The following is a 95,089-nucleotide window of genomic DNA, read 5'->3' as shown; positions in this document are numbered from 1 at the left end:
CATCTCTTTGCTTAGATATGTTAGACTCTCAATAAGATCTTTAGCACCAGGAACGGCCAAATCAGGATAATAAGTAACATACATTTTATCAATTCCTTTTAGTGCCGCTACCCAAGTATCTTTATCGTTCCAATCGAAATTTGGCGTTGCATTTCTAGAACCAATTCTTGGATTTATTGCTCTATTTTTTAATTGTTTAACTACTCGGCTTCCAGTTTTTCCTGTTGCTCCGATTACTAAAATTTCTTTGTTCATTTTTTTAAGATTTAAATTGTTTTTTGAATAAATAATGCGATTAATAATATGATGAATGTGATCATGGCTGAAATAGTTCTTATGTTGTGATAATGATTCCAGAGTGATTCGTAATAGTCTCTGAAATTGTTTAATTCTGTTAGACTTAAATTGCTTAATTCTAAAGCTTTTAGTTCATTGTTTAAGGGTACATTGCCAAATACTGTTACACCAAAAGTGCCAATGCTATATATAATTGCTGCCGCTAATACTAGCCAGAATAGAAGCTTAGAATCATAATGGTTAATTGCATTTATGGTTAGCACAATTAAACTACCGAAAAACACCGTGAAAAAAATGGGATTTAAGATTTCCCTATTGATGCTTTGCATGGTTTCTAAATAGGTGTTAGTTCCTAATTTTTGTGTACCTACAATTACAGAAATAGACCATGCAAAGAATAATCCTGCTGAAAGACCCGTCAATAAAACAGTGATAAAGAAGATGATGGTTTTCATATTTTTCTTTTTTGAATTAGATGATTACCATAGAATAAAGCCATGAAATAAAACTCAACTATTATGGTATAAAACATCGGGTTTTGAAAGAATTCTGAATAGTTACTCCCAGTAGGAATTATAAATACTGGTACTGTTATTAAAACATCTAATGAAACGGCTACACCTATAAAAGTTAATGCCAGTTTTGCGGGCTTCATTTTGCCTTTGCTATAAAATATATAAGTACCTAAAAGGACGCTTGGTATAATGCCAATAGCTAAAACAATATTGGCCTGTTGCTCTGGATTCTCTAGTAGTGGTACATAAAATGAACCTACATAGAAGGTGACGCCTAAAATCCATATTATAATTCCGCATAAAACACTAAATAGTATGTTTTTCATATTATTTATTTTTAAAGGTTTGGTTAGCTGTATTTACCAGAAATCTGGTGCTTTTATTTACATCATGATACTGGGTTTTATAATTCATCTCAGATGATTGTATTGGCCCTTTTTTTATTCGATTTACCCAAACATTCGCAGAAGAAAGTGCAGTTAAAATGGCCGTAAATAATACAAGCCAAAACACATTGTTTTTGTAACTTTTTTTGTTGGTCATAACTTTTTAATTTTAATTATGACACAAACTTAGAGCAGATGATTATGCTCTATTTATCGTAGAAGAAATATGATTTATTCGAAAAGTGCTTTTACTTAATTTGGCTAGGTCTGTACCCAAATTTTTTCTCAAAAGCATTAGAAAAAGAACCCAAGCTGTCGTAACCAACTGTCCAAGCGGCTTCTTGTACAGTGGCTTTTTGTTCTTTTATTAATGTATGTGCGATAGCTAAACGTTCGTTTTGTAAATATTTAAATACTGGAATGCCAAATACAGCTTTAAATTCTTTTTTTAGGGTAGTGGTGTTGAGTCCAATTTGTTCCGATAATTCTTTTAATGAAGGTGGGTTCTCTAGGTTAGTGATTAAAATTTCTTTTACTAGATTTAATTTTTCTCTGTATTGACTTTTAGCATCTGAAGTATGCATTAAAGCTAATTGTCCAAAAAAATGAGAAAGTAATGCGGTAATCTGACTTCTAAAAAACATCATTTTGGTTTTCCCCGTATATGTATTCGCAAAAATAGAATCTAAAATTCGTTCCATTTCTGGGGTCATAAAAAAACTTGGCCCTTCTACATAATTATCTTTAGGATTTACCAGTTCTTGCAATAAGTCTTTAAATATTTCACCTTCTTGATTTGGCAATTGGTTTATGTTACGCAATGCTGTAGCAATAACGATACATTCTAAATCTTTATTTCGATTTATGGTGTGCACAAATTCTACTTTGTCGTCTGCATAAAAGGATAGTGCCAACCCTTTAGTATAGTTGAATTCTTTGTGTTTATGCCCATAATTAACTGCTAAATCAACATTGCCTGACCCGTAAAAAGCTACAGCAATCAAGGGCTCTTCAAACCGGCAACTATCAATTTGCGTTGTATTGTTTTTTAGCTCTTCAACTAAAACAATAAAATCGTTAATACGGATAAAATCACGCGTCATTTATATAATAATTGACCTATCTAAAATCTCGGAATTGTAAATTTAGTACATCAGTCGGGGAAAGTATCCAGAAATTATAAACATCTAATTAACAGTATACTGCGATTTTCAGACTATATACCATCATCTATATCTTTATCTAAAATAAGTAGTAAATTTTGTAAATACAAAAGAAGCTGTTCCCATTCACGAACTACATTTACTTATTTCATCTTAGTATCACTACATAGGCGTTGTGATCAAACAATAATATTAGCATCAAGTTAGCCGAGAAATGCGCTGATTTAGATACAAAAAGTCTAGTTCATTCTATACTTTTCTCGATATGCGGTAGGACTGATGCCTTCTTTTTTCTTAAACAATCTTGAAAAATAGGGGGGATATTCAAAGCCTAATTCATACGCTACTTCCGCTATGCTTTTACTGGGTTGTAATAACATATTTTTTGCTTCATCAATTAGGAGTAGTTGCAAATGTTCAGTGGTAGTTTTGCCTGTTTCTTTTTTGAGGGTATCGCTTAAATAACGTTGTGAAACGGACATTTTATTTGCTATTTGTTCAATACTGGGTATCCCTTTTTCTTGTAATTGACCGGATTCAAAATAAAGAGATACTTGTAGGTTAAATTGCTCTAACAAACTCGTAGACAATTCTTTTCTATTTAAAAACTGTCGTTCATAAAAACGGTTGGCATATTTCAAAAGCGTACTCAATTGTGAGATGATGATGTCTTTACTAAACTCATCTTGATTGTTTTGATATTCTATTTCAATATTTTCTACAATCGATTCGAGCTGCCTTTCTTCTTTGGGCGATAGGTGTAGGGCTTCATTCACGGAATACGAAAAGAAACCATATTTTTTAATCTGATGCGCCAACTCCGTTCCTTTTAAAAAGTCTTCATGAAAATTGATTGTAAAGCCATTTTGTTCGAACACTGCACTATTATCCCACTGCAATACTTGTCTTGGCGCAATGAAAAACAAAGCACCATTGGTAAAATCGTATGTTGTTCTACCATAGTTTAAATCACCTTTTACAATCTTTTTAAAGCTGATTGTGTAACAGTCGTTAGTTATCGGCGGTGAACTCTCTTTGGGACATGGTAAAAATTCATCTCCAGTGGCAGAAAAAACACTTAACATCGGGTGTTCTGGACCGGGTAGTTCTAAATATTCTAAATATGCCGATAAAGTCCTGAAGTGCTGCATATTATTTTTTAATTTCTTTTTCTACAACTAATAACTGCTTATTGTATCCATCTATTCTAGCATGTGCGGTACCGTCGATTAATAATATAACGACCAACATGGCTATTGTGGTAATCATACTTGCTCTCCAAATTGGTGTACTAACAAACAGCAAGACCAAAGCACAGACCGTAATAATAATAGGTGTTGCCGTAAATACAACATTGTCATACTCCTTTAATGTAGCATTAGTACGTTCTAGTTCAGCGGCTACAAAAGCAGCTTGATCCGTATGATACGCCTTCTCAAATTGAGTAATTCTCGATTTATTGGTGAAAAATAACCCAAGTCCAATAATTAAAAGTAATGCTCCTGCTACCAAAGTGGGAATAATGTAAGCTCTTGCCATATCCGTTTTTCCTAATTGCGAAAAACCTAAGCTGGCTATCAAAAACGCCACTCCGAAGAGCATGAAAAATGGTGTTGAAAAAAGCTCGGCCTTAGCCCAATCTGTTGCTGCCTTTAAAATATCCATGTTTAATGTTTTAATCATTTTTGTTTCTACTAAAATATAATTTTTAACCGTTCATTCTACCTATTTCAATGCACCAATACCTTTTACAATATTTGCTGGACCTTCAGGAAACCAAGTTTTAATTAAAAAATTAGGAACAGAGCCAACCGGAATGTAATCTGCATTATAAGTAATTTTTGTTGTCCCATTATCAACTTTCTCGAATTCATAAATCACTTTATAGTTAGACATTCTTTTAACATCCTCCGGCTGATAACTATTAGAGACTCCATTAGCAGTAAAAACAAGCTTATTTTCTTGTTTAACACGATTAAATTTTATTACAATATCACTATCAGCCATTGGCCAAGGAGCATCAAAATAATAGTAAGACAACCATTCATTTTTGGATGATTTTTCAATTTCTTTTGTTATCGGTGTTCGCTCTAAAAAACTTTTGTGATTGCCCGACTTTGAAAAATAGGCATCCAATTCTTCTAAAGAAGTATTCACACTCGTTTGTGCTATATAATAAAAATGTGTTCCTTCTTCTTCCTTCACTAATTCATATTTTACTATAGATTTTCCGTCTTTAGCCGTTTCCGTTGTCCAGTTTCTATCTTGTGAAAAAACATGAAACGAAGTTAGTAACACGGCAACTATAGGTATATATTTTATCCTCATCATTCTTCTATATTTTATTTATTAGACCAACCTTACTTTACACATTCCATTCATAACCAACGGCCTCTTCAGATACCTCCCAAAGCCTTTCCATTACCGGTTTGTCTTTTGCATGCGGTTCTAACTTACATTCCCCAACAGGGCCTGTCCAATACCCTTTTCCCGTAGGACCATAAAAACCTTCTTGATCTAAGTCTGGTTCGAGGGCACACATCAACTGCGGATACGAGCCTTTTTCAGCTGATTGCACCATAGGGGTCAACTTCATTATTTGCCAAATGAATCTGGTCATTAAACTTCCACTGGTTTTAATAAGTGATGTCGATGATGCCCCTGGGTGACACGCATATGATTTTACACCTGTTTTTCCTACAGCTTTAAGTCTTTCTTGTAATTCGTAAACACACATGATCTGTGCCAATTTACTTTGACTATATACACCATTCGGACTATAATTTTTATCCCAGTTCATATCGTCGAACTGTATGGTTTTAATACCTAAGTTATACCCCATACTACCCACGACTACTATGCGCCCATTTGATTCTTCAATTCTAGGATATAGCAATGCTTGTAGTAAAAAATTACCGTAGTGATTCACTCCCAGCTGACTTTCAAAACCATCTTCAGTAAAGGTTTGTTTGGGTACCTGAGCAATGGCAGCGTTGCATAGTAATGCATCTATTTGAGGAACGGTTTTAAGCACTTCTGCTGCTGTTTTTCTAACCGAAGCTAACGATGCCAAGTCCATTTGTATATTGGTCACCGGTATGGCATTTCCAAGATCTTCTTTTAAGGTTGCTAAAGTGTCAGCCGATTTTTTAGGATTTCGGTTTAACATTACCACTTTCGCTCCTTTAGACAACAATATTCTTGCTGCTTCATAACCTGTACCACTGGTAGTACCAGTTACTATAAATGTTTTGTCATTCAGATTTTCTATTCTATCTGGAGTCCACCCTTTTTTACCAAATTGTGTTGTACTCATGATTGCCTATTTTTATTTTTTTAAAGAATAGGACAAAGGTATAAGGGAATATAGCCTGTCACTTACACGCATTTTCGAATCTTGTATACTTTTTGGTGGTTTAAAATTAAAACTGAATTTATTCTTTGAAGATTACAGTATTATAAAGGTCTTCTTTACTTAATGCTATAATGGGATTTCGTTTTTTGAAGTTAGTACCGTTTGAGTTTACACCAACTGGATTCCCTTAAGTTATTAAAGAAATATGGAGTTTGTTGAAACTATTTTATCATTAAATTATATTTCATGTACAATTAATTGCTCTTAATTTTTTTGTTTAAAAAAGGGCAAATTAGTTTCTAGTGCGCATTATATTATTTTTTACGATAAAGCCACCAATTCATATCTCTGGTTAGTTCAAAGCCTAATTTTTCGTACAGAGAAATTGCTAAATTCCCTTTGTTCGTATGTAAAATAGGAGTTTTGTTCTCTTTTAGAATTTCTTTTGTTGTATGCGCAATTAGTTGTTTTGCAAGACCTTTTCGAATATATTCTGGGTGGGTAACAACGGCGCTTACCTCAATAAAAAGATTGGTTTGCATTCGTTGACCGGTGATTGAAATTAATTTACCTTCTTTAAAGATGCCAAAGAATTTACCCATTTCAAAGCTTCTTTTTTTATAGTAACCGGGCATGACTAACCAAATTAGATTATAAATCTCATCAATATATGTTTGATCTAACAACACAATATTTTCGGTTATTTGAACTTCGGGCAGTTTGTTCAAAACCATTTGACACCCATCAATTTTTTTCTCTAGGTAAACTTTAGTATCATCTACTCTCGGAGTTTGATGCTCTGAAACGAAAAATAATTCACTTGAGTTTTTTAAATATTCATTTGAAGCTTTTGCTGTTTTTGTCTCATCAAAAAAAGAACCAAAAGTAGAAATTTCTGGTCTGTAAAATTGCACCCCATCAAATTCTACAAGATGTTTTTTATGCGTTTCTGCAAGCGAATACCAAACGGGGTTTTTTAATTGTTGCTCTAAATTGGCCAAGGTTTATAGGATAAGTAAGTTTACAGTAATTATTTAAGCCCCTTTTCCAGATCATCTAGAAAAGTTTGTACTTCGGGTTCTTGAATATATTTCTGGTACAAATTTTCGATTATTATAATATTATGAATTGGATTGTATTCTAATTCTAGTAATGTTTGGGAAATAATATCCATTTTATAGTGCGAAGCACCTAAATAACTTCTTCGAAGTTTTATTGTTTCCGAATCTTGCGTTTTTAGCTTTTCGAAATAAACAGAAAGATATTTAATAAAGTCTTGCAAAGTCATTGATTCTACAGACTTTCTTTTTTTTAATTCATCGATATATTCTTTTGAATATAAATTATAACCATAAAGCGTTGAGCTATTATTTTTATTTGACTTCACTAGCATATTTATGCTTTCAGCGGTTTCGATACCATTCCAAATAAATTTTATGATTTCATTTTTTTGAAACGGAGTAAATACTAGTGTCTGGAATTCAGACTTATCATCTTCGTATTGATATATAAATAGCGTTTTTTTTGCTTGTTTTACCTTTTTTAAAATCTTAATTCCCGTTTTACCTTCATTCGTAGTTGTGTTGAAACTTGATGACATTTCATTGAAAGTAATACTGTCTTTGGTTATTTCGGTTTCTAATAAACCAGTGCTGTTCTGCATATACCATTTGCCTATTAATTCTTGAGAATTACAATGAATAGCAACTAAAAATGTTATAATAAATATATGTTTATTCGTCAGTAGTGCCATAGGTTAAGTTATGCAAAATGTAAGGAGGCAAGTAAACGATTTAATTTCGGCTTCGCAAAGTTAATTTAAATGTTTTAGGAACGTTGCAAAAGGAGGTATTTCATGATGTAGATCAGAATACTAAGTTTTTATAGGTATGCCCATAATCTAGAAAGGGTAATAATTTTATTAAATAAGAATCCGAGTAAAGAAGATTAAAATGAAATCAATATAAATTTAGAATAATCTGCCAACACATTTTGAGAAAAATCCCAAGAATAATATAATCGATTTCATCAAGATAGCGCTTAGTACCAAGGTGAAATTAAAACTCATTCATGTAATATTTTCACATCGTTGTGTATACTTGTTTATTCAGCGAATATTTCAAAATGAGTTACATTTCCTGGAAAGTCTTCTAAATATTTTTCATCTTCTTTATAAGCTACGGCTTGTTCCAAATTTGGACCAGTGAAATTGGTTATAGCCTTTATACTTGTCCAATAGGTTAATAATTTAAAAAAGGTGAATTCATCGTCAGAACGTTTAAGGAATGTTAGTTTTATAAATCCTTCTGTTTTTTTATAATCAGGAATATCTCGTTCCATAATAATTTTCGTGTAAATATCCGAATGCTCAATTTTAGTCCGTCCTTCCCAAATTCTTGTTATCATATTTATTTTTTAGTATTCGTTCGCTATGTTCAATTAGCTTACCTGTAAGGGTGTTGTTTGTAGGTTTTTGTATTTGGAAATTCGGTTAGGAAATAACAAGTTACAAAAATACGTTGACCATAATTTAAGCAGTAAATTAGCAATTTTTCATATATGTTATAGCCATATATTTTTCTATCACTAAAACGAAAGGGTAGAAGTCCGTTAAATTATTTCTGAAGATCTAATCTTTCTTTACTTAAAAATTTTTAAGAGTTACTAATAATAGGAATTGTATTAATGTTTTAAGGCGTTTCGTTATTTATTTGCTATATAATAATAAGCTATGATTTTTCTTACCTGTTTAATTTTAGGTTTTTGCATTGCTTCTTTAGGTAGTATAACACCTAGTTTTTTAAACTTAACTGTTGTAAAGTATAGCTTAAGAAATGGTAAAAAACCTACATTTTACTTAATTGCTGGCTATGCAACCGTTTTATTTTTTCAAGCAAACTTAGGTGCTTATTTGGCTAATGTTTTAATGAAAAATTCGGAGTACATTACATTAATTCAAAAAATAGGAACAGGTATTCTCTTTCTTTTATCTCTTAATTTTTTTAGAGTCTATTTCGTGTCCAAAGAAAAGATAAAGGCTAAAGAAGTTCCTAAATCTAAATCTTATTTCTACGGAATATTGATGTCAGCATTAAACATGATGGCTATCCCTTTTTATTTTACTTTTATTTCGCTGTTAATAGGGTTTGATTATTTTGAATATAATTTATTAAATGCATTTTATTTTTCAATTGGTTCCACCATTGGTTCTTTTACCCTGTACAGTCTTTATGCTATTGTTGCTAAAAATATAGAACATAAATTAAATTTTATTGCCTCTAAAATGGATTTAATTTTAGGTTGTTTAACAGGCGTAGTTGCTATAGGAAATTTAATTTATTTACTTAACAAGTAGATTTTCCTACCGTGGTTTCGTTGTTTGTTTTCTAGTACAATATTATTTTGATTTTCGATTATAATGTGTATAAAATTTCTGGGAATAGCTTATACAAAGACCATGTTATAGGTTCTTTTTCGACAACTTAAAGTTAAATATTGATAGAACACCTTATTGATTTTGACATAGACTAATACCACCATTTTTAATTTATAGTCACGAATTATTCTCAATAGATATTCCTAACTTCAGTGGTTGGTTTCTGCAGTAGTTCATTCAAAAAATTAATATGGCGAAGCTTATTGTACTACGAGATTATTCTATTTTTTAATTGCTCCTCCACAATCTTACCATCTTTTATATGCACATAATACGAATGGTTTTCAGCATTTAAAGCAACCGATGCATGTACTTCTTCATTTATGAAATGAATTGCAGAACGATCATCGCAAGCATATCCATCAGTAAGTTTTCCCGAAAGAATATTGTCGTGATATAAAGGCCTTCGTGACTTCTCAGAATTGTAGTGCGGACAATGACTTTTATCTATAACTCGCATTCCTTCGACTATGCTAAGTGTTGCTGGCCTTGAGTCTGTTGTGCCACCATTAAACCAACAGAGTGATCCTGCGCTACCGCCACCCATAACAACACCATTTTCGTAAGCGTTTTTTAACGCAGTATCGATTCCTTGTGCTTTCCAAATAGCTAACATATTTAACGTATTTCCACCGCCTACCACTATAGCATCCATTCTCTGTATAATTTCCTCAAATGTCTCTTTTTGATCATAAGAGTTTATCCATACACTTAGCACATGAGGTACTACATTTAATTGTGAACATATGTCGTAGAAAGAATCAATATAATTTTGGTCTTCGCCACTAGCGGTCGGAATAAAGCAAATATTAGGTTTTTCTATTCCTGTAGCTTCCGCCATATAGTTTAAAAAAGGAACAGTATGCCGTCCACTGCCGTAAGTAAGTAATTGTCTTTTCATAGTTACGTACAAATATAATGGCTTTTTAAAAATGTAAAACCCGATAGCAATTATCGGGTCCTACGTATGTCGGTCAGGTATGGTATGTAGCTAATTCAAACCTTTTATTGACGAGACAAAATTTTAGTAGTGCTTATATACATTGTGTTACTGCGTAATTATAAGTACACCAGTTTTGTCTTACCTATTTCTCTAACAAAGTTCTGTTGTAATAAATAAACTCGGAAATAATTTTACCGTCGGCATCAAAATCATCATTCATATGCATCGGCATTACAATTTCCTTTTTATCTGATTTTCGAATTAGATGATAATTCCACCACGATAATACGGATCTGCCATTATCCATTTCGTATTCTAAATAGTCAGGATACCCAATCATTTCAATAGCTACAATTTCAAAATTGTCTAAAAAAGTTTGCCGAATCTTTTTTACTTCTTCTAATGTACCCGGTTCCCGTACATCATCATTAATATTATAAAAAATAGCATCTTCCCTATAAGCACCAATTGCCTTGTCTAAATCGCCATTTTCAAAGGCATATACAGCTTTGCGTACTGTGTTAATATTGTCATGGTGATTGTAAATAGTTCCATTTTTTCGATTGCCAAAACTATGTCGCAGTTCATCAAAAATTTGTTCATTATAGTAGTTAATTTGCCCTTTTATTTTTGAGTCTTTGGTTACTATATATAAACGATGTACGGGTGATGTAAATTTTACCCCGGTAACGTTGTGTACACCTTTTAAAAGTTCCCAAGTTTGTACCCACACCAAATCATCTTTGTTATCTTTTTTATATTCTATGGCGTCTGGATAGGAATCTGGAAAATCTGTTATAGAAAAATAATCCAGTTCATTAGACCAGCGAAGAGAGTTCACTAAAAATTTACTTTTATCTGTACCTTTCGTATCCGGTTTAGTTGAAACTCCATTGTACGATTTAAAGTCATCAGTTAACATACTGGCTAGTTTGGTAGTATCACCTGCTACAAAGGCTTTAGTAAAATTTTCAACTACATCTATGGCTTTGTGTTCTTCATAAACGGTTCCATTTTTCTTTTGTGCAATTGTGATGACCGATGTCATCAAGGCTAACATAATAAGTGATTTTTTCATTTTCTTGCGTTTTAATTATTAATTGGAATGGTTATTAATTTTTTAAAAACAGACAGACCTACTTTTGACAATAGTTAAATAATATATTTTCAACTATACTGGATTGAAAATGACTTATATCAAATTGTCAAAAAAATTCCCCCGAAAATGGCCTGCCTGTTGTTGAGTTGATTTCTATTTTTGACCGTTATTCGCCCGCAGCGTCTGCCAATTGTTTAGTGTCCACATACTGTTGAAAAGCGATAATTTTCCCATTTTTAAGTTTCCAAAGATGTGCTGCTTGCGCATTAATGGCGGTTCCGGTTTTTAGATATTTACCCTTATATCGTAGTGTCGCTAATACTTCGTCATCAACCATCTCATGTAATTTTACATCAACTACTCTAAAATTTTCCCAGAGTTCTCCTAGTGGAGCGAAAACACCATTTAAAACTGCATCAGGACTTTTATATGGATTTCCTGCCGCTAGAGAGTTACCTTCTGCTTCGTTCCATATAATATTGTCCTCCATAAGAGCGAGTACTCCGGGTATATCGCCCGTTGAAAAAGATTGGTATAGCGCATGTATTACAGCCCTATTATCTTCTGGTGAAAGATTGTTCTTAGCATCAATTTCTTGTAATGCCAATATTTTTGGAGTGTTGTCCCAGTTACCACTTGTGCGAACAATTTTGCCATCTAAAAACTTAGCCGTTAAATGTATCGGAATTTTTATTTTCTTGCCATTGGCCTTTAAAGTTCCTTCCCAATCGCTCCAAAAGTTTACCCAGGTATCGCCTTTATCAGTCAATACCATTTCGTATTCTTGATTCTTTTCAAGAAAGCTACGACTCGAAAGGTTTATTAATGACTGTTTATGATAATCGACCATTTCATCAAGCGTTAGGCTTACATCAGAACTATTATTAAAGGTTTTTGCAGAATCGGCGTAATGCGCTGTCATACCTTCCCAATCTTCATCATTATAATTTTGTATAACTGCCTTGAAGGCATCAATTTCGGCTGAGTTTTGCGTATAACGTTGTGTTTGTTCACAAGCTGTAAAAAGGATAATAAGTAATCCTAATAGTGACAGTTTTTTCATTGTTTTGATTATTGGATTTGTATTTAATCTGTATTTGGTGGTTGCATTGTGTATCCTATATCTCTCATAACTCCTAAGACATCAACATAGGTCTTTACATGTATGAGTTGCTGCTGTTCATTAAAAGTGAGAATGCTAAAACCCTCTGAACTACTCTTTTTACCAGTAGGGGTTATTTCGCCAAACATACCTGTATTGGTCCCTGTCCTTTTCCAATTAATGAATGTTCGGTTGCCGAGAATATTAATTTCTTGCGCCATCATTTTAAAGTCAGGTAGTGCCGTATGCCAAAATTTTATATTCTTATAAAGTTCATGTTGATTGCTTGAAACAATTTCGCCGTTAACATTGCGAACTATGTGTCGTATTGCAGCTTCATTTAATAAAGTAGTATCATTTTCACTCCATGCTTTTAAATAGTTTTGTGAAGATGTTTTTAAGCTACTTTCTAATTGTATGTTATTTATTGGGGCATTGTTCTGCATTTTTCTTTTTTGTTCTTTGCATGCAATGCTTATTGAGAGTAATAAAAGAAGTAGATAAGTCCAATATTTCCCCATAATACATTACCATTTAAATAGCACTGTTATTTAAGTAATAGGGAACTATTACGAAAAAAAGAATTTATAAGGTCTCCGATTAAAGAATGAGGACGACAGTACCTTTTTATTGTCCGAAGAGGTGGTTTTAATTATCGAATAATTCTTAGATTTAATATTGTATATTTATTCTTTGTCTTCCCCCTGTGCCAACCAACCATAAAAATGAATTGCTTTTCTTTGTATAAAGCCATATTGTTATGTCTTTTCATTATTTTGAATTGCAATACTTCTTTTTCTCAAATTGTTGATTTTGATAGCGAAAAGCCTTACAAAAAAGTTTTCGAAGCTACCGATAATTTTGGAGCTTCCTATTTAGAGGTACTTGAAAATAACTACACTTCAGCAACTGTAGATTCGGTTAAATTCTCCATGCTAAATGATTTAGCTTATTATACACATACGCGTAACCTTTTTAAAGCTATGCACTTTACCAAAGAGGGTTTAAAAGAAACCAGACGCAAAAAAAATTTACTTTGGGAAGGTCGTTTTCAAATAACTCAAGGAGCACTTTTTCTGCGTATGGAAAAATTGGATAGTGCTGAAATAGTACTTAATGAAGCCTTGACTAAAGTGCATAAAAAAGACCTGCCTTTATTAAAGACACAATTAGGTTATGTTTACGAACGTCGTGGATTATTAGAAAAGGCTGCAGATTACGCACTTGAAACAAAAGCTATTGGTGAAGAAATTGGAGATAAATGGGCTATGGCTACAGCCTATAGCGACCTTAGTAACCTGTTTTGGAAACAGTCTAAATCTGAAATTGGTTTAGAATATGGACTAAAATCATTAGCAATTTTTGAAGAACGCGGTTTAAATGACCTTGATTACGACTTTACCTTATATGTGGTTGGAAATAATTATCTAAGTCTAAAAAAGTATGATAAAGCGCTACATTATTTAAATCATTCTATTGCTATTGGTGAACGTTATGGTTTTTACAATAACCTTAGCGACGGTTATATTTTATTAGCAGAATTACATTCAAATTTAAATGAATTTGATGAAGCTCTTAAGGCAGCTATGAATGCACTAAAATATGCCGAATTATTACACAATAATTTTTTGGTGATGCGCAGTTGGATGGCAATAGGTAAAATACAAAACCTAAATGGTGATTTCGTTTTAGCTATCGAAAGTCTAGAAAATTGCATAAAAATAGCGACCTCAGATTTTGGGGATGCTTATTTTTTAAGTAAGGCTTATAATGAATTAGGTAAGGCTAATGCGGCTATTTTTCAATATGAAGAAGCCTATAAAGCGTTTGAAAAATATGATACGTTTAAAAGTGCCGTATTTACAGCGGAAGCCGATCATCGTACTTCGCAATTGAGAACCGAGTATGAAGTGACACAAAAAAATGATACCATTGAAAATCAAGAATCGCAACTCAAAAGGCAACGTTCGCAACAACTGTTTATAACAATTATTGCGGCACTTCTATTATTGTTATTAATTTTAGGTTATATAGCTTTTTCAAACAACAGAAAAAGGAATAAACTATTGTTAAAACAAAATGAGGAGAAAGCATTTCTTTTAAAAGAGATTCACCATCGTGTTAAAAATAACCTAGAAATCATCTCGAGTCTTTTATCATTACAATCGGCACAAATAGAAGATCAGAATGTTTTAAATGCCATGGAAGAAAGTCAACATCGGGTACAGAGCATGAGCATGATTCATCAGAAATTGTATATGGGAGAGAACTTAGCAGCTATTGAAATGAAAGGTTATTTCGGAAATCTTGCCGATTATATTTTGAATGCTTTTGGGGCTGAAGATAAAATTAAGGTTGATGTGGCAATGGAGAATTTTGAATTAGATGTGGATATAGCCATTCCTATTGGTTTAATAGTTAATGAGTTGATAACTAATTCTTTAAAATATGCTTTTCCAAATAATAAAACAGGTTGTATTAGTGTATCCTTGGAGGAAAAAGGAACTATTCTCCAATTAAATGTTACAGATAATGGCATTGGAATGAGCGATAATTGCAAACCTAATGGCACTGGTTTTGGCTCTCAACTGATTCAATTATTAACGAAACAACTGGATGGTAAAATGGTTTTGAATACAAAAAAAGGAACTTCCGTATCTATTAAATTTCAATATAAAAAAGCAGCTTAATGAATCGTAAAAAACGTATTTTAATTGTTGAAGATGATATGATCATTGGCGCAAATATATCAATGCAATTAATAAATTTAGGGTACGAGGTTGACGGACTTGTGGCTAGAGGTGAAGATGCTATTGCGCATGCTGCAAATAATATTCCTGATTTGTTGTTATTGGATATTAATTTGAAGGGAGTTTTGAATGGTATAGAAACAGCAGAGCGCATTAACCAGTTGTATAACATTCCAATTATTTACCTCACTGCTAATTCAGACGACGTTACTTTTAAAAAAGCAAAAGATACTTTTCCAAAAGCTTTTATTACTAAACCGTTTAATAAGTTAAACTTGCAAAGAACAATCTCATTAGTATTCGCTGATGTAAATGAAGTGTCAAAAAAATCTAGCGAATCTAATTTGGAGGTATTAGAGGATCGAATTTTTGTGCGCCATTATGGAAAGATGGAAAAATTAATGCTAAAGGATATACTGTTCATCGAAGCCGATAGAAATTATAGTAACATTATTACCAAATCAGGTAAATTCCTTTTAACAAGTACCTTAAAATCTATGGAAGGCAAATTACCTGCGAATCAATTTTTACGAGTACATCGTAGTTTTATTGTAAATGTTACCAACTTAGATGTTGTAGCAGAGGACTATTTAGAAATTAACAGAAAAGTAATTCCTTTAAGCAAATCGCATAAAGAATTGCTGATGGGCCGTATACGTACCGTCTAAAAGTAACTTTAAGTTGATGCAATTAATTACTACGATTTATTTTCGCCACCACCTTTATTGCCAGAACGCCTTCTAGAGTTCCGATTATTAGAATTAGCTGAACGGTTACTTTGTCTGTTTCTATTTCTATCTTGATTTCGATTGCGATTTCTTGACTGATTTGGATTACGAGATTTACCTGGTTGTTCAACCGTTTCTTGTTCCTCATCATCGCCATCGGTAAATTGATGTTCAGGCATTCTAGGAACTTCCTGTTTAATCAATTTTTCTATATCGCGTAAATAAGCTCTTTCCTCTTTATCACAAAAAGATAAGGCAATACCACTGGCATTTGCACGACCTGTTCTACCAATTCGGTGTACATAGGTTTCGGAAACATTCGGTAAGTCAAAATTAATGACCAATGCTAACTCTTCCACATCAATACCTCTAGCAGCAATATCCGTAGCTACTAAAACTTTTAATTTTCCTTCTTTAAATGCACCCAAAGCTTTTTGACGAGCCGTTTGCGATTTGTTGCCGTGTATAGCAGCAGATTTTATGCCGGCTTGATCTAATTTTTTTACAATTTTATTCGCTCCGTGTTTTGTTCGGGAGAATACCAATACAGAATCTTGAGAACGTTCTTGTAATAAATGAACGAGCAGTTTGGTTTTATTTTTTTTGCTGACAAAATAAACACCTTGCTCAACTTTTTCTGCAGTAGCTTGTTCTGGTTTAATGGTAACACGCTCAAAATCTCCTAATATTTTTCGTGATAGCGCGACGATATCCTTTGGCATTGTTGCAGAAAAGAAAAGGGACTGACGTTGGGCGGGTAACTTTGCAATTATTTTCTTGATATCGTGTATAAAACCCATATCAAGCATTTGGTCAGCTTCATCGAGAACAGCAAATTCAATATCTCTAAATGTGATAAAACCCTGATTCATTAAATCTAAAAGTCGACCTGGTGTGGCTACAAGAATGTCAACACCATTTCTAAGTGTATTTACCTGTTTTCCTTGCTTTACACCCCCAAAGATTACAGTATTCCGTAAGCCTGTATAATTCCCATAATCCGTTAAACTTTCTCCAATTTGAATGGCTAATTCTCGCGTTGGTGTAACAATTAATGCTCTTATTTTTCTTTTGTTTGAACGCCCATCGTTCGCTGTTTGTTTGTTTTTTGAGTTATAGAGATGATGCAGAATTGGAATGCCAAAAGCTGCTGTTTTCCCTGTTCCCGTTTGTGCAACACCCAATAGGTCTTTACCCTTTAATAAAATAGGGATGGATTGTTGTTGAATGGGAGTGGGGTTAGTGTATCCTAGGCCTTCAAGGGCATCTAATATTGGCTCTGCAAGGCCTAATTCTTTGAATGTCATATAAATAAATAAGCTGCGAAGGTAAGTTTAAAAAGGCACTTTAAAACTTAAATTTTTAGGTTCTAACGTTAAAATAAAATCGAACTTCTATAATACTGCAATGGCAGCTTCAGCGCAGCGTTCACCATCCATTGCTGCTGAAACAATTCCGCCGGCATAGCCACCACCTTCACCACAGGGAAATAGCCCTTTTATCTGTGGATGTTCTAATTTGTCATTTCTTGGGATGGTAACTGGTGAAGACGTTCTAGATTCTACACCAATAATGTTTGCTTGTGTCGTATAATAGCCTTTCATTTTTTTACCAAATTCAGCAAAGCCGTCACGTAATCGACTCCCTATTAATTTGGGGAGTAACGAATGTAGTGGAGCTGATTTTAATCCCGGTTGGTAGGAGGTAGGGTTGAGGTCTTTCGATATGTTACCTTCTACAAAATCTGTTAAGCGTTGTGCTGGCGCTGTTTGTGTTCTCCCACCAGAGGTAAATGCTAAACGCTCCAAATTTTTTTGATATTCCAGTCCTTTTAATTCACCAAATTTTTCATATTTATACAAATCATTATCTACATCGATTTCTACAACAATACCCGAATTAGCGAAAAGATTGTTCCTTTTTGAAGGAGACATTCCATTTACGACAACTTCACCTGGCGCTGTAGCAGCAGGAACGATAAAGCCACCCGGACACATGCAAAATGAGTAGACTCCACGTCCTTTAGATTGGTGTACTAGGCTATATGCTGCTGCAGGGAGTAATTCGTTACGTTTGCCAGAGCAATGGTATTGAATGGAGTCGATAATTTCTTGCGGATGTTCTACACGAACGCCCATAGCAAACGACTTGGCTTTTAATGCGATTTCTTTTTTATCCAATAGATAGAAAATATCGCGTGCCGAATGTCCTGTTGCGAGAATTACACTGTTTACCGCTATTTCGTTTGTATCGTTAACAACTATGGATTTTAATGCATTATTCTCAATCTTAAAATCAGATACTTTAGACTCAAAATGAACTTCGCCACCATATCTTATTATTGTTTCACGTATGTTTTGTACAATTTTAGGCAATTTGTTGGTGCCAATATGCGGATGCGCATCAATTAATATTTCTTCGGTTGCCCCATGAAATACTAAACTTTCGAACACGCGGCGAACATCACCACGTTTTAAACTTCTGGTATATAGTTTGCCATCGGAATAAGTGCCTGCACCACCTTCGCCAAAACAATAATTGGAATTTTTGTTGACATTGTGGTCTTGATTAATAGCTTTTAAATCGCGACGCCGGTCTTGTACATTTTTGCCACGTTCAAGTACTATTGGTTTGTAACCCAATTCCAAACAACGCAGGGCAGCCCACATTCCTGCAGGCCCAAAACCAATAATGTGAATAGCTTTTGCTTTGGAAACGTATTTATAATCAAAGGAATACTCGTTTGAAGTAGGCAAGGGTTCGTTAATATAAACCTCTAATTTGTAATTGAAATAGATGCTTGGTTTACGCGCATCAATTGACTTTCGTAATATTTTTATTTCGATATCACTTTCCGAAACACTTAAATATTTGGCTGTTTTAGCTTTCAACCCTAATTGGGCTTCCTCTTTTAAACTAACGCGTAATTGAATGTTTCTCACCATGGAGCAAAGCTAGGTGAAATTTGATGATATACACATAGCTGAGAATAGCATTTGCTATTACAATCCATCATTCAATATTAACAACTCGGTATTTATTTCTGTAAGATTACTAACTTGTTATCCATATTTGCTTAAAACTTATATATATGAAAAAGATTTTCACTCTACTGCTGTTTGCAATTAGTGCACACTTAGCAGTAGCACAAGAAGCAAATGGTAATACTATTGAGGTCGTAATTAATGATATCAGTAGTGACGAAGGACAGATTAGGGTAGGACTTTACAGCTCAGCCGATACTTGGCTTGAAGATATTGATAGGGGCTTAAATGGGGAAATAAATAATGGTTCCAGCACAGTAACTTTTAATAATGTACCTGACGGAACTTATGCTATATCTTCTTATCACGATGAAAACAATAATAGCGAATTGGATACTAATATGTTAGGGATTCCCAAAGAAGATGTAGGTTCATCAAATAATGCGCCAGCAAGGTTTGGCCCACCTAAATGGAAGGCGGCTAAATTTGAAGTAAAAGGCAAGTCGATACAACTTTCGATAGATTATTAATAGTATAAAATTAGTTCAACTATTCATATGCAAAGATTTTTAAAGGACATCATTAATTCCTTAATAATTGGTACTGTAATTTTTTTCGTTGTACTGGTTATTCTTTATGCAACTGGTGCTATAGATAGTACTTATTCTAGGGTTGAAGCTTGGGAGGAATACTATCAAAATTTAATAATGTCTACGTTAATCTATTTGGCGAATATTTACGCATGGCGTTTTTTTCGACTCAAATATGGTAGTCTTATTAGTTCATATAAGAATTTAGGATTAGGTTTTATATTGAATATGCTTGCATCATTTATTGCTATTTTCATTTCACGATTACTAATACAAGTTGTAATTTCTGGTGATACTTTTGGGGAATTTTTAGCCAGTCAGACGTACCAATCGTATTGGATTCCGATGTTTATCGCAGTAATTATTACACTGGCTTTTTATGCCTTTCATTTCTACAAACATTGGCAAGAAAATAAAGTTAAAGAACAAAAGATAATTGCGGGTACTGCCTCGGCTAAATTCGATGCTTTAAAAAATCAGTTAGACCCTCATTTTCTTTTTAATAGTTTAAATGTATTAACCAGTCTTATTGAAGAGGATCCGCATCAAGCGCAAAAGTTTACCACTTCATTGTCAAAGGTTTACAGGTATGTTCTTGAACAGAAAAATAAAGATTTAATTTCTGTAGATGAAGAATTACAATTTGCAAAAACGTATGTGCGTTTGTTGAAAATGCGTTTTGAAGATAGTATTGTTTTTGAAATACCGGAGCAAAGCACCGACCCCGAAGCTAAAATAATTCCCTTGTCTTTACAATTGCTTTTAGAAAACGCAGTAAAGCATAATGTGGTTACCTCTGATCGTCCCTTACATATAAAAGTATTCGAAAAAGATAATATGTTAGTGGTCAGTAATAATCTGCAGGCAAAACAAGTGGTGCGCAAAAGTAGTGGCGTTGGTTTGCAAAATATAAAACAGCGATATCAAATATTAACAGATAGAAAAGTTGCCATTGAAAAGGAAGCGGCAACTTTTAGTGTAGAATTGCCCATGCTTACCAAACAGGTTTCTACAGTGGAATCGCAACGCGTTTATATTGATGATAAGTATTATAAAAAAGCAAAAGAAAAAGTAGAGCGAATTAAGAAATTCTATGCGAACCTTCTCTCATATTGTATTGTTATTCCGTTTTTAATCATTTTAAATTACCAAACTACAGGCTTTCCATGGGTGCTATTTCCTATTGTAGGATGGGGTGTTGGAATAATAGCGCACGGAATGGAAGCCTATGGTTACAATCCAATTTTGGGCAAAGGATGGGAAGAACGTAGAATTAAAAAATATATGGATGATGATAAATTTTAATCGCCAAACATTTTATTAAAGAAAGGCAATTAGGTTAAATTACAGTCCATCCATAGAAAACTACAATTCAGAAATGTATATTTAGTAAAGCCCTGTAATTATTGGAGATTTGAAAAAACAAATAATCAAAACAAAATGGAAAATTCAGACAAAGAAAGCAAATATTTAAGGGCACAAGAAAGAGTTGATGAATTAAAGAAATTTTATGGTAACATAATTTCTTATGTGCTGGTGATAGGAATGTTAGCAGGTGTTAACTACTACACAGATCACTGGAATTACCCTTGGTTTTTATGGGCGGCATTTGGTTGGGGAATTGGAATATTTTTTAATGCTTTAAAAGTGTTTGGTTTTAATCCTTTTCTTGGTAGAGGATGGGAAGAACGCAAAATAAAAGAATTAATGAATGAAGATAAAGAGGCAAACCGATGGAAATAAAAACTAGAGAGGATCGTAAAAAATTGAATAGAGCTAAAAAACGTATTGGTGAATTAAAAGGCTTCTATTGGCATTTTGCTTCGTATTTAGGTGTGAATTTATTTATTAGCATTTCTAAAATTATTAGAAACCTAGCAGCAGGAGAAAGTTTTTCAGAGGCCTTTTTCGATTTCGGAACTTTTGCTATATGGATTTTCTGGGGTGTTGGCTTAGCATTTCATGCTGTTAAAGTATTCTCGTTAGTAACTTTATTTGGTAAGGATTGGGAAGAGAAACAAATTCAGAAATACATTAAGCAAGAAAAAGAACGCGTAGAAAAATTTAGATAATGGTTGATAATACTAGCAAAAACGAACTTCTAGCGAGCGAGACAACTCAAGAAATCAGAAAATTTTATTCTTTTTTAGCAATGTCAATTTTAGCATCTTTTTTTATGGTTGGCATGGCTATATTAATTTTTATAAATGATGAATCCTATGCTAAGGTGCCCGTATTAATATTATTGTCAACACCAATAGTATTTACTGTTATACTATATATCGAATACTTACGCGTATTTGAAAAAAGAATCTTGTTTGGTAAGGATTGGGAAGAAAGACAGATTTCAAAACAGATTGCAGAACAAAAGAAAACAACAACGAAATATATCTAAATATTATAAAAATTAGATACATTAATAGAGAACAGACAAAATGGACCATCTTGCAAAACTAAAGAGAGCAGAACTACGAGTAAAACAAATAAAAAAATTCTATAAACACCTTAGAGTATTTGTGATAGTTAATGTGTTATTGCTGATTGTTAAGTTTAGAGCACATGATTTCTTCGCTGGACAAGGTATGTCTGATGAAGGATTTCTAACTTGGTTAGATTGGAATATAATTGGTACGCCCGTAATTTGGAGTTTAGTATTAGGTGTACATGCCTTCCATGTTTTTGTGATGAAATCTCAATCAATTAAAGCGTATACACCAAAATTTTTTAAAGACTGGGAAGAACGTCAAATTGAAAAATTTATGAACGAAGAGGAAAATATCCAAGACTAACCAAAAAGAGTTTTTGAAGTATGAATGTGATTGTAATAGAAGATGAAAAACCAGCTGCCCGAAGATTATCAAGACTTTTGGCAGAATTGAAAATAAACGTATCGGTAATGTTACATTCTGTTGAAGAATCTATTATCTGGTTCGAAAGTAATGAACATCCAGATTTGATATTTTTAGACATTCAATTATCGGACGGACTTTCATTTGAAATTTTTGATGCTGTTGAAGTTAAAAGTTCCATCATATTTACAACAGCTTATGACGAGTATGCGCTACAAGCATTTAAATTAAATAGCATCGACTATTTATTAAAACCTATTGATGATGAAGACCTAGAGAAGGCAGTAAAAAAGTATAAAGAATTACGACCAAAATCAACCAAATTAAGTCTGGATTTTAATGACATAAAAAAGCTACTCGTAAATCCGATTGAACGAGAATTTAAAAAGCGATTTACTGCTAGAGTAGGGCAGCACTTAAAAATTATTAATGCCGATGAGGTTGAATGTTTTTACAGTGAGAACAAAGGTACTTATGCCGCAACAATTGAGAGTAGGAATTATTTGATGGATACGACACTAGAAAATTTGGAAAATGAATTGTCTCCAAAAAAATTCTTTCGAGTAAGTCGAAAGTTTTATGTGAACGTAGATCACATAAAAGATATCATAACATTTTCAAACTCAAGGTTAAAAATCAAATTAAATCATTTTAATGAAAAAGAAATCATTGTAAGTAGAGAACGAGTGAGAGACTTTAAGCTTTGGTTGGAGTAGTCTTATTTAATGTATTGGATTGCAAAAGGTTGAATGTAGCTATAGATTTTATTTATAGTGCTCAAGATCAGCTATTTACTTGGTTTTATCCACTCTGTTATCGTCAAAAGCCGAAGGAAGTAGTTTAGGAATCAATTTAATAAAAATTGGTAATAAAACAGCACCTCCTGGTAAAAGAAATATAGCCAACGAAGGTATACTTTTAAATATATCTATCAACTGATTTTGCACCTTTTTTTTCTCGTCTTCATCTAAATCCTTAATTGTAGACTTAGTTAAAAGTGCCACGAGCTCTTTACTTTCTAAAAGTTCTTTTTTTAGGCGTTTACTATTTCTTGAAATAAGTTTGTCTACAACTTTAGCCATGCTATCATAAAATTGAACAGCTAAATTATTGTCCTTTAAGAAGGGAACTATATCTGCATTTTCAGCAAAGAAATCTGTGATTTCTACCAATGCTCTTTTTATTGATTCTTTGGCGATTTTTAAATCTCTTCCAATACCATGAATAAATTCAGATTCTTGGTATTCAAATGTCTGATCTTCCCACACCGTTAAACATGCAATATCTAAGAAATATCGATTCTCCCATTCTGAATTATTGGCTACTAATTTTTCCCGATAGGTGCCATCAAAAGTTTGTTTTTCAAAATCTACAAATGTTAGTGATGCCTCAAACAGATGTGCCAAACGCTCATCACTTTTATTTATTTCTTTAGAATTTAATGCGTAATAGGTGGTGTTAATCGTTAAAAATTCCAATAATTGCGCATGTTCTTTAGTGCCATTATCATGAGTTAAATGATAATTATAGGTTAATACATCAATAAATAATAATGAATTGGTGATAATACTATTAAAGGTCTTGCTCAACATATTGTCTTCTAAATATACTCTAGAATCAATAAGTTTTTCAAGCTTAGTTGATGTTTTATTACCGACAAATAGCTTGCTCAAAAATGTAAGTCCGCCTACTTCTAGTTTATCATAGAATCTTAATACACTATTTAAGAAAGCATCAAAATCTGAGTTTTGTGTTTCAATTTTATAGGTGAAAAATAAAGAGGTAAGTAGATTAATTTTAGCAATTTCATCTTCAGATAACGTGTGCTCAGGTACTATAAAACTGGGTGTTTTTACGTTGATTCCATAAACAAACCCAGTCTTTTTTAAAGCGACATATAAATCGCGAAAATCAATATAGATTTCGAGGTTATCCTTTACAAGATGACCGTATTTGTCTATCCAACCAGACGCCGAAGGGTTCATGCTAAAGTAATTAAAGACCGCAAGATAAAGTAATTTGAAGCAGTTTAATAGCATTTGTGGTCATAGAAATGCCAGCTTTTTCAAATTAATTCCATTTTGTTCACGAAAAAATGAACCCTGCAATATTTACTGCGTAGGTAAAGGTGAATATTTAATCTAAAAATTATTATTATGAAAAAAAGTAAGCTTTTAATGGGACTGTCGATACTGACAGTTTTGGGTGTTATTTTGGTCGCTGCAGATCATATAGACGCTCCATCAACAACAGGAACTACAGCAGATATTGCAGATTTTTATGCATTTGAACCAACAGAAGGTTCTAATAATACGGTATTTGCTGTTGACTTACAATCTAATATTTTACCAGACCTTGCCTATGGAACATTTGACGAAGATGTATTAACTGAAATTAATATTGATACTGATAATGATTTGGTTGAAGATTTGGTAATTCAAGCTATTCCTCGAAATGGTACTATGTATTTCTTTGGTCCATATGCACCCGCGACAACGGGTCTTGATGGTACTGTTTTAACTGATTATCCTTTAGGTGCAGTTGAAATTTCAGCAAATACTGCTATAGTTGAGACTACTAGTGATGGTGTTTCCTTATTTGCAGGTCCTAGACAAGATGCTTTTTTCTTTGATTTTTTTCAGTTTAATAAAGTAATTGGTGGCGAAGCTCCTGAAGGTTTTTTACCTCCTGAAGAAGCTAGTGATCCATTTGATGGCACGAATACAATGTCTTTAGTTGTTGAAATTCCAAATACTATGTTAGGAACTACAACGGGTCAGAACGCTTTAGGCTTAACCGTTTATAAGACTTGGGTAACTACAAATAGAAAACAATAATAACTACGTAAAAAATTAAAGATGAAAATTTATAAATATTTAATGTTATCAGCAGTAGCAATGTTTGCTTTTACAGCTTGTTCAGATGATGATAACGGAATGGAGCCAATGGCACAAGCTACTTGTGACGATGGTATATTAAATGGAACAGAAACTGCAATTGATTGTGGTGGTACTTGTACACCTTGTGAAGAAATGGGGTCAATGGATCCTGATTTTTCTGGAACATATTCTCAAGTTGATTTTATGGGCAGACCAGGGATTAATACCGTATTGAGTTATGATATGGATGGGGAGCCGAGTGTGAAAGATGCACACAATGTTTCTATACCATCAGAAATGGCAGCCACTTTTCAAGCTGGCTTTGAAGCGAGATTGGAACAATATCACGATGTTTATGCTGGTTTACTAGGATTTCAGCCAGAGGATGTAGATTATGAAAATAATATATTAGGTCTAGATGCAGCTACGCTTACCGGTTATTTGGCAGCAGATGTTCTAGAAGTTGCACCAGATTTACCGACTACTTATTTCAATCCAGGAACTGATAATAATAATGATGGTAGTGTTTTGGTGCCAGATGGAGATGAGGTAGCCTTAACCGGTCGAACTCCACAAGATGATGTTATCGATGTTTCTTTAATTCTTCTTTTTGGAGGAATGGATGGAGAACGTTTTAGCGGTCAAGATGATGGTAACGGTGGTAACCTTCCACGTTTAACTTCTGATGGCGTTAGTCTTTCAGCTGATATTTCTACAAGTTTCCCTTATTTGGGAGCTCCTGAGTAAGTCTATGAAAAAGGAGCGGGAGGGTTGTAAAATACCCTCCCTTATTTTAAATTTTTCAACTCTACCTAAAAATCAAAACATGAAGTATATATTATTATCAATTTCTTTCCTATTATTTATTTCCTGTAACACGGAAACAGCAAAAAAAGTTACCAATACATCGGACTATGATGAATTTCTTACCGTGAGTAATGTGGATACTTCATCGAAATACTTCGAAATTTGGAATAAAAAAATTAAGTCGGATAGTTCGCAACTTTTAAGTTTTGGAGTTGTCGCTGGCGAATACAGCAGATACTTTAAAAATACAGGTGATATCAAATTTTTAAAGAAAGCGGAGAAATCACTTAGAAAAGCGGTTGATGTCGCAAATATTGGCAAAGCAGGGTATTTACGGGCTTTAGCTAGAAATTATATTTCGCAACATAGATTTAGAGAGGCGCTGGTATTGGCAGATTCTGCTCGTTATATTGGTAGTGGGGTAGAAGAATCGCAGGCATTATTATTTGATATTCATATGGAACTGGGTAATTATGAGGTTGCTAAAAAGCATTTAGATAGTACTGAAAACCTTTCAAGTTTCGGTTATTTAATTCGTGTTGCAAAATGGAATGATTATAAAGGCGATTTGGATACTACAATTCGGTTTATGGAAAAAGCAATGGCCAAAGCTGAAGATTCAAAAAACAAGGGATTAAGAATATGGTCGTACACGAATATTGCCGATTATTACGGTCATGCAGGTAGAATTAAAGATTCATACAATCATTATATAAAAACATTACAACTAGATCCGACTAATGCTTACGCGAAAAAGGGAATAGCTTGGATTGTTTTTTCTCATGAAAAAGAACCTCAAGAGGCATTGCGAATTCTTGATGCCGTCACAAAAAATAATAAGTCTCCAGATTATTTATTATTACAATCGGAAATAGCGGAATACATGGGAAGAGACATGGAAAGCATAGAATATATGGAGAACTATTTTAAGGAAATAAAAACGCCTTCTTTAAGTCATATGTACACTGCTTATACCATTCCACTTTACTTAGATGTTACGGAGCAATATAACAAAGCACTTTTTTTGGCCAAACAAGAAGTTCTAAATAGGCCAACGCCAGAGGCATATAGTTTGTTGGCTAATACGTACTTAAAAATGGGTGAGAATGAAATTGCTTTAAGCATTATTGACGAACATATTATTGATAAAACTTTTGAGCCGGCCATTCTATTTAGAGCAGCAGAAGTTTATAGGGCAGTGGGTTATACGGAAAAGGTGAATGAATTAAAAGAAGAATTATCAGGCGCATTTTATGAATTGGGGCCTATAATGGAAAGTAAGATTGTAAGTCTATAATAAATTTCACACTAGTTTTTTAGGTTAGATTGATTTTTTGGGAAATGTCGCATCAACTTGGTGCGACATTTATTTTATAATAATTTTCGCATTAGTACGGGTAACAATAGTAAGTCTAGTATCAATGCAGTTAATAGGGTTACACTAATTAATAAACCTATTGTAAAACTAGGGGTGTGCACAGAAAGTAATAATACTAAAAAACCAAAAAAGAGAATTAAAGTGGTTATAACTAAGGCTCTTCCTGTTTCTGTAAATGTGACTTGCAAAGCCTCTTCTTTTGTTAGTCCTTTGGATATACAAACTTTATAACGTCCTAGAAAGTGTATAGTATCGTCTACAGCTATTCCAAAAACTATTGCAAAAACTACCGAGATAGTCGCTTCTAATGGTATTTCCAAAAATCCTAAGAGTGCTGCAGCAAATAGCAACGGTAACATATTAGGTAATAATGAAATGAGTAATAATTTGAGATTTTTAAATAATAATGCCATAATTAATGCCACCAATAGTAAACCCAATAGTAAACCTTGCAATAGACTGTCTTTTACATAGTAGGCATTTTTGTCTAGTAAAATTCCCGTGCCGGTTAATTTAAAACTCGCCATTGTGGTGTCAATATGCTTTTCTGTGAAATTGTAAAATTTTGTGTAAACAGTATTTAAAGTATCAAGACCTACATCCAAAACTTTAGCGGAGATTCTAGATTTTGTTTCATCTTTATTTACAAATTTTGCAAAAGGTTTTCGAACTAATTTTTTGACTTCCTTTTTATATTTCTCAAAAGTTTCTTCATTTTCAGGAAGCACAAAAAATTCTGATTTGTTTAAATTATTTGCTTTGTGTATTCCTTTATAAAATGCATTTACCGATTGTACATTGCGTATAGGTGCTAATGATTTTAAATATTTTTCGACTTTTTCAATTTCTTTAGTTACTGCAAAGTCAGTTATTTTATTATCACCTTTGGTTGTTATTACAACTTCTAATGGTCTAAAACCACCATAGTTGTTTTGAAAAAAGTCGAAATCTTTGGCAATAGGACTACCTTTCGGTAAACTTTCTTTTATTTGGTAGTTGGTGTTGACTTTTGTGGTGCCCACAATGCAGATAATTGTAAAAGCAATGCTTAATGTTAAAATCCTCTTGGGATACCGTTTTGTAAAACTATTTACTTCACTTAATCCTTTAATCCATTTTGGGGAAACACCATTTTTTGGTAATACTTTTTCTTTTTTGACTAAAAGTAAAAGCGTGCAGGTAAAACATATAATTGTAATAAAAGCAACTAACACGCCTATGGCAGAATTAATGCCAAATCCACTTACAACACTAGATTTAGATGTTAATAATGATGCGAAACCAATTGCAGTAGTAACAGAAGTGAGTAAAGTGGAAATACCAACTTCTTTTAATGTGCGTAGCATTGCCTCTTGCCGTTCCAGACCTTCTCGTAATTTGCTGAGATAGTCATCTAAAATATGAATTACGTCCGAGGTGCCAACAATTAAAATTAAAATAGGGTAAAACGATGCTAGGGTAGTGAGCTCTTTTCCTAAAAGTGATAATAGGCCTAAAAATAATAATAGTGCTAGAAGTATAGAAGACATGGTTATCGCAACAACTACAAAGCGTCGATAAACTAAAAAAAGTATAAGTATTACTAATAGTGAAGCTGCAATTGAAGTTTTTATTAATTCTTCTTTTTGCATATCAATTAAGGCTTCATAAAAATAGGCACGGCCGAGCATATGATAATTTTCAAACCCATGTTCTTTTAAAAGGAGTCGTAGTGCTGATAATAATTCTATGCTTTGCGCATAATCAATTTTATCCTCGGTTTCCAGAGAAAGCACTAATGAGTTCGCATTTTTATCAATAAGCGTATTTACGAATAATCCATCTTGTTGTATTTTTTTCCAATCGGTAGCGTATTTTGTAGAATCTGTTGTTCTAATAATTGGTAGTTTGGTGTAGCCAAAAGTTGTTTTTAATGGATAGAATATACTTGTTAAAGATTGATTGTCAATAACATATGGAATGTTTTTTGAAGCTTGAGTTAGATCGCTGAAGCGGTTGAGGAAATCTTGTTCAAAAATGGTGTTTTCATTAGCTACTGCAACTAAAAGAAAGCTGTCATCTACGCCAAACTCTTTAATAAATTCTTGATAAAAAACCAGGTCTTCATCTCCTTCTGGGAAAAATTGGCTAAAATCAAATGAGAATTTTAAATTAGGTAAAAGAAAACCTGCGATAATTGTCAGTACCAAAAAGAAGCCAAGTATGTACTTTTTTAATGCTAATACTTTTTGCATACACTGGGGTTACTTTGTAAAAGGTAATTATTTGTGACAAAGATAACACTGGACTAACTAACAAAAACTAAATATTCAATTATCTAAACAACTTATTTATTTTATAGTTTTATCCAGTTGTGAAGATCTAATGTCCAATCATAATTTTTATAACTAATATCCACACTTGTAGTAGGAATAACACCGTGTGTTTTAAGAATATTTTTGATATCATTTTTCGAACCAAAATCACCGCGAAACCAACTAAACAAGGAAGTTATAGAGACTTCATTGTTTTCTTTATTAAATTCTGAAGTTGTTTCTAAGTACTTTTCTGTGCCTATATTCAATTGTTCGTTTAATCGGTTTGCATCATAAATGGCAACTGGAGGACAGTCTTTTGCTCCACAATTTAATGCAAAATGTATTCTATAATTCCGTTTCTCTACTCTTAATTTACGTTCGAATTTATTCGGAAACCATTTTCTTATTTTTCCTAACCCCAATTCCCATTGCGATTTTCTAATAATACCATGTTCTATTTTGGCAAACGAAATAAATCTTCCAGCTATTGGAATTTGTTCTGCCTTAAAGAAGGTCCTTCGATCTTCATATTTTTCAGGATGTTCACTAAGTATTACTTGTATGTATGCGTTGTAAATATTAATCCAGAAAGCTAATTTTTTAGTGTCTGTCGTTAAATCTTTTTCTAAATCATTTAAGGTTAGCGCGGATAATTTTGACTGTATTTCATCTGTTGGTTTGCCGTCTTTAATGCTTTTTAGAAATAATTCGGAAAGCTCATTTAAATTGGTGTTTGCTATCTTCGAATCTTGACTGTATAAAGCATCCATATTTGTGCTAAAGGCCAGTACAAATAGAAATATATTCAATAAAAATGATTTCATGTTTGTAAAATTAGAATCGTATTATTGTTACTTACGCAGAAAGTAGCGAAAGGTTTGTCGTTTTTCATTTAAAACCTTTCTTGAAATTCTACGTAGATACATCGAAATTAGTTTTGATGCTCAAAATTAGCTTACGTATAAGAACGGATTAGATGATATCAATTATAATTCCAGCCCATAACGAAATAAAGAACTTAAAGCGTCTTCTACCACTTCTGGTTAATCTTTGTAATAACGAGGAGGCCGAAATTATTGTAGCATTATCCTCTGAGAATTCTGATGAAACCAAAGTAGTTTTAAATCAAGAAAAAGTACAATTTTTAAAATGCTTAAAAAAAGGTAGGGCTGTTCAAATGAATAGTGCTGCTAAAATAGTGAAAGGGGATGTTTTAGTTTTTCTTCATGCCGATGTATTACCACCAAAATATTTTCTTAGTAATATTAGAACGGCATTGAAAGAAGTTTATGAAGCAGGTTTTTTCTCGTACCGCTTTGATAATGATAGTTTTTTATTACGAATTAATGCATTCTTTACCGGAAAATCGGGTTTTTTTACTGGTGGCGGAGATCAATGCTTATTTATAAAAAAATCTACATTCGACCGTTTAAATGGTTTTGATGAAAACCAATGTCTTATGGAAGATTTTGAATTTTTTGAACGAATGAAAGAAAACCAGATACAATACACCATAATCCAAAACGACTTAATCGTTTCCTCTAGAAAGTACGAGTGTAATTCTTATTTACGTGTTAATTTATCCAATCTAGTTTTGGTTATTTTATTTAAATTAGGATACCCTGCAAAGAAATTGAAATCGATTCATAATAAGTTAATTCGCTCCTCTTACCAAAAAGCCTAAAATATTAATTGCTATTATTGCGACCGTAAAATTAATTTAATTTGATTGCATTAGGGAATTCATAAATCTCTAAATAAAAATAGGGTAGTGCAGCTAACAAATGATCAAATATATCTGCCATTACGTATTCATAATTTTCCCAGCGCTTATCGCTACTGAAGGCATAAATTTCTAATGGAATACCTTGTGCTGATGGTTCTAATTGGCGAACCATTAAGGTCATATTTTTATTTACAGCAGAATGGTTTTGCAAATAATCATTAGCGTATTTTCTGAATACCCCAATATTTGTGAGATTTCTACCATTTAAAGCTAATTCTTTATTTACATCATGAGAAGTATTATAATTATTTATTTGTTCCGACCTTGTTTCTAAATAGGGTTTAACGAGCTCTATTTTTTTTAAGGATTCTATATCTTCATCTGTTAAAAATCGAATACTTTTTTGGCTTATAATTAAAGCACGTTTTATTCGTCTTCCTTCTGAATCCTGCATTCCTCGCCAATTCTTAAAAGAATCTGATATTAATGCATAGGTTGGAATTGTGGTAATAGTTTTGTCAAAATTTTGAACTTTCACAGTTGCAAGCGTAATTTCGCTTACCTCACCATCAGCACCATATTTGTCAAAAGTAATCCAATCGCCAATGCGCACCATGTCATTTATACTAACTTGAATACTAGCGACTAAACCTAAAATAGAATCTTTAAAAATTAATAATATAACAGCTGATCCAGCTCCTAGAGCGGTAAAAAATTTCCAAATATAAACGTCGGTAATTATCGCGAAAATGGTTAGGATGCCAATAAACCATGCGAAAATCATAAACACCTGAATATAGCTATCCATCGGTTTATCGCGAAACCTTGGTTTTGTTTTTAAATAATCATTAATACTCCTAAATATGCTTTTAACCACATAAAGCACTAATACTACGCCTGTTATTCGAAGTATTTTTAAAGCGATATTACCACCGTATTCAAAATCTATAAAAGCAATAGGAATACATTCGAATAGAATATATAATGGAATTGTATGCGCTAAATAGCGGGGCACTCTATTAGCTACTAAAAAATTATCGAAGTTCGTTTTAGACTGTCTTGCAAATCTTAAGGATAAGTGACGCAGGATTTTCCATATAATTATATCTAAGAACCAAGCAATAATCATGGCACCTATCAAAATTATTAGCAAATTTAAATAGATAGCTAGGTTCTCCCTTAAACCTATTTTTAGAAGGTATTGATAAATTATTCGAGACATCCCTGTATTCATTTTCGAATTATTTGAAATACAAAATTACGTCTTGAAAAAGTATTTAAGAATTATTAGCGCTAGTTAAATGTCATAAAGTTTTCAAAATTAATACTCTGGAATTTGTTATTCATGTAACGCTAAAACCGGTACATCTTTAAAGAAGCCCAAATGTTCAAGATTAGGTTTGCCAAAACCTAAAATTTTCCAAATTGAAGGTTTTTTATTAATATAACTAATCATATTACTATGCTTTATAGTAACAAAGCAGCTTAATGCTGTAGCTAATTTTACGTTCTGAAGCACATTGAACTCATGGTCAATTCCTTTCAGTTGTTCTTGTAGAAACAACTTGTTCTTTTGTTGGTTTTTGGTGTGATTTTTGTCTTTTACTAGGCTTAATATTTGAACCTTTGCATTATAGATTTTAGCAATTTCGGCTAAAGACTTTACTTTATTCTCATTTAAATTTACATTAAAATTTGTGGTAAACACTATTTCTTTTAAATTGCCCAGACTAACATTTTTTGGAACAATTATTATGGGGCATGTTCTATTGTTTTCAATTACTGCCAATGTGTTTTTGCCATATCTTCCTTTTTTATTAGACATGCCTTTTGCACCCATAATTATCATATCTATCTTAAGGCTTTCCGCAACATCTTTTATGGCGTTTACTAATACAGTAGATCGTGATAGAACATGAAAGCGGTGGTTAAGTGGAGTCTTAATTAACAATAATTGTGTTAGTATATCGCCAAGACCCTCTTTCGATTTTTTTTCAGACATTTTGTTGAAAGCCTCATCAGGGTCTAATAATGTAATATTGTCAAGACCTTGTGCATCTTTTACATAAGTGTTTAAAATGTAAAAATCACATTCGTATTTTTCAAAAAGTTTAATTGCATATTGAATAGCATGCCAAGAGCTTAATGAAAAATCTGTTGGTAGTAATATCTTTTTTCCCATGATGATTGTTTTAGAGACATAAAACGGGAAACATTTTGTATTTAGCTTTATGTCATTAATTAATTATCTTTTGCATCTACTGCTATTTTAGAAAGTACTTTAGATTTAATAGTTCTATATTTTGTTAAATGCTCTAAATACATATTTCGATTCTTTTCGTGGTTATTGAAATAGAATGAATCGCAATAGGCAGCGTTGTCATTCATGACATTTCGTATTCCACCTTCGTATCTATATAATGATCCGAGCTTCAATGTATTCTCTCGTCTTATTGAATGTAATTGTTGATATAAATTAGAATTGTTTAAAAACTGTTCTTGAATCATTAATAAGTATTCTAATTCTTCGTTTATATATTCTAAATCATTCGTCCAATTATTTAGCTCTGCTTTGTCTTTTTTCATGATTACCTTACGGTCAATTTCGTAGGGATAAAATGATTGTGTTGCCTTCATAATATCATATTTATATTGATGTGTTCATTTTCTTGGACAACTTTCTCAATCGTTATTTTTTTCTTTCCAGATGGAAACTCCCATACTAAGGTATCACCCTCACTATAACCAATTACTGCAGCACCCATTGGCGTTAGAATTGAAATTTTATTATTACGCACATCACTATCGGTAGGCATTACCAATTTAAATGTTCTATTCCATCCATCCTCAGAAGCAATTGTTACCGTTGAATTAAAGCGAATAATATCTATTGGCATATCTTCTTCGTTTTGGATTAAAGCGAGTTCCATTTCGCCAACTAATTTTTCAACTGAAGTACGAAGTGTTGCATCTTTGTAATACCCAGAAAGATTCATTAAACGCTTAAGAAGTACATATTCTTTTTTTTCCAAAACAATATTTCCGTATTTCATTTTGCTATGCTTTTATATCCATTTATTTTCAAACAATAATTTTGATGAAAGAGAAAATCCACCTAACCATAACCGCGTATTTGAACGAACTAATATTGATAATGTGTTAAGTGGAAGTCTCAAGAAAAACAAGTATCTATTTAGCTTGCAATTCCCCCGAATTTACGGCTGCATAGATATCTGCTTCTACTACTTTATGGCTACCAAAAAATCGAGTGCCATTTTTCCGTTTTAACTTTACAGCTGTTGTGCCATCAGCTTTTTCTTTAACAGAAGTTATTTCCACCAAACTTCCAGGTATTTTTTTATAGTTGAGAATTCCCCCACGTTTGATTATAAAATTAGCGCGAGGAAAGTTGATATGTTTATAGGAGTTACTTTCAGCAGAACCAATTGTAAAAACATCGCCGACTTGAACATTGGAATCTTGATTAGTTGAGTTTTGTGCACTTAACGTGCTAACTGAAAATAAAAAAGCAATTACATATTTTACCATAGTATTATTTTTAGAGGTTTTTAATTGACTCTGAAAATGCAAATGGTGTGCCCTTTAAATTAAAGCTGATGGTTTTTTTGCGTAACTATTTAACTATCAATTAATTATATAATAATTAAATTTGCGAATAATTTTTATAAATGGGGAATATTTACTCACATGGGTATTTGTTCTCCGATAGTCTACTTCAGTTTTTCCCGTAAAGTCTTTCGGTCTATTTGAAGAATTTCTGCAGCTTTTGTTTTGTTCCCTTTTGTGTGAAGTAGTACTTTTTGGGCATATTCTTTTTCCATTTCTTTAAGCGATAGAAATCCAGTTTTTGGAAAGTCTATTTGAAATTTAAGATGTTCTGGTAGATTGGTAACTTGGATAGTCCCATCACTCATAATTACCGCACGCTGTATTATGTTTTCCAACTCTCTTATGTTTCCTGGCCAGTTATAATTGTTTAAAATCTCAAGTGCGTCTGAAGATATTCCCAATAGCCGGTCTTTGTATTCAATACCATATTTACGTAAGAATTTTTCAACTAAGAGTGGTATATCTTTTTTTCGTTCACGTAATGGAGGTACTTCTATTTCTACAACCGTTAAGCGATAATAAAGGTCTTCTCTAAATTTTTTATTCTTTATTTCTTCCTGTAAATTGGAATTGGTCGCTGCTATTATTCTAATATCAACTTTTTCCACTTTGCGCGAACCTACCTTACTTATCTCTTTTTCTTGTAAGGCCCTTAGCATTTTTGTTTGTACGGCTAATGAAGCATTTCCAATTTCATCTAAAAATAGTGTACCTCCTTCGGCAGCCTGAAAGAATCCATTTCTATTTTCATCAGCTCCTGTAAATGCTCCTTTTAAATAACCAAAAAGCTCAGCTTCTTGTAAATTTTCGGGAATGGCACCACAATTTACAGCAATAAATGGGGCACGGGAATATTTGCCGGAATAATGAATAGCTCTCGCTACCAATTCTTTTCCAGTGCCACTTTCTCCTTTTATTAAAACCGTGGCCTTATTGTTTTTTACACGTTCTACAATGTTTACTACGTTATGAAAGCCTTCTGATTCACCAACCATATCAGCATACCCCATGCCCATGTTATTGGTGCGTTCTGACTTTGGTTTAATTATTTTTCTATCACTGTTATGTGAAAGTGCTTTTTGCACAGAAAGTCTTAATTCTTCTTTTGTAAAAGGTTTGGTTAAATAATCTGTGGCGCCGGATTTAATTACTTTTAAAGCGCCGTCTACAGAAGGATACCCGGTTACAACCAATTTATGCATGTCGGGGTAATGTTCTTCCGTATATTTTAATAATTGAAGTCCGTCTACTTCCGGCATTTGGATATCGGTTATCAATAAATCAATAGTTGTATCTTTTAAAATAGCGACGGCTTCCTTAACTGATACAGCTTTAAAAGTATGGTATTCCATAGCTTGTAAATGCCGTTGTAGCAGCTCTAGAATATTGATGTCATCATCTACTAATAGTATATTTTCTTTGTGTAATGCCATAGCTACAATTTAGGAAAATCTACAGTGAAAATGGTTCCTTTTGGAATATTCGACTTGTGAACAATAGTGCCTTTATGACTATTTATAATACCATGTACAACACTTAAACCTAAGCCAGAACCTTCTCCAATCGGCTTGGTTGTAAAAAATGGTTCAAAAACTTTGTCTTCATTTTTTTTGGGAATTCCAATACCTTGATCTGTAATATTAATTTGTATATTCTTAGGTTTTTCAATTACTTCAAGCTCTATTTTACCGTTATAGGGGGAATAGAAAACTGCATTCATAATCAAATTAAACAATACCTGAGTAAGCTGAACGGTATCGGATCTTAATTCAATATTTTCTTTATTGAATGATTTAGTGATTTTTATTCGTTTTTCTTGAAAAGAAGGTTGCAAAAGCTTTAGAACGTTTTCTACAATTGGATTCAATTGTAACATTTTCATTTCTTGCGGCATTTCACAGGCAAAGAACATTAATTTTTTTACGATCTCACGACTAAAAATTGTGTTGTCAATTATTTTTTCTAAATCGCGAATAGCCTGCTTATCTGTAATTCTATCTTTTAATAATTCTGTAAAACCAAGAATGTTAGCAAGTGGAGTATTTAGTTCGTGAGCAATACCCGCAGTAATTTCACCAAGAATATACAGTCTATCTGTGCGCTCCATTTGTCGCTTTACAGCAATTTCGCTATCACGTATCTGTTTTCTTTCAAGAAGATTACCAACGGCTAAGCTCACATTATCTAACAAAGTTTGTTCTTCTGGTAGAAAATCTAATAAGGTGTATTTATCTGAAGGATAGGCCACTTTAATATAACCGTCCACTTTGTTGAATACTTTAATACCTGATTCTAGAAAAACCATTGAATTATCGAAGTCCTTTGTTTGAACATTTTGACTGCTAGTACAAAGTATTACCTCAGTTTCATTTTCGAACTGCCATGCATTTTTTAAACAATATACAATGGCTTCTAATGATGTGCTTAATTGATCGTAGTCTGAGTTTACTATAATGGAAGTTACATCATACAAACAAGTCAATTCTTTAATACGCTCTTTAAGTTTTGCCTCAGTTGTTGTCATTACATTTAGTTCTCTATTTTATCAAATATCAATAATATTTAATAAGACAAAAACCCAATTTGTGTTAAAAGTATAAGAGATAACCAATTGTGTTTTAAAAACATATAGTTTTAGAAATGACTTTACTATAAAAGAAGCCTCTATTTAAGTTTATGAAAACTATAGTTGAGGGTGGCCGAAAAGTTATTAAGATTGTGATACTACGCCTAAAGCATATAATTGTTCTAAGTTCGGAGCATCGCTTCCCCCTGAAGGTTCTAATGTAATTCCGAATGCCTCGGTACCATTAGAATTTGGATTGTTTAACGTAAATACTTTATTCTCATCGTCTAAGAAATCTTCTAATAGTCCAACACTAGTAGGTGTCAAAGGATCAAGTTTTAAAGACCATACTTGATATACAAAACCATCCGGTGGTTCTGGTAAACCTTGTGCATCGATAAATAATTTTTGCTGGTCTTTATTCCAATAGGCTTTAGCATAAGAAGTAGGGGAGACTTCTTGTCCACCAAGGGGAACTACAGATATATTCTTATCGCGAAGCGTAGTTAATAATTCATTCGATTTTTCTAATGAAGCATTTGATTCTGAAATTTGTTGTTCTAATTTGTCGTTTTCTTGATTTACAAGTTCTAATTCAGATTTTAAATTTTCATTTTGATTATACATCCAAAAGAGTCCAACTGCAAATAAAACTGTTGCGGCCCAACCCATGTATTGTGGCCAATTAGAATCCTTTTTGGTAATATCAATAACTTTTGTTTCTTCTGAAATTGAAATTTTGGTGTTTATAGTATCAAAACTATAGGAGGTTTTTGGAGAAGCAGTTTTTGTGAGTTCAAGAATGGCATTTTCAATACTTACTATTTCAGTAAGAATTTCAGAATTTTCCATAGATAGCTTATAAACTTCTAGATTTTCAGCATCAGAAAGTTTTCCAGCTACATACAGCTCGAGAATTCCTGAATCTATGTATTGTTTTACATCCATCTTACTTAATTACTCATATTCTCACGCAATTGTGAGATGCAACTTCTATTTCTAGTTTTTACAGTCCCAACAGGAATATCAAGCTCTTCTGAGGCTTCCTTTTGGGTGTAGCCTTTAAAATATAAAAGGTCTATTATTTTTATACACTTTTCTTTTAGGTTTATAATCAGGCTTTTAAGTCGTTTTTTGTCAACTGTAAAATCATCTTTCTCATTGTCATCTGCAATATCTACGAAGTAATCTACAGGGAGGTTCTTTTTTTGTTGTTTATGGGACTTTGAGCGTAGTTCGTCGATTGCAGCGTTTCTAGCTATGTTCAACATCCAAGTAAAAAATCTGCCTTTTGATGTGTTGTATTTTTCAGCATTATTCCATGCTTTTACGAAAACATCTTGGCAAATTTCTTCTGCAATTACATCATTTCTTACGATTGTATTAATGACTCCGCAAATATTTTCGGAATACATACCATGCAATTTTTCAAAAGCCCTAGGGTCCTTTGATTGAAAACGTTCAATTAATTGTTCTAATTGCATAAATCTTTTTCTAGCGATGTCTAATGTAGCCAAACTTGTTGAAAAAGCAATTTTAAATCTACTTTATTCTTAAATCGTGAATACTAAATAATGGATGGGAAGGAAAATAAAAGGCTGCCATTAGGCAGCCCTTTTTAATCGGATATTCTTTAATGAGGAGTAACAGCAATTACTTTTTTTGCAATAATACTTCAGCTTGTACAGCTACATCACTCCATGTTTTGCTAACACCATCTTTACCTGTATGTAAAGCTTCACATGCTTTATTAATAGAAGCTACCGCATCAAGTGCATCCCACTTTTCAAGTTCCATTACACCTTTAAACGTGTAACGGTCATCTGATGTTTTTTCTACTTCTAAAGGAATATTTCCTGTTTTACCATTTAAAGTTACGTCAATAGAAGATTTCTCATCAGCCGAAACTTTAAATACTCCAGAAATTAGGGTAGTGTTTTCCATAACTCCAAAAAAGAATTCAAGAAGCTTAGGATCTCTTGTTCCTGTGGCATCATTTGTAAATAAACTACTTACCGGTATTGAAAACTCTGTACCATTAAGTGCTTCTAAAGCTGTAGCTCCTGAATTGCTGTTTGTAAAATTAATCTCAGTGAACGTTCCGCCAACTGGTAATTTCTCAGAAGTCTTATAAGCAGTAAAGCTTACTTTGGTTGAATCTTGAACTAAACTGAATTGCTCACTAGCAACAGCTTCTATAGCTTCTAAATCTTCTTTAGCTTCTTTTTTTATCTCTTTACAGTTGTATGAGGCTATTAGAACTAAGCCTAACAAAGCCATTTTAATTGTTTTCATACTTTAAATTGGTTTTAACACGTACTATTAGTGCGTTTTATTAATAATGATATACGTCAAAGTTAAGTATTATAAAAAAGCATTTCAAGGCTGAGCTAAAATGATTTTAGTAAATCCGTATTCTTACGAATGCCTCTTTTTAGATTCTCGCATAGTATTAATGATTTGTCAATTTTAGTTTGTGAATTTTTGTAGCTCAAAATTCCATAAATAAGTCCACGTTTCTTCCCAGCTGTAAAGGATTCAAAAATTTCACTCGCATTAAAATCGCTTTGTAGTACTGCCTCCATTTCTTCGGGCATTTCAACTCCGTATTTTGATTGGTCTTCAAAAAATTGTAATTGAAAAATGTCATTTTCAGAAACTCGTAATTCTTGTTGGTAGCGTTTCCCAAACATCATGTAGAAATTATTTTTTCTTTTTTGAATGGCGCCATAAAAAGTAATTTCATTTTTATGAAAACGGGCTATAACCTTTACACGCTTAAGATTTTTTTCAAGAAAGGGCTGTACCACTCCTTCTGGTAAATGTAGCGCAAAATATTTGCCGGTAATTGAAATATCAAAAACCTTACTCTTCATTAGGTTATTAATCTTGTGATTACTTGAGTTTTACTATGTAATGTTTTGTGAATAGGGCATTTATCGGCAATCTGTAATATTCTAGCTTTTTGTTTTTCATCCAGATTTCCTGTCAATTTAATTTCCCTGTTAAAAGTGTCTATTTTTGCGCTGTCAGATTCGCAGTTCTCACAATCTTCAGCGTGTGCTTTACCATAAGATGTATGTACTTCAATATTTTCCAAATCCCATCCTTTTCTTTTTACGTACATCTGCACAGTCATGGCTGTACATGCAGAAAGACCTGCTGAAACAAATTCATATGGTGATGGCCCATAATCATTGCCACCAAAAGATATAGGTTCGTCAGCCAACATATTGTGATTTCCTACTTTCATGGTAGTTGTAAAACCATCATTTTCATCAAGACTTGCAACAACTTGATGTTTAGTTTGTAACTGAATATTATCTGGAATTACCACATATCTTTTAGCCCAACCTGCAATAACTTCCCCAGCGTAAATTGAATCTTTTTTATTCATTAATAAATGGTCGGCACCATCTAACGAAACAAAGCTCTTAGGATGTCTGGCTGCCTGATAGATTTCTTCAGCATTAATTATTCCAACGGTATTGTCTTGTGGAGCGTGCATTATTAAAAGTGCTTTCCTCAAATTTTTAGCAACTTCAGGTAAAGAATTGGATTCTAAGTCATTTAAAAATTGCTTTTTTATGGTAAAATCTCTGCCGCTTAAATTAACTTTTGCAAGACCCGAAGTATTTATCTCATTTAAATCACTTTTAAATAAGTGTTTTACATGAGTAGGGTTTGAAGGAGCGCCTACTGTAGCAATCGCTTTGATGGATTTAATTCTATCTGCTGCGAAAATTACCGCTGCACCACCTAATGAATGTCCGACTAAAAGAGTAGGGGCTTGGTAGTTTGCAGATAAATAACTTGATGCTGCAATAAGGTCTTCAATATTTCCGGAAAAATTTGTGTCTTCAAAATCGCCTTCGCTATCTCCAAGACCTGTAAAATCGAAGCGCAAAACGCCAAATCCTTTAGCAGTTAAGGCTCTACTAATATTTCTAACCGCTGAAAAGTTTTTGTTGCATGTAAAACAATGTGCAAAAATTACAAAGTTATGCGGTTCTTGATTTAGAGGTAATTCTAACCTACCTTTTAATAATTGTCCTTCTGCATTTTCAAATTCAATTTTTTGAAGATTCATTGGCTTTATTTTTGTTGCTTTTACTTAAGTCGGTATTTATAAAGACTCCTATCTGTAAGCGGTCAAAATGTGCAGATTTAAAATGGTTTTTTAAATAGCCAACTTGGAGCGAAATGTTTTGAAACACTTTAAAACCTAAGGCTCCGTACAATCTATTTTGCGAGAATACTTCATCTTGAAGATTCAGAAAAATTTCATCATAAAAATTTAAAAAGACAATTTTAGACAATGGAACTGTTACTTGAAGTCTATATCTTGCTCTATGTTGGGTGTCATTACTATCTCCAAAATTTAGAAAACGTTGTTCCAACCGGTACCGATGCTCAAAAGCAACATTGGATATTTTATTTTTCAAAATTAACTGTTCGAAAATGCGATGTTCTTTAGAATTTATTTCATCAGGAAATTCTTCAAAAGTGCCATCTGTTGGAATATAGCCATATCCACCTGTTACAATAGCGGTTGAACTAATATGATAATTTAAACCCGTACGTAATAACAGTTGATTAAAATTTTTGCCCTGTTCGTAGTACCGCAATTGGGCCTCTGTATGAATACTTAATTTATTAGCAATTTTTGTAGTTCCAAAATACATATGCCAAGAGCCTAATTTTTTCTCACCATTTTCTTGAGCAAAAGTTTTAGCACTAAAGATTAATACAATAATTAAAAAAAAGTGTTTCATATAACGTTTTAAAAAGTAAATCCTTTTTAAAAATAAAAAGGATAATTATTGATTATTAGCAATCGATTTAAAGATATCAAAAACTTTAAGTTCTATAAAATTTAGTTCTGAATATTGATTTTCACATAAATTATTTGCCCGTTTATTTTAAGTATTTTTAGCACTTATGAAACAAACGGTCAGTTGGGTTTATCTTGCTTTATTAATACTAGCAGGCGAAGCAGTTTTTATCCTTCCCTTTGTGCTACCAAGAATATTTAGACCTACTGTTTTGGAGGTGTTTCAACTGGATAATGTTCAACTTGGGTTTTGTTTTTTTGTTTATGGCATTGTTGCAGTTGTATCTTATTTGTTCGGTGGACCACTAGCCGATCGTTACCCTCCACGAAAATTAATGGCAATCGCGCTATGGATGACTGCTTTTGGTGGGTTGCTTTTTGCAACATTTCCTTCTTATTTAGTGCTTAGAGTCTTATATGGCTACTGGGGTTTTACAACTATATTTCTCTTTTGGGCACCAATGATTAAGGCGACTAGAGTATGGGGTGGTGCCAACTCTCAGGGTAGAGCATTTGGGTTTTTAGATGGAGGAAGAGGCTTAACAGGTGCTTTATTTGGCTTGTTAGGAGTACTTGTTTTTTTGTTTTTTATAGTGGATAATGTTGATGTTGCTTCTTTGGAAAGTCGACAATTAGCTTTTAAAAAGGTAATTTATTCTTCTGCTATAATAATTAGTATTATTGGTTGTCTTACATGGTTTTTTATGAAGTCGGGGGTTGAAGAAAAAGAAATCCAGATTGAAAAAATTACAGTTGAACAAATAGCTATTGTCTTTAAATTGCCAGCAGTTAAATTATTAATGGTTATTATTTTGTGTGCCTATGTTGGTTATAAAATCACCGATATTTTGTCGCAATACGCTAATGAGGTTATGCACTACGATCAAGTGAAATCTGGTCAAGTAGGAACTTTTCTTCAATTTCTTCGACCAGCAGTTGGTGTTGTAGTAGGGTTAGTAATTGATCGTTTTAAAATTTCCCTTAGTTTGGTCTGTAGTTTTGCAATTGCTGTAATAGGTGGTTTACTCTTTGCTATTGGCCTTATTGAGCCAACTAATACTGCTTTATTTTTACTTTCCGTTGTAGTTATCGCTACTGGTGTGTACGCAGCACGAGCTTTATATTTTGCAGTAATGGAAGAAGGTCGTATACCTTTAATTTACACAGGAACAGCGGTAGGTTTAATTTCAGTAGTTGGATTCACACCAGATATTTTTGCAGGTTTAGTTTATGGTTATCTGCTGGATACGTACCCTGGTGAATTAGGTTTTCAATATGTTTTTTTAATGCTGGTGGGCTTTTCAGTAATAGGTGGACTTGCTGCCTTACAATATTTTAGAATTTATAATAAAAGATAATGGTTGTAATTTAGGCACCGGTTTTCAAATGATTAAACTAATTACCAAGTATTTCTATATTTTATATTATTTGAACAAAGTTTAATAATTTCAGTTATACGCTTTTCTTTGGTAGCTTCACGTTTCGCTTGATTTAACCAATACAAATAGCTTTTACGTTGACTTCGAGTAAAGTTATTGAAATTAGAAAAAGCAGTAGGGTTTTCGTCGAAAGCAATTTGTAATTCACTAGGAATTACTCCTTTTTCAACATCGTCTAAAGCTTTCCAAGAACCATTTTCTTTTGCAATTTTTATTGAATTTAAGCCACTTTTGTGCATTAACTTTTCAGCAGTGAGTTCTTTAATATGATCCTTATTGACTTTGCTCCAAACGCTTTTGGATTTTCTTTGACAAAAGTATTGTCGACGTTTTCCATTACCAAGGCTTTTTACAGTACTATCAATCCACCCATAACATAGGGCAACACGTACTGCCTCTTCCCATCGCATGCTTTCCATTTCGTGTTCAACTTTGTAAAAAATCAAAAAAACACCCTCAGATTGCGTGTGATTTTCATGAAGCCACATTCTAAATTCCAATTGATTTTTAAAATAATATTCTTGAGATCCTTTCATTTATATTAAAATTGTCCATAAAAATACTACATATAACAGTACTGATTTGGTGAAAAGGGTGCAGATGTATTACATTTAGAGATTCAACTAAAACAACTTAATTTAAAAACATGCGAAAAATATTTTTAGCTATCACATTAGTTTTAGGTCTCCTAATTACTTCTTGTGGTAATAAACGCGAGGGAAAACCTAAAGTTTTGGTTTTTTCTAAAACAATGGGATTTAAACATGCCTCTATTCCAACGGGAATCGCTGCTATTCAAAAATTGGGAGCCGAAAATGGATTTGAAGTGGATACTACCAAAAATTCAGATCACTTTAACGAAGATAACCTTAAACAATATTCGGCGATAATCTTTTTGAGTACTACTATGAACGTACTTGACCATAAGCAAGAGGCTGCCTTTGAACGTTACATTCAATCTGGCGGAGGGTACATTGGAGTACATGCAGCTACGGATACGGAGTACGATTGGGGTTGGTATACCAAATTGGTAGGAGCGCAATTTCTGAGTCATCCAGCCGGTACACCAGAAGCTGATTTTATTATAAAGGACAAAAATTTTATTGCAACAAAACATTTTGCAGAAGATGTTTGGCATCGTGCAGATGAAATTTACAATTATAAAAACATAAACCCAGATGTAAATATTTTAATGACAGTAGATGAATCAACTTATGAAGGAGGGAAGAATGGCGAAAACCATCCATTTGCATGGTATCATGAATATGATGGAGGACGTGCTTTTTATACCGGAGCTGGTCATACAGATGAAACCTATGGAGAAGAAGCCTTTTTAAAGCATTTGTTGGGTGGAATTCAATATGCAATTGGTGAAAACGCAAAATTAGATTATAGTAAAGCTACAACTCAAATACCACCAGATGTTGATCGTTTTTCAAAAATAACTTTAGCCGAAGGCGAGTTTTTTGAACCAACAGAAATGACAATTTTAGCAAATAATGATGTGCTAATCGGTCAAAGACGTGGAGAAATTTTACGATACAATGCCGAAACACAAGAAATTACTGAAATAGCTAAGCTTTCTGTTTATGATAAAACCTTGCATACGCCCGGTGTAAATGCTGAGGAAGGTTTAATGGGCTTGCAAAAGGATCCTAATTTTGAATCGAATCATTGGATTTATATTTATTATGCACCATCTGGTGACTTATCAGTAAATAGATTATCAAGGTTTCTATATGTTGATGGTAAGTTTGATTTAGCTTCCGAACAGAAAATACTGGATGTTTATTCTGATAGAGAAATTTGCTGCCATACGGGAGGTTCAATTGCTTTTGGTGGTGATGGCTTGTTGTATTTATCTACAGGTGATAACGCAACTCCTTTTAACGAAAAAGGGGAGAAATATGTTAATAATGGATATGCACCATTAAATGATAATCCAGGTCATGAACAATACGATGCACGTCGTTCTTCTGGGAATACAAACGATTTAAGAGGAAAAATTCTTCGTATTAAAATGAACGAGGATGGAAGCTATGATATTCCAACTGATAATTTATTTCCGGTTGGTACCGAAAAAACAAGACCAGAAATTTACACCATGGGGCATAGAAACCCATATCGTATTTCGGTAGACCCAAAGAACAATTACTTATTTTGGGGAGAAGTAGGTCCTGATGCTCGAGGTGATTCGTTGGATACAAGGGGGCCTAGAGGTTAGGATGAAATGAATCTTGCTTTAAAAGCAGGTAATTTTGGTTGGCCACTTTTTATTGGAAATAATTTCCCTTATCGTTCATATAATTATGAAACAGGGGAGTTTGGAGAAGCTTTTGATCCGTTAAAACCTATTAATGATTCTAAAAACAATACTGGTTTGCGTGAATTACCGCCAACTACTCCGTCGTATGTTTATTATCCATACGCTGAAACATCGTTGTTTCCACAAGTAGGAACTGGTGGTAGAAATGCTATGGCTGGTCCTACCTTTTATTCAGATCTTTATCCAAATGGCGGTGAATTGCCATCCTATTATGATGGTAAAACAATAATTTACGAATGGATGCGCGGATGGATGATGGCCGTTACTTTATTCGAAGATGGAAGCTTTAATAAAATGGAACCTTTTGCTTCTGATATTAAAGTGAATAATCTAATCGATGTTGAAATGTCGCCTAGTGGTCGTATGTACTTATTGGAGTATGGTAGTGGCTGGTTTTCTGCAAACGAAAATGCGGCACTAAGTTATATAGAATATAATGGAGGTAATAGACCACCGGTAATCGAAAAGTTGATTGTGGATCATACTTCGGGAAAATTACCTTTAACTATTAACGCTAATGTTGAAGCAATGGATCGCGAAGGGGATGCTTTAAGTTATGTGTGGAATTTAGGAAATGGTGAAACACAGGAAACTTCGGAACCGAAAATTTCTCATACGTATGCTGAAGCTGGAGATTATAAAGTTTCTGTAGAAGTAAAAGATAATCAGGGTGAGTCTGCAAAGAGCTCTATCACTACAATTGTAGCCGGTAATTCTAGGCCTGTTTTAAACATCGATATAAAAGGTGGAAATTCAACTTTTTATGTGCCAGGACAAATTGTTCATTATGAGGTGTCCGTAACAGATGTTGAAGGAGAGGAAATTAACGAAGATAATATTTTTGTTTCTGTTGATTATTTAGAAGGAATGGATGAAGCAGCGATGTCTTTAGGGCATCAACAAGTTTCGGCTACAGTTACAGGAAAAGCACTTACACAAGCGATGGATTGTAAAACATGCCATAAAGAGGCGGAAGCTTCAATAGGACCTAATTACAAGGCGGTTGCTGATAAATACAAAGACGACAAAAATGCAATGGCCTATTTGCAAAAGAAAATGGCTGAAGGTGGAACTGGTGTTTGGGGAGAAGTAACGATGCCTGCGCATCCAAATATTACTTCTGATGAAACGCGCCAAATTGCAACTTATATTTTGTCCTTAAGTGGTGATAATGCAATGAAGCCTTCTTTGCCTGCTAAAGGAGCAATTAAAGCTGAAGATAATGAATCGGGTGAATTAATGGTATTAACTGCCAGTTACACAGATAATGGGGCAGAAGGTGCAATACCACTTACTGGTTCCAAATCGGTGGTGTTAAAAAGAGAGAAAAAGTAGATTATTTATAAATATAAAGAGGTATTAAAAGCATTCGTCATTCGGCGGATGCTTTTTTTATGCCACAATATTCTCGATTTGAATATACTTGGATTCATTTAAATCGTTCATTGCGTTAATAAGTTGAAATCCGATATACCGAGATAAGTCTCCTGTACTAATATCAATTTCCATAATTCGTTTTTCTGATAAAAGCCGTGCACGACAAGTGCCTTTTAAAAGTGGTGAATTGGGAGTAAACCATTTTTTACCATCTGTAAATACTATGTTTGCATACGATGCGTCTGTAACCATTCCGTTTTTAATAATTAGAATGTCATCGCAATTCCCTTTTTCAGCTAGGAGTGCTTTTAAAATAGTTCTATTAGCATATTTTAAACTATAATCTATACTATTGGTGAAAACAAGTTTAAGTGTTTTTATGTGATTAGGTGTGTATTTTTCGATCTCAATTCTTTTACTTTTTTCATTATATGAAATTCGTAATTTAGAAATTCCAGCTGTATATTCTTTAGGAATATTTAAATTGGAAACTAATTTAGATTTGGAGGTTTTGGCATACATTTTCTCATATGAAGTTTCATATCGCTTTTGATGCCATTCTAGATTTTGAATTTCCCCATCTAAAATGCAAATAGTCTCAATTAGTGGGTACATATATTTTTTTTAAAAGTTCCTGATATTCTTCTTCAGCATTGCTCAACGATGTAATGCCTCCACCGCTGCGATACCAGAGTTTATCCTTGTCCTTTTCAATAAAGCGAATACTAACAGCGCTATCAATGTTTTGTCCATCAAAAATTCCAAAGACTCCTGTATAATAACCACGTTCTTTAACTTCAACTGCTGTAATAATCTCTAGGGTCTTCTTTTTAGGAGCACCACTTATAGAACCAGCAGGCAATAATTTTAAAAGTAATTCACTAAAATTCTTTTCCCAATCTTTAGGAAGCTTTCCTCTAATTTCTGAGCTTGTTTGTAGTATTTCGTTTTGACCAGATTTTATTTTTTCTAAATATCGAAATTTAGTAACAGTAACTTCTGAAGCCACCATAGAGAGGTCGTTTCGTATTAAATCTACAATAGTATTATGCTCTCTAATTTCCTTTTTGCTATGTAGCAATGTGTTTTTAGCATTGGGCATGTTGGCATCAATTGTGCCTTTCATAGGATAAGAATAAATATATCCATCTTTTATTTTTACAAAACACTCTGGTGAATAAACAACAAAATTATCTTTTGCATATAATTTATAGGGCGCTTGAGCTGCATGAAAAATTTTATCTAAAGTAGCATCGGTTTCAACGATAGATGGGAAAGTTAGATTTAATAAAAATGAATTTCCTTTATTAATGTTGGCTTGTACTTCATTGAAAGCTTTAGAATAGGTGTCAAACGATAAAGGATTGATCTTTAATTGGATCACATCCGAAACTTGTCGTTCTTTTAAGCTGTTAGTATTCCCTTTTATGTCATATAAAAAGCCTCTTTCTTCAAGCTCTTCTAAAGTGAAAGCAAAAGGATTTTGCATTTTAAAATCAATAATAAATATAAAAGGTGTATTCGACGACATAAAGTCGTTTACCTTTTTTTTAAAATCATTTAGATTAGTTTGAAGAGTATTAATATTGCAAATGTTTAATTTACCAATTTCGATTCAATGTAGAAATTTGGGTCGATTAGCATTTTAGATAAATCGCCCTTTATTTCTTGAGAGCTCCATTCAGTAGTTGGATTAATCCATTCAAATTCACCATTAATACTAAACCTTACCGGCATTTTAAACCCATCTACAACATTTGTGTATTTGTAATTTAAGGTATTACCATCAATTTTATATTCAAGTAGTGGTACTTTATTTGTTCTTAAATATTGGTCGAAGAACTTTGATAAATCCATACCCGATTTTTCACTCACATAATTTTCAATTTGCTCCGTAGTTACTGTTTGATGATAAAAATCTTTATTCATATCACGTAATAATTGACGCCATTTTTCATCGTCGTTTACCAACTGACGAATATTATGAATCATATTCGCACCTTTAGGATACATATCGCCACTACCTCTTGAATTTACATCGTATTTTCCAACAATAGGTTTGTCATTTTTTATATTTTTTCTTATTCCAATTACATATTCCTCAGCAGCTTTTTTTCCAAAATGATAATCAACATATATATTTTCTGAATACGTAGTAAAACTTTCATGAATCCACATATCTGCAATATCCTTATAGGTTATATTGTTTGCAAACCATTCATGACCCGCCTCGTGTATAAGAATATAATCGAATTCTAATCCCCAACCAGAACCAGATAAATCTCGCCCTAAATAACCATTATTATATTTATTACCATAAGTGACAGAACTTTGATGCTCCATGCCTAAATATGGAACCTCTACCAATTTAAAGCTATCTTCATAAAAAGGGTAGGGGCCAAACCAATGTTCAAAAGCCTGCATCATCATTGGGGACTGTTTAAACTGTTTTTTAGCTTTTTGTAAGTTGTCGCGAAGCACATAATAGTCCATATCTAATATGCCTTTTTCACCCTTAAATTTTTCGCCAAAATGAACATAATCTCCAATATTAACATTTACACCGTAATTATTAATCGGACTGTCTACAAACCAATGGTAAGTTTTTGTACTTCCATTATCATCAACACCCCTTAAACGGCCATTAGAAACATCCATTAAGTCTTTGGGAACAGTAACACTCATTAGCATACTATCTACTTCGTCGTACATATGATCTTTATTTGGCCACCATACACTTGCTCCTAAACCTTGGCATGAAGTAGCGACAAAATGCTTTCCATTCTCATCTTTTTTCCAAGAAAAACCACCATCCCATGGTGCTCGTACAGCTTCTTTGGGCTTGCCAGAATAGTGAACTATTACCTCATTAAATTCGCCTTTTACCTGTTTCTTTTTTAAATGAACGAAATGTGCATTTCCTTTTGAAGTTATCTTTAGCACTTTACCATCTTGGGTAACTTTCTCAATTTTTAATGGTGGTTGTAAATCTACTTGTAATAGCTTTTTTTTATTTTCTAAAACTTTGTAACGAATGGTGTTTGATCCAGCTATGAATTTTTCATCGGGGTTTACCTCTAAATCTAAATGATAGTAATTTAAATCCCACCAAGCACGTTCTGGTGTAATACTCCCACGTAAAGTGTCTTGCATCGTAAATTCTTGCGCAAAAATATTGCTACAAATAAAAACAAAAACTGCTATGAATAAAATGGTTTTTTTCATCTGTTTAAATAGTGATTTTCTAATCAAAAAATTTTAGTCTTATAATTAGACTATTGTATTTTTTAAGCTGTTTATTGATTATTTTAATATTAATTTCTTAAATTTTTATTTACAATAACAATGCCAGTATTTAACTCTCTAAACTGGGTATTACTACTACTTCATTGGTATCTGCGGTGTAATCAATCTCATCGAAATTAAATCCAAAAAGATTGAAAAATTCAGTTTTATAACCTTCTAAATCTCCGATAGAAGGAAGTGTTTCTGTAGTCGCTTGCTCCCATAATTTAGTTACTTGCTCTTGAATGTCTTCTCGCATTTCCCAATCATCAACACGAATTCTTCCTTCATCATCTGTAGGTGTCTCTTCAACAAATAGGCGCTCGGCATATAAACGTTGAATTTGCTCAATGCATCCCTCTTGAACGCAATTGGCTTTCATCACCTTATACAATAACGAAATATAAAGGGGAATAACTGGAATCGCAGAACTAGATTGAGTTACAAGTGCTTTGTTTACAGATACATATGCCTTTCCGTTAAGTTCTTTTAAAGAGTCAGTAATTGTAAATGCTGTTTGCTCTAAATGATCTTTAGCTTTCCCAATAGTTCCTTTTCTATAAACGGGTTCGGTAAGTTTTGGACCAATATACGAATAGGCAATCGTTTTAAAATTTGGGGAAAGTAAATTTTCTTTTTTCAATGCATTTATCCACATTTCCCAATCTTGGCCACCCATTACTGCAACCGTGTTGGTGATATCTTCTTCGGTACAAGGTTCTATACTAATCTCTTTTACCTCACCTGTATGAAAATCTACCGTTTTATTAGTGTATTTTTCACCAATTGGTTTTAATGTAGACTTATAACGAACACCAGTATCAGGATGTGTTCTTACCGGCGAGGCTAGACTATATACTAGCATATCAATTTGACCTAAATCAGCTTTTATTAGGGCTAATGTTTCATCTTTTATTGCATGCGAAAAGGCATCTCCATTAATACTTTTAGCATAGAGCCCTTCTTTATGTGCTGCTTTCTCAAACGCTGCGGTATTGTACCAGCCAGAAGATGCGGTTCTACCCTCAGAAGGCGGTTTTTCGAAAAATACCCCTATTGTTGATGCTTCAGAACCAAAAGCACTTGTTATTCTAGATGCTAAACCAAAGCCTGTTGATGCTCCAATTACAAGTACTTTTTTAGCACCTTCAATTTTACCTTTTGATTTTATATAATCTATTTGATTTGATACGCTTTGTGCACAGCCATCTGGATGTGAGGTAATACAGATAAATCCACGAGTTTTAGGTGCTATGATCATTATGGTGTTGTACTTTTTAAATTATTTGCCAAAGCTAAAAGTTTAATTGGATTGTATCACGATTTTATAAAAGCTTTTAGTAATGTTCGTACCTTTTTTGTATCCTCTACAAAATACTTTGCTGATGTTTTTTGTCGCCCTACTTTAACAGTTACTGTACTATCTGGTAATTCTTGGAACATAAATTCATCGGTCCAATCATCTCCTATGGCAAATACAAAGTTATAATCGGCTTCGCCTAACATACGCATAGAAGCTCGACCTTTATTAACATTGCTACTTTTTACTTCCATAACCTTATTACCATTTAATACGCTTAAATCATCCGTTCCTATTAAACTTGTTAGCACAGTTGAAAGCTCTGTAGCTCGTAAATTGCCAAAATCGGGGTCCGTTTTTCGGTAATGCCAAGCTAATGAATAATTCTTTTCTTCAATGAAACTTCCTGGAGTACGATCTACAAATGATTCTAATACAGGTCTTATTTTTTCCATCCAATCATTCTTAACGTTTTCTAAGAGCTTAAAAGGTTCACCTTTTCTAGAAATCCATACGCCATGTTCAACAATCATATTATATCCCTTTGGCAAAAACCATTTGGTAAAAGTATCCTTATCACGACCGCTTATTAGAAAAAGTTCTGTTCCTTCTTGATTGTGGAGCGTGTCTAATAATTCATATAATTCTTCATCAGGTCCGGCTTTTTGCGGATCATTATGGAAGCCAGCCAACGTACCATCATAATCTAAGAATAGCAAGCGTTTTTTTGCTTTAGAATATTCCTGAACAATCGTCGCCAACCTATCTTCGGTAATTCTAGCAGAAACATTTGCAGCTTCTCTATCACGCTGTTCTTTCAATGAAGTCATGAAATCATTCGCCCATTTCTCCACATTATATCGTTCTAATCGTTTTTGAAGTTGTTCATTTTTAGCTTGTTGCTCTTCAATAGGCATGTTTATCGCCTCATTAATAGCATCTGCAATTTGTTCAAAATTGTTAGGATTAATTAATAACGATTCGTTCATTTCATTGGCAGACCCAGCCATTTCACTTAAAATAAGTACACCAGTTTTATCTGTTCTGGTGGCTATATATTCTTTGGCAACTAAGTTCATTCCATCCCGTAGTGGCGTTAGCCATGCAATATCACTCGAGGTATACAAATCAATTAAATTGTCAAACGGCATGGAGCGGTAGAAATACCAAATTGGTGTCCAGCTAACCGTTGAGAACTCACCATTAATTCGTCCAACTAATTCATCAATTTCTCTTTTTAATAATTGATATTGTGGTACGTTGGAACGTGATGGTACGGCTAATATTATTAAGCGTACCTTTTCTTTATATTGCGGATATTTATTTAAAAAATACTCGAAAGCGTTTAAACGTTTTGCAATACCCTTTGAATAATCTAAACGATCTATCGATAGTAAAAATTTGTTGTCAGGGTCGGATACTTTGTGTGAGTTAAGTCTTTTTTGTAATTCAGATACTTCATCGGGTGTTCTTTTTTCATGTTCTTCTGCAGCGCCTCTAAATTTTTTATAGTCTATTCCCATTGGAAAGGAATCTACTTTAATGACGCGGTTGTCTAAATATATATCATTAAAACTAACATCAAGACCAAGTAATCTTCTTACCGAACTTAAAAAGTGTCTTTCATAGTCATAGATATGAAAACCTATTAAATCTGATCCTAATAACCCCCTTAAAACTTCTTCACGCCAAGGCATTGTTCTAAAAATTTCGAAAGAAGGAAACGGAATATGTAAAAAGAAGCCGATTGAAATGTTCGGCCGTTTTTCACGAACCATTTGCGGTACAAGCATTAATTGATAGTCGTGGACCCATATTGTATCTTCATCACCTGCTTTTTCTAAAATAGCATCTGCGAATTTTTGATTTACAGCCTTATACGTGTTCCAACTGTCTAATTCAAATTCTGAATATTCTAAGAAATAGTGAAATAGTGGCCAAATGGTTCTATTGCTAAAGCCATAGTAAAAGCCATCAACTTCATCGGCTGTTAATCTCACTTTAGAAGAACCGTGTTTAGCTAAAGCTTCGTCAATTTTACCTGAAAGTTCATCTGGTATCTCTTCATCCGTTAATCCACTCCAGCCAATCCATAGACTATCACCACTAGAATGAACAGATTTCATTCCTGTCGCCAAACCGCCAACACTTGGCACTGCAGTAATGCCACCATTGCTAATTTGTAATTGAACTGGTAATCTATTTGAGATTATGATAGTTTTACTCATATTTTGTAAGTTTTTGACTGCTATTAAATTCTTTGTCTTTAAATTTCGACAAATTGAAGCGCAAAACCAATTGTTAAACAGATTGAATAGATATTTTTATTGAATGGATAATTTAGACTACGGAATAATAGGAAATTGTAGAAGTGCAGCATTAGTTTCAAAAACGGGTAGTATCGATTGGTGCTGTTTGCCTGAATTTGACTCCTCATCTGTTATGGCAAAATTGCTAGATGAAGAAATTGGAGGAAGTTTTGAAATATTGGTTGACGATAATTATACAATTACCCAACGTTATAAAAAACATACAGCGGTTTTAATTACTCGATTTTCTGATGGAGAGAATATTTTTGAAATTCGAGATTTTATGCCGCGATACCATAAAGAAGATGGTAGTTATCATTCTCCTCCAGAATTAGTAAGATATGTACGTCACGTATCTGGTAGGCCTAAATTTAGTGTTAAGTATAATCCTAAATTGGAGTATGCTGCTGGCGTTACTGAAACTTTTGTAAAACATAACTTTGTTGCCAGTCTAACACATGGCGATAAATTTGATACGGTTTTCCTCTATACCTCTTTCAATAAAAATGCAGTTGTTGAAGGTAGAGAGATTGAAATTAAAAAGGATGGGTATTTCTTAATGGGGTATAATGAGAAAATTCTTATGCCCAATACAAAAAGTATTTACCTAGAATTAGAACGTACAAAAGTGTATTGGTTAAATTGGAGTAGTACAACGCCTACTTATAGAAAATACAATGCTGAAATAAGTAGAAGTGCTATTACCCTAAAATTATTAAGTTACGATAAAACAGGTGCTGTATTAGCGGCTGCTACAACATCACTGCCAGAAACAATTGGTGAAGTAAGAAATTGGGATTATCGTTTTTGTTGGATTCGTGATGCATCAATGGTCGTGCGTGTGATTTCTGAATTGGGTCATAAAAATGTGGCCCGTAGGTATTTACAATTTATAATAGACTTAATCCCAGATAAGGATGAGAAGCTGCAAATTATGTATGGGATTAATAAGGAGAAAAAGTTAACAGAAGAAACTTTGGAACACCTTGCGGGTTATAAAGGGTCGAAGCCAGTTAGAGTTGGAAATGCTGCCTACGCACAAAAGCAAAATGACATCTATGGCATTTTAATGGATGTAATTTACACGCAATTAGTGAAGTTTAGCATAGATATTGAAAATGGTGAAGAACTTTGGAGTATAACGAAGGGAATCGTTTGGATTGTTTCTAAGCACTGGGAAGAACCTGATAAGGGTATCTGGGAATTTAGAGCTGAGGATCGACATTTTACTTTTTCGAAAGTTTTATGTTGGGTTGCTATTGATCGAGCAATAAAAGTGGCAAAAATATTTAAGAAGACTAGAAAAGTTGAAAAATGGTTGCAATTAGAGGAGGAAATTAGGGAAGATATTCATGCGAATGCTTGGAACCCTAAGGTTAAATCTTTTGTACAATCGTATGGCTCTGATTATTTAGATGCTTCTGTTTTATTAATGGAATCGTATGGTTTTATTCCTGCTAAAGATCCAAAATTTGTAAGTACGGTAAAGGCGATTGAAAAGGACTTGAATAATGATGGGCTTCTGTATCGTTACAAAAATGAAGACGATTTTGGACTTCCATCATCTTCATTTACAATTTGTACATTTTGGTTTATCAATAGTTTGTATAAAATAGGGGAAGAAGAAAAAGCAATGAAGTATTTTGATCAGTTACTTAGGTATAGTAACCATTTAGGATTATTTAGTGAAGATGTAGATTTTAAATCTAAAAGGCTTTTAGGGAACTTTCCACAAGCATATTCCCATTTAGCACTTATTGAATGTGCCATTCTCTTTTCTAATAAAGACTCTGATGAATCAATTTTAGAATCGATGCGAGAGTAATTGTAATCACAATCATATATTAAATCAAAAAGCCGACTATAATTAATTAGTCGGCTTTTTTTATTCAATTAAATTAATAATTTGAATTAGTCAAAGGTATACCCATTATCTGCAGCTACTTTATCAGCTATTTGTGTGCGCAAAGCTACTACGTTAGGGTTATTTGTATATTTTGTAAAACGTTTTAATCCCATTAACATCATACGTTGCTCGTCACCTTCAGCAAAAGAAATAATTGCTTCTTTACCTTTTTGAATAACGGTTTCCGTCGCATTATATAAGTATAATTTTGACATTGCAATTTGTGTTGTTTGTGCTTCTTCGCCAAAACGTTTTGCGTTTTTCTCCGTACGCAATAATGTGCTTTCAGCCATATATACTTCGATGAGAATATCTGAAGCTGCCAACATTAATTGTTGGTGATTTTCTAAATCTGGACCATATTTTTGAACGGCACTACCAGCTACCATTAAAAATACTTTTTTCAATCGTGCTAATAAATCTTTCTCTTCAGCAAATAATTCAGAAAAGTCAGGAGTATCAAAAGATGGTATACCCATCAATTCTTCGCCAACTGCTGTTGCTGGACCTAGTAAATCAACATGGCCTTTCATAGCTTTTTTAACTAACATACCAACCGAAAGCATTCTATTGATTTCATTTGTTCCCTCGTAGATTCTTGCTATTCTAGCGTCTCTCCAAGCTTTTTCCATTGGAGTATCGGCACTAAAGCCCATTCCACCAAAAATTTGAACACCTTCGTCAGTTGTATTTTGAACATCTTCAGAAACTGCGACCTTCAAAATAGAACATTCAATGGCATATTCTTCAACACCTTTTAGTTCTGCTTCCTGGTGAGAATTACCTGCAGCTTCCCGTAAAGCAATACGATCTTCTATGTTTTTGGCAGCTCTATAACTTGCAGAATCACCAGCATAGGCGTTCGTTGTCATTGTTGCAATTTTAGCTTTAATAGCGCCAAAATTCATGATTGGAGTTTTAAATTGGATACGTTCATTCGCATAATTTACAGCTTCGTTAATTACACGTCTTTGCGCTTCTAAACATGCTGCTGCTAATTTAATTCGACCAATGTTTAAAGCATTCATCGCTATTTTAAAACCATTACCACGATCCGATAGCATATTTTCCACTGGTACTTTTGTGTCACTAAAAAATACTTGACGGGTAGAGGAGGAGTGAATTCCTAATTTTTTTTCTTCATCACCTAAAGTGATGCCATTTTCAGGATCATTTTCAACAATAAAACCGGTAATATTTTTATCATCCTCTATACGTGCAAAAACAATGAACATGCTGCAAAAGCCTGCATTTGAAATCCACATTTTCTGACCAGAAATACTGTAATGTTTTCCATCTCCAGATAATACAGCTTTTGTTTTACCTGAATTTGCATCAGAGCCGGCACCAGGTTCCGTTAAGCAATAAGCTCCGAACCATTCACCTGAGGCTAATTTTGGTACATATTTTTGTTTCTGTTCTTCAGTGCCATAGAGGGTAATTGGCATAGTTCCAATACCTGTATGCGCTCCAAATGCAGTGCTAAAAGAGCCTGTAGCTCCAGAAATATAATCACAGACGAGCATGGTAGAAACAAAACCCATTCCCATACCACCATATGATTCTGGTACAGCAACACTTAATAGTCCTAGTTCTCCTGCTTTACGCATACACTCTTCAGTATATGCATAATCTTTTTTCTCAAAACGTTCCCAATGTGCCCAAAGTTCGCGATCAACAAATTCTTTAGTGCTATCACGCATCATTTTTTGTTCTTCGGATAAGTCCTCCAAAGTAAATACGTCTTCGCATTTAGTTTCTTTAACTAAGAATTGACCTCCTCTTAATATTTCTTTCTCTTCTGTTGCCATAATCTAAGCCCCTCTAACTCCCCAAAAGGGAGAACTGTTACGGGGTAATTTTAGTTATATAATTATTTTTTATTCGTTTATAGTTCCCTGTTAAAGGATTATGAGGCTACTAGTTTAGGAATTCAAAAATACCTGCTGCCCCTTGTCCGGTGCCCACGCACATGGTTACCATACCATACTTACTTTGCATATCTCTTTTGCGCATTTCATCAAATAGTTGAACTGATAATTTGGCGCCAGTACATCCTAAAGGATGACCCAAAGCGATGGCACCACCATTTACATTCACGATATCTTGATTTAAATTTAATTCGCGCATAACGGCTAGTGATTGTGAAGCAAAAGCTTCATTCAATTCAATGAGCTCAATATCATTCTGTTTTAACCCAGCTTGTTTCAATGCCTTCGGTATAGCAGCAACAGGACCAATACCCATAATTCTTGGGGGAACACCTGCGGCAGCATAATTTACTAACCGAGCTATGGGTTCAAGATTTAATTCTTTTACCAATTCCTCACTCATGATTAAAACAAATGCAGCTCCATCACTCATCTGAGAGGAGTTACCAGCGGTTACACTACCACCAGCGGCAAACACCGGCCTTAATTTATTTAATACTTCAACTGAAGTACCTTTTCTTGGCCCTTCATCTTTGGTTACAGTATATTTTTTATGTGCTTTTTTTCCATTGGAATCCAAATAGGTTTCTTCCACTTCAATTGGAGCTATTTGACTCTGAAAACGGTCTTCTGCTTGAGCTTTTAAAGCTTTCATGTGTGAGTTGTAAGCAAAATTATCTTGGTCTTCTCGAGATACTTTGTACTCATTTGCTACGGCTTCTGCCGTATTACCCATTCCCCAATAGTAATCTTCATGCCCAGATTTTGCTAAATCATAATTGAGCTCTGGTTTATTACCAGTCATGGGTACAGAACTCATACTTTCTGCACCACCAGCAATAATGCAATCTGCCATTCCAGCTTGAATTTTTGCAGCAGCAACACCAATAGTTTCCAAACCTGAAGCACAGAAACGATTTACTGTTACGCCGGGTACATCAACAATATCCAATCCCATTAATGAAATTAATCTAGCCATGTTCAAGCCTTGAGATCCCTCTGGCATTGCATTTCCAACTATTACATCATCAATACGTTTTTTGTCAAATTCTGGCAATTCCTTCATCATGTATTCAATGGTTTCGGCAGCCAATTCATCAGTTCGCTTAAAACGGAAAACACCTTTGGGAGCTTTTCCAACAGCAGTTCTGTATCCTTTTACTATATATGCAGTTTTCATGTTTCTTAATTTCTTAATGGTTTACCTGTTTTAAGCATGTGTTGAATGCGTTCTAGGGTTTTCTTCTCGGTACAAAGTGATAAGAAGGCCTCTCTTTCAATATCTAAAAGGTATTGCTCAGATACGCGAGTAGGTTCTGATAAATCGCCACCGGCCATAACATACGCTAGTTTATTCGCAATTTTTTTATCGTGCTCACTTATATAGTGACTTGCTTCCATTGAATCGGTTCCTACTACAAACATTCCTAAAGCCTGCTTTCCTAAAACCTTAATATCTTTTCGTTTTGGTGGTTTTGTATAACCCGCTTCTGCCATTAGTTTAGCATGTGCTTTTGCTGTGGCTATTTGTCTGTCTTTATTTACAACAACAACATCCTTTCCTTTTTGAAGCAAACCTAAATCAAATGCTTCGTAAGCTGAAGTAGATACTTTAGCCATTCCAATGGTCAAGAAATATTCTTGTAAAACGTTCAATTCAACATCACCTTTCAAAAAGGTATCTTGAGCACGAAGCGCCATCTCTTTAGAACCGCCTCCGCCAGGTATTACTCCAACACCAAATTCTACAAGACCCATGTAAGTTTCTGCGGCGGCGACTACCTTATCAGCATGTAACGAAAGTTCACAACCACCACCTAATGCCATTCCATGAGGAGCTGAAATTGTTGGGATTGAAGAATATCGCATGCGCATCATTGTGTCTTGAAACATTTTAATTGCCATGTTCAACTCATCGTACTCCTGCTCAACAGCCATCATAAAAATCATTCCTATGTTGGCTCCAACAGAAAAATTAGCAGCTTGATTTCCAACTACTAGTCCTTGGAAATCCTTTTCGGCAAGGTCAATTCCTTTATTGAGTCCTGCTAACACATCACCACCAATAGTATTCATTTTAGACTGAAATTCAACATTCAATATGCCATCGCCAATATCCTCAATTACTACACCACTATTTTTAAATACTTCGTTTGATTTGCGAATATTATCCAAAATGATAAATGCATCCTGACCTGGAATTTTCTCAACTGATTTTTTAGGAATATCATAAAAATAAGTAGCACCATCTTTTATAGCATAAAAAGATTTTTGACCAGAAGACAACATTTCGGCAACCCAAGGAGCTGCATTAACATTTTCCGATTTCATTATTTCTAAGCCTTTTTCCACTCCAATAGCATCCCAAATTTGAAAAGGACCATGTTCCCAGCCAAAACCAGCTTTCATGGCATCGTCAATTTTATAAATATCATCTGATATTTCAGGAATACGATGTGAAACATAGGCAAACAGGGCGGCGAAACTTTTTCTGTAGAATTCGCCCGCTTTATCTTTTCCATCAACAAGAACAGCAAAACGGTCAACAACTTTGTCAATAGTTTTGGTTAATTCTAATGTTGCAAATTTCGCACTCTTTTTAGAGCGATAATCCATTGTATTTAGATCTAAGGTCAAAATCTCAGTTTTGCCTTTTGCATCTTTTGATTTTTTGTAAAAGCCTTGGCCAGTTTTGCTTCCTAACCATTTGTTCTCCATCATAGTATTTATGAAGTCGGGCAATTTAAATAATTCATGACGCTCATCATCCTTGCAATTTTCATAAATACCATTTGCAACGTGAACCAAAGTATCTAAGCCTACAACATCAACTGTTCTAAAGGTTGCCGATTTTGGACGACCAATAACAGGGCCAGTTAATTTATCGACTTCTTCTACTGTCATATCCATTTCTTTCACCATATGAAAAAGACTCTGAATACTGAAAATACCGATTCTATTACCAATAAAAGCCGGAGTATCCTTTGCTACTACCGATGTTTTACCTAAGAATTGCTCACCATATCCATTCAAAAAATCAAGTACTTCTGGGTCTGTTTTTGGACCAGGGATAATCTCGAATAATTTTAAATAGCGTGCTGGATTAAAAAAGTGAGTGCCACAGAAATGCTTTTGAAAATCATCACTTCGCCCTTCACTCATAAATTTAATAGGAATGCCAGAGGTGTTTGAGGTAATTAATGTGCCTGGTGTTCTATGTTTTTCAATATTCTCGAAAACCATTTTCTTAATGTCTAGGCGTTCAACTACAACCTCTATAATCCAATCAACTTTTGAGATTTTTGCAATATCATCTTCCAAATTACCAGTGGCAATTCTCGATGCGAATTTTTGTGAATAAATAGGAGAGGGCTTAGATTTTAATGCTGCAGAAAGCGAATCATTTACTAATCTATTTCTTACTACTTTGTCATTTAAAGATAAGCCTTTGGCTTTTTCTTTTGCATTCAACTCTCTGGGTACAATATCTAATAGAAGCACTTCAACCCCTATATTGGCAAAATGGCAAGCAATTCCACTTCCCATAATTCCGGATCCTATTACTGCGACCTTATTAATGTGTTTACGCATTGCTGTACTTTGTTATTTGTTTGTAGTATTATCTGAAAATATATTCTTCTCTAAAATAAGTTTGTTAATAGTCTGTGTAACCTCAAAAAAGGCCTTTATCTTTTCTTCCGATACATTTTGTAAAACCATTTCATTAAAACATAAAACTGCGTTCTTCGACAGGTTTCTTTTTTCTAAACCCGTATCAGTAAGATGTATTAATACACCTCTACCATCTTTTGGATTAGGCTTGCGCTTAATAAACCCTTTTCCTTCAAGACTCTTCAATATCCTTGTTAGACTTGTAGCTTCCATTCCCATTTTAGGTCCCAAGGCGGTTGAGGGAGTACCTGTCTTTGGATCTATGCTTAAAAGTGTAAAACCCATTGCCATAGTACTTTCATAGTTCTTAGCTTCTTCGTTATACATTTTAGCTACCAATAACCAAGTTTCGCGAAGGGCATAATCTATAGTAATATCTCGCATAATTGGTTTTATAAGTATAACCAAATATACAAAAATTTATTATGCATGCATAATAAATTTTTGAGAAATACTAAAAGATAACTTTATATTAAGATAGTTGACGACCTATATTTTAGTTAAGATCGACCATACATATCATTATAAAGATTCATGTACATTTCTTTAATGACAGATCTTTTCATTTTCATAGTAGGAGTGAGGTGTCCGGCTTCAGGAGTCCATGCATCCTTGGTTAGTCTAAAGACCTTAATACGTTCCCATTTACCAAAACCAGCATTGCATTTATCCACCTTTTTTTGAATTAGATCTATTACATCTTGCGAAGTTGCTATTTCATCGGCAGAGGCGTTAGTTATATTTTTCTGTTTAGCTAACCACTCCCTTACAAATTCAAAATTAGGTTGTATAATAGCTGCTGGCATTTTTTCTCCTTCGCCAACGACCATAACTTGTTCAATAAATCGTGATTGTTTTAATTCGTTCTCGAGTAACGTAGGTATTACATATTTACCTCCAGAGGTTTTAAACATTTCCTTTTTACGTCCAGTAATTTTTAAGAAGCCTTCACGGTCTACTTCACCTTTATCGCCAGTGTGAAAGTAATCACCAGTCATAACAGCATTTGTTCGCTCCTCATCTTTATAATAACCCATCATTACATTAGGGCCTTTAATTAAGATTTCACCATCATCTGCAATTTTAATTTCAACATCATCAATCGCCTTACCAACCGATCCAACTTTGTACATTTTATTGGCATACATACCTACGGAAACAACGGGTGAAGTTTCAGTAAGACCATAACCTTCCATCACTTGCATGCCCGCAGCACCAAAAATTCTTCCTAATCGTGGTTGAAGGGCTGCACTACCAGAAACCATTGTATGTAATTCACCTCCTAAAGCTTCACGCCATTTGCTAAATATTAATTTGTTTGCTATAGAAAGCTTAAGGCCATATAGAGGTCCGTTATTTCCATAAGGCTCCCACTGTTCAGCTATACCAACTGCCCAATAAAATAATTTTTTCTTTATTCCAGTGAGTTCAGCACCCTTTGCCATTATTTTGTCAAAAACCTTTTCTAAAAGTCTTGGAACAACAGACATTAAATTTGGTTTTATCTCTTTGGCATTATCACCAATTTTATCTAGTCCTTCAGCAAAATATACTGTTGCCCCTGCATTCTGATAAACATAAATAAGGAGCCGTTCGAAAATATGACAAATAGGTAAAAAACTTAATATTCTTACACCCTTGCCTTCAACAGGTAATCTTTTTGTTCCGCTTATGGCATTACTGGTAATGTTATCATGAGAAAGCATTACTCCTTTTGGTTTGCCCGTTGTACCCGAAGTATAAATAATGGTTGCTAGATCGGAAGGTAAAACGGCATCCATTCTTTTTTGAACTTCAGGTTGATTACTATCATCCTCACCAAGTTCAAATAACTCAGAATAATGCTTACAACCTTCTATTTTATCAAAACTATAGACTTCCTTTAGTTGGGTTGTTTTTAATACTTTTTTTACTTTTTCAAAAACTTCCGAATCTGAAACAAAACAGTAGATGGATTCACTGTGATTAAGCACATATTCATATTCTTCAGCTGAAATGGTCGGATAAATAGGTATGTTTTGAGCTCCCAATTGGAGAATACCTATGTCCATAATATTCCACTCCGTTCTGTTGGTAGAAGATATTACGGCTATTTTATCATCTTTTTGAATACCTAACCTAAGCAATGCACGGCTAATTTTATTCGCAGAATCTACATATTCTTTAGTTGATGTGGCAATCCACTCCCCATCATATTTGGTGACTAGAGATTTTTCTAAATTATACTTTTCGAGTTGGTAATACGGAAAATCAAAAAGTCGAGTTACGTTTTGCATACTAAGTTTAAAAAAAGTTACTGCAAATTAGTTAAAGCAAGTGGTATTTTAAAATTGAATTAACAAAATTAAGAAAGGTTTATTGTCATATCTATATTATATAGAATTTAACATAGCAGATGAGTTAATAATAGCTGTTGGATATAATAATTTGAAAATGATTTAGTTATATATACACTTATGAAGAATATGTAAGAAAAATCTTATCAAATTATTGATTTTAGTACTCTAATTATTAAAATACGACTCAAATGCGTTTAATTTCCCAATTCACTATTCTTATATTTTTGTGTAATACTTTTGGAGTTTTTAGCCAATCGGAACCTTTTGATTGTGATTTTAACGCCTATTTATTCCAGTATAATGATATTTATGCTCTTGATTTGGCATCAGGAAGTTCGTATTTAGTTTCGGAAAATATTACTCCAGGCAATATTAACGGGGTAGGTTATAATTCTACTGATGGTTATTTATGGGGGTATTTATCTTCTCCCCAAAGGTCTATCGTGCGAATAGGGAAAAACTTTGAAGTAGATCAGTATACTATACCTGAATTACCAACTGGAAATAAGTATGTTGGTGATATCTCACTTGATGGTATTTATTATTTTAAAGCGGGTGGAGCATCTTATTATAAGATAGACCTTAATCCGGATTCGGATACTTATTTAGAATATTTAGGAGCTTTTACTTTAAGCAAAAGTCTTTCAATTGCCGATTGGGCTTTCAATGCTGCAGATGGTATGTTATATACTGTAGAAAGAAATAGTAATCTTTTATATAGAATAGCTCCAGATACCGGAGTTGTTACTACCTTAGGTGTAGTGCCAATTGTAGATGGCTTAAATTACACTTTTGGGGCAGTCTATTTTGATGTAGATGGTAATTTCTATATATCAGCAAATCAGACAGGTTCTGTATATAAAATAGACAAGGTTCAGGATATTACTTTGGGTGTTATACAATCTAATATTTTTGCATTTGGCCCTGCGGCCTCTAGTAATGATGGCGCTCGTTGTCCAACAGCTCCTGTACCTCAAGAAGATTGTATTAATGGCATTGATGATGATGGAGATGGACTTGTAGATTGTGATGACCCATCGTGTTCTGGAGTTGCAACTTGTCCAAAAATTACCCTTACCTCTGGTGCGAATAGTGGAGGATTAGAAAGTAATGATAGACTATCATCTTTAATTAGTAAACGGAATTATAAACGGGCAAAAACCAATTTTGTTTTTGATAAGAAAGCCGCTAAGGTTGTTAAAAAAAGCACTTTATATGCAAAAAGCGGAAAGTTCTCATCGGATAGTATTCCTTTAAATACTTTAGTTCCTTTAGAAGTAATTGGAGAGACAAGTACTATTGAATCTTCTCCGGCAGACCTTTTAGATTTAACAAACGCTTCTGATATCTATTCTGTTGATTACCTTAAAGATTCAGAGAATATTGGCGCGTTAATGGTTATTAAAACAGATAATAAAGTTTATGAGCACAGTAAATTTATTTGTGATAGATTTTTAGGGGCACAGCTATTATCGGTATCAACAATACAATTGCGTGAAAAGGATTTTATTAAATCAATAATAAAACAGCCCGACGGAAATACTGAATTTGCGTTGACCTTTTCAGCAAGATTAAACAACAAAAACGAGTTTGTAATTGAATCGCATTGGAATATTGATTATTACCAAGATGATACTTCGTATTATAACTTTCAGATATGGTCCAATACTGTAGATGACCTATTATTGTTAGCCGATGAAATTTTAAACCTCTTGGAAGTGCATTCAACCATAAATGAATACATAGGTTCTACACCTCCTCCTGTTTTTGTAAAATCGGCGAAATATGCAAAAGGAGAAGTGCAATTGAATTTGGTAAACAATAATAGATCTGAGCAAATTAATCTAGAAGGCGGTATGAAGCGGACTGAAACTATGGAAACAGAAAGTGTAGCTTTTGCCTCTCCGATAGATGGTTATTTAGATTCTGTAGCATTAAAAACAGGTAGTATTTTCGATTTTGGATTTAGAATTAGCAACTTAAATGGCGGAACTCCAGATGATTTATTTGTTGCTGATGCTCCATGGGGATTGGACGATTCTGCCAATGGTACAACCGTAGATACTTATGAGGTTCTGCAAAATGATATTCCATATACAGGCGATGGATATAGAATAGAAAGAAATATTAATTTTTCAGGTTCTACTAGTGATTATATAGGGGTATACAGAGCTTTTAGCCCAAGATTTCTTGCGGTAGATTTGTCACAATTTGAAAACTTGTCTTTTGAGGCTGAAGGAACAGGAACTTTAGAGATAAAGTTGCAAAAAGGAGATGGAGAAGAGTTTACAACAGAAGTTCAGCTAGGGGAAGATAAGGAAACCTATAGCATAGCAAATAAGGAGTTTAAAAATGGTGCTGGAATTGAAGCAGACTTTACGAGCTTAAAAGTCCTAACTTTTATTTTAAAATCTAACAATGGAAACGTAGAAGAGAAATCTTTAAATCTTACTAATGTAGATTTTAATAGTACAGAAACAAGTTATGACTATGTGCTTACTGATACTAAAAAATCTGTCTTAATGCCGAATCCTATAGAAACGGAGGCTACATTATACTTTTATGAAGAAAGCGCTGCCGAATATTCTTTAGAAATATATACGTTAGCTGGTCATTTATTATCCTCATATAGCTTAACGGGGGATACGCAAAAAGGGCAAAATGAGATTGTAGTTTATAAAAATAATCTTCCTTCTGGAATTTATCTTTACAAAATCTCCAGTACAAACGATAAGACATGGAGCGGTAAAATGCTTATAAAATAGTCTATTAAATTAGTTGATTTTCGTAAATGGGCTTTAATCTCTTAAATGAATTAAAGCTCATTTTTTATAGGATTAACTACGGTTATTAAGTTGTTATTCATAAGGGGTTTAATAATCTTTCGGCTTTTATTTATTAACATGTAATAGGCTTAAAAATAGTGTTATGGCTATAATTTATACAGAAATTTTTCGTTTGAGAATTAAATGAATAATATAGAATTCCGTATCACTTATTTATATAGCCATGAAAAAGAATCCTTTCTACATAATTATTCTTGTATTCTGTGTAGCATGTTCCTCTGATGATACGCCTAAATCTATTGAAGAGGAGACGGAGGAAATAGAAGAAGTTGAAGAAACAGAAGAAGGAAATCAAGAGCAAGAAGCATCTCTTGAGCAACCTACATCTACTATTGATTATAATTCGCTAAGCAATTGGGCTTTTCACCCAGAGCAGAATATAAACCTTTTACAGTTATATAATTTAGATATTGGTATTGTAAATAAGGATTTAGAATTAGATGGTTCAATAGAAATAACCAATAACGCAAAAACGGATACAGGTGTTGATGTGTTTTTTGTACATCCAACAATTTTAGATAATGCTCCGGAAAGTGCTGAGGTAGTAGCCTTAGCAGATCAGCCTACAGAAAGAATTAATTTTACAATTATTGCTCAGGGAGGTCTTTTAGCGAAATACGGTAGAGTTTTTGCACCTAAATATAGACAAAGTACTGGTAACACTTACCTTGATGAAAATGTTGGTAAAGTATTACAAGCATCTGTTATCATGCAATCTTACAGTGATATAAAAGCTGCTTTTCTTAATTACTTAGAAAATTATAATGACGGCAATAAAATAATATTAGCTGGGCATTCACAAGGTTCTTATTTATTGTCGATGTTAGTTCGTGACCTTTTTGATCAAGATGTTGATTTACGTAGTAAATTAATAACAGCTGCATTAGCGGGAATGGGACATATTTATGCAAAAGAAGGAGAATACGTTGGTGGGCAATTTGAGAACATTTCGCTATGTCAACAAATTGAAGAATGTGGTTGTGTTCATGGTTGGAGAAGTTATGAAGAAGGACAAACTTATAACGACACCAGAACTACGCTTCCAATGTTTAATGAAGAACTAGTTAAATATGACGTTATTAATCGTGCTGTTAATTTAGCTAGTGATTGGTATATAATGGATGGAGATTACTTAACTGAAAACCAACAATATGTAAGATACATAGCACTTTCTAGCAATGTAAATGAAGATCATGGCTTTAACTTTGTAGCACATGATAATTTGTATTTATCTCGTATGCGCCGAGATTCCAATACAGAAATTGGATTAAATATTACCTATAGCCCAGAATCCACAGATCCAAGAATAAATGACTTAGCAATTGAAGAGCAAAGTCTACTTTTTGATTTTTGGGGATATCATACTAAAGATTATGCCACTTATTTGTGGCCCTTACTGGAGCAAATTGATGCCAAATTAGCAAGTTGTAACTAAGGATTGATTATTTATTAATTTTCTCAATCCAATTTCTAGCATTTACAAAAGCTTCCAACCACGGTGATACTTCATCATTTCTATCGCTAGGGTAGTGCGCCCAATTCCAAGGAAAAGTTGAACGTTCAATATGTGGCATCGTTACTAAATGTCTGCCTGTGGCATCACAAAGCATAGCAGTATTAAAATTACTACCATTCGGATTTGCTGGATAACCTTCATAACCATATTTGGCTACAATATCATATTTATCTTCGGTTAGTGGAAGTTCAAACTTGCCCTCACCATGCGATATCCAAACGCCCAACGTTGTCCCTTCAAGTGAAGAAAGCATAACTGAATTGTTCTTTTGAATTTGTACGGATGTAAAATTACTTTCATGTTTATAGGAATCATTGTAAGTCAATTTTCCATGAGTATCATGATCCGGATTAATTAAGTCCAATTCCATAAATAATTGACAACCATTACAAATGCCTATTGAAAGTGTATCAGGCCGTGCAAAGAAATTTTTAATTATGGTATTCGCTTTTTCATTGTATTTAATAGCGCCAGCCCATCCTTTTGCACTGCCTAAAACATCGGAATTTGAAAAGCCACCCACGGCTCCTAAAAACTGAATGTCTTCTAAATTTTCACGACCAGATATTAAATCCGTCATGTGTACATCTTTAACATCAAAACCAGCTAAATACATAGCGTTTGCCATTTCACGTTCAGAGTTGCTTCCTTTTTCCCTTAGGATTGCAGCTTTAGGTCTTTGCTGTTTATTTGGTAATAATTTTCCTGTAAATTCTTTAGGGAAAATATAGTTTAATGGTTGTTCTTTATAATTATTAAATCGATCCGTAGCTAGATTATTTGCCGTTTGCTTTGCATCTAATAAATACGATGTTTTGAACCAGGTATCTCGTAATGATGTCACATTAAGTCCCATTTCCATACCACCATTTTTAATGGTCAACTGTGACTCCGAAACAACATGTCCGATTTTTTTGAAATCAATATTTGCAGCTGTTAATTCTGATTCAATGGAAGCATCTTTTGCTTGAAACACGATTCCTGAATTTTCAGAAAATAATAATTTAATGGTGTCAGACTCGCATAAATCAGAAAGATTTAATTCAGCTCCTAATGCTACATCAGCAAAACATAATTCTAATAATGTGGTAATTAATCCACCCGATGCAACATCATGACCTGCAATTATCTCACCTTTTTTAATAAGATTTTGAATTGTATTGAAGGTAGTTTTAAAATAGGCGTCATCTTTAATAGTAGGCGTATCTGAACCAATAACATTTAATATTTGTCCAAATGAAGATCCACCTAATTTATAATTGTCTTTCGAAAGATTAATGTAATAAATTGCACCTCCATCTTTTTGTAATACTGGTTCAATAACATTGTTGATATTATCACAATGACCTGCAGCAGAAATTACAACGGTGCCCGGTGCTATAACGTCACCATCTTTGTATTTCTGTTTCATGGAAAGTGAATCCTTTCCGGTTGGCACATTTATACCTAATGCGATTGAAAATTCAGATACAGCCGTTACGGCTTTATAAAGTCTAGCATCTTCTCCTTCATTTTTACAAGGCCACATCCAATTTGCAGACAATGATACCGATTTTAAACCTTCATTCAAAGGAGCCCAAATAATATTGGTTAATGCTTCAGCAATACTATTTTTACTTCCCGCAGCTGGATCTATAAGTGCAGAAATAGGGGAGTGACCAATACTTGTAGCTATCCCTTCTTTTCCTTTAAAATCCAAGGCCATTACACCAACATTGTTTAAAGGTAATTGTAAGGGACCTGCACATTGCTGTTTGGCAACACGACCACCAACACAGCGATCTACTTTGTTGGTGAGCCAATCTTTACACCCTACAGCTTCCAACTGTAATACTTGATCTAAATAATCATGAAAAAATTCTAGGGAATATGCTGCATTATCGTATGTTCTTAATACCGTTGTATCGGTCAAGATTGTCTTGGGTGAACTTCCGAAGATATCACTTAAGTGCACGTCCATTGGTTTTTCACCAGTTGTTTTCGATTCAAAAGTAAAACGGTCATCATTGGTAACATCACCAACTTCATACATTGGTGAGCGTTCTCTTTCCGCAATACGTTTTAACAAATCAATATCGCTCTCACCAATTACAAGCCCCATACGTTCTTGTGATTCGTTGCCAATAATTTCTTTTGCTGATAGGGTAGGGTCGCCAATTGGTAATTTGTCTAAATCAATGTTACCGCCAGTATCTTCAACTAACTCAGATAGACAGTTGAGATGCCCGCCAGCTCCATGATCATGAATAGATACAATCGAATTTACATCGTTCTCTACCATACCACGAATAGCGTTGGCTGCTCTCTTTTGCATTTCGGGATTAGAACGTTGTATTGCGTTTAATTCTATTGATGAACTAAATTCACCAGTATCAGCACTTGAAACCGCAGCACCACCCATTCCAATTCGGTAATTATCCCCACCTAAAATAACTATTTTATCACCATTATTAGGCGTGTCTTTTAAGGCTTGTTCAGATTTTCCATAACCGATTCCTCCAGCTTGCATTATAACTTTGTCAAAACCTAATCTTCTTCCTGCTTGGTTGTCCGTACTTGTATTTTCTTGATGCTCAAATGTGAGTACAGATCCTGAAATCAAAGGTTGTCCAAATTTATTACCGAAATCAGAGGCTCCATTAGAAGCTTTGATTAAGATGTCCATTGGAGTTTGATACAACCATGGTCTTTCTGGCATTGCTTTTTCCCATTGTCTATTTTCTTCAAGACGAGAATATGCTGTCATATAAACTGCAGTACCTGCCAATGGTAAAGAACCTTTTCCGCCTGCTAAACGATCCCGGATTTCTCCACCAGAACCGGTAGCCGCACCATTAAATGGTTCTACAGTTGTAGGGAAGTTGTGTGTTTCGGCTTTCAAAGAGATTACTGATTCAAATTCCTTTTCTTCATAATAATCAGGTTTGTCAGCTGTTTTTGGAGCAAATTGTAAAACCCTAGGGCCTTTTACAAAAGCGACATTATCTTTATAGGCAGATACAATATTATTAGGATGTTCTTGGGATGTTTTTTTTATTAATTTGAATAAGGAGCTTGGCATTTCTTTACCGTCTATGATAAAGGTGCCATTAAATATTTTATGACGGCAATGTTCAGAATTGACCTGACTAAAACCGAATACCTCAGAATCTGTTAATGGGCGATCAATTTTTTTTGAGAGATCTTCTAAATATGAAACTTCTTCGTCGCTTAGTGCTAGTCCTTCTTGCTGGTTGTATGCAGCAATGTCCTTTATATTTTTAACAGCATCTGGAACTACATCTATTTTAAAAATATCTTGATGTAAACTTTCGAATTTTTGCGAAAGCATTGGGTCAAAATCTTTAAAATCTGACTTTACGCTATTAAATTCTTCAATTCTTATAATCCCTGAAATACCCATATTCTGAGTTATTTCTGTTGCATTGGTACTCCATGGTGTAATCATTGCAGCTCTAGGGCCAACAAAAAAGGCGTCAATTGACGCCGCGTATATTTTAGGTTGGTTGCTAAACAACCAATTTAATTTGTCTGTATTTTCTTGTGAAAGTTCTTGCGTAGTTTCAACGGCAAAAACTTTGGTACTTGCATCCCCGAAAAAGTGAATCATGAACAGCGTGAATTGTTAGATTTAAGAAAGCACAAATTTAAGATATTAGTCGATATCTAATAGGTATTTTTAAAACACTTGTAAACAGCAATTGTTAATGATGCTCTTTTTAGGTGTTAAAAATAATTTTAAAGCAATTAAATTGATTATTAGGGAATTATGATTGGTATGTTTTTATGACTAATATTTAATTTAATAAAACAGTATGATTATTGAATAAAGTATGTTAATTTGCTTCTCCCTAAAATAAAAGATATGGCAATTACTAAAAATAACTCAAAAAGAGTATCATTAAATTCTGATGCTTGTAGTATAACCTATTGTATGCAATATATTGGCGGAAAATGGAAGCCAATTTTATTGGATCGTATTTCAAAAGGATTAAACCGTTTCGGTATACTTATTAAGAATGTTGAAGGCATTAACCGTCAAATGTTAAGTAAGCAGTTGAAGGAGTTGGAGCGCGATGAATTGTTAGTTCGTAAAGTATATTCTGAAATTCCACCAAGAGTTGAATATGAACTCACAGCAAAAGGACAATCTTTGTTGCCACTTGTGCAAGCAATGAATAGATGGGGGTACAAGCAGCAAAATGGAGGCCTTGAAATGGAAGAGCCAATACTAGAAGAACCTGTAGCAACTGAGCCAGTTAAGAAGCCAGCTGTTAAGGCAAAACCAAAGACTAAAGCTAAACCAAAAGCGAGTGCTCCTGCAGATTCTGCTCAGCAATCACTATTTGGATAAAAAAGTAAAAATTATTTATATGAGCAAAAGGCGAATAATCTATTTATTCGCCTTTTCTAATAAGGCCATATAAAACCCGTCAAAGCCATCTTTAGAGGCATATATCTTTTTCTCCTTCACTAAAGTAAAATCTTTGCCTTCTTCAGAAGCTAGGAAAGAAACAACTTGATCGTTATTCTCCTTTGGAAGTATAGAACAAGTAGCGTAAACCATTTTTCCACCCGGTTTAACAATTTTGCTATAGCTTCTAATTATATCGTGCTGGACCTTAACAATCTTATCCAAGAATTCTGGTTGCATTTTCCACTTGGTATCAGGGTTTCTTCTAATTACTCCCAAACCAGTACAAGGGGCATCTATTAATACACGATCTGCACTACCATATAATTTCTTAAAAACTTTAGTAGTATCAATTTCGCGAGGTTCTATATTATGTGCACCATTTCGTCGTGCTCTACGCTTTAATTCTTTTAATTTACTGCCATAAATATCCATAGCAATTAACTGCCCTTTGTTTTCCATTAAAGCAGCTAAATGCAACGATTTGCCCCCAGCACCAGCACAAGTGTCGACTATACGCTGTCCGGGTTTTACATCAAGATATTCAGCAACTAATTGTGAGGAAGCATCCTGAACCTCAAAATATCCTTTTTTAAAGGAATCAGTTACAAAAACATTAGCGCGTTCAAGTAAGCGAAGAGCAGCGGCATAACCTTTAATGGGTTCTGTGACAATTCCTTCATCTAAAAGCGTTTTCCTAAGTTTTTCCTTGGTTATCTTCAAAGTATTGGTACGAAGAATTACTTCTGCTTTCTGATTTAATGCGGCAATTTCTGCTGTCCACAATTTTTCTCCAAGCGCCTTTACACATACTTCGTCAATCCAATCTGGTACGGCTTCTCTATATTTACGAATTTGCGATAACTCATCAAACCTACCTTTAATACGACGCTCTGGCGTGGGTTCAATCTGTTTCCAGTCAGGTAATTTTATTCCTTTTAACACTGCCCAAACGGCCCACATTCTAAATAGATCTTGACGATTATAGGGTGCTTTAACTTCTGCTATTTCAGCATATAGTCTTTTGTAGCGTACCATTTCATAGGTGGTTTCGGCGATAAATCCACGATCTCGCGAACCCCAACGCTTATCTATTTTAAGTACTTTCTGAATGACTTTATCCGCATATTCTCCCTCATTAAATGTTAAATTCAAAGCGTCGATTACGGCAAAAACCAAATTTCTGTGCAGTTTCATTCTTGTAAATTAAGTTTGCAAAGGTATTGTATTCATGCCTATTCCTTTTATTTTTGATAAATTTTACTTTATGAAGCACTATTATCTTGTTTTAATTCTATTTTGTTTGGTTTCATGTACTGAAAATGTACAGAAAACTCCTTATTCTTCAGTCTCCGTGGAAAACTTATATGAAGATTCTTTAAGCATTCGGGCAATTGATTTAATGGGTAATAGCTTAGCATTTGCGGCGAATCAGGGTGTTTTTGGTACTATTGCTTTAGGTAGTGGAAAAGTGAGAACAAATATTCAAAAGTTTGATACTATTCTACCAGAGTATCGAGCGATTACTCACAACGCGACTGACTTTTTTATGCTTTCTGTAGCAAACCCTGCCTTACTTTATAAAACCGGTGAGGATGATGTAATGGATTTGGTTTACGATGAAAGTGATCCTAATGTTTTTTATGATGCTATGACCTTTTGGAATAATAGAGAGGGTATTGCAGTGGGTGATACTATGGACGGATGCTTATCAGTACTAGTAACGCGAGATGGTGGTCACCATTGGAGAAAATTATCTTGTGATGAATTACCTGATGGTATCACGGGAGAAGGTGCTTTTGCAGCAAGTAATACGAACATTGAAGTAAAAGGTGATAAAACATGGATTGGGACTACCAGTAGTCGTATTTATTTTTCTCCGGATAAAGGAAAAACATGGGAAATTCAAGAAACGCCTATTGTTAATGCCGAAGCTACTCAAGGAATTTATTCGATTGATTTTTATAACGATAAAATTGGTATTGCTATAGGTGGCGATTATACCAAACCAGAATCAAATCAACAGAATAAGGCATTGACAACTGATGGAGGAAAAACGTGGAATTTAATTGCTGATGGCCAAGAACCGAATTACAAAAGTTGTGTTCAATTTATTCCCAATTCCAATGGCAACGAAATAGTAGCATTAGGTTTTACAGGAATATCATATTCTAATGATAGGGGAGCGAACTGGCAAAAATTATCTGAAGAATCGTTTTATACTATTCGATTTCATAATGACACAGTGGCGTATGCAGCAGGTAAAAATCGAATTTCTAAATTGATTTTCAGATAATAATTAGGGCAATATCACGGAATTAAAGGTGCTACTTTTTATTCGAGTGTTTCTTTCTGTATTCACGAATTAGTTTTCGTCTAAAATCTTCTTCAGCACGAATCAATTTCAGCGTCTTTTTAGCCGTAATTTTTTTGCTGATATTGGCATAGAACTTTTTATCTAACTCTTCCTCTTTCTCTTCAAATTCAAGATAATCATTTAAAAGATTGCTGGCTTCTTTTTCAGAATAGGTGTCAGCATCTTTCATTTTATTCTTTAACTTCTCTAGCCCATTTTTTCGGAGTGAATATCGCTCTTTTTCATAAGCATTGTACACAGGCCAAAAAGCTTCAGCTTCTGTAGTTGTTAGTTCTAATTGCTCTGTGAAATAGGCAACTTTAAGTGATTTTATTTTATCCCAATCTTTTTTTTGTGCATAAAAAGCAGTGGTGATAAACAGAAATACTATTACGGTTAAGTTTTTTAAGCTATTCATCTGTTTCTAGATTTAATTCTTCTAAATAATCAATATTATCATCGAGGTAATCAATGATATGGTCATCATTAAGTTGGTTGTCTAGTATATCACTTATATCTAACTCATCGAATGACATTACTTCGGCAAGTTCATATGAAGATAACTCCATATCGTTGTTTTCAAAGTAACTTTCTATGTCTGACGCAGCTAATTCTTCAAATGTTGGACTGCTTTCCGTCTCAAAATTGAGTCCAAAAAACAAAATGAATGCCGCCGCTACGGCTGCTGCTGCGAAATAATATTTTCTATACGGATTTAATTGTATAACCTTAGTTTCTTCCTTTTCAAGGTCAAGCTTCCGTAAAATATTCTCTTGTAAACCATCAAAATAACCTTCGGGCGCAATAAAACCATCACCTTTAGGTAATACAGACTGCTCTTCAGTAATTTTACTGAGCAACTTACCCGTAAGATTTTCGAAGTAATCTTCTGGGGTTTTAAATCCGTTATTGTTATTTGATGCTTTCATCTTATTCTTTGACTATCAAATTGTTAAAAGGTTTAATCTTCTTTTAAAAAATTCTCTAATTTTTTTACTGCTATGTGATATGATGCTTTTAATCCACCTACCGAAGTATCTAATACCTTCGATATTTCTTCATACTTCATCTCATCAAAATACTTCATGTTAAATACTAATTTTTGCTTTTCAGGTAAAGTAGCAATGGCTTGTTGTAATTTGAGTTGAATTTCACTTCCTTCAAAATAAACATCTGCCTGTAAATTCTGAGCCATGCGATTATGGAGTTCCTCATTGTTGACACCTAATTTTCGTGCTTTGGTTTTCATAAAACTCAAAGATTCATTAGTGGCAATACGATACATCCACGAATACAATTGACTATCACCTTTAAAACCATCTATGTTCTTAAATACCTTAATAAAAGTATTTTGTAAAACATCGTCAGCATCATCATGATTTAACACAATCCTACGTATATGCCAATATAAACGCTCTTTATAAGTATTTATAAGCACTTCAAAAGCTTTAGATTGCGTATCCGCTTGCTTTAATTGAGCTACTAAGTCTTCCTCTGCAACCAATATTTAATTCTTGTGTTTAGTTATTAGACCTCAATAGTAGTAAAAGGTTTAATTTGATATCTAATAATGTAATTATTATTAAAAAAGAAAGTTGATATAATGCTATTACCCTAAGGATTGCATCTCTACCAATTTCTTATACGTGCCATTTTTTGCCAAAAGTTCTTCATGCGAGCCTTGTTCTACTATTTCACCTTTTTGTAAAACAACAATATTGTTTGCTTTTTGTATGGTAGATAGGCGATGGGCTATGACTATTGAAGTTCTATTCCGCATCATTTTTTCTAATGCATCTTGAACCAATCGCTCGCTTTCAGTGTCTAATGCTGAGGTAGCTTCATCTAAAATCATGATTGGTGGATTCTTTAAAACGGCGCGAGCAATAGACAATCGCTGTTTTTGACCACCGCTAAGTTTATTGCCACTATCGCCAATATTAGTGTGATAGCCTTCTGGTAATTCCGAAATAAACTCATGTGCATTGGCAATTTTAGCGGCCTCGGTTATTTCTTCAATTGAAGCGTTTTCGTTGCCTAGTGAGATATTCTTTGCAACAGTATCATTAAAAAGAATAGAATCTTGGGTTACTAAGCCTAACAGACTTCGTAACGATTGCTTCGTCATGTCCTTAATGTCAACACCATCAATTTTAATTTCTCCCTCATTTACATCATAAAAACGGGTAACTAAATTTGCAATAGTACTTTTACCACTACCAGATTGCCCAACTAATGCAACGGTTTCTCCCTTTGGGACCTGCAGGTTGAATTCTTTTAATACATATTCATCTTCATATTTAAATGAAATGTTTTTTAGTTCGATTCCTTTGTCGAAACTAGATTTTATAATGGCATCCGGTGTATCGCTAATCGGATTTTCAGTTTCTAATATTTCTAAAACACGTTCTGCAGCCGCATTCCCTCTTTTAACTCCGTATGATGCTTTACTTATCGATTTTGCTGGAGTTAAAATGTTATAGGCTAAACCCATATAGGCAATAAAAGAGGAGGCATCTAAGGTTTTGTCAACCAAGACCATTTTACCTCCAAACCACAATAAAACTCCTATAACGAGGATACCCAAGAACTCACCCGTTGGGGAGGCTAGATTCTGTCGGTTTAAAAGTTTGTTACTGAAATCGAAAAAACGTTGTGTTGAATTTGAAAACGTTTTATAAAAACGCGATTCGGAATTAAAAGCTTTTACCACACGCAACCCAGCGAGGGTTTCTTCTACAATGGATAAAAATTGTCCTTGTTCTTTTTGAACATTATCTGATTTCTTTTTTAGTGATTTTCCTATGCGAGAAATAATTGCCCCTGCAACTGGAATAAAAATAAAAACGAATAATGTTAATTTAGCACTAATACCAAACATGATAATAATCGTAAACAATATGGTTAAAGGTTCACGGACAATTAATTCTAATATAGAAAGAAATGAATGCTGAATTTCTAAAACATCTGAAGTTATACGGGCAATAACATCACCTTTCTTCTTTTCAGAATAATAAGAAATTGGTAATTCGGTAATTTTACTAAACATTTTATTTCTAATGTCTTTTAAAACCCCGTTGCGTAAAAAGGTTATAAAGTACATGGCTAAATAGTTAAAGAAATTCTTCAACAAGAATAGTATTAAAACCAGACCAATGACTAATACAAGGCCTTTCATATCATCATTACCAGAATATGCAGTAACACGATAACTAATATATTCTTGTAAATAATCTTTAATGTGGGCCATACCCTCATAGACAGGCTCTGTTAACACCTTTTTTTCGGGTGTAAAAAGTACATCTAACATGGGTATTAGTGCCGCAAAAGAGAGTGCACTAAATAGTGCGTATAATACGTTAAAGAAAATATTTAGATAGCCATAAGTGCTATAAGGTTTCGCAAAGCGAAGGATTTTTTTAAAATAGTCCATTAACCGAGGTTAAGTTCACTCAGAATACGTTCAATTTTACCATTTATCTCTGTTGTAACTGTAGCAAAATCATCAGCATTGTCTAAAACAGTGTTGGTGCTAATGTAAAATTTCACTTTTGGCTCTGTTCCACTTGGTCTTGCGGCCACACGTGTACCATCTTCAGTTTCATAAATTAAAACATTGGATTTTGGTATGTTAATGGCTTTCTCTTCTCCAGAGATGATGTTAGTAGCAATAGATGTGTTGTAATCTTCTATCCATTTTACTTTTGAACCAGCAACAGATTCAACCGGATTTTCTTTAAAGTCGATTAACATTTGCTTTATTTCTTCTGCTCCTGTAATTCCCTTTCTAGTTAATGAAACCAAATGTTCTTTGTAATAACCATAATCAACATAACAATCGATTAAATCTTTGTAAAAAGAACTGCCATTTGCTTTTGCCTGGGCTGCAATTTCACAAGCTAGTAGGGTAGAAGTTACCGCATCTTTGTCACGAACAAAATCGCCTACCATGTATCCGAAACTTTCTTCACCACCACCTAAAAAGTTAGACTCTGGGAAGTCTTTTATCATTTTTCCAATCCATTTAAAACCCGTTAGTGCAGTTTTGAATTCAACACCATACGCTTTCGCCATGGCTTCCATCATCGGAGTAGAAACAATTGTAGTTGCAACAAACTCGTTGCCCTTAAATCCTTTTTGCTTCTGTTTTTCTAAAAGGAATTTTGTCATCAAAATCATGGCCTGGTTGCCATTAACGATTTCCATTTTACCTTCTAAATTTCTAACTGCAATACCTAAACGGTCACTATCAGGATCGGTACCTACGACCATATCAGCACCAATTTCTTCCGCTTTAGCAACGGCCATTGAAAGCGCTTCTGGTTCTTCTGGGTTTGGAGATTTAACCGTTGGAAAGCTTCCATCTGGTTTTGCCTGTTCTTCAATTACAGTCACATTTTTGTATCCTGCTCGTTTTAATACTTCCGGAATTGCTGTTATAGAAGTACCATGTAATGATGTGAAGACAATTTTAAAATCATCTTTACCAGCAGCATTAAAACTTCCGTTAGCTACAGAAGCTTCCATAAATGCTTCGTCAACTTCTTTATCTATTAATTCTATTAGGTTATCATCCCCATTAAAATTAATGTCTTCAAAATTTAATCCGTTTATTTCCGAAATAATCTCACCATCTTGTGGTGGTACTATTTGGCCACCATCGGTCCAATAAACTTTATAACCATTATACTCTGGTGGATTGTGTGATGCTGTTAAAACAATTCCAGCATGACATTTTAAATGACGAACCGCAAAAGACAATTCTGGTGTGGTTCGTAATTCAGAAAAAAGAAAAACTTTAATGCCGTTTGCAGCAAATACCTCGGCAACTGTTCTTGCTAAAGTGTCGCTATTATGACGGCAATCATAAGCGATTACTACTTGTAAAGCCTCACCTGCATAGGTTTTTTTTAGATAATTACTAAGGCCTTGTGTGCTTTTACCTAAAGTATATTTGTTAATACGGTTGGTGCCAACACCCATTAAACCACGCATGCCACCAGTACCGAATTCCATATTTTTATGAAAACGGTCTTTTAGTTCGTCGGTATCATTATCTATTAAATTTTGAACTTCAGCTTTTACATCAGTATCAAAAATATCAGTTAGCCAGCTTTTGGCAGTAATAATAAAGTCTTCCATAGTTAATTGCTAATTTCTATTTTAAAAATACGAAGATTACTCTTCTTTTTGGGTGCTTTGGTCTAACTTTTCAGAAATATTGTAGCGCGACTCGTTTTTTCGAGAACGTATAATTATCTCCCCAATAAAGCCTGCAAGAAATAGTTGCGACCCCATTAACATTGCAGTTAATGCGATGTAAAACTGCGGTCTGTCTGTTATTAATCGACCTGTTTTATTGATAAATACCTTATCTATTCCTAAATAAGCTGCAAAGCCAAAACCAATTACAAACATTAGAACGCCAAATGCTCCGAAAAGGTGCATAGGACGCTTACCAAATTTTGAAACAAACCAAATTGTAATTAAATCTAGAAAGCCGTTTATAAATCTACTCATACCAAATTTTGTATTACCATATTTTCTGGCCTGATGCTGCACAACTTTTTCTCCAATATTAGAATAGCCAGCATTTTTTGCCAAAACAGGAATGTAGCGGTGCATTTCGCCCGACACCTCAATATTTTTAACAACCGCTTTATTGTACGCTTTTAATCCACAATTAAAATCGTGTAATTTTACGCCTGATGTCTTACCTGCGGCCCAATTGAACAATTTTGAAGGCAGGTTTTTAGCGATAAGCGAATCGTAACGTTTTTTCTTCCAGCCCGATACCAAGTCGAAACCTTCGTTTTTTATCATGGCATATAATTCTGGAATTTCTTCCGGGTTATCTTGCAGATCAGCATCCATAGTGATAATAACCTCACCTTTTGCAGCTGCAAAACCAGCGTGTAATGCCTGCGATTTGCCAAAATTTCGTAAAAAACGTATGCCCTTTACATTTGAATCCTGCTCAGACAGCTCTTTTATTATGTTCCAAGAACTATCGGTGCTACCATCATCTATAAATAAAATTTCATATGAAAAATGATTGGTCTGCATTACGCGAACGATCCAATCATGTAATTCTTTGAGAGATTCCTCTTCGTTTAGTAAGGGAATTACTATCGATAAATTCATTTGATACCTTTGAAAAGCATTTCAAAAGTACGAATATTAATTATTTGGGTCGGTTTTTTTCATAATTGCACCTACAATTGCACCAATAATTAGTCCGAAAATAACATTAACAACAATACCTAAAGGGTATGTCAACCATGCGAAACTCTTTTGAATTTCTACACCTTGCTGCCATTGTTCATCAGTCATCTGTGGATTTTGAGCCATTGCTTGTACTTTTGCTATTTCCATAGCTTTGTCCATAAAATCTGGTTCAATAACATTTGTTAATAAGGCATACCAGATTAAGCTTAGAATAGCAGAAACAACACCAATTCCAGCACCAAGTTTTACGGCATCAACGATCTTAAGATACCCAAGATTGGCTTTTTTAAATTGTGAAACTGCCAATACCACTGCTGCAATCATTAAAACTACACCTACAATGCGCACTGCCCAGCCTTGGTCATAATGCATTTCCATGGAGTATAATAGAACATTAAAGATTACACTTGCAGCCCCTAATAACAGGCCATAGGTCCAAGAAAATTTTCCGATATTTGGTTGATTGACGTTCATTTTAATATAGTTTTTAGGTTTGTTTGGTTAGTAACAGGTTTGGTTAGAATGTTACATTTAAAGATACATTATTTTTAAAGCTATTAGCTGATTAGTTTTTTTGGATAAAATAATTGTGATATCGCAAAAAATAAGTAAATTTGCAGCCTTAAAATGAGTGCCTGTCGGAATGGGTGCGTAAAATTTTAAAAGAATGAAAAAAGATATACACCCAGAAAGTTATAGAGTAGTAGCATTTAAAGACATGTCTAACGAAGATGTTTTTTTAACTAAATCTACTGCAGAAACTAAAGAAACATTAGAAGTTGATGGCGTTGAATACCCATTAGTGAAATTGGAAATTTCAAGAACTTCACATCCATTTTACACTGGTAAAGCCAAATTGGTGGATACAGCTGGTAGAATTGATAAATTCAAAAACAAATACAACAAATTTAAGAAAGCACCAGCTGCAGCTGCCAAAGAAGCACCTAAAACTGATGCTGATAAAGAATAAATTAATTTTATTTTTTCAAATTATAGCGACGCCTCCGATTATTCGGGGGCGTTTTTTGTATATTTTTGTTGAAAATTGCTAACCATGAACTACATTCTCTTCGATGGTACCGTTCGAGACAATTTACTCCCCTTCACCTATACCAGACCTGTTGCCGATATTCGTATCGGAATATTAACTATTCGTGAGAAATGGGAAAAATATCTTGGGAATACCACCACTACAATTACTGAAGAATACCTCTCTGAAAAGTACCCGATGGTGGAAATGTCAGAGAATGTGCTGATTAATTCTTCTTTTTTGCCCAACAAGGTACTGGTAGAGAAGATAGAGGACTTACAGGAAAACCAGGCTATTTTTTATGGGGAAGAGGTGGTTGCTTTTTTTACTACTGATACCCAAGATGAGGTAGATTTCACTACTTATGAGCAGTTAGAATTTGAAGGGGATGTTCTTAGAATTGAGCATACATGGGATATTTTCTCAAAAAATGGGGAAGCTTTACAAGCAGATTTCGACCTCATTACGGCAGATCGTAAAAGTCAACCTATTTCGGATACCAATAGACTAATCAATCCGGATAATATCTTTTTAGAAGAAGGTGCTAGTGTAGAGTTTTGCATTTTAAATGCTACCGATGGTCCAATTTATATTGGAGAAAACGCTCAAGTTTGGGAAGGTGCACTTATCCGTGGTGCTTTTGCTTTGTGCAATAATGCTACCGTTAAAATGGGAGGTAAAATGTATGGAGCAACTACGGTTGGTCCGTATTCTAAAGTAGCTGGGGAAGTTAGTAACGCTGTTGTTTTTGGCTATTCTAGTAAAGGTCACGAAGGATATTTGGGCAATGCCGTACTTGGCGAATGGTGTAATATTGGTGCGGATAGTAATAATTCTAATTTGAAAAATAACTACGCTAAAGTTCGAATTTGGAACTATGCCACAGAAAAATTTGAACAAACAGGATTGCAGTTTTGTGGACTTATGATGGGCGACCACAGTAAAACAGCTATTAATACCATGCTGAATACAGGTACGGTAGTTGGTGTGAATGTAAATATTTATGTACCTGGATTTCCTCGGAATTTTATTCCAAGTTTTAGTTGGGGTGGGGCATCAGGATTTTCTACCTATATGCCCAAAAAAGCTTTTGAAGCAGCGGAAGTAATGATGGCGCGTAGGGGTGTGAAGTTTGATAATCAAGAAGCTCGAATTTTAGAACATGTCTTTGAACTCACGAAAAAGTGGCGGAAGTATTAAAATTAGTAATCAATAATAGAATTTGTGAAAAAGAAAATCGCATTTTACACATTAGGTTGTAAACTTAACTTCTCCGAAACTTCTACCATTGCTAGAGGTTTCCAAGATGATGGTTACGAACGTGTTGATTTTAGTGATAAAGCAGACATGTATGTAATTAATACCTGTTCTGTCACCGAAAATGCAGATAAGCGTTTTAAAACCATTGTAAAACAAGCGCAAAAGGTCAATCCTGAGGCTTTTGTTGCTGCTATTGGTTGTTATGCTCAATTAAAACCAGAAGAATTGGCTGCTGTTGACGGTGTGGATTTAGTACTCGGTGCTAGTGAAAAATTTAAGATTGCCGATTATGTGAATGACCTTTCTAAAAATGAAGAAGGTCAAGTGCATTCTTGTGAAATTGAGGAAGCTGATTTTTATGTTGGCAGTTATGCTATAGGGGATCGTACACGGGCTTTTTTAAAGGTACAAGATGGTTGTGATTATAAATGTACGTATTGTACCATACCATTGGCTCGAGGGATTTCGCGAAGTGATACCCTAGAGAATGTTTTAAAAAATGCTGCAGAAATTTCTGCCAAAGGAATTAAAGAAATTGTGCTTACCGGAGTAAATATTGGGGATTACGGCAAAGGTGAGTTTGGTAATAAAAAACACGAACATACTTTTTTAGAGCTTGTACAGGCATTAGACAGGGTGGTGGGTATACATAGATTGCGAATTTCTTCCATTGAGCCCAATCTTTTAAAAAATGAAACCATCGATTTTGTTGCCCAAAGCAATTCTTTTGTGCCTCATTTTCATATTCCTTTACAAAGTGGTAGCGATGCTATTCTAAAACTTATGAAAAGGCGTTATATGAGTGCTTTGTATACCGACCGTGTTAATCGTATTAAGCAAACGATGCCAGATGCTTGTATTGGAGTAGATGTTATTGTTGGATTTCCGGGGGAGACTGAAGAACACTTTTTAGAAACCTATCATTTTCTTAATGAACTTGATATTTCTTATTTGCATGTGTTTACCTATTCTGAGCGAGATAATACGCTTGCAGCCGATATGGTAGATGTAGTGCCTAAAAATGTACGAAGTAAGCGGAGTAAGATGTTGCGGGGCTTATCGGTAAAAAAAAGACGTGCTTTTTATGAAAGTCAGTTGGGAACTAGGAGAACTGTACTCTTTGAAGGCGAAAATAAAGAAGGCTATATTTATGGTTTTACTGAGAATTATGTAAAAGTTAAAGCACCTTGGAACCCTGCTTTAGTAAATACACTACATCAAATAGAATTAAAGGAAATAGATATTGACGGTAGCGTACGATTTAAGTTTGTGGATGTTTCTGTTGAAATCTGAGGAAACATAATTAAATAGCAAAGAAGCACTTAAATAAAGCATATAAAAAAACTCGTTTAGGAAGCTAAACGAGTTTTTTTAATGTTGTCATACAAAGGTTAGATTCTTATACCTACAGGTAACATTTCTTTGTACTGTCTGTGTTTTCTAACAAATCCTGCAATTTGTGGACTTGTTGGTACCACTCTCAAGTTTTGATCTTGTATGTGGTGTAATACGGCCTTAATGAAATTCTCTTTGAAACCTTCTGCGGTAATTCCCTCAGGGATGACTAATTTCGTCAAAAATACTTTTCTTTCTTGAGAAGAATATTCGATCTTTGCTAGATGGCCATCATTTTTGGTTTCAAATTGGCGCAAGAAACTGTTGTCATTAATTTCCATTTCATTCATATAGTTTGATTTTAATTGGTCTCTTAGAAAAAAAATTACGCTGTTCTATAGGCGTAATTCCAATAAATCGGTCAAACTTCTTAAAATAAGAGTTGAAATATGGCCGAAAGTCAAAAGTATAAAAAAATAAGCTATTTTCCTATAAAAAAGTTCATTTGATGACGGATAGAGGCAACATAACTCATATTTATTTCGTACCTGGCCTCGCAGCTAGTACTTCTATTTTTGAGTATCTGAAATTACCGGAGGCGCATTTTGAAACGCATTTGTTAAAATGGTTTGTGCCCAGTCCAAATATGAGCTTAGCGGAATATGCGGCAGAAATGAATCGGCATGTTTTACATGAAAATGTGGTATTAGTTGGGGTTTCTTTTGGTGGTATTTTAGTTCAGGAAATGGCTAAGTTAAAAGCAGTAAAAAAAGTTGTAATTATTTCGAGTGTTAAATCGAGTGAAGAGCTGCCCAACAAAATGCGATTTGCCAGTTTTACACATGCGCACAAATTATTACCTACCAGTTTAGTTAGTAATGTGGAGTTAATTGCGAAGTATGCTTTTGGGGAAACTGTTACCAAGCGATTAGAGTTGTACGAGAAATACCTCGATGTTAGGGATGAAACCTATTTAAATTGGGCAATAGACAAAATGGTAAACTGGCGACAGGAAATGCCTCTAAAGAATCTTGTGCATATACATGGCGATAAAGATCCGGTATTTCCATTCGAAAGAATTAAAAATTGTATTCCTGTTAAAAATGGGACGCACACTATGATTATTCATAGGGCAAAATGGTTTAATGAACACTTAGCAACAATTATTTTGCAATAAGTGAGTTGTAATATTACCTTTGAGTAACTCCAAAATTTACCAAAATGAAGCTATTGAAGAATATATTAATGGGATTAGGTCTTGTTTTAGTGGTGAGCACCCTAATATTCGCCATACAAGATAAAACGATTGTAGCTGTACAATCTACCGATTTAGCTAATGATAGCGATAAAAGCGTGGCTAAAGAATATAGAATTACATCTATTGAAATACCTGAAGATTTAAACTTTGCAGGAGAAAAAGTACCGCAGGATGATCCAGAGATTTTGGAACGCATAGACCGCGAGTTCTTGGTAAATACCTATTGGCAATCAAATGCCGTACTTTTAATAAAAAGAGCGCATAAGTATTTTCCAATTATAGAGCCGATTTTGGCTAAAAATGGTATTCCAGATGATTTTAAATATTTGGCTGTAGCTGAAAGTGGTTTAACCAATGTAGTTTCTCATGCTGGAGCAACAGGATTCTGGCAAATTATGAAAGGTACTGGACGTGAATACGGATTGGAAGTAAATTCCAATGTAGATGAACGCTACAATTTGGTGAAATCTACGGAGGTAGCTTGTAAGTATTTAAACCGATGGAAAAAGAAGTATGGAAATTGGACTCTTACTGCTGCTGCTTACAATGCGGGCCCTGGAGCTATAAATAAATATTTAGGAGCTCAACAGGTAAATGATTATTACGATTTACTTTTGGGTCAGGAAACAGGAAGATATGTTTTTAGAATAATGGCCATAAAAGAGATTCTTTCGAACCCTGAAAAATATGGCTTTGATATTCAGAAAGAAGATTTATATGTGAATGTTCCAACTTTTGAAGTTGAAATTGACGCTCCAATATTTAGTATTACTGATTTCGCACAACAGTATGAAATCAACTATAAAGTGCTTAAACGTCACAATCCATGGTTGCGTGAACCGCACTTGAACAATAAATCAGGTAAAAAATATACTATTCAAATTCCAAACAAAGGGTATTATCGTGAATCAAAGTAATGTGGGGATTTCTAAATGAATATTGGCCGTTTCTATTATTAACGTACTATTTATTTGTTTTATTTTTTGCTGTCCTTTTGATTCTTAAGAATAAGAATCCCATTAAAACCTTTTCTTTTCTTTTTACACTGCTGGTATTACCAGGCTTAGGTCTTCTAGTTTATTACTTATTTGGCCAAGACTATCGGAAATCAAAAATATTTGAGAAAAAGTATCTTTTAGACAATGCCAAAATTAAAGAATGGCGTAAGCAATTTCATTTAGATCAAGAGGAACAAGAAGATTTTGAAGAAAAATACGGTGAAGGTATCTTTAAAATCTATCGGCTTTTAAAAAATAATGAGAAGGCAATTTTAACTTTTGACAATAAAGCTGAAATTCTAATTAATGGGGAGGAAAAGTTTAAACGGTTACGAGAAGATTTAAGGGCCGCACGAAATCATATTCACATTGAATATTTTGTAATATTTAGCGACATACTTGGCTCAGAGCTTATTGATATACTTTGTGCAAAAGCACAGGAGGGCGTTAATGTACGGGTAGTATATGATGATGTTGGGAGTTCTATCACTTCAAAAGTCAAAAGGAAAATGACCGAAAGTGGTATACAGCATTTTGCCTTTATGCCTGTTTTATTCTCCAATACTACCAGTAAATTAAATTATCGTGATCATCGAAAAATAGTGGTTATCGATGGTGAAATTGGTTATGTAGGCGGTATTAATATTGACAAAAAATATGATAACACCTATGATAATGAGCGGTTTTGGAGAGATACGCACCTAAGAATTAGTGGGGGAGCAGTAGGGTCGCTTCAAGCTACTTTTTTATTGAGCTGGAATTTTGTGTCCAAATCAGAACTGTTAATTGATGATAAATTATTCCCAGCTAGTAATTCAGAAAATGTAAATAGTATAGCAATTCAAATTGCAGCTAGTGGCCCGGATACCGATTGGGCGAATATTATGGAAGCCATGTTTTGTGCTATAAATACCGCTGCAGAGCGGGTTTATATTACTACACCTTACTTTATGCCTAACGATTCCATAATGACGGCTTTAACTACTGCAGCGCGTAGTGGAATAGATGTTCGTGTTATTTTACCTTATGACTCTGATTCTTGGGCTGCCCAATACGCTTCAGATTCTTATATAGCACATTGTTTAGAGTCAGGAATTCGTATTTTTAGATATACAAAAGGGTTTGTGCATGCTAAAACGATGATTATGGATGAATCCATGTCGATTGTAGGAACAGCAAATCTCGATTATAGAAGTTTTACTCTCAACTTTGAGGTGAATGCACTTATCTACGATGAAGCTATAAATAAAAAGATGTCCGCTATATTTCTAAACGATTTAAACGACTGTGATGAAGTTGATTTAGAACGTTGGGAAAATAGAGGATTGCTACGAAAACTAAAAGAATCTTTCAGCAGGTTATTAGCTCCGCTACTTTAGATTTTCTTCATTTGCTGTTGCATCATTTTAATTTGTTCTGTAAGCATATTGTTTTTGTCAAGCCTTTTCGCTTCTTGAAGTAGGGTAGTGGCCTCACGTTTTCTTCTTTTCTGCATCGCTATTCCTGCTAAACTTAATTTGGCCATAGCTATGTCATAATCCATGGTAAGTCCCAATTTTAGTGCTTTTCTAAAATACTTCTCTGCGGTAGTTAAGTTTTTTTGCGAGTAAATAATACCATGTAAATAATTGAAATAACCTTGCTGTTTGGTTATTAGCGCGGCTTCTGGATTCTTAATTTTAGTTAGCCATTTCTCTGTTCCTTCTAAATCTTGCTTTCGCATGCGTAAAAAGGCCAACAAAATAATTTCATTTCTAAAATATAGAAAAATAAAAATTCCAGATAGGAGTATCAAAGCAATGCCATTGCCAATATTTCCTTCTATAAATTGATAGACTGCGTATGCTATTATTAAGGCTGCAATAACCAGCTTTAAGTTTTTGTTGAACATATTATTCTTTAATTAATTCGTAAGTGATTGTTGATTTAATAGTTGTTGGTATTTTCTGGTCAGCCATTTGTACCATGGTTGAACTTCCTTTTGATTCACCTTCTACCGTCATTTTAATAATAAACCCTGTAGTAATGTCCGTTATTACAGTACTACTCTGACTTCCAGTTAGGTTCATGGTTAAGGCAGGTTCTTCAATTTTCATAATTACATCTGCAAGCCCTGAAATACTTGCATTAGCATTGGTTAGTTCATTTAATGTCCAAGTGTTTTTTGCATTTAGTTTACCTGCGAATTCATTTTGCCATGAATCTCCGATAGTAACGGCATCATTGGAATAGATATACGTCATTTGCTCATAGCTATTGGAAAGTGCTTCTGAACCAAATTCCTTTTCTAATGACTTTTTCATCATATTTAAGGTGAATTCATCTTCAATGCCTGCATTGGCCACCATATTGTCTACTAATTTATCACCCCCAGAAACCTCAATTATTTTTCCGTTTTTGGAAAGTATAATGTTTACAGGGTTTCCGAGAAGACTGTTGAACATTTTTGATTGCATATCGTCTTCAGATACCTCTTTAGCACGAACATTCATTATTTCTCCCTGTATACTTGAGTTCATTGTCATATTAAGGTCTTCGAAGGATAATTCAATGGCATAACCATTTTCATTTATTTCAACGACCTTAAATTGTAATAAACCATCGATTAAATTAGTTAAAACATGGCTGGCACCGTCTAGCTCCTGTGTAATCATTTGCTCAGCCTCTTGTTTAATCATAAACATTTGGCCTTGTTTAAGATTATATTCTAGGGTTGTTTGTGCAAATGTTGCAGTAGATGCCAAAAAACAACACAATATAAATAGTAGCTTTTTCATTATAATTTTACTGCCAAAAATAGATTCTTGCAAAAGTAATAAAAAGCGACTCGGGGGAACTATTCAATATTTAAAAAATATTTTTTTATATAGGCTTGGAGAAGAAAAAAGTCTTTGTATATTTGCACCCGGATTTTACCAAGGTAGGATTCTTAATAAAAGTAGCAAAAAATGAAAAGAACATATCAGCCATCAAAAAGAAAACGTAAAAATAAGCACGGCTTTAGAGAGCGTATGGCATCAGTTAATGGTAGAAAAGTTTTAGCCAGAAGAAGAGCTAAGGGAAGAAAGAAACTTACCGTATCATCTGAATTACGACATAAAAAATAATGATTGTATTTTTTTATAATATTGAAGTGTTACTTTTTTAGAAGTAGCACTTTTTTTTTGCTCAAATTTCAGAAAACTTGTTAATCAACTAGTATCCTAAATAAAGAAGTATCAGAATGCCTAAAAGAGAAGATTTAAACACTATTTTAATTATTGGTTCAGGACCTATTGTTATTGGTCAAGCATGTGAATTTGACTATTCAGGTTCGCAATCTTTACGATCTTTGCGTGAAGACGGAATAAAAACTGTATTGATTAACAGTAACCCGGCTACCATTATGACCGATCCATCTATGGCGGATCATGTTTATTTGAAACCACTTACCACAAAATCTATAATTGAAATTTTAAAAGAACATCCAGAAATTGATGCAGTATTGCCTACAATGGGTGGTCAAACAGCTTTAAATTTATGTATTGAAGCGGATGAAAAAGGAATTTGGGAAGATTTTGATGTTAAACTTATCGGTGTTGATATTGCTGCCATTAATATTACAGAAGATCGAGAGAAATTTCGTGAGTTAATGCTTAAAATAGGTGTGCCAATGGCACCCCAAGCTACTGCTACATCGTTTCTAAAAGGAAAGGAAATTGCTCAAGAATTTGGTTTCCCATTAGTAATTAGAGCATCTTATACTTTGGGTGGTGCAGGTGCTGCTATCGTTTATAAGCAAGAAGATTTTGATGAACTTTTAAGTCGTGGTTTGGAAATCTCTCCTATTCATGAGGTGATGATTGATAAAGCCATGATGGGATGGAAAGAATATGAATTAGAGCTCTTACGTGATAAAAATGATAATGTAGTTATTATCTGTACCATTGAAAATATGGATCCAATGGGGATACATACTGGAGATTCAATTACTGTTGCTCCGGCAATGACCTTATCTGACAGAACTTTCCAGAAAATGCGTGATATGTCCATTCATATGATGCGAAGTATTGGCGATTTTGAAGGAGGTTGCAATGTGCAGTTTGCTGTTAGTCCGGATGATAAAGAAGATATTATTGCTATTGAAATTAACCCAAGGGTATCGCGTTCATCAGCATTAGCATCCAAAGCAACAGGATATCCTATTGCAAAAATAGCGACGAAGCTGGCTATAGGCTATTCACTTGATGAGTTGGATAATCAGATTACTAAATCTACTTCGGCCTTATTTGAGCCTACTTTAGATTATGTGATTGTAAAAATTCCACGTTGGAACTTTGATAAGTTTGAAGGTTCGGATAGAACTTTAGGACTTCAGATGAAAGCCGTTGGTGAAGTTATGGGTATTGGGCGTTCGTTTCAAGAGGCCTTACATAAAGCTACACAATCTTTAGAAATTAAAAGAAATGGCTTAGGTGCAGATGGAAAGGGCTATAGAAATTACGATGAAATTATAAGTAAACTAACGATACCTAGTTGGGATCGTGTGTTTGTTATCTATGATGCAATACAAATGGGTATTCCGTTAAGTCGCATTCATGATATTACAAAAATTGATATGTGGTTCTTAAGGCAATATGAAGAATTACATTATTTAGAAAAGGAAATTTCTACCTATACCGTGGATACCTTATCCAGAGAGTTAATGCTTGAAGCTAAGCAAAAAGGGTTTGCGGATCGCCAAATAGCTCATATGTTAGATTGCTATGAAAGCGAGGTACATGAGAAAAGAGTAGAAATGAACATTAATCGAGTCTTTAAATTGGTGGACACTTGTGCTGCTGAGTTTAAAGCGATGACTCCGTATTACTATTCTACTTTTGAAGCTGAAATTGAAACACCAGATGGTGAACGTTATGTAGAAAATGATAGTAAGGTTACAGACCGAAAGAAGGTTGTCGTATTGGGTTCTGGACCAAACCGAATTGGACAGGGAATAGAATTTGACTATTGCTGTGTTCATGGGGTACTTGCGGCGGCAGAGTGTGGTTATGAAACTATAATGATTAACTGTAACCCAGAAACAGTTTCAACTGATTTTGATACCGCAGATAAACTTTATTTCGAACCTGTATTTTGGGAACACATTTATGATATAATAAAACACGAAAAACCGGAAGGGGTAATTGTACAGTTAGGTGGGCAAACTGCCTTAAAACTAGCTGAAAAATTATCTAAATACGGAATTAAAATATTAGGTACCAGCTTTGAAGCATTAGATTTAGCGGAGGATCGTGGTAGTTTTTCTGAATTATTAGTAGAAAACGATATTCCTTTTCCAAGATTTGGTGTTGCAGAATCTGCCGATGAAGCCTTAGTGTTAGCCGATGAATTAGATTTCCCATTATTAGTGAGACCTTCTTATGTATTAGGTGGTCAGGGAATGAAAATTGTTATTAATAAAGAAGAATTGGAGGAGCATGTTGTTGACTTGCTTCGCAAGATTCCGAATAATAAATTATTGTTAGACCATTATTTAGATGGTGCTATTGAAGCCGAGGCCGATGCAATCTGTGATGGAGAAGATGTCTACATTATTGGAATAATGGAACATATTGAACCTTGTGGTGTGCATTCTGGTGATTCTAATGCAACTTTGCCACCTTTTAACTTGGGTGAGTTTGTAATGCAACAAATTAAAGATCATACTAAAAAAATTGCACTAGCATTAAATACAGTTGGTTTAATAAATATTCAGTTTGCAATTAAAGACGATACTGTTTATATAATTGAAGCAAACCCACGTGCATCTCGTACAGTTCCTTTTATAGCAAAAGCTTATAAAGAACCGTATGTAAATTATGCTACCAAGGTAATGTTGGGTGAGAAAAAGGTGAAAGACTTTAAATTTGATCCACAATTAGAAGGTTATGCAATTAAACAACCTGTATTCTCATTTAATAAATTTCCGAATGTGAATAAGAATCTAGGACCAGAAATGAAGAGTACTGGTGAGAGTATCTTATTTATTGATAGTTTAAAGGATGACGCTTTTTATAACCTATATGCAAGACGGAAGATGTATTTGAGTAAGTAATTGATACTACTTTAAGAGTCAAAACCATCCTAGTTTTAGGATGGTTTTTTTAGTTAAACCAAACAGCGTATTTTTTTCTTCTTAATTCTAAGGCAAGTATTTTTTCCATTTTAAGTGCCTGGGCACGAGTTGGCATAGGGTCTATATGATTGTATAGACTTGGTCTTAAATAAGCACCGTATTTGCGCACAATACTAGAAGATAAATTGTGTCCTTTTTTACTTAAACTGCCTTTTTTATGTTGTTCAAAACGTTCCTTGGGTGACTTACTTGTCATGCCTACATATAAACATTCCAGTACACCATTAAATTGTGGGTTCGCTTCCCTGAACTTTCTGTTATCGGTATATACTCTTTTTGAAAGTTCTACTACATAAACACGATATTCTGTTTTTGGCATGTATTAGAATTGCGTATTATACTGTTCTGGAAATTGAATCGGAATTTTATCATCTGATTCTCCTAAATTTTGAAGCATATCAATTTCAATGCCTCTCGCTATGGTTGAAATGGGAACATCGTTGGCAGTGCCTTCAAAAGGATTTTCACCAGTTCTTCCTATTCTTTCCATGGTATGAAATACCCATGCCACTATAACGTAAAAAGGAATTGTCAACCAAACAAATAAATTGCCAATTAATGGATAGGTATCTTCTAATTCAACACCAATTTCTGCAAATTGCGGAACAAGTGCTAAGGGTAAAAGCAAAACAAAAATCCACATAAAAAAGTGATTCAATGTTGCGAATTGTCTTGGATAAGGAAAATTTTTAATCCGTTCACTTTGTCCTTGCAGCGTAAATAGTTCTTGAAGAATTGCTTCTAACTCTAAAAATGAAAATTCCCATAAAACACCTTCTTCTTTTAGCTTTTTTAGGTGATGAGATTGAAGATATAATAAGGCAGTGGACTTATTTCCTTTTGCCATAACGTAGTCAAAATCTGTTTTCGATATGTGCGATTTTATATCATCCCCAATACTTGAATCGAATTCAGGTGGTCGCAAACTAAATTCTTGATTGGTTTTATGCTTGGCAGTAGTTTCCCAAGGTTTAGGTAAACGCATGGTATGTCTTAAGGCTGTTATCCATGCAATATGGCGATAGGTTAATTTTTTAATTTCACTTTTTAATTGTTCATCACTAACTGGATTTTTGGCGTACTCATTGCTAATCATATCTTGCAAAAACATTCCCAATGTTCTTGAAGTATTTACAATACCTCCCCAAATTTTTCGCGCCTCCCAAATTCTTCCATAAGCTGAATTATTTTGAAATCCTATTACGAAAGCTACGGCAGTACCTATTAGGGCTAGCGGTGTCCAAGGAATTTTCATCCATGTTAGATTAAAAAAATAATATCCCGAAACCCAAGCTATAATAATTATAAAAAATGCAATCGTTTCATATCTTGTCCACTTGGCTAATTGTGGTACCGTAAATATTTTTTTAGTATACATAATTATTATTTAGTGTTGATATTTGTTCTAATGCTCTTTAGTATGTTCTATAATAAAATCGACAATTGGTTTAGGATTTTCTAAACTATGTGGATGATGCCCTACATCTTCTTTT

The 95,089-nt window shown here is 33.9% G+C and carries 88 protein-coding genes and 1 pseudogene; 30 read left to right on the top strand and 59 right to left on the bottom strand.

Going from position 1 to position 95,089, the window contains the following annotated elements; translation table 11 throughout:
- From ABJF52_RS11815 to ABJF52_RS11760, 12 genes and pseudogenes are all read right to left on the bottom strand, one after another.
- A pseudogene (locus tag ABJF52_RS11815) lies at positions 1 to 255 on the bottom strand (NmrA family transcriptional regulator); the annotation flags it as partial.
- Between the two features lie 11 nt (positions 256 to 266).
- Positions 267 to 752: an anthrone oxygenase family protein gene (locus ABJF52_RS11810; protein WP_348150312.1), complete on the bottom strand. Its 486-nt coding sequence runs from the start codon at positions 750 to 752 to the stop codon at positions 267 to 269.
- Positions 749 to 1,138: a DUF5367 family protein gene (locus ABJF52_RS11805; RefSeq protein WP_348150310.1), complete on the bottom strand. Its 390-nt coding sequence runs from the start codon at positions 1,136 to 1,138 to the stop codon at positions 749 to 751. Before ABJF52_RS11805 ends, ABJF52_RS11810 begins: the two co-directional genes overlap by 4 nt.
- A 1-nt stretch (position 1,139) precedes the next feature.
- Positions 1,140 to 1,355 carry a hypothetical protein gene (locus ABJF52_RS11800; RefSeq protein ID WP_348150308.1) on the bottom strand — a complete coding sequence of 72 codons (216 nt, stop codon included), beginning with the start codon at positions 1,353 to 1,355 and terminating at the stop codon, positions 1,140 to 1,142.
- A gap of 91 nt (positions 1,356 to 1,446) precedes the next feature.
- Entirely contained in the window at positions 1,447 to 2,301 is an 855-nt protein-coding gene (locus tag ABJF52_RS11795; protein WP_348150305.1) for an AraC family transcriptional regulator, read from the bottom strand.
- Positions 2,302 to 2,600: 299 nt separating this feature from the next.
- On the bottom strand, positions 2,601 to 3,512 hold the full coding sequence (locus ABJF52_RS11790; RefSeq protein ID WP_348150302.1) for a helix-turn-helix domain-containing protein: 912 nt from the start codon (positions 3,510 to 3,512) through the stop codon (positions 2,601 to 2,603).
- Position 3,513: 1 nt separating this feature from the next.
- The gene (locus ABJF52_RS11785; protein ID WP_348150299.1) at positions 3,514 to 4,026 is read right to left on the bottom strand and encodes a hypothetical protein; all 513 of its coding nucleotides are present in this window, start codon (positions 4,024 to 4,026) and stop codon (positions 3,514 to 3,516) included.
- Positions 4,027 to 4,086: 60 nt separating this feature from the next.
- Complete coding sequence (locus ABJF52_RS11780; RefSeq protein WP_348150297.1) at positions 4,087 to 4,692, bottom strand: hypothetical protein; 606 nt, start codon at positions 4,690 to 4,692, stop codon at positions 4,087 to 4,089.
- 34 nt (positions 4,693 to 4,726) lie between these two features.
- The gene (locus ABJF52_RS11775; RefSeq protein WP_348150294.1) at positions 4,727 to 5,677 is read right to left on the bottom strand and encodes an SDR family oxidoreductase; all 951 of its coding nucleotides are present in this window, start codon (positions 5,675 to 5,677) and stop codon (positions 4,727 to 4,729) included.
- A gap of 353 nt (positions 5,678 to 6,030) precedes the next feature.
- Positions 6,031 to 6,717 (bottom strand): GNAT family N-acetyltransferase, encoded by a 687-nt coding sequence (locus ABJF52_RS11770; RefSeq protein WP_348150292.1) that lies wholly within the window; start codon positions 6,715 to 6,717, stop codon positions 6,031 to 6,033.
- Between the two features lie 29 nt (positions 6,718 to 6,746).
- Positions 6,747 to 7,469 carry a hypothetical protein gene (locus ABJF52_RS11765; protein ID WP_348150289.1) on the bottom strand — a complete coding sequence of 241 codons (723 nt, stop codon included), beginning with the start codon at positions 7,467 to 7,469 and terminating at the stop codon, positions 6,747 to 6,749.
- A 350-nt stretch (positions 7,470 to 7,819) separates the two neighbouring features.
- Positions 7,820 to 8,122, bottom strand: a complete 303-nt coding sequence (locus ABJF52_RS11760; protein WP_348150286.1) for an antibiotic biosynthesis monooxygenase — start codon at positions 8,120 to 8,122, stop codon at positions 7,820 to 7,822.
- Positions 8,123 to 8,447: 325 nt separating this feature from the next.
- Here ABJF52_RS11760 and ABJF52_RS11755 point away from each other — a divergent pair, with 325 nt between their 5' ends.
- Positions 8,448 to 9,071: a LysE family transporter gene (locus ABJF52_RS11755; protein ID WP_348150284.1), complete on the top strand. Its 624-nt coding sequence runs from the start codon at positions 8,448 to 8,450 to the stop codon at positions 9,069 to 9,071.
- Between the two features lie 289 nt (positions 9,072 to 9,360).
- On the opposite strand, the gene ABJF52_RS11750 is transcribed toward ABJF52_RS11755, so the two are convergent.
- The 4 genes from ABJF52_RS11750 to ABJF52_RS11735 all read right to left on the bottom strand — a co-directional run bounded on the left by ABJF52_RS11750 (position 9,361) and on the right by ABJF52_RS11735 (position 12,742).
- Positions 9,361 to 10,053: a peptidase E gene (locus ABJF52_RS11750; RefSeq protein WP_348150281.1), complete on the bottom strand. Its 693-nt coding sequence runs from the start codon at positions 10,051 to 10,053 to the stop codon at positions 9,361 to 9,363.
- Between the two features lie 184 nt (positions 10,054 to 10,237).
- Positions 10,238 to 11,173 (bottom strand): nuclear transport factor 2 family protein, encoded by a 936-nt coding sequence (locus ABJF52_RS11745; protein WP_348150278.1) that lies wholly within the window; start codon positions 11,171 to 11,173, stop codon positions 10,238 to 10,240.
- Positions 11,174 to 11,360: 187 nt separating this feature from the next.
- On the bottom strand, positions 11,361 to 12,257 hold the full coding sequence (locus ABJF52_RS11740; RefSeq protein ID WP_348150275.1) for a nuclear transport factor 2 family protein: 897 nt from the start codon (positions 12,255 to 12,257) through the stop codon (positions 11,361 to 11,363).
- Between the two features lie 23 nt (positions 12,258 to 12,280).
- Entirely contained in the window at positions 12,281 to 12,742 is a 462-nt protein-coding gene (locus ABJF52_RS11735; protein ID WP_348150272.1) for an ester cyclase, read from the bottom strand.
- A gap of 279 nt (positions 12,743 to 13,021) precedes the next feature.
- On the opposite strand from ABJF52_RS11735, the gene ABJF52_RS11730 reads away from it, so the two are divergent.
- Both ABJF52_RS11730 and ABJF52_RS11725 read left to right on the top strand, forming a co-directional pair.
- Entirely contained in the window at positions 13,022 to 14,986 is a 1,965-nt protein-coding gene (locus tag ABJF52_RS11730) for a histidine kinase dimerization/phosphoacceptor domain -containing protein (protein WP_348150270.1), read from the top strand.
- On the top strand, positions 14,986 to 15,714 hold the full coding sequence (locus ABJF52_RS11725) for a response regulator (RefSeq protein WP_348150267.1): 729 nt from the start codon (positions 14,986 to 14,988) through the stop codon (positions 15,712 to 15,714). The genes ABJF52_RS11730 and ABJF52_RS11725 overlap by 1 nt, the downstream gene beginning before the upstream one ends.
- A gap of 29 nt (positions 15,715 to 15,743) precedes the next feature.
- Here ABJF52_RS11725 and ABJF52_RS11720 read toward each other — a convergent pair whose 3' ends face one another.
- Both ABJF52_RS11720 and ABJF52_RS11715 read right to left on the bottom strand, forming a co-directional pair.
- On the bottom strand, positions 15,744 to 17,081 hold the full coding sequence (locus tag ABJF52_RS11720) for a DEAD/DEAH box helicase (RefSeq protein ID WP_348150265.1): 1,338 nt from the start codon (positions 17,079 to 17,081) through the stop codon (positions 15,744 to 15,746).
- Positions 17,082 to 17,168: 87 nt separating this feature from the next.
- The gene (locus tag ABJF52_RS11715) at positions 17,169 to 18,719 is read right to left on the bottom strand and encodes an FAD-dependent protein (protein WP_348150262.1); all 1,551 of its coding nucleotides are present in this window, start codon (positions 18,717 to 18,719) and stop codon (positions 17,169 to 17,171) included.
- 146 nt (positions 18,720 to 18,865) lie between these two features.
- Here ABJF52_RS11715 and ABJF52_RS11710 point away from each other — a divergent pair, with 146 nt between their 5' ends.
- From ABJF52_RS11710 to ABJF52_RS11680, 7 genes are all read left to right on the top strand, one after another.
- Complete coding sequence (locus ABJF52_RS11710) at positions 18,866 to 19,288, top strand: DUF2141 domain-containing protein (protein WP_348150259.1); 423 nt, start codon at positions 18,866 to 18,868, stop codon at positions 19,286 to 19,288.
- A 27-nt stretch (positions 19,289 to 19,315) separates the two neighbouring features.
- Complete coding sequence (locus ABJF52_RS11705; RefSeq protein ID WP_348150256.1) at positions 19,316 to 20,653, top strand: 2TM domain-containing protein; 1,338 nt, start codon at positions 19,316 to 19,318, stop codon at positions 20,651 to 20,653.
- A 135-nt stretch (positions 20,654 to 20,788) separates the two neighbouring features.
- A complete protein-coding gene (locus tag ABJF52_RS11700; protein WP_348150253.1) occupies positions 20,789 to 21,091 on the top strand; it encodes a 2TM domain-containing protein in 303 nt (100 codons plus the stop codon).
- Positions 21,082 to 21,420: a 2TM domain-containing protein gene (locus ABJF52_RS11695; protein ID WP_348150250.1), complete on the top strand. Its 339-nt coding sequence runs from the start codon at positions 21,082 to 21,084 to the stop codon at positions 21,418 to 21,420. The genes ABJF52_RS11700 and ABJF52_RS11695 overlap by 10 nt, the downstream gene beginning before the upstream one ends.
- Positions 21,420 to 21,743: a 2TM domain-containing protein gene (locus ABJF52_RS11690; RefSeq protein ID WP_348150248.1), complete on the top strand. Its 324-nt coding sequence runs from the start codon at positions 21,420 to 21,422 to the stop codon at positions 21,741 to 21,743. Before ABJF52_RS11695 ends, ABJF52_RS11690 begins: the two co-directional genes overlap by 1 nt.
- 40 nt (positions 21,744 to 21,783) lie before the next feature.
- Positions 21,784 to 22,137 carry a 2TM domain-containing protein gene (locus ABJF52_RS11685; RefSeq protein ID WP_348150245.1) on the top strand — a complete coding sequence of 118 codons (354 nt, stop codon included), beginning with the start codon at positions 21,784 to 21,786 and terminating at the stop codon, positions 22,135 to 22,137.
- 20 nt (positions 22,138 to 22,157) lie between these two features.
- Complete coding sequence (locus ABJF52_RS11680) at positions 22,158 to 22,913, top strand: LytTR family DNA-binding domain-containing protein (RefSeq protein ID WP_348150242.1); 756 nt, start codon at positions 22,158 to 22,160, stop codon at positions 22,911 to 22,913.
- Positions 22,914 to 22,988: 75 nt separating this feature from the next.
- On the opposite strand, the gene ABJF52_RS11675 is transcribed toward ABJF52_RS11680, so the two are convergent.
- Positions 22,989 to 24,182, bottom strand: coding sequence for an LETM1-related biofilm-associated protein (locus tag ABJF52_RS11675; protein ID WP_348150239.1), 1,194 nt, complete (start codon positions 24,180 to 24,182; stop codon positions 22,989 to 22,991).
- A gap of 171 nt (positions 24,183 to 24,353) precedes the next feature.
- Between ABJF52_RS11675 and ABJF52_RS11670 the strand changes: the two genes are divergently transcribed.
- From ABJF52_RS11670 to ABJF52_RS11660, 3 genes are all read left to right on the top strand, one after another.
- Positions 24,354 to 25,034 (top strand): DUF4331 family protein, encoded by a 681-nt coding sequence (locus ABJF52_RS11670; protein WP_348150236.1) that lies wholly within the window; start codon positions 24,354 to 24,356, stop codon positions 25,032 to 25,034.
- A 21-nt stretch (positions 25,035 to 25,055) separates the two neighbouring features.
- The gene (locus tag ABJF52_RS11665; protein ID WP_348150233.1) at positions 25,056 to 25,823 is read left to right on the top strand and encodes a hypothetical protein; all 768 of its coding nucleotides are present in this window, start codon (positions 25,056 to 25,058) and stop codon (positions 25,821 to 25,823) included.
- Between the two features lie 79 nt (positions 25,824 to 25,902).
- The gene (locus tag ABJF52_RS11660; RefSeq protein WP_348150230.1) at positions 25,903 to 27,180 is read left to right on the top strand and encodes a hypothetical protein; all 1,278 of its coding nucleotides are present in this window, start codon (positions 25,903 to 25,905) and stop codon (positions 27,178 to 27,180) included.
- A 74-nt stretch (positions 27,181 to 27,254) separates the two neighbouring features.
- On the opposite strand, the gene ABJF52_RS11655 is transcribed toward ABJF52_RS11660, so the two are convergent.
- Positions 27,255 to 29,495 (bottom strand): MMPL family transporter, encoded by a 2,241-nt coding sequence (locus tag ABJF52_RS11655; RefSeq protein ID WP_348150227.1) that lies wholly within the window; start codon positions 29,493 to 29,495, stop codon positions 27,255 to 27,257.
- Positions 29,496 to 29,596: 101 nt separating this feature from the next.
- Positions 29,597 to 30,382: a DUF547 domain-containing protein gene (locus ABJF52_RS11650; RefSeq protein WP_348150224.1), complete on the bottom strand. Its 786-nt coding sequence runs from the start codon at positions 30,380 to 30,382 to the stop codon at positions 29,597 to 29,599.
- Between the two features lie 152 nt (positions 30,383 to 30,534).
- Between ABJF52_RS11650 and ABJF52_RS11645 the strand changes: the two genes are divergently transcribed.
- Positions 30,535 to 31,242: a TIGR04283 family arsenosugar biosynthesis glycosyltransferase gene (locus tag ABJF52_RS11645; protein WP_348150222.1), complete on the top strand. Its 708-nt coding sequence runs from the start codon at positions 30,535 to 30,537 to the stop codon at positions 31,240 to 31,242.
- A gap of 31 nt (positions 31,243 to 31,273) precedes the next feature.
- On the opposite strand, the gene ABJF52_RS11640 is transcribed toward ABJF52_RS11645, so the two are convergent.
- The 13 genes from ABJF52_RS11640 to ABJF52_RS11580 form a co-directional block, all read right to left on the bottom strand.
- Positions 31,274 to 32,506: a mechanosensitive ion channel domain-containing protein gene (locus ABJF52_RS11640; protein ID WP_348150219.1), complete on the bottom strand. Its 1,233-nt coding sequence runs from the start codon at positions 32,504 to 32,506 to the stop codon at positions 31,274 to 31,276.
- Positions 32,507 to 32,623: 117 nt separating this feature from the next.
- On the bottom strand, positions 32,624 to 33,466 hold the full coding sequence (locus ABJF52_RS11635; RefSeq protein WP_348150216.1) for a universal stress protein: 843 nt from the start codon (positions 33,464 to 33,466) through the stop codon (positions 32,624 to 32,626).
- 59 nt (positions 33,467 to 33,525) lie between these two features.
- Entirely contained in the window at positions 33,526 to 33,921 is a 396-nt protein-coding gene (locus tag ABJF52_RS11630) for a hypothetical protein (RefSeq protein WP_348150213.1), read from the bottom strand.
- On the bottom strand, positions 33,918 to 34,337 hold the full coding sequence (locus ABJF52_RS11625) for a GreA/GreB family elongation factor (RefSeq protein WP_348150210.1): 420 nt from the start codon (positions 34,335 to 34,337) through the stop codon (positions 33,918 to 33,920). Before ABJF52_RS11625 ends, ABJF52_RS11630 begins: the two co-directional genes overlap by 4 nt.
- A 136-nt stretch (positions 34,338 to 34,473) precedes the next feature.
- The gene (locus ABJF52_RS11620) at positions 34,474 to 34,833 is read right to left on the bottom strand and encodes a hypothetical protein (RefSeq protein WP_348150207.1); all 360 of its coding nucleotides are present in this window, start codon (positions 34,831 to 34,833) and stop codon (positions 34,474 to 34,476) included.
- A gap of 182 nt (positions 34,834 to 35,015) precedes the next feature.
- Entirely contained in the window at positions 35,016 to 36,347 is a 1,332-nt protein-coding gene (locus ABJF52_RS11615) for a sigma-54 dependent transcriptional regulator (protein ID WP_348150205.1), read from the bottom strand.
- 2 nt (positions 36,348 to 36,349) lie between these two features.
- Entirely contained in the window at positions 36,350 to 37,438 is a 1,089-nt protein-coding gene (locus tag ABJF52_RS11610; protein WP_348150204.1) for a HAMP domain-containing sensor histidine kinase, read from the bottom strand.
- A gap of 186 nt (positions 37,439 to 37,624) precedes the next feature.
- Entirely contained in the window at positions 37,625 to 38,428 is an 804-nt protein-coding gene (locus tag ABJF52_RS11605; protein ID WP_348150202.1) for an anti-sigma factor, read from the bottom strand.
- A 5-nt stretch (positions 38,429 to 38,433) separates the two neighbouring features.
- Positions 38,434 to 38,964, bottom strand: a complete 531-nt coding sequence (locus ABJF52_RS11600; RefSeq protein WP_348150201.1) for a sigma-70 family RNA polymerase sigma factor — start codon at positions 38,962 to 38,964, stop codon at positions 38,434 to 38,436.
- A gap of 169 nt (positions 38,965 to 39,133) precedes the next feature.
- Positions 39,134 to 39,775, bottom strand: coding sequence for a hypothetical protein (locus tag ABJF52_RS11595; protein WP_348150199.1), 642 nt, complete (start codon positions 39,773 to 39,775; stop codon positions 39,134 to 39,136).
- Between the two features lie 95 nt (positions 39,776 to 39,870).
- Positions 39,871 to 40,356 carry a YdeI/OmpD-associated family protein gene (locus ABJF52_RS11590; RefSeq protein ID WP_348150198.1) on the bottom strand — a complete coding sequence of 162 codons (486 nt, stop codon included), beginning with the start codon at positions 40,354 to 40,356 and terminating at the stop codon, positions 39,871 to 39,873.
- The gene (locus ABJF52_RS11585; protein ID WP_348150196.1) at positions 40,356 to 41,570 is read right to left on the bottom strand and encodes a bifunctional alpha/beta hydrolase/OsmC family protein; all 1,215 of its coding nucleotides are present in this window, start codon (positions 41,568 to 41,570) and stop codon (positions 40,356 to 40,358) included. Before ABJF52_RS11585 ends, ABJF52_RS11590 begins: the two co-directional genes overlap by 1 nt.
- Positions 41,551 to 42,255, bottom strand: a complete 705-nt coding sequence (locus tag ABJF52_RS11580; protein WP_348150194.1) for a DUF2490 domain-containing protein — start codon at positions 42,253 to 42,255, stop codon at positions 41,551 to 41,553. Before ABJF52_RS11580 ends, ABJF52_RS11585 begins: the two co-directional genes overlap by 20 nt.
- Before the next feature lie 166 nt (positions 42,256 to 42,421).
- Here ABJF52_RS11580 and ABJF52_RS11575 point away from each other — a divergent pair, with 166 nt between their 5' ends.
- On the top strand, positions 42,422 to 43,672 hold the full coding sequence (locus ABJF52_RS11575) for an MFS transporter (protein WP_348150192.1): 1,251 nt from the start codon (positions 42,422 to 42,424) through the stop codon (positions 43,670 to 43,672).
- A 41-nt stretch (positions 43,673 to 43,713) separates the two neighbouring features.
- Here the strand turns inward: ABJF52_RS11575 and ABJF52_RS11570 are convergent, their stop codons facing one another.
- The gene (locus tag ABJF52_RS11570; protein ID WP_348150190.1) at positions 43,714 to 44,289 is read right to left on the bottom strand and encodes a YdeI/OmpD-associated family protein; all 576 of its coding nucleotides are present in this window, start codon (positions 44,287 to 44,289) and stop codon (positions 43,714 to 43,716) included.
- A gap of 110 nt (positions 44,290 to 44,399) precedes the next feature.
- Here ABJF52_RS11570 and ABJF52_RS11565 point away from each other — a divergent pair, with 110 nt between their 5' ends.
- Both ABJF52_RS11565 and ABJF52_RS11560 read left to right on the top strand, forming a co-directional pair.
- Positions 44,400 to 45,977, top strand: a complete 1,578-nt coding sequence (locus tag ABJF52_RS11565; RefSeq protein WP_348150188.1) for a ThuA domain-containing protein — start codon at positions 44,400 to 44,402, stop codon at positions 45,975 to 45,977.
- Between the two features lie 6 nt (positions 45,978 to 45,983).
- A complete protein-coding gene (locus ABJF52_RS11560) occupies positions 45,984 to 47,414 on the top strand; it encodes a PKD domain-containing protein (RefSeq protein ID WP_348150186.1) in 1,431 nt (476 codons plus the stop codon).
- A 57-nt stretch (positions 47,415 to 47,471) separates the two neighbouring features.
- Here the strand turns inward: ABJF52_RS11560 and ABJF52_RS11555 are convergent, their stop codons facing one another.
- The 5 genes from ABJF52_RS11555 to ABJF52_RS11535 form a co-directional block, all read right to left on the bottom strand.
- The gene (locus tag ABJF52_RS11555; protein WP_348150184.1) at positions 47,472 to 48,071 is read right to left on the bottom strand and encodes an aminotransferase class IV; all 600 of its coding nucleotides are present in this window, start codon (positions 48,069 to 48,071) and stop codon (positions 47,472 to 47,474) included.
- Positions 48,055 to 48,987, bottom strand: coding sequence for an aminodeoxychorismate synthase component I (locus ABJF52_RS11550; protein ID WP_348150183.1), 933 nt, complete (start codon positions 48,985 to 48,987; stop codon positions 48,055 to 48,057). The genes ABJF52_RS11555 and ABJF52_RS11550 overlap by 17 nt, the downstream gene beginning before the upstream one ends.
- A 65-nt stretch (positions 48,988 to 49,052) precedes the next feature.
- Positions 49,053 to 50,681, bottom strand: coding sequence for a M1 family metallopeptidase (locus ABJF52_RS11545; RefSeq protein ID WP_348150181.1), 1,629 nt, complete (start codon positions 50,679 to 50,681; stop codon positions 49,053 to 49,055).
- A 130-nt stretch (positions 50,682 to 50,811) separates the two neighbouring features.
- Complete coding sequence (gene fabV / locus ABJF52_RS11540; RefSeq protein WP_348150180.1) at positions 50,812 to 52,002, bottom strand: enoyl-ACP reductase FabV; 1,191 nt, start codon at positions 52,000 to 52,002, stop codon at positions 50,812 to 50,814.
- A gap of 56 nt (positions 52,003 to 52,058) precedes the next feature.
- The gene (locus tag ABJF52_RS11535) at positions 52,059 to 54,269 is read right to left on the bottom strand and encodes a bifunctional alpha,alpha-trehalose-phosphate synthase (UDP-forming)/trehalose-phosphatase (RefSeq protein WP_348150178.1); all 2,211 of its coding nucleotides are present in this window, start codon (positions 54,267 to 54,269) and stop codon (positions 52,059 to 52,061) included.
- Between the two features lie 103 nt (positions 54,270 to 54,372).
- On the opposite strand from ABJF52_RS11535, the gene ABJF52_RS11530 reads away from it, so the two are divergent.
- Positions 54,373 to 56,175: a glycoside hydrolase family 15 protein gene (locus tag ABJF52_RS11530; RefSeq protein WP_348150176.1), complete on the top strand. Its 1,803-nt coding sequence runs from the start codon at positions 54,373 to 54,375 to the stop codon at positions 56,173 to 56,175.
- An 86-nt stretch (positions 56,176 to 56,261) separates the two neighbouring features.
- On the opposite strand, the gene ABJF52_RS11525 is transcribed toward ABJF52_RS11530, so the two are convergent.
- The 5 genes from ABJF52_RS11525 to ABJF52_RS11505 all read right to left on the bottom strand — a co-directional run bounded on the left by ABJF52_RS11525 (position 56,262) and on the right by ABJF52_RS11505 (position 64,135).
- A complete protein-coding gene (locus ABJF52_RS11525) occupies positions 56,262 to 58,067 on the bottom strand; it encodes an acyl-CoA dehydrogenase family protein (protein WP_348150174.1) in 1,806 nt (601 codons plus the stop codon).
- A 109-nt stretch (positions 58,068 to 58,176) separates the two neighbouring features.
- Complete coding sequence (locus ABJF52_RS11520) at positions 58,177 to 59,367, bottom strand: acetyl-CoA C-acyltransferase (RefSeq protein ID WP_348150172.1); 1,191 nt, start codon at positions 59,365 to 59,367, stop codon at positions 58,177 to 58,179.
- A 5-nt stretch (positions 59,368 to 59,372) separates the two neighbouring features.
- Positions 59,373 to 61,778: a 3-hydroxyacyl-CoA dehydrogenase NAD-binding domain-containing protein gene (locus ABJF52_RS11515; protein WP_348150170.1), complete on the bottom strand. Its 2,406-nt coding sequence runs from the start codon at positions 61,776 to 61,778 to the stop codon at positions 59,373 to 59,375.
- A 12-nt stretch (positions 61,779 to 61,790) separates the two neighbouring features.
- Positions 61,791 to 62,243 (bottom strand): MarR family transcriptional regulator, encoded by a 453-nt coding sequence (locus ABJF52_RS11510; RefSeq protein ID WP_348150168.1) that lies wholly within the window; start codon positions 62,241 to 62,243, stop codon positions 61,791 to 61,793.
- Between the two features lie 116 nt (positions 62,244 to 62,359).
- The gene (locus tag ABJF52_RS11505; RefSeq protein WP_348150167.1) at positions 62,360 to 64,135 is read right to left on the bottom strand and encodes a long-chain fatty acid--CoA ligase; all 1,776 of its coding nucleotides are present in this window, start codon (positions 64,133 to 64,135) and stop codon (positions 62,360 to 62,362) included.
- Positions 64,136 to 64,386: 251 nt separating this feature from the next.
- Between ABJF52_RS11505 and ABJF52_RS11500 the strand changes: the two genes are divergently transcribed.
- Both ABJF52_RS11500 and ABJF52_RS11495 read left to right on the top strand, forming a co-directional pair.
- Positions 64,387 to 66,963 carry a T9SS type A sorting domain-containing protein gene (locus ABJF52_RS11500; RefSeq protein WP_348150165.1) on the top strand — a complete coding sequence of 859 codons (2,577 nt, stop codon included), beginning with the start codon at positions 64,387 to 64,389 and terminating at the stop codon, positions 66,961 to 66,963.
- Positions 66,964 to 67,207: 244 nt separating this feature from the next.
- Positions 67,208 to 68,479, top strand: coding sequence for a DUF3089 domain-containing protein (locus tag ABJF52_RS11495; protein WP_348150163.1), 1,272 nt, complete (start codon positions 67,208 to 67,210; stop codon positions 68,477 to 68,479).
- A 7-nt stretch (positions 68,480 to 68,486) separates the two neighbouring features.
- Here the strand turns inward: ABJF52_RS11495 and purL are convergent, their stop codons facing one another.
- The gene (gene purL / locus ABJF52_RS11490; protein WP_348150162.1) at positions 68,487 to 72,170 is read right to left on the bottom strand and encodes a phosphoribosylformylglycinamidine synthase; all 3,684 of its coding nucleotides are present in this window, start codon (positions 72,168 to 72,170) and stop codon (positions 68,487 to 68,489) included.
- Positions 72,171 to 72,425: 255 nt separating this feature from the next.
- On the opposite strand from purL, the gene ABJF52_RS11485 reads away from it, so the two are divergent.
- Entirely contained in the window at positions 72,426 to 72,914 is a 489-nt protein-coding gene (locus ABJF52_RS11485; protein WP_348150160.1) for a helix-turn-helix domain-containing protein, read from the top strand.
- Positions 72,915 to 72,953: 39 nt separating this feature from the next.
- Here ABJF52_RS11485 and ABJF52_RS11480 read toward each other — a convergent pair whose 3' ends face one another.
- Positions 72,954 to 74,171: a methyltransferase domain-containing protein gene (locus tag ABJF52_RS11480; protein WP_348150158.1), complete on the bottom strand. Its 1,218-nt coding sequence runs from the start codon at positions 74,169 to 74,171 to the stop codon at positions 72,954 to 72,956.
- A gap of 70 nt (positions 74,172 to 74,241) precedes the next feature.
- On the opposite strand from ABJF52_RS11480, the gene ABJF52_RS11475 reads away from it, so the two are divergent.
- The gene (locus ABJF52_RS11475; RefSeq protein WP_348150156.1) at positions 74,242 to 75,270 is read left to right on the top strand and encodes an oxidoreductase; all 1,029 of its coding nucleotides are present in this window, start codon (positions 74,242 to 74,244) and stop codon (positions 75,268 to 75,270) included.
- A 31-nt stretch (positions 75,271 to 75,301) separates the two neighbouring features.
- On the opposite strand, the gene ABJF52_RS11470 is transcribed toward ABJF52_RS11475, so the two are convergent.
- From ABJF52_RS11470 to ABJF52_RS11440, 7 genes are all read right to left on the bottom strand, one after another.
- A complete protein-coding gene (locus ABJF52_RS11470) occupies positions 75,302 to 75,748 on the bottom strand; it encodes a hypothetical protein (RefSeq protein ID WP_348150154.1) in 447 nt (148 codons plus the stop codon).
- Positions 75,741 to 76,259, bottom strand: coding sequence for a hypothetical protein (locus ABJF52_RS11465; protein ID WP_348150152.1), 519 nt, complete (start codon positions 76,257 to 76,259; stop codon positions 75,741 to 75,743). Before ABJF52_RS11465 ends, ABJF52_RS11470 begins: the two co-directional genes overlap by 8 nt.
- Before the next feature lie 32 nt (positions 76,260 to 76,291).
- Positions 76,292 to 76,834, bottom strand: a complete 543-nt coding sequence (locus ABJF52_RS11460) for an RNA polymerase sigma factor (RefSeq protein WP_348150150.1) — start codon at positions 76,832 to 76,834, stop codon at positions 76,292 to 76,294.
- A 105-nt stretch (positions 76,835 to 76,939) separates the two neighbouring features.
- Positions 76,940 to 78,763 carry an ABC transporter ATP-binding protein gene (locus ABJF52_RS11455; protein ID WP_348150148.1) on the bottom strand — a complete coding sequence of 608 codons (1,824 nt, stop codon included), beginning with the start codon at positions 78,761 to 78,763 and terminating at the stop codon, positions 76,940 to 76,942.
- Positions 78,763 to 80,472 carry a phospho-sugar mutase gene (locus ABJF52_RS11450; RefSeq protein WP_348150146.1) on the bottom strand — a complete coding sequence of 570 codons (1,710 nt, stop codon included), beginning with the start codon at positions 80,470 to 80,472 and terminating at the stop codon, positions 78,763 to 78,765. Before ABJF52_RS11450 ends, ABJF52_RS11455 begins: the two co-directional genes overlap by 1 nt.
- Before the next feature lie 36 nt (positions 80,473 to 80,508).
- Positions 80,509 to 81,474: a glycosyltransferase family 2 protein gene (locus ABJF52_RS11445; RefSeq protein ID WP_348150144.1), complete on the bottom strand. Its 966-nt coding sequence runs from the start codon at positions 81,472 to 81,474 to the stop codon at positions 80,509 to 80,511.
- Positions 81,475 to 81,510: 36 nt separating this feature from the next.
- A complete protein-coding gene (locus ABJF52_RS11440; protein WP_348150142.1) occupies positions 81,511 to 82,032 on the bottom strand; it encodes a DUF4199 domain-containing protein in 522 nt (173 codons plus the stop codon).
- A gap of 193 nt (positions 82,033 to 82,225) precedes the next feature.
- On the opposite strand from ABJF52_RS11440, the gene ABJF52_RS11435 reads away from it, so the two are divergent.
- The 3 genes from ABJF52_RS11435 to mtaB all read left to right on the top strand — a co-directional run bounded on the left by ABJF52_RS11435 (position 82,226) and on the right by mtaB (position 85,141).
- A complete protein-coding gene (locus ABJF52_RS11435) occupies positions 82,226 to 82,528 on the top strand; it encodes a type B 50S ribosomal protein L31 (RefSeq protein WP_348150140.1) in 303 nt (100 codons plus the stop codon).
- A gap of 84 nt (positions 82,529 to 82,612) precedes the next feature.
- On the top strand, positions 82,613 to 83,788 hold the full coding sequence (locus ABJF52_RS11430) for a GlmU family protein (RefSeq protein WP_348150138.1): 1,176 nt from the start codon (positions 82,613 to 82,615) through the stop codon (positions 83,786 to 83,788).
- A gap of 24 nt (positions 83,789 to 83,812) precedes the next feature.
- On the top strand, positions 83,813 to 85,141 hold the full coding sequence (gene mtaB, locus ABJF52_RS11425) for a tRNA (N(6)-L-threonylcarbamoyladenosine(37)-C(2))-methylthiotransferase MtaB (RefSeq protein ID WP_348150136.1): 1,329 nt from the start codon (positions 83,813 to 83,815) through the stop codon (positions 85,139 to 85,141).
- A 98-nt stretch (positions 85,142 to 85,239) separates the two neighbouring features.
- Here the strand turns inward: mtaB and ABJF52_RS11420 are convergent, their stop codons facing one another.
- Positions 85,240 to 85,533, bottom strand: a complete 294-nt coding sequence (locus ABJF52_RS11420; RefSeq protein WP_348150134.1) for a GNAT family N-acetyltransferase — start codon at positions 85,531 to 85,533, stop codon at positions 85,240 to 85,242.
- A gap of 158 nt (positions 85,534 to 85,691) precedes the next feature.
- Between ABJF52_RS11420 and ABJF52_RS11415 the strand changes: the two genes are divergently transcribed.
- The 3 genes from ABJF52_RS11415 to cls are packed head-to-tail and all read left to right on the top strand — an operon-like array spanning position 85,692 to position 88,818.
- On the top strand, positions 85,692 to 86,360 hold the full coding sequence (locus tag ABJF52_RS11415; protein WP_348150132.1) for an alpha/beta fold hydrolase: 669 nt from the start codon (positions 85,692 to 85,694) through the stop codon (positions 86,358 to 86,360).
- A 44-nt stretch (positions 86,361 to 86,404) separates the two neighbouring features.
- A complete protein-coding gene (locus tag ABJF52_RS11410; RefSeq protein ID WP_348150131.1) occupies positions 86,405 to 87,358 on the top strand; it encodes a lytic transglycosylase domain-containing protein in 954 nt (317 codons plus the stop codon).
- Entirely contained in the window at positions 87,358 to 88,818 is a 1,461-nt protein-coding gene (gene cls / locus ABJF52_RS11405; protein WP_348150129.1) for a cardiolipin synthase, read from the top strand. Before ABJF52_RS11410 ends, cls begins: the two co-directional genes overlap by 1 nt.
- Here the strand turns inward: cls and ABJF52_RS11400 are convergent.
- The gene (locus ABJF52_RS11400; protein WP_348150127.1) at positions 88,815 to 89,330 is read right to left on the bottom strand and encodes a DUF2892 domain-containing protein; all 516 of its coding nucleotides are present in this window, start codon (positions 89,328 to 89,330) and stop codon (positions 88,815 to 88,817) included. The two genes, cls and ABJF52_RS11400, sit on opposite strands and share 4 nt — an antisense overlap.
- Before the next feature lies 1 nt (position 89,331).
- A complete protein-coding gene (locus ABJF52_RS11395; protein WP_348150125.1) occupies positions 89,332 to 90,216 on the bottom strand; it encodes a DUF6263 family protein in 885 nt (294 codons plus the stop codon).
- Positions 90,217 to 90,387: 171 nt separating this feature from the next.
- On the opposite strand from ABJF52_RS11395, the gene rpmH reads away from it, so the two are divergent.
- Positions 90,388 to 90,546, top strand: coding sequence for a 50S ribosomal protein L34 (rpmH, locus tag ABJF52_RS11390; protein WP_153755057.1), 159 nt, complete (start codon positions 90,388 to 90,390; stop codon positions 90,544 to 90,546).
- 116 nt (positions 90,547 to 90,662) lie between these two features.
- Positions 90,663 to 93,515, top strand: a complete 2,853-nt coding sequence (gene carB / locus ABJF52_RS11385) for a carbamoyl-phosphate synthase large subunit (protein ID WP_348150123.1) — start codon at positions 90,663 to 90,665, stop codon at positions 93,513 to 93,515.
- A gap of 49 nt (positions 93,516 to 93,564) precedes the next feature.
- Here the strand turns inward: carB and ABJF52_RS11380 are convergent, their stop codons facing one another.
- On the bottom strand, positions 93,565 to 93,915 hold the full coding sequence (locus tag ABJF52_RS11380) for a ribose-5-phosphate isomerase (RefSeq protein WP_348150121.1): 351 nt from the start codon (positions 93,913 to 93,915) through the stop codon (positions 93,565 to 93,567).
- A gap of 3 nt (positions 93,916 to 93,918) precedes the next feature.
- Positions 93,919 to 94,974 carry a bestrophin family ion channel gene (locus ABJF52_RS11375; protein WP_348150119.1) on the bottom strand — a complete coding sequence of 352 codons (1,056 nt, stop codon included), beginning with the start codon at positions 94,972 to 94,974 and terminating at the stop codon, positions 93,919 to 93,921.
- Positions 94,975 to 95,089 lie beyond the last annotated feature (115 nt).

Source organism: Aurantibacter sp., from assembly GCF_039941195.1.
Taxonomy (GTDB): Bacteria; Bacteroidota; Bacteroidia; order Flavobacteriales; family Flavobacteriaceae; genus Aurantibacter_A.
Note: the sequence above shows the minus strand (reverse complement) of the source record. Positions and strands in the feature narration are given on the sequence as shown.

Bases quoted from the DNA above. Each gene is read 5' to 3' on its own strand.
- ABJF52_RS11810 (WP_348150312.1), bottom strand. From the start codon at position 752: ATGAAAACCATCATCTTCTTTATCACTGTTTTATTGACGGGTCTTTCA.
- ABJF52_RS11805 (WP_348150310.1), bottom strand. From the start codon at position 1,138: ATGAAAAACATACTATTTAGTGTTTTATGCGGAATTATAATATGGATT.
- ABJF52_RS11800 (WP_348150308.1), bottom strand. From the start codon at position 1,355: ATGACCAACAAAAAAAGTTACAAAAACAATGTGTTTTGGCTTGTATTA.
- ABJF52_RS11795 (WP_348150305.1), bottom strand. From the start codon at position 2,301: ATGACGCGTGATTTTATCCGTATTAACGATTTTATTGTTTTAGTTGAA.
- ABJF52_RS11790 (WP_348150302.1), bottom strand. From the start codon at position 3,512: ATGCAGCACTTCAGGACTTTATCGGCATATTTAGAATATTTAGAACTA.
- ABJF52_RS11785 (WP_348150299.1), bottom strand. From the start codon at position 4,026: ATGGATATTTTAAAGGCAGCAACAGATTGGGCTAAGGCCGAGCTTTTT.
- ABJF52_RS11780 (WP_348150297.1), bottom strand. From the start codon at position 4,692: ATGATGAGGATAAAATATATACCTATAGTTGCCGTGTTACTAACTTCG.
- ABJF52_RS11775 (WP_348150294.1), bottom strand. From the start codon at position 5,677: ATGAGTACAACACAATTTGGTAAAAAAGGGTGGACTCCAGATAGAATA.
- ABJF52_RS11765 (WP_348150289.1), bottom strand. From the start codon at position 7,469: ATGGCACTACTGACGAATAAACATATATTTATTATAACATTTTTAGTT.
- ABJF52_RS11760 (WP_348150286.1), bottom strand. From the start codon at position 8,122: ATGATAACAAGAATTTGGGAAGGACGGACTAAAATTGAGCATTCGGAT.
- ABJF52_RS11755 (WP_348150284.1), top strand. From the start codon at position 8,448: ATGATTTTTCTTACCTGTTTAATTTTAGGTTTTTGCATTGCTTCTTTA.
- ABJF52_RS11750 (WP_348150281.1), bottom strand. From the start codon at position 10,053: ATGAAAAGACAATTACTTACTTACGGCAGTGGACGGCATACTGTTCCT.
- ABJF52_RS11745 (WP_348150278.1), bottom strand. From the start codon at position 11,173: ATGAAAAAATCACTTATTATGTTAGCCTTGATGACATCGGTCATCACA.
- ABJF52_RS11740 (WP_348150275.1), bottom strand. From the start codon at position 12,257: ATGAAAAAACTGTCACTATTAGGATTACTTATTATCCTTTTTACAGCT.
- ABJF52_RS11735 (WP_348150272.1), bottom strand. From the start codon at position 12,742: ATGCAGAACAATGCCCCAATAAATAACATACAATTAGAAAGTAGCTTA.
- ABJF52_RS11730 (WP_348150270.1), top strand. From the start codon at position 13,022: ATGAATTGCTTTTCTTTGTATAAAGCCATATTGTTATGTCTTTTCATT.
- ABJF52_RS11725 (WP_348150267.1), top strand. From the start codon at position 14,986: ATGAATCGTAAAAAACGTATTTTAATTGTTGAAGATGATATGATCATT.
- ABJF52_RS11720 (WP_348150265.1), bottom strand. From the start codon at position 17,081: ATGACATTCAAAGAATTAGGCCTTGCAGAGCCAATATTAGATGCCCTT.
- ABJF52_RS11715 (WP_348150262.1), bottom strand. From the start codon at position 18,719: ATGGTGAGAAACATTCAATTACGCGTTAGTTTAAAAGAGGAAGCCCAA.
- ABJF52_RS11710 (WP_348150259.1), top strand. From the start codon at position 18,866: ATGAAAAAGATTTTCACTCTACTGCTGTTTGCAATTAGTGCACACTTA.
- ABJF52_RS11705 (WP_348150256.1), top strand. From the start codon at position 19,316: ATGCAAAGATTTTTAAAGGACATCATTAATTCCTTAATAATTGGTACT.
- ABJF52_RS11700 (WP_348150253.1), top strand. From the start codon at position 20,789: ATGGAAAATTCAGACAAAGAAAGCAAATATTTAAGGGCACAAGAAAGA.
- ABJF52_RS11695 (WP_348150250.1), top strand. From the start codon at position 21,082: ATGGAAATAAAAACTAGAGAGGATCGTAAAAAATTGAATAGAGCTAAA.
- ABJF52_RS11690 (WP_348150248.1), top strand. From the start codon at position 21,420: ATGGTTGATAATACTAGCAAAAACGAACTTCTAGCGAGCGAGACAACT.
- ABJF52_RS11685 (WP_348150245.1), top strand. From the start codon at position 21,784: ATGGACCATCTTGCAAAACTAAAGAGAGCAGAACTACGAGTAAAACAA.
- ABJF52_RS11680 (WP_348150242.1), top strand. From the start codon at position 22,158: ATGAATGTGATTGTAATAGAAGATGAAAAACCAGCTGCCCGAAGATTA.
- ABJF52_RS11675 (WP_348150239.1), bottom strand. From the start codon at position 24,182: ATGAACCCTTCGGCGTCTGGTTGGATAGACAAATACGGTCATCTTGTA.
- ABJF52_RS11670 (WP_348150236.1), top strand. From the start codon at position 24,354: ATGAAAAAAAGTAAGCTTTTAATGGGACTGTCGATACTGACAGTTTTG.
- ABJF52_RS11665 (WP_348150233.1), top strand. From the start codon at position 25,056: ATGAAAATTTATAAATATTTAATGTTATCAGCAGTAGCAATGTTTGCT.
- ABJF52_RS11660 (WP_348150230.1), top strand. From the start codon at position 25,903: ATGAAGTATATATTATTATCAATTTCTTTCCTATTATTTATTTCCTGT.
- ABJF52_RS11655 (WP_348150227.1), bottom strand. From the start codon at position 29,495: ATGCAAAAAGTATTAGCATTAAAAAAGTACATACTTGGCTTCTTTTTG.
- ABJF52_RS11650 (WP_348150224.1), bottom strand. From the start codon at position 30,382: ATGAAATCATTTTTATTGAATATATTTCTATTTGTACTGGCCTTTAGC.
- ABJF52_RS11645 (WP_348150222.1), top strand. From the start codon at position 30,535: ATGATATCAATTATAATTCCAGCCCATAACGAAATAAAGAACTTAAAG.
- ABJF52_RS11640 (WP_348150219.1), bottom strand. From the start codon at position 32,506: ATGTCTCGAATAATTTATCAATACCTTCTAAAAATAGGTTTAAGGGAG.
- ABJF52_RS11635 (WP_348150216.1), bottom strand. From the start codon at position 33,466: ATGGGAAAAAAGATATTACTACCAACAGATTTTTCATTAAGCTCTTGG.
- ABJF52_RS11630 (WP_348150213.1), bottom strand. From the start codon at position 33,921: ATGAAGGCAACACAATCATTTTATCCCTACGAAATTGACCGTAAGGTA.
- ABJF52_RS11625 (WP_348150210.1), bottom strand. From the start codon at position 34,337: ATGAAATACGGAAATATTGTTTTGGAAAAAAAAGAATATGTACTTCTT.
- ABJF52_RS11620 (WP_348150207.1), bottom strand. From the start codon at position 34,833: ATGGTAAAATATGTAATTGCTTTTTTATTTTCAGTTAGCACGTTAAGT.
- ABJF52_RS11615 (WP_348150205.1), bottom strand. From the start codon at position 36,347: ATGGCATTACACAAAGAAAATATACTATTAGTAGATGATGACATCAAT.
- ABJF52_RS11610 (WP_348150204.1), bottom strand. From the start codon at position 37,438: ATGACAACAACTGAGGCAAAACTTAAAGAGCGTATTAAAGAATTGACT.
- ABJF52_RS11605 (WP_348150202.1), bottom strand. From the start codon at position 38,428: ATGGATGTAAAACAATACATAGATTCAGGAATTCTCGAGCTGTATGTA.
- ABJF52_RS11600 (WP_348150201.1), bottom strand. From the start codon at position 38,964: ATGCAATTAGAACAATTAATTGAACGTTTTCAATCAAAGGACCCTAGG.
- ABJF52_RS11595 (WP_348150199.1), bottom strand. From the start codon at position 39,775: ATGAAAACAATTAAAATGGCTTTGTTAGGCTTAGTTCTAATAGCCTCA.
- ABJF52_RS11590 (WP_348150198.1), bottom strand. From the start codon at position 40,356: ATGAAGAGTAAGGTTTTTGATATTTCAATTACCGGCAAATATTTTGCG.
- ABJF52_RS11585 (WP_348150196.1), bottom strand. From the start codon at position 41,570: ATGAATCTTCAAAAAATTGAATTTGAAAATGCAGAAGGACAATTATTA.
- ABJF52_RS11580 (WP_348150194.1), bottom strand. From the start codon at position 42,255: ATGAAACACTTTTTTTTAATTATTGTATTAATCTTTAGTGCTAAAACT.
- ABJF52_RS11575 (WP_348150192.1), top strand. From the start codon at position 42,422: ATGAAACAAACGGTCAGTTGGGTTTATCTTGCTTTATTAATACTAGCA.
- ABJF52_RS11570 (WP_348150190.1), bottom strand. From the start codon at position 44,289: ATGAAAGGATCTCAAGAATATTATTTTAAAAATCAATTGGAATTTAGA.
- ABJF52_RS11565 (WP_348150188.1), top strand. From the start codon at position 44,400: ATGCGAAAAATATTTTTAGCTATCACATTAGTTTTAGGTCTCCTAATT.
- ABJF52_RS11560 (WP_348150186.1), top strand. From the start codon at position 45,984: ATGAATCTTGCTTTAAAAGCAGGTAATTTTGGTTGGCCACTTTTTATT.
- ABJF52_RS11555 (WP_348150184.1), bottom strand. From the start codon at position 48,071: ATGTACCCACTAATTGAGACTATTTGCATTTTAGATGGGGAAATTCAA.
- ABJF52_RS11550 (WP_348150183.1), bottom strand. From the start codon at position 48,987: ATGTCGTCGAATACACCTTTTATATTTATTATTGATTTTAAAATGCAA.
- ABJF52_RS11545 (WP_348150181.1), bottom strand. From the start codon at position 50,681: ATGAAAAAAACCATTTTATTCATAGCAGTTTTTGTTTTTATTTGTAGC.
- fabV (WP_348150180.1), bottom strand. From the start codon at position 52,002: ATGATCATAGCACCTAAAACTCGTGGATTTATCTGTATTACCTCACAT.
- ABJF52_RS11535 (WP_348150178.1), bottom strand. From the start codon at position 54,269: ATGAGTAAAACTATCATAATCTCAAATAGATTACCAGTTCAATTACAA.
- ABJF52_RS11530 (WP_348150176.1), top strand. From the start codon at position 54,373: ATGGATAATTTAGACTACGGAATAATAGGAAATTGTAGAAGTGCAGCA.
- ABJF52_RS11525 (WP_348150174.1), bottom strand. From the start codon at position 58,067: ATGGCAACAGAAGAGAAAGAAATATTAAGAGGAGGTCAATTCTTAGTT.
- ABJF52_RS11520 (WP_348150172.1), bottom strand. From the start codon at position 59,367: ATGAAAACTGCATATATAGTAAAAGGATACAGAACTGCTGTTGGAAAA.
- ABJF52_RS11515 (WP_348150170.1), bottom strand. From the start codon at position 61,778: ATGCGTAAACACATTAATAAGGTCGCAGTAATAGGATCCGGAATTATG.
- ABJF52_RS11510 (WP_348150168.1), bottom strand. From the start codon at position 62,243: ATGCGAGATATTACTATAGATTATGCCCTTCGCGAAACTTGGTTATTG.
- ABJF52_RS11505 (WP_348150167.1), bottom strand. From the start codon at position 64,135: ATGCAAAACGTAACTCGACTTTTTGATTTTCCGTATTACCAACTCGAA.
- ABJF52_RS11500 (WP_348150165.1), top strand. From the start codon at position 64,387: ATGCGTTTAATTTCCCAATTCACTATTCTTATATTTTTGTGTAATACT.
- ABJF52_RS11495 (WP_348150163.1), top strand. From the start codon at position 67,208: ATGAAAAAGAATCCTTTCTACATAATTATTCTTGTATTCTGTGTAGCA.
- purL (WP_348150162.1), bottom strand. From the start codon at position 72,170: ATGATTCACTTTTTCGGGGATGCAAGTACCAAAGTTTTTGCCGTTGAA.
- ABJF52_RS11485 (WP_348150160.1), top strand. From the start codon at position 72,426: ATGGCAATTACTAAAAATAACTCAAAAAGAGTATCATTAAATTCTGAT.
- ABJF52_RS11480 (WP_348150158.1), bottom strand. From the start codon at position 74,171: ATGAAACTGCACAGAAATTTGGTTTTTGCCGTAATCGACGCTTTGAAT.
- ABJF52_RS11475 (WP_348150156.1), top strand. From the start codon at position 74,242: ATGAAGCACTATTATCTTGTTTTAATTCTATTTTGTTTGGTTTCATGT.
- ABJF52_RS11470 (WP_348150154.1), bottom strand. From the start codon at position 75,748: ATGAATAGCTTAAAAAACTTAACCGTAATAGTATTTCTGTTTATCACC.
- ABJF52_RS11465 (WP_348150152.1), bottom strand. From the start codon at position 76,259: ATGAAAGCATCAAATAACAATAACGGATTTAAAACCCCAGAAGATTAC.
- ABJF52_RS11455 (WP_348150148.1), bottom strand. From the start codon at position 78,763: ATGGACTATTTTAAAAAAATCCTTCGCTTTGCGAAACCTTATAGCACT.
- ABJF52_RS11450 (WP_348150146.1), bottom strand. From the start codon at position 80,472: ATGGAAGACTTTATTATTACTGCCAAAAGCTGGCTAACTGATATTTTT.
- ABJF52_RS11445 (WP_348150144.1), bottom strand. From the start codon at position 81,474: ATGAATTTATCGATAGTAATTCCCTTACTAAACGAAGAGGAATCTCTC.
- ABJF52_RS11440 (WP_348150142.1), bottom strand. From the start codon at position 82,032: ATGAACGTCAATCAACCAAATATCGGAAAATTTTCTTGGACCTATGGC.
- ABJF52_RS11435 (WP_348150140.1), top strand. From the start codon at position 82,226: ATGAAAAAAGATATACACCCAGAAAGTTATAGAGTAGTAGCATTTAAA.
- ABJF52_RS11430 (WP_348150138.1), top strand. From the start codon at position 82,613: ATGAACTACATTCTCTTCGATGGTACCGTTCGAGACAATTTACTCCCC.
- ABJF52_RS11420 (WP_348150134.1), bottom strand. From the start codon at position 85,533: ATGAATGAAATGGAAATTAATGACAACAGTTTCTTGCGCCAATTTGAA.
- ABJF52_RS11415 (WP_348150132.1), top strand. From the start codon at position 85,692: ATGACGGATAGAGGCAACATAACTCATATTTATTTCGTACCTGGCCTC.
- ABJF52_RS11410 (WP_348150131.1), top strand. From the start codon at position 86,405: ATGAAGCTATTGAAGAATATATTAATGGGATTAGGTCTTGTTTTAGTG.
- cls (WP_348150129.1), top strand. From the start codon at position 87,358: ATGTGGGGATTTCTAAATGAATATTGGCCGTTTCTATTATTAACGTAC.
- ABJF52_RS11400 (WP_348150127.1), bottom strand. From the start codon at position 89,330: ATGTTCAACAAAAACTTAAAGCTGGTTATTGCAGCCTTAATAATAGCA.
- ABJF52_RS11395 (WP_348150125.1), bottom strand. From the start codon at position 90,216: ATGAAAAAGCTACTATTTATATTGTGTTGTTTTTTGGCATCTACTGCA.
- rpmH (WP_153755057.1), top strand. From the start codon at position 90,388: ATGAAAAGAACATATCAGCCATCAAAAAGAAAACGTAAAAATAAGCAC.
- carB (WP_348150123.1), top strand. From the start codon at position 90,663: ATGCCTAAAAGAGAAGATTTAAACACTATTTTAATTATTGGTTCAGGA.
- ABJF52_RS11380 (WP_348150121.1), bottom strand. From the start codon at position 93,915: ATGCCAAAAACAGAATATCGTGTTTATGTAGTAGAACTTTCAAAAAGA.
- ABJF52_RS11375 (WP_348150119.1), bottom strand. From the start codon at position 94,974: ATGTATACTAAAAAAATATTTACGGTACCACAATTAGCCAAGTGGACA.